The sequence below is a fragment of the Pedobacter sp. Leaf132 genome (assembly GCF_920984695.1).
In the GTDB taxonomy this organism is placed as follows: Bacteria; Bacteroidota; Bacteroidia; order Sphingobacteriales; family Sphingobacteriaceae; genus Pedobacter.
In genome coordinates this window covers 1-115,343 of sequence record NZ_CAKLBO010000009.1, presented here as the reverse complement: position 1 = coordinate 115,343, position 115,343 = coordinate 1, and the positions used below count along the sequence as shown (strand labels likewise).

Annotated in this window: 99 protein-coding genes and 1 pseudogene (1 of these 100 running past the window's edge); 49 read left to right on the top strand and 51 right to left on the bottom strand. The window is 36.0% G+C overall.

Annotated elements, in window-relative coordinates; genetic code table 11:
• The 3 genes in view from LUA86_RS15570 to LUA86_RS15560 are tightly spaced (at most 10 nt apart) and all read left to right on the top strand, a layout consistent with a single transcriptional unit that may run on beyond the window.
• Positions 1–54: the final stretch of a hypothetical protein gene (locus LUA86_RS15570; protein WP_231464372.1), read on the top strand. It extends 771 nt beyond the left edge of the window; 54 of the gene's 825 nt are visible here — the last part of the coding sequence; the start codon falls outside the window, past its left edge; the stop codon is at positions 52–54.
• A 1-nt stretch (position 55) separates the two neighbouring features.
• Positions 56–913: a hypothetical protein gene (locus tag LUA86_RS15565; protein ID WP_231464370.1), complete on the top strand. Its 858-nt coding sequence runs from the start codon at positions 56–58 to the stop codon at positions 911–913.
• Positions 914–923: 10 nt separating this feature from the next.
• The gene (locus tag LUA86_RS15560) at positions 924–1,790 is read left to right on the top strand and encodes a hypothetical protein (RefSeq protein WP_231464368.1); all 867 of its coding nucleotides are present in this window, start codon (positions 924–926) and stop codon (positions 1,788–1,790) included.
• Between the two features lie 66 nt (positions 1,791–1,856).
• Here the strand turns inward: LUA86_RS15560 and LUA86_RS15555 are convergent, their stop codons facing one another.
• Positions 1,857–3,725 (bottom strand): TonB-dependent siderophore receptor, encoded by a 1,869-nt coding sequence (locus LUA86_RS15555; RefSeq protein WP_231464366.1) that lies wholly within the window; start codon positions 3,723–3,725, stop codon positions 1,857–1,859.
• A 64-nt stretch (positions 3,726–3,789) separates the two neighbouring features.
• On the opposite strand from LUA86_RS15555, the gene LUA86_RS15550 reads away from it, so the two are divergent.
• Entirely contained in the window at positions 3,790–5,262 is a 1,473-nt protein-coding gene (locus LUA86_RS15550; protein WP_231464364.1) for a PLP-dependent aminotransferase family protein, read from the top strand.
• An 88-nt stretch (positions 5,263–5,350) separates the two neighbouring features.
• Positions 5,351–5,881 (top strand): DinB family protein, encoded by a 531-nt coding sequence (locus LUA86_RS15545; protein WP_231464363.1) that lies wholly within the window; start codon positions 5,351–5,353, stop codon positions 5,879–5,881.
• A gap of 53 nt (positions 5,882–5,934) precedes the next feature.
• Here LUA86_RS15545 and LUA86_RS15540 read toward each other — a convergent pair whose 3' ends face one another.
• Positions 5,935–8,520 carry a PAS domain-containing protein gene (locus LUA86_RS15540; RefSeq protein ID WP_231464361.1) on the bottom strand — a complete coding sequence of 862 codons (2,586 nt, stop codon included), beginning with the start codon at positions 8,518–8,520 and terminating at the stop codon, positions 5,935–5,937.
• Positions 8,521–8,682: 162 nt separating this feature from the next.
• A complete protein-coding gene (locus LUA86_RS15535) occupies positions 8,683–9,168 on the bottom strand; it encodes a GNAT family N-acetyltransferase (RefSeq protein WP_231464359.1) in 486 nt (161 codons plus the stop codon).
• Positions 9,169–9,262: 94 nt separating this feature from the next.
• Between LUA86_RS15535 and LUA86_RS15530 the strand changes: the two genes are divergently transcribed.
• Positions 9,263–10,039: a phosphatase PAP2 family protein gene (locus tag LUA86_RS15530; protein WP_231464357.1), complete on the top strand. Its 777-nt coding sequence runs from the start codon at positions 9,263–9,265 to the stop codon at positions 10,037–10,039.
• Positions 10,040–10,044: 5 nt separating this feature from the next.
• Here the strand turns inward: LUA86_RS15530 and LUA86_RS15525 are convergent, their stop codons facing one another.
• The gene (locus LUA86_RS15525; RefSeq protein ID WP_231464355.1) at positions 10,045–10,401 is read right to left on the bottom strand and encodes a helix-turn-helix domain-containing protein; all 357 of its coding nucleotides are present in this window, start codon (positions 10,399–10,401) and stop codon (positions 10,045–10,047) included.
• 88 nt (positions 10,402–10,489) lie between these two features.
• On the opposite strand from LUA86_RS15525, the gene LUA86_RS15520 reads away from it, so the two are divergent.
• The gene (locus LUA86_RS15520) at positions 10,490–11,020 is read left to right on the top strand and encodes an NAD(P)H-dependent oxidoreductase (protein ID WP_231464353.1); all 531 of its coding nucleotides are present in this window, start codon (positions 10,490–10,492) and stop codon (positions 11,018–11,020) included.
• Between the two features lie 170 nt (positions 11,021–11,190).
• Here LUA86_RS15520 and LUA86_RS15515 read toward each other — a convergent pair whose 3' ends face one another.
• The 4 genes from LUA86_RS15515 to LUA86_RS15500 all read right to left on the bottom strand — a co-directional run bounded on the left by LUA86_RS15515 (position 11,191) and on the right by LUA86_RS15500 (position 13,744).
• On the bottom strand, positions 11,191–11,625 hold the full coding sequence (locus LUA86_RS15515; protein ID WP_231464351.1) for a VOC family protein: 435 nt from the start codon (positions 11,623–11,625) through the stop codon (positions 11,191–11,193).
• Between the two features lie 286 nt (positions 11,626–11,911).
• Entirely contained in the window at positions 11,912–12,325 is a 414-nt protein-coding gene (locus tag LUA86_RS15510; RefSeq protein WP_231464349.1) for a VOC family protein, read from the bottom strand.
• Positions 12,326–12,425: 100 nt separating this feature from the next.
• Complete coding sequence (locus LUA86_RS15505; protein ID WP_231464348.1) at positions 12,426–13,304, bottom strand: GNAT family N-acetyltransferase; 879 nt, start codon at positions 13,302–13,304, stop codon at positions 12,426–12,428.
• Positions 13,305–13,378: 74 nt separating this feature from the next.
• Positions 13,379–13,744 carry a helix-turn-helix domain-containing protein gene (locus LUA86_RS15500; RefSeq protein WP_231464346.1) on the bottom strand — a complete coding sequence of 122 codons (366 nt, stop codon included), beginning with the start codon at positions 13,742–13,744 and terminating at the stop codon, positions 13,379–13,381.
• 94 nt (positions 13,745–13,838) lie between these two features.
• Here LUA86_RS15500 and LUA86_RS15495 point away from each other — a divergent pair, with 94 nt between their 5' ends.
• Positions 13,839–15,170, top strand: coding sequence for an NtaA/DmoA family FMN-dependent monooxygenase (locus LUA86_RS15495; protein WP_231464344.1), 1,332 nt, complete (start codon positions 13,839–13,841; stop codon positions 15,168–15,170).
• A 19-nt stretch (positions 15,171–15,189) separates the two neighbouring features.
• Positions 15,190–15,870 carry an NADPH-dependent F420 reductase gene (locus tag LUA86_RS15490; RefSeq protein ID WP_231464342.1) on the top strand — a complete coding sequence of 227 codons (681 nt, stop codon included), beginning with the start codon at positions 15,190–15,192 and terminating at the stop codon, positions 15,868–15,870.
• 63 nt (positions 15,871–15,933) lie between these two features.
• Here LUA86_RS15490 and LUA86_RS15485 read toward each other — a convergent pair whose 3' ends face one another.
• Together LUA86_RS15485 and LUA86_RS15480 are read right to left on the bottom strand one after the other, a co-directional pair.
• Positions 15,934–16,248, bottom strand: a complete 315-nt coding sequence (locus LUA86_RS15485; RefSeq protein WP_231464340.1) for a nuclear transport factor 2 family protein — start codon at positions 16,246–16,248, stop codon at positions 15,934–15,936.
• A gap of 20 nt (positions 16,249–16,268) precedes the next feature.
• A pseudogene (locus tag LUA86_RS15480) lies at positions 16,269–17,063 on the bottom strand (SDR family oxidoreductase).
• Between the two features lie 124 nt (positions 17,064–17,187).
• Between LUA86_RS15480 and LUA86_RS15475 the strand changes: the two are divergent.
• Entirely contained in the window at positions 17,188–17,553 is a 366-nt protein-coding gene (locus LUA86_RS15475) for a helix-turn-helix domain-containing protein (protein WP_231464338.1), read from the top strand.
• Positions 17,554–17,624: 71 nt separating this feature from the next.
• Here LUA86_RS15475 and LUA86_RS15470 read toward each other — a convergent pair whose 3' ends face one another.
• From LUA86_RS15470 to LUA86_RS15455, 4 genes are all read right to left on the bottom strand, one after another.
• Positions 17,625–18,092 carry a DUF1905 domain-containing protein gene (locus tag LUA86_RS15470; RefSeq protein ID WP_231464336.1) on the bottom strand — a complete coding sequence of 156 codons (468 nt, stop codon included), beginning with the start codon at positions 18,090–18,092 and terminating at the stop codon, positions 17,625–17,627.
• A gap of 154 nt (positions 18,093–18,246) precedes the next feature.
• A complete protein-coding gene (locus LUA86_RS15465) occupies positions 18,247–18,546 on the bottom strand; it encodes a hypothetical protein (protein ID WP_231464334.1) in 300 nt (99 codons plus the stop codon).
• Positions 18,533–18,805: a hypothetical protein gene (locus LUA86_RS15460; protein ID WP_231464332.1), complete on the bottom strand. Its 273-nt coding sequence runs from the start codon at positions 18,803–18,805 to the stop codon at positions 18,533–18,535. The genes LUA86_RS15465 and LUA86_RS15460 overlap by 14 nt, the downstream gene beginning before the upstream one ends.
• A 177-nt stretch (positions 18,806–18,982) precedes the next feature.
• Positions 18,983–19,735 (bottom strand): response regulator transcription factor, encoded by a 753-nt coding sequence (locus tag LUA86_RS15455; RefSeq protein ID WP_231464330.1) that lies wholly within the window; start codon positions 19,733–19,735, stop codon positions 18,983–18,985.
• Between the two features lie 115 nt (positions 19,736–19,850).
• Here LUA86_RS15455 and LUA86_RS15450 point away from each other — a divergent pair, with 115 nt between their 5' ends.
• A complete protein-coding gene (locus LUA86_RS15450) occupies positions 19,851–20,498 on the top strand; it encodes a DUF1349 domain-containing protein (protein WP_231464328.1) in 648 nt (215 codons plus the stop codon).
• A 30-nt stretch (positions 20,499–20,528) separates the two neighbouring features.
• Here the strand turns inward: LUA86_RS15450 and LUA86_RS15445 are convergent, their stop codons facing one another.
• The 3 genes from LUA86_RS15445 to LUA86_RS15435 all read right to left on the bottom strand — a co-directional run bounded on the left by LUA86_RS15445 (position 20,529) and on the right by LUA86_RS15435 (position 22,978).
• Positions 20,529–21,113, bottom strand: a complete 585-nt coding sequence (locus tag LUA86_RS15445) for a hypothetical protein (RefSeq protein ID WP_231464326.1) — start codon at positions 21,111–21,113, stop codon at positions 20,529–20,531.
• Positions 21,114–21,232: 119 nt separating this feature from the next.
• Complete coding sequence (gene dinB, locus LUA86_RS15440; RefSeq protein WP_231464324.1) at positions 21,233–22,333, bottom strand: DNA polymerase IV; 1,101 nt, start codon at positions 22,331–22,333, stop codon at positions 21,233–21,235.
• Between the two features lie 285 nt (positions 22,334–22,618).
• Positions 22,619–22,978 carry a PleD family two-component system response regulator gene (locus LUA86_RS15435; protein ID WP_231464322.1) on the bottom strand — a complete coding sequence of 120 codons (360 nt, stop codon included), beginning with the start codon at positions 22,976–22,978 and terminating at the stop codon, positions 22,619–22,621.
• Positions 22,979–23,239: 261 nt separating this feature from the next.
• Here LUA86_RS15435 and LUA86_RS15430 point away from each other — a divergent pair, with 261 nt between their 5' ends.
• The 12 genes from LUA86_RS15430 to LUA86_RS15375 all read left to right on the top strand — a co-directional run bounded on the left by LUA86_RS15430 (position 23,240) and on the right by LUA86_RS15375 (position 43,960).
• Positions 23,240–24,265, top strand: coding sequence for a LacI family DNA-binding transcriptional regulator (locus LUA86_RS15430; RefSeq protein ID WP_231464320.1), 1,026 nt, complete (start codon positions 23,240–23,242; stop codon positions 24,263–24,265).
• Between the two features lie 423 nt (positions 24,266–24,688).
• The gene (locus LUA86_RS15425) at positions 24,689–27,643 is read left to right on the top strand and encodes a TonB-dependent receptor (protein ID WP_231464318.1); all 2,955 of its coding nucleotides are present in this window, start codon (positions 24,689–24,691) and stop codon (positions 27,641–27,643) included.
• 13 nt (positions 27,644–27,656) lie between these two features.
• On the top strand, positions 27,657–29,237 hold the full coding sequence (locus tag LUA86_RS15420) for a RagB/SusD family nutrient uptake outer membrane protein (RefSeq protein ID WP_231464317.1): 1,581 nt from the start codon (positions 27,657–27,659) through the stop codon (positions 29,235–29,237).
• Positions 29,238–29,256: 19 nt separating this feature from the next.
• Positions 29,257–30,261 carry a SusE domain-containing protein gene (locus tag LUA86_RS15415; protein WP_231464314.1) on the top strand — a complete coding sequence of 335 codons (1,005 nt, stop codon included), beginning with the start codon at positions 29,257–29,259 and terminating at the stop codon, positions 30,259–30,261.
• A 175-nt stretch (positions 30,262–30,436) separates the two neighbouring features.
• On the top strand, positions 30,437–32,281 hold the full coding sequence (locus LUA86_RS15410; RefSeq protein ID WP_231464312.1) for a glycoside hydrolase family 13 protein: 1,845 nt from the start codon (positions 30,437–30,439) through the stop codon (positions 32,279–32,281).
• A gap of 45 nt (positions 32,282–32,326) precedes the next feature.
• Positions 32,327–33,007 (top strand): beta-phosphoglucomutase, encoded by a 681-nt coding sequence (pgmB, locus tag LUA86_RS15405; protein WP_231464310.1) that lies wholly within the window; start codon positions 32,327–32,329, stop codon positions 33,005–33,007.
• Positions 33,008–33,168: 161 nt separating this feature from the next.
• Complete coding sequence (locus LUA86_RS15400; protein ID WP_231464306.1) at positions 33,169–35,487, top strand: glycoside hydrolase family 65 protein; 2,319 nt, start codon at positions 33,169–33,171, stop codon at positions 35,485–35,487.
• Complete coding sequence (locus LUA86_RS15395) at positions 35,484–37,349, top strand: alpha-amylase family protein (RefSeq protein ID WP_231464304.1); 1,866 nt, start codon at positions 35,484–35,486, stop codon at positions 37,347–37,349. Before LUA86_RS15400 ends, LUA86_RS15395 begins: the two co-directional genes overlap by 4 nt.
• 119 nt (positions 37,350–37,468) lie before the next feature.
• A complete protein-coding gene (locus LUA86_RS15390; RefSeq protein WP_231464303.1) occupies positions 37,469–38,836 on the top strand; it encodes an MFS transporter in 1,368 nt (455 codons plus the stop codon).
• 100 nt (positions 38,837–38,936) lie between these two features.
• Positions 38,937–40,826: an alpha-amylase family glycosyl hydrolase gene (locus LUA86_RS15385; protein WP_231464301.1), complete on the top strand. Its 1,890-nt coding sequence runs from the start codon at positions 38,937–38,939 to the stop codon at positions 40,824–40,826.
• 142 nt (positions 40,827–40,968) lie between these two features.
• The gene (locus LUA86_RS15380; protein WP_231464299.1) at positions 40,969–42,528 is read left to right on the top strand and encodes a S10 family peptidase; all 1,560 of its coding nucleotides are present in this window, start codon (positions 40,969–40,971) and stop codon (positions 42,526–42,528) included.
• Positions 42,529–42,997: 469 nt separating this feature from the next.
• Positions 42,998–43,960 (top strand): acetyl-CoA carboxylase carboxyltransferase subunit alpha, encoded by a 963-nt coding sequence (locus tag LUA86_RS15375; protein WP_231464297.1) that lies wholly within the window; start codon positions 42,998–43,000, stop codon positions 43,958–43,960.
• A gap of 524 nt (positions 43,961–44,484) precedes the next feature.
• Here LUA86_RS15375 and LUA86_RS15370 read toward each other — a convergent pair.
• Both LUA86_RS15370 and LUA86_RS15365 read right to left on the bottom strand, forming a co-directional pair.
• Entirely contained in the window at positions 44,485–47,526 is a 3,042-nt protein-coding gene (locus LUA86_RS15370) for a DUF2723 domain-containing protein (RefSeq protein ID WP_231464295.1), read from the bottom strand.
• 222 nt (positions 47,527–47,748) lie between these two features.
• Positions 47,749–50,778: a DUF2723 domain-containing protein gene (locus LUA86_RS15365; protein WP_231464293.1), complete on the bottom strand. Its 3,030-nt coding sequence runs from the start codon at positions 50,776–50,778 to the stop codon at positions 47,749–47,751.
• Positions 50,779–51,132: 354 nt separating this feature from the next.
• Between LUA86_RS15365 and LUA86_RS15360 the strand changes: the two genes are divergently transcribed.
• The 5 genes from LUA86_RS15360 to LUA86_RS15340 all read left to right on the top strand — a co-directional run bounded on the left by LUA86_RS15360 (position 51,133) and on the right by LUA86_RS15340 (position 55,953).
• Positions 51,133–52,074 (top strand): ribose-phosphate pyrophosphokinase, encoded by a 942-nt coding sequence (locus LUA86_RS15360; RefSeq protein ID WP_231464292.1) that lies wholly within the window; start codon positions 51,133–51,135, stop codon positions 52,072–52,074.
• A gap of 210 nt (positions 52,075–52,284) precedes the next feature.
• Complete coding sequence (locus LUA86_RS15355; protein WP_231464290.1) at positions 52,285–52,869, top strand: 50S ribosomal protein L25/general stress protein Ctc; 585 nt, start codon at positions 52,285–52,287, stop codon at positions 52,867–52,869.
• A gap of 238 nt (positions 52,870–53,107) precedes the next feature.
• Positions 53,108–53,668 (top strand): aminoacyl-tRNA hydrolase, encoded by a 561-nt coding sequence (gene pth / locus LUA86_RS15350; protein WP_231464288.1) that lies wholly within the window; start codon positions 53,108–53,110, stop codon positions 53,666–53,668.
• A 556-nt stretch (positions 53,669–54,224) separates the two neighbouring features.
• Complete coding sequence (gene bshA / locus LUA86_RS15345; protein WP_231464286.1) at positions 54,225–55,370, top strand: N-acetyl-alpha-D-glucosaminyl L-malate synthase BshA; 1,146 nt, start codon at positions 54,225–54,227, stop codon at positions 55,368–55,370.
• Between the two features lie 136 nt (positions 55,371–55,506).
• Positions 55,507–55,953, top strand: a complete 447-nt coding sequence (locus tag LUA86_RS15340; RefSeq protein ID WP_231464284.1) for a KTSC domain-containing protein — start codon at positions 55,507–55,509, stop codon at positions 55,951–55,953.
• Positions 55,954–56,093: 140 nt separating this feature from the next.
• On the opposite strand, the gene LUA86_RS15335 is transcribed toward LUA86_RS15340, so the two are convergent.
• Positions 56,094–57,203: a lactonase family protein gene (locus LUA86_RS15335; protein ID WP_231464282.1), complete on the bottom strand. Its 1,110-nt coding sequence runs from the start codon at positions 57,201–57,203 to the stop codon at positions 56,094–56,096.
• An 81-nt stretch (positions 57,204–57,284) separates the two neighbouring features.
• A complete protein-coding gene (locus tag LUA86_RS15330; protein ID WP_231464280.1) occupies positions 57,285–58,766 on the bottom strand; it encodes a pseudouridine synthase in 1,482 nt (493 codons plus the stop codon).
• Positions 58,767–59,029: 263 nt separating this feature from the next.
• Here LUA86_RS15330 and LUA86_RS15325 point away from each other — a divergent pair, with 263 nt between their 5' ends.
• Both LUA86_RS15325 and LUA86_RS15320 read left to right on the top strand, forming a co-directional pair.
• The gene (locus LUA86_RS15325; protein WP_231464278.1) at positions 59,030–59,809 is read left to right on the top strand and encodes a lytic transglycosylase domain-containing protein; all 780 of its coding nucleotides are present in this window, start codon (positions 59,030–59,032) and stop codon (positions 59,807–59,809) included.
• A gap of 177 nt (positions 59,810–59,986) precedes the next feature.
• Positions 59,987–61,033, top strand: a complete 1,047-nt coding sequence (locus tag LUA86_RS15320; RefSeq protein ID WP_231464276.1) for a 2Fe-2S iron-sulfur cluster-binding protein — start codon at positions 59,987–59,989, stop codon at positions 61,031–61,033.
• Between the two features lie 342 nt (positions 61,034–61,375).
• Here LUA86_RS15320 and LUA86_RS15315 read toward each other — a convergent pair whose 3' ends face one another.
• Both LUA86_RS15315 and LUA86_RS15310 read right to left on the bottom strand, forming a co-directional pair.
• Positions 61,376–61,984: an alpha-ketoglutarate-dependent dioxygenase AlkB gene (locus tag LUA86_RS15315; protein ID WP_231464274.1), complete on the bottom strand. Its 609-nt coding sequence runs from the start codon at positions 61,982–61,984 to the stop codon at positions 61,376–61,378.
• A 27-nt stretch (positions 61,985–62,011) separates the two neighbouring features.
• On the bottom strand, positions 62,012–63,082 hold the full coding sequence (locus LUA86_RS15310) for a serine hydrolase (RefSeq protein WP_231464272.1): 1,071 nt from the start codon (positions 63,080–63,082) through the stop codon (positions 62,012–62,014).
• A 149-nt stretch (positions 63,083–63,231) separates the two neighbouring features.
• Here LUA86_RS15310 and LUA86_RS15305 point away from each other — a divergent pair, with 149 nt between their 5' ends.
• Positions 63,232–64,197: a hypothetical protein gene (locus LUA86_RS15305; RefSeq protein ID WP_231464270.1), complete on the top strand. Its 966-nt coding sequence runs from the start codon at positions 63,232–63,234 to the stop codon at positions 64,195–64,197.
• 37 nt (positions 64,198–64,234) lie between these two features.
• On the opposite strand, the gene LUA86_RS15300 is transcribed toward LUA86_RS15305, so the two are convergent.
• The 3 genes from LUA86_RS15300 to LUA86_RS15290 all read right to left on the bottom strand — a co-directional run bounded on the left by LUA86_RS15300 (position 64,235) and on the right by LUA86_RS15290 (position 66,012).
• Positions 64,235–64,786, bottom strand: a complete 552-nt coding sequence (locus tag LUA86_RS15300) for a transposase (protein WP_231464269.1) — start codon at positions 64,784–64,786, stop codon at positions 64,235–64,237.
• A 460-nt stretch (positions 64,787–65,246) separates the two neighbouring features.
• A complete protein-coding gene (locus LUA86_RS15295) occupies positions 65,247–65,462 on the bottom strand; it encodes a hypothetical protein (protein ID WP_231464267.1) in 216 nt (71 codons plus the stop codon).
• A gap of 229 nt (positions 65,463–65,691) precedes the next feature.
• Entirely contained in the window at positions 65,692–66,012 is a 321-nt protein-coding gene (locus LUA86_RS15290; RefSeq protein ID WP_231464265.1) for a hypothetical protein, read from the bottom strand.
• A 458-nt stretch (positions 66,013–66,470) separates the two neighbouring features.
• Between LUA86_RS15290 and uvrA the strand changes: the two genes are divergently transcribed.
• Positions 66,471–69,314, top strand: a complete 2,844-nt coding sequence (uvrA, locus tag LUA86_RS15285) for an excinuclease ABC subunit UvrA (RefSeq protein WP_231464263.1) — start codon at positions 66,471–66,473, stop codon at positions 69,312–69,314.
• Positions 69,315–70,352: 1,038 nt separating this feature from the next.
• Here the strand turns inward: uvrA and LUA86_RS15280 are convergent.
• The 11 genes from LUA86_RS15280 to LUA86_RS15230 all read right to left on the bottom strand — a co-directional run bounded on the left by LUA86_RS15280 (position 70,353) and on the right by LUA86_RS15230 (position 80,884).
• Positions 70,353–71,120, bottom strand: a complete 768-nt coding sequence (locus tag LUA86_RS15280) for a DUF3667 domain-containing protein (protein WP_231464261.1) — start codon at positions 71,118–71,120, stop codon at positions 70,353–70,355.
• The gene (locus LUA86_RS15275) at positions 71,120–71,365 is read right to left on the bottom strand and encodes a hypothetical protein (RefSeq protein WP_231464259.1); all 246 of its coding nucleotides are present in this window, start codon (positions 71,363–71,365) and stop codon (positions 71,120–71,122) included. The genes LUA86_RS15280 and LUA86_RS15275 overlap by 1 nt, the downstream gene beginning before the upstream one ends.
• Positions 71,366–71,511: 146 nt before the next feature.
• The gene (locus LUA86_RS15270; RefSeq protein WP_231464257.1) at positions 71,512–71,934 is read right to left on the bottom strand and encodes an SH3 domain-containing protein; all 423 of its coding nucleotides are present in this window, start codon (positions 71,932–71,934) and stop codon (positions 71,512–71,514) included.
• Between the two features lie 8 nt (positions 71,935–71,942).
• The gene (locus LUA86_RS15265) at positions 71,943–72,404 is read right to left on the bottom strand and encodes a BON domain-containing protein (protein ID WP_231464255.1); all 462 of its coding nucleotides are present in this window, start codon (positions 72,402–72,404) and stop codon (positions 71,943–71,945) included.
• 266 nt (positions 72,405–72,670) lie between these two features.
• Complete coding sequence (locus LUA86_RS15260; RefSeq protein WP_231464253.1) at positions 72,671–73,141, bottom strand: CYTH domain-containing protein; 471 nt, start codon at positions 73,139–73,141, stop codon at positions 72,671–72,673.
• On the bottom strand, positions 73,141–75,090 hold the full coding sequence (locus LUA86_RS15255; RefSeq protein ID WP_231464251.1) for a beta-N-acetylhexosaminidase: 1,950 nt from the start codon (positions 75,088–75,090) through the stop codon (positions 73,141–73,143). The genes LUA86_RS15260 and LUA86_RS15255 overlap by 1 nt, the downstream gene beginning before the upstream one ends.
• 225 nt (positions 75,091–75,315) lie before the next feature.
• The gene (locus LUA86_RS15250; RefSeq protein ID WP_231464249.1) at positions 75,316–76,020 is read right to left on the bottom strand and encodes a gamma-glutamyl-gamma-aminobutyrate hydrolase family protein; all 705 of its coding nucleotides are present in this window, start codon (positions 76,018–76,020) and stop codon (positions 75,316–75,318) included.
• Between the two features lie 61 nt (positions 76,021–76,081).
• Positions 76,082–77,101, bottom strand: a complete 1,020-nt coding sequence (locus LUA86_RS15245) for an asparaginase (protein ID WP_231464247.1) — start codon at positions 77,099–77,101, stop codon at positions 76,082–76,084.
• Positions 77,102–77,292: 191 nt separating this feature from the next.
• On the bottom strand, positions 77,293–78,060 hold the full coding sequence (locus tag LUA86_RS15240; RefSeq protein WP_231464245.1) for a TatD family hydrolase: 768 nt from the start codon (positions 78,058–78,060) through the stop codon (positions 77,293–77,295).
• Between the two features lie 744 nt (positions 78,061–78,804).
• Positions 78,805–79,800, bottom strand: a complete 996-nt coding sequence (locus tag LUA86_RS15235) for an FKBP-type peptidyl-prolyl cis-trans isomerase (protein WP_231464244.1) — start codon at positions 79,798–79,800, stop codon at positions 78,805–78,807.
• Between the two features lie 73 nt (positions 79,801–79,873).
• The gene (locus LUA86_RS15230; RefSeq protein WP_231464242.1) at positions 79,874–80,884 is read right to left on the bottom strand and encodes a bifunctional oligoribonuclease/PAP phosphatase NrnA; all 1,011 of its coding nucleotides are present in this window, start codon (positions 80,882–80,884) and stop codon (positions 79,874–79,876) included.
• A 214-nt stretch (positions 80,885–81,098) separates the two neighbouring features.
• On the opposite strand from LUA86_RS15230, the gene LUA86_RS15225 reads away from it, so the two are divergent.
• From LUA86_RS15225 to LUA86_RS15215, 3 genes are all read left to right on the top strand, one after another.
• Entirely contained in the window at positions 81,099–81,518 is a 420-nt protein-coding gene (locus LUA86_RS15225) for a nucleoside-diphosphate kinase (protein WP_056088170.1), read from the top strand.
• A 237-nt stretch (positions 81,519–81,755) separates the two neighbouring features.
• The gene (locus LUA86_RS15220; protein WP_231464240.1) at positions 81,756–82,499 is read left to right on the top strand and encodes an FKBP-type peptidyl-prolyl cis-trans isomerase; all 744 of its coding nucleotides are present in this window, start codon (positions 81,756–81,758) and stop codon (positions 82,497–82,499) included.
• Between the two features lie 57 nt (positions 82,500–82,556).
• On the top strand, positions 82,557–82,730 hold the full coding sequence (locus LUA86_RS15215) for a hypothetical protein (protein ID WP_231464238.1): 174 nt from the start codon (positions 82,557–82,559) through the stop codon (positions 82,728–82,730).
• A gap of 46 nt (positions 82,731–82,776) precedes the next feature.
• Here the strand turns inward: LUA86_RS15215 and LUA86_RS15210 are convergent, their stop codons facing one another.
• Complete coding sequence (locus LUA86_RS15210; RefSeq protein ID WP_231464236.1) at positions 82,777–83,067, bottom strand: DUF721 domain-containing protein; 291 nt, start codon at positions 83,065–83,067, stop codon at positions 82,777–82,779.
• A complete protein-coding gene (locus tag LUA86_RS15205) occupies positions 83,060–84,163 on the bottom strand; it encodes a DNA replication/repair protein RecF (protein WP_231464234.1) in 1,104 nt (367 codons plus the stop codon). The genes LUA86_RS15210 and LUA86_RS15205 overlap by 8 nt, the downstream gene beginning before the upstream one ends.
• Positions 84,164–84,246: 83 nt before the next feature.
• Here LUA86_RS15205 and LUA86_RS15200 point away from each other — a divergent pair, with 83 nt between their 5' ends.
• The 4 genes from LUA86_RS15200 (at position 84,247) to LUA86_RS15185 (ending at position 88,181) form a co-directional block, all read left to right on the top strand.
• Positions 84,247–84,657 carry a hypothetical protein gene (locus LUA86_RS15200; protein ID WP_231464232.1) on the top strand — a complete coding sequence of 137 codons (411 nt, stop codon included), beginning with the start codon at positions 84,247–84,249 and terminating at the stop codon, positions 84,655–84,657.
• Positions 84,658–84,779: 122 nt separating this feature from the next.
• Positions 84,780–85,445, top strand: a complete 666-nt coding sequence (locus LUA86_RS15195) for a tetratricopeptide repeat protein (RefSeq protein WP_231464230.1) — start codon at positions 84,780–84,782, stop codon at positions 85,443–85,445.
• A gap of 220 nt (positions 85,446–85,665) precedes the next feature.
• Positions 85,666–87,078: a rhodanese-like domain-containing protein gene (locus LUA86_RS15190; protein WP_231464229.1), complete on the top strand. Its 1,413-nt coding sequence runs from the start codon at positions 85,666–85,668 to the stop codon at positions 87,076–87,078.
• Positions 87,079–87,215: 137 nt separating this feature from the next.
• Complete coding sequence (locus tag LUA86_RS15185) at positions 87,216–88,181, top strand: YpdA family putative bacillithiol disulfide reductase (RefSeq protein WP_231464227.1); 966 nt, start codon at positions 87,216–87,218, stop codon at positions 88,179–88,181.
• A gap of 101 nt (positions 88,182–88,282) precedes the next feature.
• On the opposite strand, the gene LUA86_RS15180 is transcribed toward LUA86_RS15185, so the two are convergent.
• Positions 88,283–89,269, bottom strand: coding sequence for a carboxylesterase (locus LUA86_RS15180; RefSeq protein ID WP_231464226.1), 987 nt, complete (start codon positions 89,267–89,269; stop codon positions 88,283–88,285).
• Between the two features lie 18 nt (positions 89,270–89,287).
• Positions 89,288–89,800 carry a DinB family protein gene (locus tag LUA86_RS15175; RefSeq protein WP_231464224.1) on the bottom strand — a complete coding sequence of 171 codons (513 nt, stop codon included), beginning with the start codon at positions 89,798–89,800 and terminating at the stop codon, positions 89,288–89,290.
• 328 nt (positions 89,801–90,128) lie between these two features.
• Here LUA86_RS15175 and LUA86_RS15170 point away from each other — a divergent pair, with 328 nt between their 5' ends.
• Positions 90,129–90,587 carry a peptidylprolyl isomerase gene (locus tag LUA86_RS15170; protein WP_231464222.1) on the top strand — a complete coding sequence of 153 codons (459 nt, stop codon included), beginning with the start codon at positions 90,129–90,131 and terminating at the stop codon, positions 90,585–90,587.
• A gap of 70 nt (positions 90,588–90,657) precedes the next feature.
• Positions 90,658–91,206 (top strand): DUF5606 domain-containing protein, encoded by a 549-nt coding sequence (locus LUA86_RS15165; RefSeq protein ID WP_231464220.1) that lies wholly within the window; start codon positions 90,658–90,660, stop codon positions 91,204–91,206.
• A 266-nt stretch (positions 91,207–91,472) separates the two neighbouring features.
• Here the strand turns inward: LUA86_RS15165 and rlmH are convergent, their stop codons facing one another.
• Positions 91,473–91,946, bottom strand: coding sequence for a 23S rRNA (pseudouridine(1915)-N(3))-methyltransferase RlmH (rlmH, locus tag LUA86_RS15160; protein WP_231464219.1), 474 nt, complete (start codon positions 91,944–91,946; stop codon positions 91,473–91,475).
• Positions 91,947–91,989: 43 nt separating this feature from the next.
• Here rlmH and LUA86_RS15155 point away from each other — a divergent pair, with 43 nt between their 5' ends.
• Entirely contained in the window at positions 91,990–93,804 is a 1,815-nt protein-coding gene (locus LUA86_RS15155; protein ID WP_231464217.1) for a DNA mismatch repair protein MutS, read from the top strand.
• On the opposite strand, the gene LUA86_RS15150 is transcribed toward LUA86_RS15155, so the two are convergent.
• Positions 93,805–96,351 carry a PKD domain-containing protein gene (locus tag LUA86_RS15150; RefSeq protein ID WP_231464215.1) on the bottom strand — a complete coding sequence of 849 codons (2,547 nt, stop codon included), beginning with the start codon at positions 96,349–96,351 and terminating at the stop codon, positions 93,805–93,807. It lies immediately after the preceding gene.
• 92 nt (positions 96,352–96,443) lie between these two features.
• On the opposite strand from LUA86_RS15150, the gene LUA86_RS15145 reads away from it, so the two are divergent.
• The gene (locus tag LUA86_RS15145; protein ID WP_231464213.1) at positions 96,444–97,781 is read left to right on the top strand and encodes a GH1 family beta-glucosidase; all 1,338 of its coding nucleotides are present in this window, start codon (positions 96,444–96,446) and stop codon (positions 97,779–97,781) included.
• Between the two features lie 225 nt (positions 97,782–98,006).
• Here LUA86_RS15145 and LUA86_RS15140 read toward each other — a convergent pair whose 3' ends face one another.
• The 3 genes from LUA86_RS15140 to LUA86_RS15130 form a co-directional block, all read right to left on the bottom strand.
• Positions 98,007–100,286, bottom strand: coding sequence for an aconitate hydratase (locus LUA86_RS15140; protein WP_231464212.1), 2,280 nt, complete (start codon positions 100,284–100,286; stop codon positions 98,007–98,009).
• A gap of 190 nt (positions 100,287–100,476) precedes the next feature.
• Positions 100,477–103,242 (bottom strand): bifunctional aconitate hydratase 2/2-methylisocitrate dehydratase, encoded by a 2,766-nt coding sequence (locus tag LUA86_RS15135; RefSeq protein WP_231464211.1) that lies wholly within the window; start codon positions 103,240–103,242, stop codon positions 100,477–100,479.
• Between the two features lie 417 nt (positions 103,243–103,659).
• Entirely contained in the window at positions 103,660–104,277 is a 618-nt protein-coding gene (locus LUA86_RS15130) for a polysaccharide deacetylase family protein (RefSeq protein ID WP_231464209.1), read from the bottom strand.
• A 74-nt stretch (positions 104,278–104,351) separates the two neighbouring features.
• Between LUA86_RS15130 and LUA86_RS15125 the strand changes: the two genes are divergently transcribed.
• The 4 genes from LUA86_RS15125 to LUA86_RS15110 all read left to right on the top strand — a co-directional run bounded on the left by LUA86_RS15125 (position 104,352) and on the right by LUA86_RS15110 (position 108,958).
• Positions 104,352–105,707 (top strand): TolC family protein, encoded by a 1,356-nt coding sequence (locus tag LUA86_RS15125; protein ID WP_231464207.1) that lies wholly within the window; start codon positions 104,352–104,354, stop codon positions 105,705–105,707.
• A 52-nt stretch (positions 105,708–105,759) separates the two neighbouring features.
• On the top strand, positions 105,760–107,100 hold the full coding sequence (locus LUA86_RS15120) for an efflux RND transporter periplasmic adaptor subunit (RefSeq protein ID WP_231464205.1): 1,341 nt from the start codon (positions 105,760–105,762) through the stop codon (positions 107,098–107,100).
• A gap of 196 nt (positions 107,101–107,296) precedes the next feature.
• Positions 107,297–108,295: an NAD(P)H-dependent glycerol-3-phosphate dehydrogenase gene (locus LUA86_RS15115; protein ID WP_231464203.1), complete on the top strand. Its 999-nt coding sequence runs from the start codon at positions 107,297–107,299 to the stop codon at positions 108,293–108,295.
• Between the two features lie 333 nt (positions 108,296–108,628).
• On the top strand, positions 108,629–108,958 hold the full coding sequence (locus LUA86_RS15110) for a hypothetical protein (RefSeq protein WP_231464201.1): 330 nt from the start codon (positions 108,629–108,631) through the stop codon (positions 108,956–108,958).
• 72 nt (positions 108,959–109,030) lie between these two features.
• Here LUA86_RS15110 and rimO read toward each other — a convergent pair whose 3' ends face one another.
• From rimO to rpmB, 5 genes are all read right to left on the bottom strand, one after another.
• On the bottom strand, positions 109,031–110,362 hold the full coding sequence (gene rimO, locus LUA86_RS15105) for a 30S ribosomal protein S12 methylthiotransferase RimO (protein ID WP_231464199.1): 1,332 nt from the start codon (positions 110,360–110,362) through the stop codon (positions 109,031–109,033).
• A 113-nt stretch (positions 110,363–110,475) separates the two neighbouring features.
• The gene (gene ftsY / locus LUA86_RS15100; RefSeq protein ID WP_231464197.1) at positions 110,476–111,438 is read right to left on the bottom strand and encodes a signal recognition particle-docking protein FtsY; all 963 of its coding nucleotides are present in this window, start codon (positions 111,436–111,438) and stop codon (positions 110,476–110,478) included.
• Positions 111,439–111,524: 86 nt separating this feature from the next.
• Positions 111,525–111,680, bottom strand: a complete 156-nt coding sequence (locus LUA86_RS15095) for a DUF4295 domain-containing protein (protein ID WP_231464195.1) — start codon at positions 111,678–111,680, stop codon at positions 111,525–111,527.
• Positions 111,681–111,764: 84 nt separating this feature from the next.
• Positions 111,765–111,947 (bottom strand): 50S ribosomal protein L33, encoded by a 183-nt coding sequence (gene rpmG, locus LUA86_RS15090; RefSeq protein WP_010599807.1) that lies wholly within the window; start codon positions 111,945–111,947, stop codon positions 111,765–111,767.
• 44 nt (positions 111,948–111,991) lie between these two features.
• Entirely contained in the window at positions 111,992–112,225 is a 234-nt protein-coding gene (gene rpmB / locus LUA86_RS15085) for a 50S ribosomal protein L28 (RefSeq protein WP_231464193.1), read from the bottom strand.
• Between the two features lie 201 nt (positions 112,226–112,426).
• On the opposite strand from rpmB, the gene acs reads away from it, so the two are divergent.
• The gene (gene acs / locus LUA86_RS15080) at positions 112,427–114,337 is read left to right on the top strand and encodes an acetate--CoA ligase (RefSeq protein ID WP_255713484.1); all 1,911 of its coding nucleotides are present in this window, start codon (positions 112,427–112,429) and stop codon (positions 114,335–114,337) included.
• A gap of 97 nt (positions 114,338–114,434) precedes the next feature.
• The gene (locus LUA86_RS15075) at positions 114,435–115,298 is read left to right on the top strand and encodes a M57 family metalloprotease (protein ID WP_231464189.1); all 864 of its coding nucleotides are present in this window, start codon (positions 114,435–114,437) and stop codon (positions 115,296–115,298) included.
• Positions 115,299–115,343 lie beyond the last annotated feature (45 nt).

Genomic DNA, 115,343 nt, shown 5'->3' with positions numbered 1-115,343 from the left:
AACACGCCGGTAGCCAAATCTTTAAATGTTAGGTTAATTGATTTTACATTATAATATGAAGAAATTAAAATCCTTTCCAATTTATGTTTTTTCAATATTTTCTGCCATATATGGTCAGGAGTTAAAAGCACAGGGTACGGGAATAGGAACAAAAACACCGCATGCATCCACTATATTAGAAGTCAGTTCTTCATTAAAGAACGGTGGCGTTTTAGTGCCAAAAGTTAACCTTAAAGCAGGAGATGATATTTTAACCATTCCTAATCCGGCAATAGGTTTAATGGTTTATAATACTAATACTGCAGGCATAAAGCCTAATAATGTAGAAGCCGACCATCATTATTTTTGGAATGGAAGCAGTTGGATAGATATTGCCGACATTAATACAATAAAGAAATTATTATTGCCTCAGGTATTTTTTTGTCAGGAACCAGTAGAACAAGAATTAACAAGTGCAAATCTGACCGCTATAAATGGGGGTTCGGATGTTGTAGTAACCTTTAATAATATTTATGTTCTTACAAATAATGGTGGTAATGTAAGCTTAAATAATAATCGATTTACCATTAATAATACAGGTGAATACGAAATATCTGGTTACATTAATTACAATCCGCATATAAATAATAATGCAAACTCAAATACTAATTTACTGTATAAAATTCAACGCTCTACAAATGGTGGCACGAACTGGGTAACTGTGGCGCAAACCACCTTAGTTTGGGGTAAAGATACAGGTGGTTTTTCGAGAACATTAATTTCTCCACCATCAATTATCCACCTTGATAAAAATGATGTAATCCAACTGGTAATAAGTAAAACATTTGGTAGCAATCATCAATCACCTGCTACCATAAGTGTTCCCGGAGGATTAAATTTTTCAAAAAACATAAGAATATTTAAGCTTGACTAATATGAAACTTATGATGAAGAATTTTATGCTGATACTGCCAATGGTTATGTTCTGCTTAATAACAAAAAACCTTTCGGCGCAATCTACAGGTGTACAAACACGAACGCCAAAATCATCAGCTTTATTAGATATGGATGTTTCAAATTTAGCAGATGGTGCAAAGAAAGGATTTTTAATGAGCCGGGTTAGCCTTACCAGAACTAATTTGGCTGCTCCGGTTAATCTGCCGGTTAGCGGTTTATGGGTTTTTAATACCAATACTACAACAGGTTTAAACGCGGTGAAGGGTAATAATGTTTACATGTGGAACGGTAGCGCATGGGAACCATATTCTTCAACATTAGAGATACAAACAAGAATTTCTCCTGATGATTTTTTTATGAAATCTCCAACAGATTTTCTAATGTCGGGTGTAGCATTAACAGGCTTTAACACAGGGCTTTTGGTGCCAGTGCCTTGGGAAGCAGGTAGTGTGGCTATTTCTAATCCAACTTATGTAACATTAGATGCTAACCTGGAAAGTTTTACCATAAATACGTCAGGGTATTATGAGATTTCAGGATTTTTAAATTATAATCCAAAAATTAATGATAACAATAGTAAAACGGCCCTATGTTCGATATTACAAATTAACAAATTGGGTGTTTGGACAGATAGAATTGGAATAAACTCTACTTTTGAAGAAATGGCGACCAATACGGTGCAAACGATTACGATTCCGTTTGATATTATAAAACTGGATGCCGGAGACAAATTTAGAATTGTAATTACCAAACCCATAATTGGAGGAAATGTTAACCACACTTCTACGGCTGGAATAACATCAATAGTTGGAGATTTAAGGAAATCTTTCAGAATTACTTATATCAATCAATAATAATAGCGAGCACTGTTTTTTGTGAGAAGTAAGATAGGCGCAAATATTTAATTGCGCCTTTTCTTTTTAGAAGCTTACAAATTTTACGCCCAAGCTCAACCACCTTGATGGAAGTGGAATTGCACCAATTTCAGTATATGTGGTATCAAATATATTCTGAGCATCTAAGAAAACGGTAAATTTTTTAATCGACTGGCTTAACCGAATATCGTTTATCCAATAAGATGGTCCGGCCATTCTTTGATTAAATCTTGTAGCCAACAAAACAGCGAAATTTACATAGCGAAAATCAACTGTGTTTGTAACCTGGTGTTTTAAGGAAGATATTAAATATTTATATGCCAGTTGCGAATTAAGGTTTTTAAAATCTGAATCCAGATACGAATAACCTAAATTGATATTAACTTTTGATTTATCTGCGATAGCAAAATTGTAATTTGCTCTGAAGTTTAAACCTGAGGTCTGTAAATCGCCAATATTATTGCTCTGCCAAGGTTCGGTTGTTACGGTACGTGTCCAATCGATAAATTTATCTATAGTTCTGTAAAAGTAGTTAGCGTTGAAATTAAAATTTCCTTTGTCGATTTTTATGCCTAACTCTGCCTGTAAAGCATTTTCTGGAGTTAAATTTTCATTGCCAATATTTCCTGGGCGTTGGTTCAAATATAAATCGGTAAAAGATGGATTTCTTTGACTTGTACCAATGTTTGTTACTAATTTAATGCCGGTGGAGATTTCGTAACTTGCATCCAAGCCTGGATAAATTTGCCATTTATAATCAGAATTATAGTTGAGATAAGTACCGATATTCACATTTAGTTTTTCAAGTAATTGAGTTCTGTACTGCGCATAAACGCCTAAATTATCTCTATCACGCTTGCCAATGCTGGTAGAATTGATATCATCCTTTCTGGCTTCTGCCCCAAAACCAAATTCACCCGATGAAATTTTATAGGTTGTATTTAATTCAGCAGAAAATGAATTGCTAAAATGCCTGCTTCGACCAGAATTTAGGTTTGTAGGACCAAAATAACGATAATCATCAAAATTATATCGATAGCTTAAACGTGGCATTAGTGTCCATCTTTCTGAAAGCTTATGTTTTGATTGTAAGGATGCTAACGTAGTCTGAACTTGTTCATCAGAATTTTTATCACCCGGACTAGCATAAAATCCATTCGCTCCAAAACCACTTTTAACATATCCAAAAAGCGCATCAATGGTGTTGGATTCATCAATTTGGAAATTTCCTAGATAAAGCAATTTATTGTTTTCAAATCCCGTATTAAATCGATAGCCATTACCTTTATCATGCGAAGCAAAAAGCGAGTGCTGATGTTTCTCTTTGCTTAGCATCCCGCCAACCTGTACACCTCCACCAACAAAAGTTTTGCCGTTTCCTTCTGTATTCTTCTCGAAATTGGAGCCTGCGTAAGTAGAAAATAAAACGCCAGAAGTTGCAGGTTTTTTGGTGATGATATTGATTGCACCGGTTAAACTGTTAATGCCATAAATTCTCGCAGCAGGACCACGAATAATTTCTATACGCTCAATAGCCTCTACCGGTATAGGCAGGTTAAGCATGTTGTGTGCGGTTTGCATATCAATAATCTTCGTTCCGTTTAAAAGCAACACAGTTTGCTCAAAACTCCCTCCATCAATACTAATATCCGCTTGCCCGCCAAAAGCACCTCTTTGCCTGATATCTATTCCGTTGGCATATTGTAACACCTCCTGAATGGTTCTGGCCGGTAGTTTGGCAATAGTTGCATTGTCGATTATGTAAACGTTTCGGTTTTGTTTTGATATTGGCGTATTGAAACGATTTTCATTGATCACAACATCGTTCATATTTATTATACTGTCCTTTTTGCTTTGAGCAAATAAGTTGATGGCTAAAATGGTAAAAAGGAAAGTTAAGTATAGTTGCTTCATTTTCTAAATGTTTTTGCAAAAGTAGTATCTTGCCGTACCATTAAAGTATACCAGTTTTAATAAAATGGATAGTCCGGTTCAAATTCCTTTCAAAAGTTTTATTCAGCTTAAGCCGAATGATGATATTGCAGTGTATCTACAAATTGTTTTCGAGTTTATTAAGGCGATACAAACCGGTTTATTGCCCGAGGGCACCAAATTGCCGGGGACTCGTATACTTTGCAAACTTTTAGGTATTAACCGAAATACCTTGATTAAAGCCTTTACCGACTTACAATTACAAGGTTTTATAGAGATTTCTCCAAATAAGGGCACATTTATTTTATCGAACCAGAAGCAAAAAAATGATTTAAAACCGCATCAAAACGCGAATACAGAATCTAACTTTGATTTTAAACGGTCGCTGATTTTAGAAGACCCAATAGAAACAAGTAATTTGCCTTACCAGCTAAATGATGGATTACCAGATTTAAGGTTAATGCAAACAGATGTTTTGGCAAGGCTGTATGTGTCAAAATTAAAGAAGAAAAAAAGTGCAACCGATTGGAAGCAGCTTCAATCTATATCTCATGATGAATTTAAAAATCACTTTGCAAATTTTTTAAATGTTACCCGAGGTTTAAGAATTTCGACTTCGAACATACTTACCACAAGCAGCCACGAAGTAAGCTTGTATTTGGTTAGCAAACTTTTAATATCCGAAGGTGATAACGTTATTATTGGTTCGCCAGGTTACTACGGCTCAAACATGACTTTATTAGATTTTGGTGCAAACATTATAACCATACCGGTTGATGATGAAGGGCTAAGCACCAAACATCTTAAGAAAGTTTGTGAAGAAAACAACATCAGGGCGTTATACCTAACATCAAACTACCATTATCCAACATCAAATTGTTTAAGCGCAAAGCGAAGACTTGAAATTTTAGAATTGGCTAAATTTTATAGTTTCGTAATTATTGAGGATGACTATGACTTTGATTTTCATTACGATAATAATCCGGTATTGCCTTTATCTGCATTTAATCCAAACGCAAATGTGGTATATATTGGCTCTTTTGCCAGAAGCCTGCCATCTGGTTTTGGCTATGGTTTTATTACTGCACCAACCGAATTTATTACAGAACTGGAAAAGCATCAAAGAATTTTGGAGCCTGGAATTGATGTGATTAAAGAACAGGTTTTAACGCATTTTATACAAGATGGAGAAGTTCATCGCCTTGCGAAAAAAAACAAAAAAATATACAAGGAGCGCAGAGATGACTTTGTTAATTTATTGAACGAAGAACTTAGAGGCAAAATAAAATTCGCAATTCCTGCCCGAGGCTTAGCCATTTGGGTAGAATGGCTGGATGACTTCAGCCTGATTAAATTTAAAAATTTTTGCGCTTCAGAAGGTTTATTTCTACCCAAAACCATTCTGTATCAAAGCAAAAACCTTCGCGGCATGCGTTTAGGTTTTGGTCATTTAAATAAAGCTGAAATGCAATTGGTGGTAGAAATTTTAAGTAAATCGCTGCAAAAGGTTATGTTATAATAACAGATTCTTTGTCTTTTCTGAAGAGCGTATTAATACTTATCTTTGATTAAACGCCAGATTTTTGGAGTTTATTAAAAACAACAAAATGAAAATACTAAAACAAATTAGCGTGCTTGCACTGTTCGTGTTAACAGTGGGCGCTGCAAATGCACAATCTGCAGCAGAAGATGTTGTAAAAGATTGGGAAAGAGCAAAAGCTTACACAAAAGAATATTTAGATGCAATGCCAGAAGCTTCTTACAGCTTAAAACCAACACCTCAAATGCGTTCTTTTGCAGAGCAGTTTCTTCACTTAGCTGATGCGAATTATGCTTTTGCTTCAACGGCAACTGGAGAAAAAAGCCCGGTGGCAATGGGAGCTTTAGAAAAAGGAACAGATAAATCGAAAGCAACGGTAACCAAAGATGTACTGGCAAGCTATGATTTTGTAATAGCCAGTGCTAAAAAATTAACTGCTGCCCAAATGAGCGAAATGATTAAGCTTTTTGGAAGATTTGATTTAACCAAAAAACAAGCATTAGATAAAGCCTTTGAGCACCAAACTCACCATAGAGGACAAGCTACAGTTTACATTAGATTGGCTGGTGCAACACCTCCACAAGAAAAATTATTTTAATAAATTTATCAAGATTTTAAATAAAAAGGGCATTCATAACCAAGGATGCCCTTTTATTGGAGTGGCAAACTGAAACCAACAGTAGAGCCCTTTCCAACTACGCTATTTGCCCATATTTTTCCACCATGCCTTTGAATAATTTCGGCACTTAAATATAATCCAATTCCAAAGCCCGAAATTGTACTGGTTTGTTTGCCTTCTACCCTGTAAAAGCGGTCGAAAAGATTTGGTAAGTTTTCTGGCTTAATGCCCATACCATAATCCTTTACCAAAACTTCTGCGTTATTGTTATTTATATTGCAAAAAACCTCAATATTTTTGTTATTCGGAGAGTACTTTATTGCATTTGAAAGGAGGTTTGTAATTACATTGCCTATTTTATCTCTATCTGCCTTCACTTTTACAGAAACAGATGTTTGCAACGCAATGTTATAGTTTGAAGAAGTTAATAAAAGTTCAGATATTATTTCCTCAACCAATAAATTCAATTCAAATTCATTCTTTTCTAAATGGATTTTTCCAGATTCTAAACGAGATAAATTTAGGAAACCATTAATCATGGTATTCATTTTTTTTATCTGCTGCCCGGCTTTATCCAAAGCATTTATGGTATGGCTCTCTGTATTATTAATATTTATTTTTTGAAGAAGTTGTATATATGCGCCTAATGATGTTAATGGCGTTTTCAACTCGTGGCTTACCATGCCAATAAAATCATTTTTTCGCTGTTCGTCTTTTTTCTGCTCGGTAATATCCATAATAATACCAGTAAAAGATGAACTTTCTGTATTCGCACCTTCAGTTAAATTACCTACAGTACGTAGCCACCTTATCTTTTGGTCGTTAAATGTTCTTATAGTGAATGATAAATCAAATTCTTCAGGATGAGTTAGGGCACTTTTTATTGCACTTTCTGCAGCTGGTTTAAAATCATCCGTAATCTGATGTAAACAATCGGCTAGCGTAACCTTATCCTGCGGATGAAATCCAAACAGTTCCTTAAATCGAGCGGAAGAAATAAGCACTCGTGAATGGACATCTATGCTCCAACTGCCAAAATTTGCAGCCTCAATCGCCATTCTAAGTATTTGTTCAGATTGTTCTAGCTGCTTCCGCGATAAAATGAGGTCTTCATTTATATCAGTAAGCATCTGATTGGTTGTAATTATCTGTTTATTCGTTACCGACAGCTCTTCGTTTGCAGTAGCAAGTTCATCATTCAATTTTCTAACTAGCTTGGCGGCCATTACCTGCTCGGTAACATCTACTGCAATATCAATAATCCCTGTTATTTTACCATTTTCTATCAATGGAGTGTAGGTAAAATTGTAAAAACCTGTTTGTATTTTGCCATTGCGTTTAAGTTGTAGGGCGGTTTCGTTCCCTGTCAGCGTTTTCCCGGTGGTATAAACTTGCCTTAATAGCTCGTAGGGTGGTTGTCCTGCTAATTCAGGAATAGCTTCCAACAAAGGTTTTCCTGCAATTTCAGCCTTTTTATCTAAGAGCTCCAACATTTTAGGATTTACCGCATCAATGGTTAAATCATTTCCCTTAAAAACAATAATGGCAACTGCAGCCTGCTCAACTAAGGTCTTTATTTTTCTTTCACTTTCTTCTATAATTGTATTAGCCTTAACCTGCTCTGTAATATCGTGTAGTACCAGCATCATTGAAGTAGCATTTTCTTCATTTTCTAAGGGATGGTAAGCCATTTCATAATAACCCTGAACCATCTGGCCTGCACGCTCAAAAAATATTTTTATTTCAGGGATATGCTTGCTCACCCGCTCCTCAAAAAATTCCTTTAATAATTGTGGTAGAACTTGCTTTTTAAGTTCTGGTATGGCTTCCATTATCGGTTTTCCAATAATTGAATCCTCTTTACCTAGCAAAGCCAACATTTTATTATTTACACTTTCCAGAACCATATCTTCCCCTTTGATTAGGGCAATTGCTACAGGGGCATCTTTTAATAAAGCCAGCGCTTTTTTCTCGCTTGTATCCAAACGGATATTTTCTCCAAGAAGGTTTGTATTAGAATAACCAAGCTGTTGGTTTTCTGTTGCAAGTTCAAAATTTGATATCGAAAGTTCTTGATTGGAGCTGGTTAATATTTTGTTATCAGAATTAAAACGTTCGTTTAGTTTATTAAGCTCCTCATTAGTTGATTGGTATTCTTCATTAATTGCAATTAGCTCATTGGTAAGTTCTTGTTCACGTACAGATTTTTCGTAAACTAACTGCTCCGCTATTAATCTTTCACTTACTTCGATTGCGGTATGTAATATGCCATAAATTTTACCCGTATTATCAAATAATGGTTTATATTCAAAATCAAAATAAAATAACTGGAGTTTTTCTGCAATGCGAAGTTCTGCAGGCATATCTCGATGTATAATCGTTTTACCGGTTTCCCACACATCTTTTAACATGGTACTAAAGGGTTGTCCTTTCAGTTCTGGTACAGCTTCATCTAATGTTAAACCGATAATACTTTTATCTTTTCCCCACAGATTTAACATTGCCTGATTTGCAAATTCGATTACAATCGAGCTTCCGGTGTATATGGCCGTCGCATACTTTGAATGAAATAGAATATTTTGAATATCCTCATTAGATAATCTGTTTTCAGCTGACATAAACCATCGATAATACTAACAAATATATTTAAAAGGCTTTTTGTTTTTTGTATTATCAATATTCTAGCTTAGCCGTTTTGGGAATAGTTAAGCGTTACATAGAAGGCAATGTTTTTGGTTGGCAAATTTACCTCAAAACATCAATCGCTATAATAATTTCTGTTAGCAAAAAAATCTTAATCCCGGTCTTTTAGCCAGACTAATTTCACCACTAAAACTATAGCCTAATTTCGGAAATAAAGTGTTTGTAGCTTGGTTTTGGTTATTGGTATCTACCCGAAGAATTTTTATATTTTTTGTATTGGCAACTATTTCTGCTTGTTGCATTAAGGCTTTCGCAATACCTTTTCCATGAATATCCGGGTTAACCGCCAATCTATGGGTAACAATAGCTTGCTCTGTAATATCCCAACCCGCATCTGCATATTCGGGGTCTTGGTCTGTTGTTATAGCTGAAACGCCAGCAATCTTTTCATCTAAAACAGCAACCCAAAGCTGTCCAATTTCAATGTCTGCTTCGAAAACGGCTGGGTTTGGATAGTCATCATCCCATTGGAAATTACCTGTGGCTCGCATAAGCGGAACAACTTTTTTTACCAATTGCATAATTGCAGAAACATCTTCTTTGCGTGCTAACCTTATCTCCATATAGCAAAGATATAAGAATGGATTTTTTTACTGCCAATGAAACTTCAGAATTACTTCAAATTTGAATTATAGTTTTGAATAAAATCATCCGTATATGAAAAAGATTGCCTCGGCATTTTTAAGTTTATTTTTAATTCCTTTAGCCATATTTTCGCAGAATTTTAGTCCCGATACTGTTACAAGTAAATGGAGCAGTTCTGATATCGTACCTAAACAAAAATTTAAGGCAGTTTCTTTTATTGCTCCTGCAGTGCTTATAGGCTATGGTTTTGCTGCGGTTTATGATAATGGTGCGTTAAAACAGCTTGATGTAAGTACCAAAGGTGAACTTCAGGAAGACCATCCATTATTTGCAGCTCATGTAGATGATTATTTGCAGTTTGCGCCAATGCTTTCTGTTTATGCACTAAATTTATCGGGCGTAAAAGGTGAGCATAATCTTTTCGATGCTTCTATGTTGTACCTAACTTCTGCGGCAATTATGGGTGTATCAACACATTTTGTAAAACAAGGTGTTGGCAGAATGCGGCCAAATGATAACGGAAATAATTCCTTCCCTTCCGGACATACAGCTTCTGCATTTATGGCAGCAGAGTTTCTACATCAGGAGTATAAAAATAAAAACCCATGGATTAGTTATGCAGGTTATTTTGTAGCTGCAGCCACCGGAACCTTAAGAATGTATAACAATAAACATTGGTTTAGCGATGTAGTAGGGGGTGCAGGTTTTGGCATTGCAGCCACTAAAATATCTTATTTGGTTTACCCATACATTAAGCATGTTTTTTCTGCAAAGGGAGATAAAAATTTAGCCATATTGCCAATGTATGGTAGTGGGATTAAAGGTTTTGCATTAGTTAAAAGATTTTAAAATTGCTAAAGTGATGCTCTGTGGCGTGCGCCCCATTTTTCCAAATCTAAAATAATCGGTTTTAGTTCGTAACCAATTTCGGTAAGTTCATATTCTACTTTTGGAGGCACCTGAGCGTAAACCTTACGTGTGATAATTTTATTTTCTTCTAATTTTCTAAGCTGTAAGGTTAGCATTCTTTCGGTAATGTTGGGTAACAATTTTTTTAATTCTCCAAATCGAAGCTTACCATTCAATAACCAGGAGCAAATTACCAAAGCCCATTGTCCGCCGATTAAATTTATAGCATAAACTTCAGCACACTCTTCGCCTAAGGCTTGCTTATTTGCAAAGTTGGTAGAGGTTTCTTTGATTTCAGACATTACTTACATTTTTGATAGTACATTACAATTGGTTGCTAATATACAAATTCAATAGTGTTGCCCCTACATTTGGAAAAAATTAAGAAACATGAAAATTTTAGTAATTGTAACCCATCCAGATTTAGAAAAATCTTTAATAAATAAAAGATGGGTTGCTGAATTGGAAAAGCATCCAGAACGTTATACCATACATAATTTGCATCAACAATATCCTGATGGAGTAATTGATGTTTTAAGAGAGCAGGAACTAGTAGAAAAATATGGTAAAATTGTATTTCAGTTCCCGGTTTATTGGTTTAGTTGCCCCGCATTACTTAAAAAATGGTTTGATGAGGTTTTGATACACGGTTGGGCTTATGGAAGTAAAAGCGGTTATAAAGTATCTGGCAAGAAAATCGCTTTAGCAATGACGGTTGGCGTGGAAGAAATAGAATACAATGCTGGTGAAAAATATAAATATACGCTTGCAGAATTAACCCGGCCTTTTGAACTCTCTTTTGAATACGTTAAAGCAGATTATCAACCTTTTTTTGCTTATTACGGCATAGAATTAAATTCCTCCACAGAACACATTGAAAAAAGTGTGCAGCCATATCTGGCATTTTTAGACACTTTATAGAGGAATGGCAGAGCTAAATTTTGTTTAAAGAAATTTTACTTTTTTTGCATCATCATTAACGGATTTAATGCGATGGTGGTTATCCAGCAACATTAAATCCGTTTAGGTAAATCTTTCTTAAACAAATAACAACAGGCGTTTTTTGCTACATTGAAAACCTTGTGCTTTGATTAAATAGCTTCTTTCGGATCAAAATCTATCATCCATTCTATACCATATTTATCTCTAAACATTGCAAAATACGTTCCCCAAGGACTATCGCCTATTGGCATTTCAATATGTCCGCCGGCAGAAAGCCCATTAAACAATTTATCTGCTTCCTCTTTACTTTCTGTTTGGATAGTAATTTTACTCCTGTTTTCGTTTTCGTTGGTTTTGCCTAAAATTTCGGGAACATCATTGCCTAGCAACACACTACCTGTCCCTATTGGCAAAGCGATGTGCATAATTTTATTTTCTTCTTTTTCAGAAACCGGAAACTCATCGTTTGCCAAATCTTTAAAACGGATAACTTTCGAAAAATCTCCGCCGAAGGCTGATTTATAAAATGTAAATGCTTCTTCGGCATTGCCGTTAAAGTTGATGTGGGGATTAATTATTGCCATGTTGAATTAGTTTTTATTGTTTATGATTTACTGCTAAAATGCTATTAAGTGCTGTTTTTCTTTAGTGCCTTTTTTAGATAATTAACGTTAATTGAGCACCAAATAATAATTATTATAAAGGTTACTGAACGTGATAGTTGCAACCTGCCCGATGTGAAATAACCAATACAAATAAATATTATTGGTATGATGATAGATAAAATCAAAAGTGCAGCATAGATATTTAAACTAGATTTTAGTTGCTTATCTGTTTTGTTCTCGTATAATTTCTCCAGCATAATACTATTCAGCTTATTCGCCGTGGAAACTTAGTGATATCCATAAAGAAAATTTCCCAGGTATGGCCATCAAAATCTTCGATAGTTCTTTGTTGCATAAAACCATAATCCCTCATTTCATTAGGCTCAGTTCCGCCGGCAGTTAACCCAGCATCTACAATTTTACTTACTTCATCAAGGCTTGCAACAGATAGAGAAAAAAGTCCGGCCAAACCAGATTTTGTATCAGCAATAGGTTTTGTAGCGAAGCTTGAAAATTTTTCGTGGCTAAGCAGCATTACAAAAATGTTATCGCTCCACATCATACATTTACCCGAATCGTCAGAAAATTGAGGATTATTTGTAAAACCCAATGCGGTGTAAAAATCTAAAGATTTTTGAAGGTCTTTAACCGGAAAATTAATAAATATCTGGTTGTTCATTTTGGATAGATATGTTTAATTATTTTTTCTTCTTAAAGTTATAAATAATGAGCTGTATATAAAACATTGATTTTGTAGCCTTGCAATGTTTTGTTTTGGTTTAGCTTTTCAGTTTTAGTTTCATCATAATATCTGTTTGCTCATCATCACCGAGTTTAAATATATGCTTATCAAACTCAACAAAGCCATTCTTTTTATAAAAACTTATGGCCCTTTTATTTTCTTCCCACACACCTAACCAAACATAATCTGCTCTTTTATTTTTGGCGATTTCTATAGCCTTATCGTAAAGTATTTGTCCAACTTTTTTGCCATGAAATGCTTTCAAAACATAAATCCTTTCTATTTCAAGCGCTTTGTTGTCTTTTAATTCTGTTTGCGATTGGCCGAAGTTGAGTTTTAAATAACCAATAATTTTGCTCCCTATTTTTGCAAAAAAGAATTCAGCATTTTCATCATGTAACTCAGCATTTATCTTTTCAACAGAAAAACTACTTTCCAGGTAATTAGTCATATTTTCTTCAGAATTACTGTCTGAAAATGTTTCATAAAATGTTTGTCGGCCAATTTCTCTTAATTGGTCAATGTCATTCAAACTAGTTTTTTCGATAGTGATATTATCCATTTCTATGTTAGTATTTTCTTGCCTGATTTGGTCTGCAAGTTTTTTGGGTGCCACTTCACAATAAGCTGTTTTTAAGGCATCAACAAATAATTCTGATTTCACCTTATCCATTTCAATAATTGTCCAGCCTTGCTTTCCCCATTTGTTATTAACAGGGTAAATAATTGTTTTATCTGGTGAAGAAAAAACATCCTGGTCAATTTCTGATAACTTTATAGAAGCCCTTTTTTCTGATGAATCGTAAGTTGCGAAGATTTTATTTTTCACTCTAAAAGAAGTTTTATCAAAATGAGGTTCTTCTGTTGTTTCCGGGAAAGATAAAGCCAATTTTCTAAACGTATCAATTGAAACCATGTATTATACAAGTTTTAGTGATTCTTTTTATATAAAGATAGTGAAATCCATTCTCAGGGATTTTTGTCTATATGTCAGGTATTTAAGTCTACGCTTTTTGTAAAAATCTTATTTTTGTGATTTGTTCCCCAATCTTTTAAAGCATAAATAATTGGTGTTAAGGTATCGGCGTAAGGTTCTAGTTTATAACATATTTTTACAGGATAATCATCAATAACTATTCTTTTTATAAGTTGATGCTGCTCCAAATTTCTCAATTCTTTAGCTAAAACTTTTGGTGTTAAGCCTGCAATACTTTCTTGAATATCTGTGAATCTTTCATTGCCTACACCAACTGAAATAATTATTGGCAATTTCCATTTTCCATTAATCACATCAAGCGCATCTCTAACAGGCTTTACTGTGTCTAAACAACTGCAATGATTTTTACTTTTCGCCATAATAAATATTTTCTACTTTCTTTTGGGAAAGCGCTATACAAAGGAAAGTATATATAAGTAAATTTGCAAAGTAATTTATGATAAGTTAAGTTGGATGAAAATTGATAAACAAATGTTGATTGGTTTGCACCTTGGCAACGGTTATGGCTCTCAATCGGGAGCTTGGCGTTTTCCAGGTGTCGACCCTAAAAGTTACACTAGTTTCGATGCAAGGGTAAAACAGGCACAGGCAGCAGAACGAGGTAAGTTTCAGTTTCTATTTTTGCCCGATGGGCCTGGCGCTGTTATGGCAGATATTGATACAGATGCACCTGCATTTAACCTCGATGTTATGCTTACACTTGCGGCTGTGGCCCGAGAAACAAAGTATATTGGCTTGGTTGCTACTGGTTCTACTACTTTTAATGAGCCCTTCAACTTAGCCAGACAATTTAAAGCTCTCGACGTGATGAGCCATGGTCGTGCAGGTTGGAATGCAATAACCTCTAGCGGAGAAGATGTTGCAGCTAATTACGGGAGAAAAATTCCTTCGAGTGCAGACCGATATGGACGAGCTCATGAAGTGGTACAGCTCATTCAGGCGCTTTGGGGAAGTTGGGGAAAAGATGCTTGGGTACACAATCAGCAAAGTGGCCAATTTGCAAAAAAAGATCAGATTGCACCTATTAATTTACAGGGTAAATTTGTGAGTTCAAGCGGCCCGCTTTATATTCCACCATCTGAACAGGGGCAACCTATTATTTTTCACGCCGGAGGAAGCCCAAATGCACATCGATTAGCAGGGCGTTTTGCCAATGTAGTTATTGGTTCGGCATTTACAATTGAAGATGCAAAAGACCAGCGAAATACTTTTAAACGAGCTGCAGAAAGTTTTGGTCGTGACCCTGACGAAATTAAATACATTCCAGGTTTGATGACCACTATCGCGAAAGACAGACGTGCTGCACTCGACCGCCGTATTCGGTTAAGTGGAGATTTTTTGTTACAAAGAATTGGTTATTTGCAACAAATGTTGGGTGTTCCACTTAATGCCTTAAGGTTTAACGAACCAATTTCAAAATCTTTGTTGGATATTGCCCGACCTTCATATTACGACCCACGGTCTGCTAACGCTTTAAAAATTGCCAGAGAAGGTTGGAGTATTCGTGATATTTTGGCGCATGGTGTTATCGATTATCATCCCGTAATTGTAGGCCCGGGAATTGAAGCCGCAAACCATATGCAAGAGTGGTTTGAAACAGGTGCAGCCGATGGTTTTTGTATCTCGCCTGATGTTAATGCCGATGGAATTGGTGCTTTTGTGGACGAAGTTGTTCCCATTTTACAAGAACGTAAACTTTTTCACCAAGATTACGAAGGCAAAACTTTGCGAGAGCACCTTGGTGCACCCAATCAATACGGATTGACCCACGAGTTTAAAATTTAAAATAATAAAAATATATAATATGAAAATAGGAATAATTGGAACCGGTAATATCGGAAGTGCATTAGCAGGATATTTAATAAACTTAGGTCATGAAGTTACTATTGCAAATTCTAGAGGACCTGAAACACTTGTCGAAATTGCAGCAAAAACAGGTGCAACCCCAGTAACCGTTGAACTAGCCGCAAGTGCAAAAGACCTTGTTATTATTGCCATACCACAAAAAGCATTGGTTAAATTACCTATTACTATTCTATGTATTTCAGAAGCTATTATTGTAGATGCAGGAAATTACTATCCATCTCGTGATGGTGAAATAGCAGATATAAAAAACGGATTGACAGATAGTGAATGGACAGCCAAAGTAATTGGTCATCCTGTAATTAAGGCTTTTAATAATATTGTTGCTCCAAGTTTGTCTTCAAAAGCTGTTGCTGCCGGCAGTCCAAATAGAATTGCATTGTCGGTTGCCGGAGATAAGGAAGAGCACAAACAAGTTGTTAAAAATTTAATTAATGAAATTGGTTTTGATGCAATTGATGGTGGATTGCTATCTGATTCGTGGAGGCAACAGCCCGGTGAACCTGCATATTGTCAGGATTTAAATAAGGAACAATTAAAAATGACATTACAAAAAGCAGATATTACAACACATTCCGAAAACCTTGCTAAAGCAGATGAGATGGCACGTCCTTATTTTTAGATAATAGAGGTTTCAAATATGTGAAAGCAGAAGTTTGAAAAATTGTCTGCCTTCACATTGCCATTAAACAATTTTTAATGATTTAATCAAACCATTTTCAAATTCATAATGATAAGTTAATATAATCGGACTACCCGGAAATATTCCTGATACCTCGGATTTTAGCGTTTGTTGTGTTTCAGAATATTCAAGAGGTTTCATTGTTGCTTGATATTCTTTATTTGCTTTTGCTATCCAATTTTCTATTTCTTTCCGTCCGTTGTGCGTTTTACCTTCATCAAAAACTACGGCTGTTTCTGTAAAACACTTTGCATACGCAACGCTATCAAAGCTATTCTGCGTTTTTACTAATTCTGTTAATACTTTTGGTAAATTCATATCTGTTTAATTTTTGGTTATTAAATTGTTGGCACCGTGCCGCCATCTATTACAAAATTTGTCCCAGTTAAATAATTAGCTCTTGGTGAAACCAAAAAACCGACCAATTCTGCTACTTCTTCTGCTTCGGCAGGCCTGCCAAAAGGTATTCCGCCTAAAGCATCCATTACGCCTTGTTATGCTTCTTCTATGCTGCTGTTTGCATTTCGTGCAATTTCACCCAACCAGGCTTTTGAGGCATTTGTATTAATCCATCCCGGCGAAACAGTTAGCACCCGAATACCTTTGGGGGTTACTTCGTTAGATAAACTTTTGCTATAATTTATTAAGGCTGCTTTTGAAGCAGCATAAGGAAGTGTAGAGTCGTATAACGGTAGTTTGCCTTGAATAGAGGCGATGTGGATAATTACTCCACTTTTTTGTTCAATCATTTGTGGCAAAAATCCTCTATCCAATCTAATGGGTGCTAGTAAATTAGCTTGTAGCATTGATTCCCAATCTTCATCGCTTAATGCAGCAAAGCCTCCGGCAGGAGTTACAGACGAACCCAGGTTATTAACCAAAATATCTAGCCTGTGGTAAGACGAAAGTATATCACTAATTACTTTTTGTGCATCGGTAGTCTTGCTCAAATCTGCAGGAATGAAATGCATGTTTCCGTCGTGTTTTTCTGGTGGGTTTCGGGCAGTAATAATAACCGTTGCGCCAGCTTGTAAAAGCCTCTCGGCAATTGCTCTACCTGCACCTTTTGTACCACCGGTTACCAAGGCAATTTTGCCCGACAACTCATTATTGAAATTAAAATGTTGTTCCATTGTATAATTGTTTAGGTCAAAATTCAGACTTATGTGTAGTTATTACAAGTACGGAATTACGATTCGGATAGGGATAAATTTTTCTCCTATTGCACATTTTGGAACATTGATTTAATTTTGCCTTATGTATGAAAGGAAAATTATACCGAACCTTAATTGTGGTTTAGATTTGATTGGTGAAGTGTTGTACGGAAAATGGAAAATCCGCTTATTATGGTTTATTAACCAAGGCCATCAACGTCCGAGTGAATTACAGCGGAAAATTCCAGATGCAACAAGGCGTGTATTGAATATTCAACTGAAAGAATTAGAAGACCATGAATTGATTACCAAGAAAATTTACCCGGTAGTACCGCCAAAGGTAGAATATAGTTTAACTGATTTTGGCAAAACACTGATTCCTGTAATTGCAGCAATAGGAGAGTGGGGAGATAAAAATGAGGCACATTTACGTACCGTTATACTAAAACGGTTGACAATCGAAAGTTAGTGGTGTGAGAGTTAGGTATTTCTTGTGGATGGTGATAATACCAAATAAAGGAGATATTCAAGTGAGTCTGTTTAATTATTGCTTTTGCTTAATTGGTCAATAAATTTCAAAATCACTTTAGTTTGTTTGTCTTCCGATTTTGTAGAAGCAATTTTCCCCAAAATTTCCTTTTGATCTTCATCATGCAATTTTTCAAAGGCTTTTAGAACTCCTGCTTCTTTGAAGGTTTCCAAAATTTCTTTTTCTGTTACTTTTTCTTGGTTTGAAAGTAGATAAAGCGTAACAGTAACAATGTCGCCACCTTTTTTATTGATTGCTTTTCGTATTTCGCCATTTATAGAAAGCATTTTGTCTTCGCCCTTTATTGGTGCAAGATTTCTTGCTTCAATTTTATAATTATCAACGAAACCTGAAACTTTTATGTCGCCCCATTTTCCATCAATATTTTTTGAATTTCGAATACGCAAATGGTATGTCCAAGCACCTTTTCCGTGTTCGTAGATTAGTTCAAGCTTTTCGTCTTTTATAATGTAGTCCATTTGTAATAGGGTTATCTTTTAGCCTTTCCGCTAACGTTTTGGGGCTTTGCGATGGTGGGGCAATCGAAGCACAAATCTTCAATTTTGTACTAAAGTTCAATCGAAGAAATACTGTTGAACTTTGCAGTTTCGCCCCACTATTGCAAAACCCTTGTTATCTGTAGTGCTTTATTAGGTTTTCAATATTCGTTATTCTTAATTCATAATACATACAATCATATTTTGCTTCTTTAAGCCAATTTTTGAAGGATTGCAAACTGTCAAAAGAGATTATTTTATCAGTCTTTTTTACCTTTAATTCGCAATTTGTATTTTTGAAAAAATTAATTATTGGTAATAATTTGCTATTTGCATAACCAACTGCAGAAGCACAGTTATATGACAAGGCATTTTCTATTTCTTCGATTTCATTAATTGTTAGAATTTTTTCAAAAACTTTTTCATCTCCATTCATAAGCAATTGAATTTACTATTTGGTTCACGGCTTTTTGGTCAAAATTGGTATTTTTTTTTAAAAATTGTCTTGAGTTTTCAGCTCCTTTTTTTAAATCAGTAAAATTCCATAATTCATATTGTGAAGCCTCTTTATATACTTTTGAAAAAAACTCTTTCTCAATTTCTGTAATATTTGAATTGTCCATAATAGATTTGTAAAATGTCCACGGTTTTTCCCAATCAGAAAAATTGTTAATTATTTGCGTTAGGTTCTTCATAGCATTACAGATAACTTCTAAATTTACGCATTGCGTTTATCCGAATTTAATAACATTCGTAAATCTAAAATAGAAAATACTATTTATTCGTGAAATTTTCTCTACTCAAACCATCTTAAATCGTGTTTTCCTTCAAACCAGCTATTTCGGCTTTGCGAATGTTTAAAGCTTAGAAAATTATAGCAGACCCATTGTTTCCGCTACTTTGCAGGCCTCGAAAGCATTGGTTACGTTTAGTTTGTTGAAAATATTTTGCCTGTGCCGGTTTATGGTATTAATGCTTAAAGAAAGTTTTTCGGCAATTTCCTTACTTCTATAACCGAGTTTAATCAGCTGTAAAATTCCCCTTTCTCTTTCTGTAATAATATATTTAATCTTTTGCTCATCATGTTCAATTACCTTCCCGGTAAGTGTATTAATTATAACAGCCTGCGGAATGGTGAATTCCAAATGTTCATTAATCAGGTTATACAAACAAAGTGCGAGCCATACGCTGCCATCATCATTGCTGCCTAAGTAAACCAAACGATGTTGTAGCAAAATGTATTTTCCCCCGGTATTTTTGATTCTCAATCGCGTAACAACCTGGTAATTTGTTCGTTCGTTAATATTGATTTCACTTAAAATTTTAAAAAACTGAAACTCCATCTGATATTTTTTCAAGAGGTCTTCAGGGTGAACCCGGTTTAAAAGTTCATCCTCCCAAATAGATTTAATTTCAGATTCTTTATTCGTTAGGCCAATATTATCTGCAATGCCGCTATAATATAGGTAACTGTTTCTTGCCTTTAAATCGCTGAGTACGCTAATGCAGTTTTCGAGCTTGCAATACATTTGCGCAATAGATTTCGCCGAGCTTAATTGCGCATCCGTAGTTAAATCATTCTGAAAAGTCTGCGAAAAAAGTTTGATATCAAGGTGCGCTCTCATCTTAGGTTTGTTGTGGTTATTTTTTACCATTGAATATTTTTTCGATGATGAATAACTTTGCGAACATACTAAAGTAGACTGTTGGTTTTAGTAATTCCAGCATCAAATATCAGATATGAAAAAAATATTTTTAGCATTGGGTTTAGTTTTTGGCTTATCAGAACTTAAAGCGCAAACGCTTGAAAAAATGCAATGGTTTAATGAACCTGCAAAATGGCAAATAAAAGATAACAGCCTGATTATGCAGGTAACTCCACAAAGTGATTACTGGCGTATTGCTCACTACGGTTTCACTGTAGATGATGCGCCATTTTATTTTGCAAACTATGGTGGCGAGTTTGAAGCCAAAGTAAAGTTAACAGGTGCTTACAAAGCCCGTTTCGACCAGATGGGTTTAATGATAAGAACCGACCATAAAAACTACATTAAAACAGGTGTAGAATTTGTTGACAGAAAGTTTAATGTAAGTACTGTGGTTACGCATGAAAAAAGCGATTGGAGTGTACTAACGCTCGATAAAGTGCCGGCATTTATTTGGATAAAAGTTGTACGCAGATTAGATGCGGTAGAAATTTTTTATTCGCTTGATGATAAAAATTACATCCTTACACGTAATGCGCCTTTGCAAGATAATGCACCTGTGCAAGTGGGTTTAATGGCTGCAAGTCCGGATGGTGCAGGCTTTGAAGCTAAATTTGAAAATTTTTCGGTTAAACATTTACCAGATCAACGCAGATTGGAATGGCTAAAAAATCATCAATAAAGCCTTATATTATTAGTTCTGTTGGTATGTTTACGGTTGATAATGAATAGCTGCGGGTGCGGTAAATTTTGAAACGCCAATAGTTAAATAGCTCAAATATTCTAACGAAAGTATTAAAGCGCCAGATAAATATGGCTCGTAATTTTTAGGTTTTACAATGTTTAATATGTTTCGTTTACTAAAAAAGTGTTCGTCGCAAAATAAGTTAAACAGGTGAAACCGTTTTTCTAAATCTTTACCCGCTAAAATAAAGGCAGCAGTTTCTCCAGTTGGTATAAAACCATCGTAATTCTTATCCTTTAAGCCACCAAACTCAGTATAGTTTTTGTCGTATAAAGAGTTTTTACTTAAAAATACATCAAAAATTTCTGGCCTGATGTGTGGTGCCAAAGCTAAGAGTAAAACAATTCTTTCCTGTACGCTAACATTATCCCTTTTAAGCACTTCAGCGTAGAAAGATTCTCCATCACTAATATCGGGCGGTTCAATATCGTAGATGCTTTCTATATTATGGTCTAAATCGAAAAAGGTTTTTATACTGATGTCTATAACTTGCTGAAGCCAGTTCAGTTCTTTTTCTAATGCCTCTGCATTTTTTTTGACCATTAATTTCATCGTACAAAAAATTATTGAAACGTTAAGATAACGTTTTTTTTATTACAATGAATATTATTTTTATAGTTAAATAGTTGGTTTATTGTTTGTTATTTGGCGCTGTGGAAAGACCTTAAATCCTAAAATTCAAATTCTAATTGATTATCTTTTTCTCCATCAACAATTAAATCATCGTAAAACCTCGAAACTGTAATGCCCAATAACCTTACTTTGGCAAATCCAATTTCAGCCTCATTTAATAAATTGATGGCTTCGCTGTAAATGATTTCTGCACTATAAACCGGGGCAGCAAAAGAGCGACTTCTTGTAATCTGTTTAAAATCTTCGAATTTGATTTTAAGAGTAATTGTTTTTCCTTTCAGTTGTTTTTGCTCTAATCTCCGGGCAACTGTACTGCTAATTTGATTTAAAAGACTATGCATAACAGATGCCTCGTTGGTATCATTTGCCAATGTATCTTCGGCACCAACAGATTTTGTTTCGCGGTGGGCTTGCACCGGCCGTTCATCTATACCCCGCACAATTTTGTAATAGAATTTTCCGGTTTTACCGAATTGTGCTACCATTTGCTGCTCCGTAAGTTTTTTTAAGTCGGCACCGGTATTTAGTTGCATGGCTTTCATGCGTGCTGCAGTAACCTTACCCACACCAAAAAATTTTTCTACGGGTAGCTTTTCCATAAAAGCTTTAATTTTTGATGGACCGATAAAAGTTAAACCGTCAGGTTTGTTCATATCTGATGCAATTTTGGCTACAAATTTATTTATCGAAACGCCAGCAGAGGCCGTAAGATTTAACTCGTTTTTGATGGCATCTTTTATAGATTGCGCAATATCAATGGCAGAGCCGATAGCCAATTTATCTTCAGTAACATCTAAATAAGCTTCATCTAAAGAAAGTGGCTCAATTATATCTGTATAACGGCTAAAAATTTCCCTTATACTTTTAGAAACGGCAACATAAGCATCAAACCTCGGATATACAAAAATCGCTGTCGGACAGAGTTGATAGGCCTTACTGCAAGACATGGCCGAGCGAATTCCAAACTGCCGGGCCTCGTAACTGGCCGTAGCTACAACGCCTCTGCTATCGGGCTTGCCGCCAACAACCAAAGGTTTGCCGCGGTATTCTGGAAAATCACGCTGTTCTACAGATGCATAAAATGCATCCATATCAACATGGATAATTTTTCTGAAATTTTGTTTGCTTTCCTCCGGCATTTACATGCTAAAATCGGGTTTTTAACTTTATAAATTGAGGAGATTATTTTTCTTTACAAAATATAGCAGTAGTTCATCGATATATGAAGTAACAAGTTACGATTAAGTTAAATGCTTTGAAGAACTTTATTTAATGATGATATGATATGAACGACTAATTGGCTATTCGCCCACACATTACAAATCGGTTGCTGTTTTTTGAATTTGAGAATGTTTTGAAATTGGACTATAGAAGATGTTTATAATTATCTATTAAGCATCAAATGAAGGATAAAGAATGTAAATCTAAGTCAATAGTAATCCTACTTTGTTTAATAGAGCATCCATTTCAAATGGTTTTTCCATGAAATCATTTGCGCCGGCATCCAATGCCGATTGCCTGATGTCGCGGCTTGCAGATATCATTAAAACCGGGATTTTGCTAAAAACTGGGTCGTTTTTAAGCTGCTTGCAAATATCCCTTCCATCGTGCCCACTCATCCATATATCTAAAAGAATTAAATCAGGTCCTTTTTTTACTAATTCTAAAACTGCGCCGCCGTCATAAGTGAAATCAACTTCATAGCCCATTACTTCTAATATCATTGATACTGCATCTACAATGCCCTCATCATCATCTGCAATAAGAATTTTTTTAGTTTCCATTAAATGTTTTCAAGTAAGCGTTCTGCTTGGTTTCAGCCAAAAGCCGATAATTTCTCACAGTATAAATACCTGATTTATATATTTTGTTTTAATTAATAAATATTTTTTTGCTATTGGCAAATTTCCTTCTCAAATGTATAAGTTGGATTACACTTTTAAAGCAAGTTGTGGTTTTTTTGATTTTATTAAATTAAGCGTATTAGTACGATAATATTTTATATTTACAGCATAATTTTACAATGATAAGGTTTGTAAACCAAAATGGATAGTATTAATATAAAGAAACTAGCTAAAGCATTAAATTTATCTACATCTACTATTTCGAGAGCATTTAGAGATAATAGCGATATTAATGCAACTACCAAAGCACTAATATTGGAAAAAGCTAAGGAATTAAACTATCAACCAAACCATTACGCCAGTAATCTTCGTGAGCAGAAAAGTAAAACCATTGCCGTAATTGTTCCCGAGCTGGCAAATAATTATTTCTCGCAAGCCATACATGGAATTGAACGTGTAGCCCGTGAAAATGGTTACCACATTTTAATTTACGTTACCGACGATGATTTTAAAAAGGAAGTAAATTTTATAATGCACCTGCACAACGGCAGGGCAGATGGAATTATTATGTCGGTTTCTGGTGAGGCTAACGACCATAACTATCTAAATAAATTTGGTGCGAAACGTTTGCCTTTGGTTTTTTTCGATAGGATTTATGAAGATATTGAAACGCCTCGGGTAATTACAAATGATTATAACAGTAGTTTTTTGGCTACCGAGCACTTAATAGAGCAAGGTTGTAAACGAATTGCTTACCTGGTTGTAAATAAGAGTTTATCAATTGGTAAAACCCGTATGCAAGGTTATATAGATGCGCTTTCTAAACACGATTTGAAGTTTGATGAGCAATTGATTGTGGATTGCAGCAACAGTTATGAAGAAAATAGCATCATCATCAAAAATGCTTTAACAGAGCTAAAGCCTGATGGCGTTTTTACATCTGTTGAGCGTTTGGCTTTTGCAAGTTATTACGCGTGTTATGATTTAAATATTTCGATACCCGATGATTTAAAAATAATCAGTTTTTCGAGTTTGGAAATCGCACCACTTTTAAATCCATCCTTAACAACAATTACACAACCTGCTACCGAAATTGGTATGGAAGCAGCCAAAATGCTGTTCAAAATTTTAGATAAAAACAGTAACGAAAACTGCTCATTAGAAGTGGTTTTAGAATCTAAAATAATCATGCGGAATTCTACCTCAAATTCGCCTCAAAAACACTAAAAAAACTACCTGTTTTTAGCCCTCATTTTTGATAAAAAAAATCTTCACTTAGTGTATTTTACGCAGAATTTCGCTTCATCATCGGGAACGTTCCCGATAAATATTCCGAATTGCGCTTGAAAAAGTCGGGAACGTTCCCGAAAAACAGGTAAAAAATCACTTAGTGTAAAAATTACACACAAAATTTATTTTTAACATTTTTAAATTATTGTAAATCAATGTTTTAATTTATTAATCATTTGATTTGAGTAAGATAAAAAAATGGAAAAGCTCAGGTTTTTTAGCCAGAAATTAATTTGAGAAGAGCTGCTCAAATATATTTTTTAAATAAATTTTGAATTATGATTTAGTGCTGTAAATTAGTCGGGTGTGTAAATCACAATAATATTTAACCAAATTTTTATACTTAAAAGAGCTTCGAATATGAAAGTATTTTACCTGTTAAAACAGGGGCTTTTGATGCTGTTAGTTTTATCAGCATTAATCGTAAAGGCACAAACCGGATCAATTTCTGGTAAGGTGCTTGATGAAACCGGACAACCATTGCCTGGTGCTTCTATTTTAGTTAAAGGAACTACAAGAAGTACATCAACAGATGCAGATGGTAATTTCAAACTGTCGGGTTTAACAGCAGGTTCCCTAACTTTATCTGTAAGTTTTGTAGGTTACCAAACTATGGATAAAGCTGTAAGTGCTGCAGCAAATACAACTGTTAGTTTTCAGTTGGTGCCCGATGCACAAAAATTAAATGAAGTAGTTGTTATTGGTTATGGTACTGCCGAAAAGAAAAATTTAACTGGGGCAATCACTTCAGTAAGTGCAAAAGATTTTCAGAAAGGTACTATTACAACACCAGAGCAATTAATTCAAGGAAAAGTTGCGGGTGTTAACATCACATCAAATGGCGGTGCCCCAGGTTCGGGTAGCGTAATCAGGATTCGTGGTGGTGCATCTTTAAATGCAAGTAACGATCCGTTGGTTGTTATCGATGGAGTTCCTTTTAGTGGTAATGGAATAGGTAATGCACCAAGTCCTTTATCATTGGTTAACCCTAATGATATTGAAAATATCACAACCCTGAAAGATGCAAATGCTACTGCAATTTACGGTTCAAGAGCATCAAATGGTGTGGTATTGATTACCACTAAAAAAGGTGGTTCTGGTGCGCCTGTTATTAACTTTAACACAAACAATTCAATCGGTACGGTGGCTAAAAAAGTAGATGTATTATCTGCAGATGAAGTTCGTGCTTATGTAAATGCAAATGGTAGTGCTGCTCAAAAAGCATTATTGGGTACTGCAAATACAGATTGGCAAGATGAAATTTACAGAACGGCATTTACAACTGATAATAACCTGAGTATTGCAGGCTCATTTAAAGGTGTTCCTTATCGTGTTTCTGCTGGTTATTTAGATCAAGAAGGTGTTGTTATCAAAAGTGATTTAAAAAGAGCAACCGGTGGTTTAACCATTTCGCCTAAATTCTTTACCGACCATTTAAAAATTGATTTAAGTTTAAAAGGTGCTTTAACAGAATCGCAGTTTCCAAATGATGCTGCTATTAGTAATGCAATTCAATTCGATCCAACTAAACCTGTTTATGCAGCAAATCAATTTGGTGGTTATTATGAATGGATTAACGGAGCAGTTCCAAATCCAAATGCGCCTCGCAACCCTTTGGCTTTAATCGAATTACAAGATAATCAAGGTAGAGCAGCCAGAAGTTTTGGTAATGCTAGGTTCGATTATTCGTTCCACTTTTTACCGGAGTTACACGCTAACTTAAACTTAGGTTATGATGTATCTAAAGGTTATGGATACACCAGAGTACCGATTTTTGCTGCTCAAAGTGCTTCGACACAAGGCTCTTATTCAAACAGAAAAAATATAGAGCGTAATACATTCTCAGAGTTTTACTTAAACTATTCGAAAAATGTAGAAAGCATTAAAAGTAAGTTTGATGTAACAGCAGGTTATGGCTATTACGATATTGCGCAAACAAACTTTAACTATAACTCTTACAGAGGTACTGGCGAGTTATTAACCACTCCTGTATTTCCTTTCTCAGTAGAGCAAAATAAATTGCTTTCTTATTATGGTCGTTTTAACTATACTTTTGATGATAAATATATCTTAAATGGTACCATGAGGGCAGATGCTTCTTCGAAATTCGCTGAAGATAATCGTTGGGGATATTTCCCATCGGTTGGTTTTACCTGGAGAATTATTGGTGAAGATTTCTTAAAAGATAGCAAAGTAGTTTCTGATATGAAACTAAGATTAAGTTATGGTCAAACTGGTAATAAAGATGGTATTGGTAATTATGAATATCTATCGAGATATTATGCTAACACCAATAATGGTCAATATCAGGTTGGAAATACCTTTTACAATTATTATAGCCCGGCTGGATATGATCCTGATTTGAAATGGGAATCTACAACAACATACAATGCAGGTTTGGATTATGGTTTCTTTAAAGGAAGAGTTTACGGTAGTTTAGATGCCTATTACAAAAAAACTAAAGATCTTTTAAGCGTTGTAAACATCCCGGTAGGTACAAACTTTACAAACTTATTAACTACAAATGTTGGTAATATGGAAGTTAAAGGTGCAGAGGCAAGTTTAAACATTATTGCTATTCAAAGCGATAACGTAACCTGGGATTTCGGCTTTAATGCTGCGTATAACAAAAGAAAAATCACCAACTTAACTTTAAATCCTGATCCGGGTTCTAAAGTTAGCGCAGGAGACATTACAGGTGGTACAGGTGTAACACTTAAATATCATGCAGTAAACCAAATGCCAGGTGCTTATTTTGTTTACAAACAAGTTTACAATGCTAACGGAGTTCCATTAGAAGGTGTTTACGCAGATTTAAACTCTGATGGTGTAATTAACACAAGCGATCAATATTTCTATAAATCACCAGATCCGAATTTTACTTTCGGTTTCAATACTTCGTTTACTTTTAAAAAATGGAGTTTCAATACAGTGCTAAGAGCAAACATCGGAAATTATATTTACGATAACGTTTCTTCTAACTTCGGTATCAGAAACAATGTTTTAAGTACACAAGGAATATTAAACAATTCTGGCAGAGATATTTACAATACAAATTTCCAAACCAGCCAATACTTAAGTGATTACTACATTAAAAACGCTTCGTTTTTGAAAATGGATAACGTTGGTTTATCATATAATTTCGGTAAACTTTCTCCTAATGGAAATACTACAATGCGTATCTCGGCAAACTGCCAGAATGTGTTTGTCGTATCTGAGTATAAAGGTATAGACCCAGAGTCGGTTTCAGGTATTGATTACAATTTATACCCTAGACCAAGAACATTCACTCTAGGTTTAAATGTTGGTTTTTAAATAAAAGATAAAGATGAAAAATTCATTTAAAATATTATTAGCATCGGGCGTTTTACTGCTTTCTTTAAATTCTTGTAAGAAAGATGCTTTAAATTTAAAGCCGACTAATGATGCAACTGCTGATGTTGTTTATGCAACGCCTGCAGGTTATAAAAATAGTTTGGTAAAATTATATGCTACATACTCGTTAACTAGTCCATCAGGTTCGGATGCTAGTGATGTAGGTGGTTTAAATGCTGGTTTCGCAGATTTTTTAAGGTTGTTCTGGACTTCGCAAGAGTTAACAACTGATGAAGCCATTTGCGCATGGGGCGATACAGGCATTCCTGAATTAGATTATTCTACACCAAGTGTTGATAATCAGTTTTTAAGAGGTTTGTATTCGAGAAGTATTTTACAAATTACATTTGTAAACGAGTTTCTTCGCGAAAGTACACCAGAGAAATTAGCGAGTCGCAACATTAGCGGTGCTGATGCTACAGCGATTGCTAAATACCGTTCAGAAGCACGTTTTTTACGGGCATATCAATATTGGGTATTAATGGATGCTTTTGGTAATCCACCTTTTGTTACTGAAAATGATGCAATTGGTAAAGTTGCGCCTCAGCAAATTCAAAGAGCTGCTTTATTTAATTATGTAGAGTCTGAGTTAAAAGCAATTGAAGCAGAATTACCTGAGCCACGCAGCGAATATGGTCGTGCTGACAAAGGTGCTGCCTGGGCATTGCTTGCGAGAATTTACTTAAATGCTCAAGTATATTCAGGAACAGCTAAATACACAGAAGCCATTACTTATGCTAGTAAAGTAATAAATGCAGGTTACAAGTTGAAACAAAATTACATGGATTTATTCAGAACGGATAATAATGTAAATAACTTAGAAACCATTTTAAGCATTAATTATGATGGGGTTAATGGTACCAACTACGGAGGTACAACTTTCTTAATTAACGCAGGTATTAACGGCGATATGAATCCAGCATCTTATGGTGTGCCAAATGGTGGTTGGGGTGGTAACAGAACCCGTGCTAATTTGCCTGCTTTATTCCCCGATGCTAATGGTACTTTAGATAAACGTGGTGCTTTCTTTGGTTCAAAAAATGGTATTGATGATATTGGCGTATTTACAGATGGTTTACGTGTTACTAAATTTAAAAACGTAAGTTCAACTGGTGTAACGCCTCCATCATTAAATGGAACATTCAGTTCGTTAGATTTTCCAATTTTCCGTTTAGCTGAGCAATATCTTATTTACGGCGAAGCGGTAATGCGTGGTGGTACCGGTGGTTCAACGGCACAGGCCTTAAATTATGTAAATGAATTACGTACCCGTGCTTATGGAAACGCTTCTGGAAATGTTACGGCATTATCTACAGATTTTTTCCTGGATGAACGTGGTCGTGAATTATACTGGGAAGGTCACCGCCGTACAGATTTAGTGCGTTACGGAAAATACACAGATGGAAGTTATTTATGGCAATTTAAAGGTGGCGTAAAAGCTGGTACAGCATTGCCTGCATATCGCAATTTATATCCGCTGCCAACAGCAGATTTAATTGCTAATCCAAATCTGAAACAAAATACTGGTTATTAATCTCAATCATTCAAAAGATATGAAATCAATTTTCTTAAAATCCTTAGCATTAAGCTTAATCGCTGTATCGCTATGGTCTTGTAAAAAGGATGAAACTAGAGCAGTTGCTACATCAGGTAATGGTGGTGCTTTGCAAGCTTCTGCTACCAATGTAGTATTAGATAAATCAAAACTAACTACAACAGTTGTAACATTTAGCTTAACTGAAGCGAATTTCGGTTATCCGGCAGCAGTTACCAATACCTTACAAATGGCTGCAAAGGGCACTAATTTTGCTGCTCCAAAAGAGGTGTTAATGGATGCAAAAGTTGCTTCTAAAGCTTACAACGGGTTAGATTTTAATAACCTATTACTTGCTTTAGGTATTCCTACCACAACAAATACAGATGTAGAATTCAGAATAAAATCTTCTATTTCTGCAACTGCGGCACCGGTTTACAGTAATGTTGTAACCATAAACACTAAACCTTTCCCATTAACTTCCTGGATTTATGTACCAGGTAATTATCAGGGATGGAATCCTGCAAGTGCAGATAGTTTGGTATCAGTTACCGGTAATGGCGTTTATTCTGGCGTAATTAAATTTGATGGACAGAACTTCAAAATAACACCTGCAAAAAAATGGGATGTTGCTTATGGAAATGCTGGCGGTGGTAAATTAAGTACTTCTGGAGGTGATATCAGTTCTGTTTCTGCAGGATTTAAATTACTTACCGTTGATTTAAACACTTTGGTTTACACTATTGCTGATGCAGATTACTGGTCGATTATTGGAAACGCCATTCCTGGAAGCAACTGGTCTGTAGATACAGATTTAAAAGCTACTAACGATGGTAACAATACATGGACAGCTACTGTAGCATTAACTGCTGGTGAGTTCAAATTCAGAAAAAATCACGATTGGGGAACAAGCATCGGTAACGGTGGTGGCAATATTGTTATTGCAGCTCCTGGTAACTACAAGCTTGTGCTAACGGTTAGTGCCGATGGTAAAGGCGGTACTTACACAGTAACAAAATTATAATTATCAATCCCCTGCAATTTAATTTGCAGGGGATTACTGTTAATTTCCTAAAGCATTTAATATGTTCAGTTCCATTTTACCTAAGGAAACTAATCTTGTTTCAAATTTAAATGCTCAATCTAATTTTCTGGTAACACTGCATCAATCAGTTTCATGCGTGTTCAACAATACTAGAATGAAAAACTCTTTAATATTATTGATAGTACTGTTTTTAAGCACAAATCTTTTTGCTCAAAAATTAGAACGCATTGAGCCGATGTTTTGGTTCTCGGGGATGAAAAACCCTAAATTACAATTGCTTGTTCATGGCGAAAATATCGCTGCAAGTAGCATAAGCCTATCTTATCCGGGTGTAAAACTGGTTAAGATTAACAAAGTTGAAAATCCTAATTACCTTTTTGTCGATTTAGAAGTTTCTGCATCAGCAAAACCGGGTAAATTTCCTATAAATTTTTCTGCCAAAGGCGAAAAACTATTTTCCTATACCTACGAATTAAAAAATCGTGATAAAAGTGCAAACCGCATTCAAGGCGTAACACAAAAAGATTTTATTTACTTATTGATGCCAGACCGTTTTTCGAATGGCGATAAAAGTAATGATGTTGTGCAAGGTTTAGCTGAAACTGCATTAAACCGCGATAGTATGTATTATCGCCATGGCGGCGATTTGCAAGGCGTAATTAATCATTTAGATTATTTAAAAGATTTAGGCATTACAACCGTGTGGATGACCCCCGAAATCGAAAATGATATGGAAAAAGCTTCGTATCATGGTTACGCTGCAACAGACCATTATAAAATAGATCCTCGCTACGGAACAAACGAATTATTTAAAAAGTACGTAGAAACTGCTCATGCCAAAGGCATGAAAGTTATTAAAGATATTGTGCACAATCATATTGGCACCGGACATTGGTTTTTCAAAGATTTACCGATGAAGAATTGGGTGCATCAATGGCCAAAATATACACAAACAAGCTATCGCGACCAAACCGTTATGGATACACATGCTTCTGAAGCAGACCGTAAAAGAATGTTAGATGGTTGGTTTGTACCATCAATGCCAGATTTAAATCAAAACAATCCTTACGTACAAAATTACCTGACGCAAAATCACATCTGGTGGATTGAATATGCAGGAATTGATGGATTGCGTTTAGATACTTATCCATATAACGACCCTGAGTACATGGCAGATTGGGCATTAAAACTAAAAGCTGAATTTCCAAACTTATCTGTATTTGGCGAAACTTTCGTTTCTGGTGTGGCTAATCAAGCATACTTTACTGGCGGCAATACAGTAAATCGTGGTTTTGATACACATTTGCCCGGTATTACCGATATGGCAGTGAAAGAAGGTATTTATGAAGCGCTTAATGGTAAAAACGGCTGGACTGATGGTATTAACCGTTTATATGATGTTGTTGCTCACGATTTCCTTTACAAAGACCCAACATTAAACTGTATTGCTTTGGATAATCATGATATGAGTAGATTTTACTCCGTGGTTAATGAAGATTTTGATAAATATAAAATGGGTATGGCACTTCTGCTAACCATGCGTGGCATCCCGCAAATGTATTACGGAACAGAAATTTTGATGAAAAATTTCTCTAATCCAGATGGTTTGGTGCGTTCTGATTTTCCTGGCGGATGGGAGGGTGATAAAAAGGATAAATTCATCTCCAATGGCAGAACCAATAAAGAAAATGAAGCCTTTAACTATGTTAAAACACTGGCTAACTATCGCAAAAATAGCATGGCTCTGCAAAGTGGTAAATTAATGCAATTTGTTCCGGAGGATGATATTTATGTATATTTTCGTTATAACAATACAGCGAAAGGGACTGTAATGGTTATCTCGAATAATACGGAAAAGGAAAAAACATTAGCTACTGAGAGATTTGCAGAACGTATATCAGGAATATCTACAGCTAAAAACATTATAACCAACCAATCTGTATCAATTAAAGAAATTAAAGTACCTGCAAAAACAACTTTGGTTTTAGAATTAAATTAGTCATTCATTGCCGTTGACTTCAGTCAACGGAATTTAAAAATTACAATGCAACAAACATCTCACATTTCACCTATTACATCACCCATCAAAGCCTGTCTATTCGATTTAGATGGCGTTTTGGTTGATACAGCAGTTTACCATTACAAAGCCTGGAAGCGCCTGGCAAATACCATGGGTTTTGATTTTACTGAAGAACAAAATGAGCAATTGAAAGGGGTAAGTCGCGTTGAAAGCTTAAACAAGATTTTGGCCTGGGGCAAGGTAGAAAAAAGCGATGCAGAGAAAGATGAACTGGCAACTTTAAAAAACAGTTGGTATGTTGATATGATTACCAAAATGACACCATCCGAGGTTTTGCCTGGAACTGTCGATTTTTTAACCGAAATTCATAAAGCAGGTTATAAATTAGCTCTAGGTTCGGCAAGTAAAAATTCAGGAATCATTTTAGAGAGAACAAATCTTGCACATTTCTTTGATGAAATTGTAGATGGTAACATGGTGACTAAATCAAAGCCCGACCCCGAAGTTTTTTTAAAAGGAGCCGAACTTTTAGGTTTCAAACCTGAGGAGTGTGTGGTTTTCGAAGATGCGGTTGCAGGTGTAGAAGCCGCAAAATGTGGCGGTATGAAAGCCATTGGTATTGGCGAAAAAAGTGTACTTACAGATGCAGATGTGGTGGTAAGTGGATTAGATAAATTAACGGTTAAAGATTTAGAAGAATTATAAAAGTATCAGGTATAAAGTAGCAAGTATCAAGTCAGGGTTAACTAAAAATATCCAGTCTCTTGCTTTCTGAAATACACTACTAAAGTTGATATTATAAAGATTATGAAATTAAGGTTTAGGTTAAGTCTTGCTACTTAATACTAACTACTTGATACTAGAATATGAAGAATTACATTAAGGCAGATGAGTGGAACATTATCGAAGAAGGCTTTGATCCACATTTAAATAAAATTTCGGAAAGTATTTTCAGTTTGGGTAATGGCCGAATGGGCCAGCGTGCCAATTTTGAAGAAACTTACACTGGCGAAACTTTGCCTGGAAACTACGTTGCAGGTGTTTACTATCCTGATAAAACCCGTGTTGGATGGTGGAAAAACGGTTATCCTGAATATTTTGCAAAAGTTTTAAATGCGGCAAACTGGGTAGGTATTGAAGTAAAATTAGATGATGAAATTCTGGATTTAGCTACTGCTGAAGTTAGTGATTTTAAACGTGTGCTAAATATGCATGCGGGTGTTTTAGAACGTACATTCACTGCAAAATTAAAAAGTGGCAAAACGGTAAAAGTTAAAGCTAGTCGTTTTTGCAGCATAGCTGATGATGAAGTTGGCGCCATCCGCTACAGCATCACAGCATTAGATTTTGATGGTAAACTAACTTTAACACCGTTTATTGATGGCGATGTTAAAAATCAGGATAGCAACTACGATGAAAAATTCTGGGATATGGTTTCTGATGAAATCACAGGAACAGAAGCTTACATTAAATTAAGAACAAAGAAAACAGAGTTTGAGGTTTGCACCGGAAGCAATATCGAATTGTTCAAAAATGCTGAGAAAGTTACTATCAATCCAGAAGCAGTTCGTAAAGAAAAATTTGTCGGACAAACTTTTTCTGTTGATGTGAAATCGAACGATGAAATTACTTTAGTTAAAATTGCAGCTAATTTATCTTCAGAAAATTACCCAAAAGAAGCACTGCTAAAAGAAGCTAAATCAGTTATCGCGAAAGCAACGGATAAAGGTTTTGATACCTTATTGCAAGAGCAAAGCCAGGCTTGGGCGAGCAAATGGGAAGAAAGTGATATCGTAATTGAAGGTGATGTTTCGGCTCAGCAAGCAATCCGTTTCAATATTTTTCAGTTATTTCAAACCTATACAGGTAAAGACGACAGACTGAATATTGGTCCGAAAGGTTTTACCGGCGAGAAATATGGTGGTTCTACATATTGGGATACCGAAGCATATTGTGTGCCTTTTTACTTAGCTACTGCTCCGCAGGAAGTAAGTAAAAACTTATTAATTTATCGCCACAAACAGCTTGGAAAAGCCATTGAAAACGCAGCTAAATTAGGCTTTTCAGATGGTGCTGCATTGTACCCAATGGTTACCATGAATGGCGAAGAATGCCACAATGAATGGGAAATTACCTTTGAGGAAATTCACCGCAATGGTGCTATTGCTTTTGCCATTTACAATTACATTCGTTATACTGGCGATGAAAGTTATTTATCAGAATATGGTTTGGAGGTTTTAATTGCCATAGCCCGTTTTTGGAAACAACGTGTAAACTGGAGCGGCGAAAAGCAAAAATATGTTATGTTGGGTGTAACTGGTCCGAATGAGTACGAAAACAACGTAAACAACAACTGGTACACCAATTTATTGGCAACATGGTGCATGAAATATGCAACTGAAGCGGCCGAAATTGTAAAAAATCAACAACCAGAAAAATATACAAGCTTGTTAAAAAGCTTAAATTTTGATGATAAAGAATTTGCTGATTGGGCAGATATCATCGAAAAAATGTACTACCCTGAAGATAAAGAACAAGGTATTTTCTTACAGCAAGATGGTTATTTGGATAAAGAGCAAACTTTGGTAAAAGATTTACCTGCAAGCCAAAGACCAATTAATCAGAAATGGAGTTGGGATAGAATTTTGCGTTCGCCATTTATTAAACAAGCAGATGTTTTACAGGGAATATACTTCTTTGAAGAAGATTATGATTTGGAAACCATCAGAAGGAACTTCGATTTTTATGAACCTCGCACTGTTCACGAAAGTTCTTTATCGCCTTGCGTACACAGTATTTTAGCCGCTAAATTAAGTGATGAAGCCCGTGCTTACGAATTTTACTTACGCACAGCCCGTTTGGATTTAGATGATTACAATAACGATACGGAAGATGGTTTGCACATCACCTCTATGGCTGGAACCTGGATGAGTGTTGTGGAAGGATTTGCCGGCATGCGTGTTCGCGATGGCAAATTACAGTTTAATCCTTTCTTGCCAAAACAATGGAAATCGTTCTCGTTTACCATTGGTTTCAGAGGTGCAACTTTAAAGGTTAACATTACAGAAAACGGTATCAACATTAAAAACAATAATGATGTTGAGTTGGAAATTGTAATTAAAAACCACAGTTATAAGTTATCCGGCAACGCCGAAATTGAAGTTAATAACACAGCGTTGGTATGATGAAGGTTGATGGTTTAGAGGTTGAGTGTATAAGGTTTAAACCTCAACCCTTAATAAGTGCAAAGCGTTTTTCGGTTCTAAGCTCATCTCCATTTGAATGGGCTTCGGGTAAGATTTTAGCGTTTTTCATTATCTTTACCATTCTATCTCAATCATCCTTTTCACAAAAAAAGAGTAGAAAAATGAACGATAAACAAATCGTTATATATCAATTGTTACCAAGATTATTCGGAAATAAAAATACTACAAACATCCCTTATGGTACTATAGAGCAAAACGGTTCTGGAAAATTTAATGATATTACCGATAAGGCATTGGATGGCATTAAAGAGTTGCATGCAAATTATGTTTGGTACACCGGTGTAATTGCTCATGCTAGCTTAACTGATTATTCAGCTTATGGAATTAAGGTTGATGATGCCGATGTTGTAAAAGGCAGAGCAGGTTCGCCTTATGCTATTCGCGATTATTATGATGTAAATCCTGATTTAGCGGTTGACGTTAAAAACCGAATGAATGAGTTTGAGGCCTTACTTAAAAGAACTCACGCTAAAAACTTAAAAGTAATTATCGATTTCGTTCCAAATCATGTTGCCAGAAGCTATCATTCTTATGCAAAGCCAAAAAATGTAATTGATTTTGGTGCAAAGGATGATGTTACTAAAGGTTTCAGCACGGCGAACGACTTTTATTATATTCCTGGTAAGCCTTTGGTAGTGCCAACCAACGGGCAAAAAACGCCATTAACTGTTTTGCAGGATGGTAAATTTGATGAAAACCCAGCAAAAGTTACCGGTAATGACGCTTTCACTGCATCGCCAAGATATGACGATTGGTATGAAACCATCAAATTGAATTATGGTGTAGATTATCAAAATGGCAGAAAAGAACACTTCGATCCCATTCCACCGGTGTGGAATAAAATGCGTGATATTTTAGTTTTTTGGGCTAAGAAAGGTGTTGATGGTTTCCGTTGTGATATGGCCGAAATGGTTCCGATTGCTTTTTGGAATTGGGTTATTCCGCAGGTTAAACAAATTAATTCAAACATCATTTTCTTAGGCGAAGCTTATAATCCGCAGGTTTACAAACAATATTTGGAGCAAGGTAAATTCGATTATTTGTATGATAAAGTTGGTTTGTACGATGGCTTGAAACGATTAATTAGAAACGAACCGAATGCAGATGTTGCCGCTATCCGTTATGTATGGCAGAAAGAAAGCGCTGGTTTTGGCAAAAATATGTTGCGCTTTTTAGAAAATCACGATGAAGAACGGATCGCATCAGCAGGATTTGCCGGCAAGGCCGAACTGGCTTTACCTGCAATGGTAGTTTCTGCAACTTTAGGTTCTGGTCCGGTTATGCTTTATTTCGGACAAGAAGTTGGCGAGCCCGGAAAAGGTGCTGAAGGTTTTGGTGGCGATGATAACCGTACTACAATATTTGATTATTGGGGCGTTCCAAATCATCAGAAATGGATGAATGGAGGCTTATTTGATGGTCACAAATTAAATGCTTCGCAACAAAAATTACGGGCATATTATCAACAGCTTTTAAAGGTTACCACACAAAGTGATGCTGTTTTAAATGGCGAAATTTATGATGTGCCTCAATCTGGTAATATGAACAACCGCATGTATGCATTTATTCGCTATTCGGGAAAGCAGCGTTTGTTGGTTGTGGTAAATTTTGATAGAAACCAAACTTTAGAAGCTAATATTGAAATTCCTGACTATGTTTTGAAAGTGAAACATTCATCTCCGGTTACGGATTTATTAACTGATAGAAAATTAAATATTCCGGCAGGAACGAGTATTCCGGTAAAGCTTGAGCCTGTATCGGCACAAGTGATAGAATTTTAAACCAAAAAGCCCAAAGAACGCAAAGATTTTCGCAAAGATTCAAAAGAACAAGCAAGCAGTTTTGCATTCTTCACATCTTTTCACTTTGCATCCTTTGCGGTTAAACAAAACCAGATATAATGAGCTTAAAAACAATATTCGAAAACCCGAAATTAACGCTTGCACAAATCATTAACATGAGTGTTGGTTTTTTCGGAATTCAGTTCGGTTGGGATTTGCAGCGTGCCAACATGGGTCGTATTTACGAAAACCTAGGCGCCAATCCAGACCAGGTACCTTTATTGTTTTTGGCAGCACCTTTAACCGGCCTGCTGGTTCAACCGGTTATAGGTTATTTAAGCGACAGAACCTGGCATCCAAAATGGGGTAGAAGAAGACCATATTTTATGATTGGAGCAATTGTAAGTAGTATTGCTTTAATTTTTATGCCACACAGTAGCGCCTTATGGATGGCTGCTGGTTTGCTTTGGATTTTAGATGTTTTTGGCAATATTGCCATGGAACCTTTCCGTGCTTTTGTTACCGATAAATTACCCGATAGTCAGGTTAATCGTGGTTTTATTATGCAAAGCATGATGATTGGTTTGGGCGGAAGTATTGCATCGGCCTTGCCCTGGTTAATGAATAATGTTTTCGATTTACAAAACACTGCAGAAAAAGGAAACATTCCTGATAATGTTAAATTCTCTTTTTACATCGGCGCATTTTTCTTTTTCGCAGCGGTACTTTGGACGGTTTTTACCACAAAAGAATATCCACCACGCGAAGAAGAACTTACAACGCATAACAATAAAGGCTTTGCAAATGGCGTAAATGAAATTTTTAGCGCTTTAAAAAATATGCCGAAACGCATGCAGGTGGTTTCGTTAGTGCAGTTTTTTACCTGGCCAGGATTATTTTTAATGTGGTTTTATTACACAACTGCTGTTGCCGTAAATGTTTTTGGCGGTAAAGATGCAGCCGACCCGATTTATGCGCAAGGAGCCGATTTCGGAAGTTTAACCTTAGCTTACTATAGCGTAATTACCTTCCTATTCGCTTTGGTTTTACCAAAAATTGCCGATGCTTTAGGCAGGAAAACAACCCATGCATTGTGCTTGCTTTGTGGCGCAATAGGCTTAATCAGCGTAGCCTGGGTACACGATAAAAATATGCTTTATGTATGTATGACAGGTGTGGGCATTGCATGGGCAAGTATTCTTTCTATGCCTTATGCCATGTTAAGCGGTTCATTGCCAAAAGATAAAATTGGAATTTACATGGGTATTTTCAACTTTTTTATCGTGTTACCAGAAATTATTGCATCATTAGGTTTTGGCTGGTTAATGCGTAATGTACTTAATAATGATAGACTTTTAGCCGTTCAGCTAGGTGGAGGATTAATGATTCTCGCTGCTGTGATTTGCTATGTGTTCATCAGAGAACCAAAAAAGACCGATGAAGCTTTAGCTGCAGAATTGGCAATTGAAGAAAATAGATCAGTATAAATAACATTTCGCCATTGCGAGGCACGAAGCAATCTATTTAGTCAGAGAGATTGCTTCGTGCCTCGCAATGACGACCTCCTCCATAAAATTCCCTAACCAAATGAAAAAAATAATCTACCTGCTGTTAATTGTAACGGCATTCAATACGTCCTGCAAAAAATCTTCTACAGATGGCGGCACGGAAACACAAACACCACAACAGCCTTCAACAGATTTACCTGCTGGCGCAAAAGATGGCGTTGCGTTTATCAATAATGGCACATCGGCTATCGTAACACTATTTGCACCGGGTAAAACTTCAGTTTCTTTAATTGGAGAATTTAATGATTGGTCTGCAACTGCTGCTGCAATGAAAAAAACTGCCGATGGCAATACCTGGTGGATTCAAATTGATAACCTAAATCCAAATACAGAATATGCCTATCAGTTTTTTATTGATGGAAAATTAAAAGTAGCCGACCCTTACAGCGAAAAAATACTCGACCCGGATAACGATAAATTTATTTCAGCAAGTGTTTATCCAAATTTAAAAAGTTACCCTACCGGAAAAACAACCGGTAATGTGAGTGTAATGCAAGCAAATCAACCTGTTTACAACTGGAAAAATAATAATTTCGCCCGTCCGGATAAAAACAATCTCGTTATTTATGAAATGCTGATTCGCGATTTCACCACCGAACATAGTTATGCCTCAACATTAACAAAATTAGATTATCTGGTAAACATGGGGATTAATGCAATCGAATTGATGCCAGTAAATGAGTTTGAAGGAAATTTGAGTTGGGGCTACAATCCATCTTTTTATTTTGCAGCCGATAAATATTATGGTACCAAAACAGCTTTACAAAATTTTATTGATGAGTGTCATGGTAAAGGAATCGCAGTGATTTTGGATATGGTTTTAAACCATTCATTTGGTCAGTCGCCTATGGTGCAAATGTATTTTGATGGTGCTAAACCAACTGCAAATAACCCTTGGTTTAATGTTGACGCCAAACACCCTTTTAATGTTGGCTACGATTTTAATCATGAAAATGCGGCAACCAAAAAGTTTTCGAAAGATGTGATGAAATTTTGGATGCAGCAATATAAAATCGATGGTTTTCGCTTCGATTTATCCAAGGGTTTCACACAAACTCAATCTACTGATGATGCAGTTTTTAGAAAATATGATGCCGGGAGAGTGGCTACCTGGAAAGATTATAACAGTTACATTAAAAGTATCGACCCAAATAATTTTTATGTTATTTTAGAACATTTTGCAGAAGAATCTGAAGAAAAAGTATTAGCTGAGGATGGTATGATGCTTTGGAACAATTTGAACTATAACATGAATGAAGCCACAATGGGCTGGTTAGGAAGTTCTGATTTCTCTTATGGTTTTTACGCCAAACATGGTTTTAGCAAAGCTGATGGATTGATAACTTACATAGAAAGCCATGATGAAGAGCGATTGAACTTTAAAAATATCACTTACGGAAACGCATCAGGAAATTACACGATTAATGGAAATCTAGCAACATCACTAAAACGCCAGGAAATGGCTGCGGCATTTTTATTCGCCACACCCGGACCGAAAATGGTATGGCAGTTTGGAGAACTTGGCTATGATGTAAATATCGACTTTAACGGTAGGACCGGAGAAAAACCTATTAAATGGGAATATTTAAATGAGCCAAATCGTAAAGCTTTATATGATGTATATGCTAAATTAATCAAGCTAAAAAGAAATAACTCCATCTTCAATGCGACCAATTCAACTTATAATTTAACCAGTGGGATTAAATATATTAAATTAACTGATGCTTCAAATACAGTGATTGTTGTTGGTAACTTTGATGTTGTAAGCCAAAATGCAAACATAGATTTTGGCGCATCAGGAAACTGGATTGATGCTTTTGGTGGAAGCATAAATTTAACATCCAACACCTATAATGCAACTTTAGCGCCTGGCGAATACCACGTTTTTAGCAAAGTAGCCTTAAAATAGATATCAATATCAGAAAAGTTAAACAACTATATTTTAACGGTTCTGCCAAAAGCAGAACCGTTTTTTTATTGGTAACATTTTCAATGTTTCTTTGAATTGCAAAAGCTTAGTTTGATATTTATAAACCAAACCAAACTTTTAAATGAAATTCAAAATTATACTGTCAGTATGCTTGCTTAGCAGCTATTTTGCAGGTGCACAGCAAACGCCAAAAAGAACTCCGGCTAAAGAAACCACTACAACATCGCAGGTTACCATTAAAGAAGAGCCAAAACCTGTGGGTAATGAAAGAGCAATTAAAGTAGAAAGTACTGTGGTAACCAACCACAGTGTTACTATTGGCGGCAAATCTGTTCCGTACAAAGCAACCACAGGAACTTTACCCGTGTGGGATGAAGATGGAAAGGCAATTGCAGGTTTGTTTTATACATACTACGAAAGAAGTGATGTTCAAAACCGAGATAAAAGACCTTTAGTGATTTCATTTAATGGTGGTCCGGGTTCTGCTTCTGTTTGGATGCATATTGCTTATACTGGTCCGGTGGTTTTAAATATTGATGATGAAGGTTATCCGGTACAACCCTACGGTTATAAAGAAAATCCTTATTCTATTTTAGATGTGGCCGATATTGTTTACATCGACCCTGTAAATACCGGTTACTCAAGAGCGGTGAGCAAAGATATTCCGGGTAGTAAATTTTTTGGCGTAAGGGCTGATATTAAATATTTAGCCGAATGGATTAACACCTTTGTAACCAGAAATAACCGTTGGGCATCGCCTAAATTTTTAATTGGCGAAAGTTATGGTACTACACGTGTTTCCGGACTTGCTTTAGAACTTCAGAACAATCAATGGATGTATTTAAATGGCGTAGTTTTAGTTTCGCCGACCGAACTAGGCATTGAACGCGGCGGACCAGTTGAGGCGGCTCTGCGTTTGCCTTATTTTGCGGCTACTGCATGGTACCACAAAGCTTTGCCTGCAGATTTACAATCGAAAGATTTAACGGCAATGCTGCCCGAAGTAGAGCAGTTTACAATTAACGAAGTTATTCCGGCAATTTCTCAGGGTGCAATGTTAGGCGCCGAAAAGAAAAAATCAATAGCAGCTAAAATGGCTCGCTACTCAGGTATTTCTGAAAAGGTTTTTATCGATTATAATCTCGATGTGCCAACCAATTTCTTTTGGAAAGAACTTTTAAGAGATAAAGGTTTCACCGTTGGTCGTTTAGATTCTCGCTACAAAGGCGTTGATAAAATGGCTGCAGGCGATGGTCCGGATTATAATGCCGAACTAACTTCATGGTTACATTCGTTTACGCCTGCTATAAATATGTACCTCAGAAATGAGCTGAATTACAAAACCGATTTAAAGTATAATATGTTTGGCTCTGTGTACCCATGGGATAATTCTGGCGATAAAACCGGAGATAACTTACGCCAGGCAATGGCCCAGAATCCTTTTCTACATTTGTTGGTTCAATCGGGTTATTACGATGGCGCCTGCGATTATTTTAATGCAAAATATAGCATGTGGCAATTAGATGCTGCGGGCAAACTGCAAGATAGGATGAGCTGGGAAGGTTACCGTAGCGGGCACATGATGTACCTGCGAAAAGATGATTTAAAAACCTCAAACGAACATGTTCGCGAGTTTATAAAGAAGGCATTGCCAAAGGCAGGCGAGGCGGCTAAATTTTAGATCAGGATTTTTAAGGATTAATGGATTTTCAGGATCATATAGATTAAAATTAAATCTGCGAAAATCTGAGAGAAAATCTATTAAAATAATTTGAAGCGCAAAAACAGTACAACTATTAATCGTTCGTCCTGCTTTGCGCTTCAATCTTTTTGTCATTGTTACACTTAGTCTGTCCGCTACTGCACCAAAAAGTATTTCCGCTGCAATCAGGGCTATTTTACATAGGCTTTTGAAAGTAAAACCTCTCATAGTTGTAAAGACTTTTGTAATCTAAACCTGATTGTACGAATCCCGATTCTTCATCGGGAGCAGGGAAAGCAGGACAGAACCTAAGTATTTGGCAGTGCAATTGCTTTTCAAAAAATTATTTAAATTGAAGCGCTTTTGCTTCTTCTAAATAAATTATGAGTGTTAATAAAACACTAACTATCGCAAACTAAAAATAAATACTTATTTTTGCTGTCCAATTATGCAGCAAATAAAAACATCATTCGATTTTGAGAAACCTATTGCCGATTTAGTTCAGCAGATAGAAAAGGTTAAACAAGTTGCCGAAAAGACTAAGGTAGATATGTCTGCCACTTTAGATGAACTTGATGGCAAATTAGATGAAACCACAAATAATCTATATAAAAATTTAACCGGCTGGAATAAGGTTCAAATGAGCCGTCATCCGGATAGGCCTCAAACCCTGGATTATATCAATATGATTTGCGATGATTTTATCGAACTTCATGGCGATAGAACCGTTAAAGACGATAAAGCAATTATAGGTGGTTTTGCAACAATTAACGGACAAACCGTAATGGTTATTGGGCACCAAAAAGGTAAAAATACTAAAGAGCGCCAGTTTCGTAATTTTGGTATGGCCAACCCTGAAGGTTATCGCAAAGCTTTACGTTTAATGCGTTTGGCAGAAAAGTTTAACAAACCTGTTATTTCTTTTATCGATACGATGGGTGCTTACCCTGGTTTAGAGGCAGAAGAACGTGGTCAAGGTGAAGCCATAGCAAGAAACTTACTTGAAATGTCTATTTTAAGAGTGCCGATAATTTGCGTTGTAGTAGGCGAAGGTGCATCTGGTGGTGCTTTAGGTATTGGTATTGGCGATAAAGTTTACATGTTAGAGCATACCTGGTATTCGGTTATTTCTCCTGAATCTTGCTCATCTATTTTATGGAGAAGCTGGGATTTTAAAGAGAAAGCTGCCGAATGTCTTAAATTAACATCTGATGATATGTTTGGTAATAAACTTATCGATGGAATTATTCCTGAACCTTTGGGTGGTGCACATCAAGACCCTGAATTGATGGGACAAACGCTTAAAGATTATCTTTTAAAAGATTTAGCCGCTTTGGGAAAAATTAAAACAGATAAACTTATTGAACAAAGAATAAATAAGTTCTGCGAAATGGGACTTGTAAACGAATAAAATTTAATCTTCTTTAAATTAAACCTGCTTAAATTAAGTAGGTTTTTTTGTGGCTTAGACTTATGAAGTTTTTCGGGCGGTTTTTTCAAACCTCCTCGTCATGCTGAATTTTTCATTTTGGTTTATTGTTATTTGAATTGTATTCAAGAGGGCTTCTCCGTTTATTTCCATATCCTAGAGCGTTAAAGACTAAGTTAGACTTACCAAATTTATCTCTGCATTTGTTTATAAACTTCGTAACTCATGCATCGTAAAAGTAAGCTGTTTCAAAAGGGTTTGTTTTATATTATTATAGAACTCTTCCTTACATTATCGTCATTCCCGCGAAGGTGGGAATCTTAAAGCGTAATAATATATAATATGCATTACGATGCCTAGTCGAGCTGAGCATGACGAAAAAACAAAACAAATTTTATCACCTTTATCGATTTCTATCTGTTAGTGGGTCTCAACGAATCTTATAAAAACAAAAAGCAGTTACAAATTAATGCAACTGCTTTAAAATTTTTGAAATTTATAGAACCTTACTCGGTTGGTTGCTGACCGAAATATCTGCTAAATCTTCCTTCTAAAGCGGTAAACTGACGCTCTAATTGTGCGCTAACTTTAGTTTGCCCTAATGCTTTAGAAGTTTTAACCATCTTATCTAAATAATATAAGCCAGTTTGGATATTCTGCATACCGGTAAGGTTAGATTTTGAATCAGAAACATCGGCTAAATAAGTTAATTCTTTAGTGATGTAATCGCCCGATTTCATTAAAATATCGTTAGCCCTTACATTTTCGCCTAGCTTATATAAATTTTCGGCCATGTAATACTTTACCACAACAGTACGAATGCCGTAGAACTTATCTGGCATTACTTCAAAATATTTGTTTACTACTTTTTTAGCTTCATCAACTTTGCCTTCTTTAATTAAGCTTCCGGCTAAACTGCTGAAAACGTTTGTGAAAATGAAAGTATCATCAGATGATTGTGGATCTAAGTATTTGGCTGTTTTCATATTGCCCCACTTAAATTTTTCCATTACATTTTTGTAAAGTACCGGTGTATTTAATAGTTCTGCTCTTTCATCACCAGATGTAGTATCTGCTTTTAAAGGCAGTAATCTCAATGCTAAACCTTCATTGTACAAATATTTATCTAAGCCATTGTATTGCTCAGAAGGTACAGTTGAAGCAAAATAAATCGGGCGTTTCCAGTTGTTATGTGCTAAAATATCGAACATAGCTAAAGTGCCTTTGGTTACATAGCCTTTGTTAAACTTCCACTCCATAGCAGGCGTAATTTTATCTGCTTCGGCTGCAGGCACAGTTCCTGTGCTAATCACTTCCTGTGGGTTTATGGTTAATTTGAAATTCTTTGTTGGTAAGAAGTTTGATTTTGTTCCATCCTGCATGGCAACTTTATCATCAGCACTATCAGATAGCAATAAATCTACTACATTTTTAAGCTCAACACTACCAGCAATTTTGTAATCATCATAAGGCATCACATCGCGTTCGCCTTGTACAAACTGCGATTCTTTCATCGAAATTGGTAACGGCTCTGAATCGTTTTGCTTTTGTTTCATGCCGTTAATGTACCAATCGGTATCAAACAAGCTTAAATTTACAATACGCACATCCGGACGAACTTTCTCAACTTCCTGAATGTACCAAAGTGGATAAGTATCGTTATCACCATAGGTGAAAATAATGGCGTTTGGCGCACAAGACTGCAAATAATCGTAAGCAATATCGTGTGCAACAAGTTTAGTGGAACGATCGTGATCATCCCAACCTTGCTGAGCCATAATAATTGGCGCTGCAAATAAGCCGATAACTGTTGCTGCGATGGCTCCGGTTGCTGGTGTTAGCTTTTTGAAAAGCCATTCCTTTAAGGCGAGTACGCCCAAACCTATCCAAATGGCAAAGGCATAAAATGAGCCTACATAAGCATAATCACGCTCACGAGGTTCTAAAGGCTTTTGATTTAAGTACAAAACGATTGCAATACCCGTAAAGAAGAATAATAAACCAACTACACCTGCATCTTTTTGATTACGTTGGAAATGCCAAACGGCGCCTAATAAGCCAATTATCAATGGTAAAAAGAAAAATCTGTTGTAAGCTTTATTATCAACTGTTGATGGCGGCAAATTCGTTTGGTTACCATGCCAAATTGCATCAATAGGTTTTACGCCACTTAAAGAAGTGCCTTCAAAACCACTTCCCTGGCCTTGCTCATCATTCTGGCGGCCAATAAAATTCCAGCCAAAATAACGTAAGTACATATAGCCAATTTGATAGCTGAATAAGAAACCAACATTATCTATGGTATTTGGTTTTTTGTTTGGATCTAGATGCATCCATTCTTTGTAGAAATCAGCATGGCGTTGGTCATCACTGTACATTCGTGGTAAAAATGTATTATCGCTGTATTGATAATCAGTTTTTTGACCAGCAGATTCATATTTCTCAGCGCCTTTTCTGTAAATCGTTTTGCCTTGCTCTACACCAATACGTTCAGAGTTGTAGTTTGGTCCAAAAACCAATGGCCTGTCGCCGTATTGTTCACGGTTTAGGTAGCTTAAAAATGAGAAAGCATCTTTAGGAGCACTGTTATTTAAGTTCGGGTCTGCTTTTGCTCTGATAATAATCATTGCGAAAGAAGCATAACCAAATATGATTAAAACTGTAGAAATCAACCCTAGGTTTAAAAGCTTTTTTTGATGTTGAATAGAATATCTTATACCCCAAACCAATAAGCCAATAACAATTAATGCAAAAAATAATACACCGGTTCCAAAGCCTAAACCTAATGTATTTACAAAGAATAAATCAAAGTATGCACCGAAAGAAACTAAGTATTGGATAATACCGTATTGAATTATACCTAATATTAAAATCCCAACAAATAAAGTTTTTATAATGCCTGATGTAGTAACTTTTTCAGCTCTTTTGAAGTAATAAATAAATGCAATTGCAGGGACAGTTAATAAGTTTAATAAGTGGATACCTATTGATAAACCCATTATGTAAGCAATAAAAAGTAACCATCTGTCTGCTCTAGGCTCATCTGCATGAGACTCCCATTTTAAAATGCCCCAAAATACAATTGCGGTAAATAATGATGATTGCGCATAAACCTCAGATTCTACAGCTGAAAACCAGAAACTATCAGAAAAAGTATAAGCTAATGCACCCACAATACCGGCACCCATAATGCTATATAGGTTTGCCGTAGAAACTTCTTCGCCAGCTTTTACCAGCGTTTTCTTTGCTAAAGCTGTAATGGTCCAGAATAGAAATAGGATAGTTGCAGCACTTGCTATTGCTGAGCCAATATTCATCCAATAAGCTACCTTAGTTAAATCGCCGAAAGCAAAAACGCCAAAAAATCTTTGAATCATTAAAAATAATGGCGCACCTGGTTGGTGAACAACTTGCATTTTTAATGCCGAAGCGATAAACTCACCGCAATCCCAGAAACTAACAGAAGGCTCTAAGGTTAAAACGTAAGTTATTGTCGCAATTAAAAAGCAGATCCAGCCTACTATATTATTTACTTTTGAATAATTCATTGGTTTTTGATAATGGATAATTAAATGTTACTGTGCATAAAAATGCTGCCGAAATTAATTAATATAGTCGATAAATGAGGAAATTCTCTTATTGTTTTTACATATTTTAACGGTTTAACAATTTGTTTGGTTCTAAATTCGACTACGGCGGTAATTATAAACAACAAAACCCATCCGCTCTATTTAGGAAAAGATGGGTTTTATTTTGTTAACATCTTTTGCTTATCCAGTAAAATACGGTGCAAATCTGTTAACTAATTGGTTATATTGTTTTTCCAACTTATTGCTTAAATCTTCCTGATTATAGTTGTGCGCAAGTTTTACCATTTCACCAAGGTAAGTTAAATAGCTTTGAATCTCCCTTTGGTTAGTTAGTTTATTCTTACTTTCAGAAACATCTGCAAGGTAATTCAACTCCCTTGTCATGTAATCTGCAGATTTCTTAATAAAAGCATTCGCCCGGTTTAAATCATTTAGGCGATATAAATTTTGGGTAAAATAAAACGAACTCAATACATGGCGCATGCTGTAAAACTTAGCTGGCATCACCTCATAATATTTCTCTATAACTTTTTTGCTTTCAGTAATTTTGTTCTCTGTAATTAACTCGCCAATTATTCCATTAAACATATTTGTAAACATGGCTACATCATCGGCTGATTGTCTATCTAAATGGTTTGCATTTTTAATGTTGCCCCACTTATAAGTATTTAACATGTTATTTAAGTAAGGTTTTACATTTACCTGCTCATAAATTTCGGTTTTTGAAGTATCTGGATTTAACGGAAGCAATCTTAAATTTAATCCCTCGGTATATAAATACCTGTCTAAACCGATATACTGTTCATCGGGCATAGCATTAGTGAAATAAATTGGCCTTTTCCAATCGTTATGCGTTAAAATATCCAATAGCGCAAGGTTGCCTTTCGTAATATATTGGTCTTTGTAAGTCCATTCCATACTAGCTGCAATTTTACCGGCATCTTCCACAGGCACCGTTCCGGTATCTAAAACATCTTTTTTATTTACCGTAATTTTAAAGTTTTTAGTCGGAAGAATATTTGCTTTTGAACCATCCTGCAAGGTGACTTTATCTTCATCATTATCAGATAATAACACTTCTAATATTTGTTTTAGCTCGATGTTTTGAGCAATTTTAAAATCCTGATAGTACATCACTTCTCTTGTGCCTTCGGCATATTGTTCGGGCTTCATTGTAATTGGTAAAGCTGCAGATTCATTTTGCTTTTTGCGCAAGCCATCTATAGTCCAATCAAAATTTAACAAACTTAAATTTACAACTCTTACATCGGGGCGAATGTGCTCAACCTCTTGTGCATACCAAACCGGAAAGGTATCATTATCACCATAGGTGAATAAAATGGCATTTGGAGCGCAAGATTTTAAATAATTTGCCGAAATGTCTTTTGCCAGATAACTATCCGAACGGTTGTGGTCATCCCATCCTTGGCTCGCCATAATTACTGGTGCCGCTATTAAGCAAATTGCCGATGCGAATATCGCAGCTTTTCTTGGCTTAAGTTTCTTGAATATCCATTCCTTTAAGCCGATAACACTTAAACCAATCCAAATGGTAAAGGCATAAAATGAACCTACATAGGCATAATCTCGCTCGCGGGGCTCGATAGGAACAGAGTTTAGGTATAAAACAATGGCTACACCTGTAAAGAAAAATAGCAATCCAATAACGCCTGCATGCTTTTGATTTCGTTTAAAGTGCCAGGTTGCACCAATCAAGCCTAAAATCAATGGCAAAAAGAAAAACCTGTTATATGCCTTATTATCTACAATTGATGGAGGTAGATTTTTCTGATTACCTAAACGAATCGCATCAACTGGTTTAACGCCGCTTAGCCAACCGCCACCATTTTCACCAAGCTGGCCATCAATGTTATTTTGCCTTCCAACAAAATTCCACATAAAATACCTCATGTACATGTGCCCGGCCTGAAACGAGAACATGTACTTCAGGTTATCCATTAAGGTTGGTATATGTGTATCATCAAAACCCATCCAGTTTTTATAGAAATTAATGTGTTCAGCTTTGTCGCTGTACATTCTTGGTATTGGCGTAGTTTTTTCAAAAATGTATTTGGAGTTGCTACCAGCTGATTCATATTTGCCGTTATTTCCTTTTCGATAAAGTTTTTCGGTTTCCTTTAAATCGACTTTTTGTGTATTATAATTTTCTCCAAATAGCAATGGTCTGCCGCCGTATTGCGCTCTGTTTACATATTTAAGGAAGGAGAATGCATTATCGGGGTTAGTATTATTAAGGTTTGGTTTGGCCTGTGCTCTAATAATTAATAAGGAAAATGAGCTATATCCGAAAATTAAAAGAACTGTGGATATCAAAGCAAGATTTAAAACCTTTTTATTGTTTTTTATAGAATATCTGATGGCAGCAAGTAATCCACCAATTAATAAAAATGCAAAAAACAGAACTCCTGAGCCAAAACCTAATCCCATTTTATTTACAAAAAATAAATCAAAATTAGCTGCTGTTAAAACCATATATTGAATTATCCCATATTGAACAAAAGCTAGAATTAAAATGGAAACAGCAAAAGTTTTTAGAATCCCTTTAGTGTTTGGATTTGGGTTTTTACGGAAATAATAAACAAATATCACCGCAGGGATAACCAGTAAATTTAATAAATGTACACCGATTGATAAACCGATGATGTATGCAACAAATGCAAGCCATCTATCTGCCCGAGGTTCTTCGGCTTTAGCTTCCCACTTTAGGATGCCCCAGAGTGCCACAGCTGTACATAGCGAAGACATGGCGTAAACTTCTGCTTCTACTGCCGAAAACCAAAAACTATCAGAAAAAGTATAGGCTAATGCTCCGGTTAAACCTGCACCAACAATGGTTATGATTTCTGAAAAGCTTATAACCTTATTGTTCTTAATAAGTATTCGTTTCGCTAATGCCGTAATTGTCCAAAACAGAAACATAATAGTGGCAGCACTTGCAAGTGCCGATGCAACGTTCATAAAATAGGCAACCTTGCTATTATCACCAAAGGATAGGGTTGAAAATAACTTTTGAATCATAGAAACTAGTGGTGCTCCGGGTTGATGAACCACTTCTAAACGGAAGGCTGAAGCAATAAATTCGCCGCAATCCCAAAAACTTACTGAAGAATCTAGCGTTAAAATGTAGGTAGTTGCGGCAATAAAAAAGCACAGCCAGCCCATCAAGTTGTTAATTCTGGAATAATTCATAGTTGGATTATTGGTTGATATTAAATTAGTTATAGGTTTTTAACCTAAAAAGTCGGGTTTTAAATAAAAATGTTGCACGCACAGCGAATATTTTTTTGAAAAAATAAAAGATGAAGAAAAATGATTTTTTTTGAAAACACTCTTGCATAATTAAAATATGCTTCCTACATTTGCATTCCCAATCGGGGAGTTAAGTTCTCGATTAGTAGTTTGTCCGATAGTATAAGGGTAGTACGACAGTTTTTGGTACTGTTTGTCTTGGTTCGAATCCAGGTCGGACAACAAAATTTAGCATCGGATCGTGTAAATCAAAATACATGATCCGATTTTTTTTAACCGTAAACTACACGGATCATGCCATTGCAGTTTAACCCGGTAAAACTATTTTCCGGAACAGGTTCAAGAGGACTATCACTAAAAATTGCTGAAAGTTACGGCAAACCACTTGGTGAAGTAAGCATTCACAAATTCAGTGATGGCGAATTCCAACCTTCTTTCGATGAGTCAATCCGCGGTTGCGATGTGTTTTTAATCCAATCTACTTGTCAGCCAAGCGATAACTTAATGGAGCTTTTATTGATGGTTGATGCAGCTAAAAGAGCATCGGCGCATTATATAACTGCAGTTGTTCCATATTATGGTTTAGCTCGTCAGGATAGAAAGGATAAACCACGTGTAGCAATTGGTGCTAAATTGGTTGCAAATTTATTAAAGTCGGCAGGTATTCACCGCATCATGACGATGGATTTACATGCAGCACAGATACAGGGTTTCTTTGATATTCCGGTAGATCACTTAGATGGCTCGGTTATTTTCGTTCCTTATATCAAAAGCTTAAATCTGCCAAACTTAACCATTGCATCGCCAGATATGGGCGGTTCTTACAGGGCCCGTACTTTTGCAAAGTTTTTTAATGCTGAAGTAGTTATTTGCGATAAACGCCGTAAACGTGCCAATGAAATCGAATCAATGTCGATTATTGGTGATGTAACCGGACAAGATGTCGTATTAATTGATGATATCTGTGACACTGCAGGAACATTATCAAAAGCAGCAGCTTTGATTATGGAAAATGGCGCAGCAAGTGTGAGAGCAGTTTGTACGCATGCCGTTTTATCTGGTAAGGCTGTAGAAACAATAGAAAACTCAGTTTTAGCTGAGCTAATAGTAACAGATACCATTCCTTTAAGACAGGAAAGTGAAAAAATTAGAGTGCTGAGCACAGCTAGTTTATTTGCAAGGGCAATAGCTAATGTAAACGAGCATGGTTCAATCAGCGACTTATTTAAGGTGTAAATTGGGTTGAAGGTTAAAGGTATGGGGTTTTAGGCTTAAGGTCTTGTAACTTTTTACTGATGAACAAAAATATACACATAAGGTATAAGGTTTAGGGTCTTATAACTTTTTAACAAAGAACAAAATTATAAGTAGGAGGTGAAAGGTTATTACGAAGGTCTTAATACTTGATACTTAATACTTAAATACTAATAAATAAATATAATAAAAATGAAAACAATCGCTATTAGCGGTTCTCCAAGAGAGAACGTAGGGAAACGCGATGCTAAGGAACTTCGTTACGAAGGTAAGGTTCCTGCAGTATTGTATGGTGGTAAAGAGCAACAACACTTAGCAGTGGTAATTGCTGATTTAAAAAGTGTTATCTACACGCCAGAAGTAAATTTCGTTGAAATTGATGTTAACGGTACAAAAACTAAGGCTATCGTAAAAGATACTCAGTATCATCCATTAACTGACATTTTAATGCACATCGATTTTCTTCAATTATTTGATGATAAAGAAATCGTTATGGAAATTCCTGTTAAATTAACCGGTACTTCTCCAGGTGTTAAAATGGGTGGTAAGTTAATTCAGAAATTACGTAAACTTCGCGTTAAAGCTTTACCAGCTAACATGCCACAAAATGTTGAAGTTAGTTTAGAGAAATTAGAAGTTGGTAGTTTATTCCGTGTTCGCGATTTAAAAGGTCAAGATTACGCAATTACGAACACTCCTGAAGATACTATCGTGTCTGTTGCAATGTCTAGAGCATTAAAACAAGCAGAAACTGAAGCTGCAAAAGGTAAAAAATAATCACAATTTCTTGATTATGAAGAAGAGCCCGAATTTATTCGGGCTTTTTTGGCATCATGATTTTTAGAATTAAAGGATTTCAGGATGAAGGTTTTCAATTCTGCCAATCAACATCTCCATCATACCTCCTCCATCATCCATTTCACATTCTACATTTCCCATCCTCCATCTCTATTTTCCATCTTTCCTTTTCCATTAAAATCTTTGGTCTTTCCGTATTAAGATATAAATTTGCGGCATGAAATATCTTATTGTTGGCTTAGGTAATATTGGTCCGGAGTATGCACATACACGCCATAACATTGGTTTTGATATTGCCGATGAGCTTGTAAAAGGTTTGGGCGGAAGTTTTGACAACATTCGTTTAGCGTATTATGCCGAAGTTAGCTTTAAGGGTAAAAAACTGCACGTAATTAAGCCAACAACTTTCATGAATTTAAGCGGCAAGGCCGTTAATTATTGGATGAAAGAATTAAAAATAGCTCCAGAAAATGTACTGGTAATTGTTGATGATTTAGCAATTCCGTTAGGTAAACTACGGTTAAAATTGCAAGGTAGTAGCGCCGGACATAATGGTTTAAAAAGCATAGAGGAAGTTTGTGGCGGGCAGAACTATGCTCGTTTGCGATTTGGTATCGGAAGCGATTACCCAAAGGGTAGACAAGTAGATTTCGTTTTGGGTTTGTTTGATAAAGACGAGCAGTTGGAGCTACCAGCGCTTATTGATAAAAGTGTAGATTTAATTAAAAGCTTTGTAACCGTTGGGCCAGCACACACCATGACGGCTTTCAACAAATAACATTCAAAAAATTGCCTGCTCCATGGTTTGTGTCTTCACAGATTATTTAATGTTAAAGTTGATTATCCTATTTCTATCTGTGATGACACAGGCCGAAGGAAAGTTTTCTATCTTTTTTTGAAGCGCAAGGCTTTGTAATCCTTTGGTTATTTCAGTCCCGCTTTTGCTGCGCCGATGAAACCTGTGAAATAAGCAAGCATACTTTATAAATTGAAAAACAATGCCTAAATCGGCTTCGCGTCAATCGGGGCTATTTTATATTATTTTATGCTTTTGGGTTGGTTTTTTACAAAGCCATTGTTAATAAACCCGGGGGCAGCGATATACTTTTTGTTGCAAAAGCTTAAATTTTGCACAACGTTAACAAAAAGATAAAGCGAACAACGGGACTAATGTAGCCACATCCGCTTACCTTTAATTTTCTAATTTTATTTATTGAGCGCATGAATACCTTTTGAGCTTTAAATAATTAAACAGCAACATTATTATTGCAATTTGCCGACACTCATTATAGGTTAAAATCGGCTACATTTGCGGTAACAACAATACAAAAATAATGAAGATAGGAATTGTTTGCTATCCCACTTTCGGTGGCAGCGGCGTGGTTGCAACAGAACTTGGTAAAGCACTTGCAAGTGAAGGACACCAGGTTCATTTTATTACTTACAGTCAGCCTGCAAGGCTGGATTTTTTCTCTTCAAATTTATTTTATCACGAAGTTTCGGTAAGAGATTATCCTCTGTTTGATTATGCGCCTTACGAATCTGCGTTGGCGAGTAAGCTGGTAGATGTTGTTCGTTTTGAACAGTTAGATGTTCTGCATGTTCATTATGCAATTCCGCATGCTTCTGCAGCGTTTATGGCGAAGCAAATTTTAGCGAGTTACGGCATCCATATTCCTGTTGTTACTACTTTACACGGTACAGATATTACTTTAGTGGGCAAAGACCCAACCTACAAACCTGTAGTTACTTTTTCTATAAACCAAAGTGATGGTGTTACCACGGTTTCTCAGGATTTGAAAGATGATACTTACAAGCATTTTGAGATTACGAAAGACATAAAAGTTATTCCGAATTTCATAGATTTTAGTCGTTTTAGTTTGCAGGCGAAAGACCATTTTAAGAAGGCGATTGCACCAAACAACGAGCGTATCTTAATTCATACCTCCAATTTCCGTAAGGTAAAGAGAACATCTGATGTAATACGGATTTTCGAAAAGGTTTTGGCAGTAATTCCATCTAAACTTTTAATGGTTGGCGATGGCCCGGAACGGGTTTACGACGAGCAACTTTGCCGTACTTTAAACATATCAGACCATGTTCGCTTTTTGGGTAAGCAAGATGCGGTTGAAGAAATTTTATCGGTATCTGATTTATTTTTAATGCCTTCTGAATCAGAAAGTTTTGGCTTGGCGGCTTTAGAGGCAATGGCTTGTAAAGTTCCGGCGATAACATCGAATGCTGGTGGTTTGCCTGAGCTAAATATTGATGACTTTTGTGGTTACATGTGCGATGTTGGCGATGTGGAAGATATGGCAAATAAGGCCATTACCATTTTAAGCAACGATGAAACCCTGAAATATTTTAAAGAAAACGCATACACAAGAGCTAAAGATTTCGATTTAAAGAAGATTTTACCCGAGTATATTGAATTTTACAAAGAGATTGTAGAAAATTCGCTTCAGGCAAATGGCAATTAGTTTTACGTATAATAGTGATGTAATTCAAAGCTTTGCTATCTCATCTTGTTATTTTTAACAATACTTAAGAAAAAAATAATTATCAAAACAAAACTTTCTCAAAATCAAATCATTATAAATCGTACCTTTGCGGCAAATGAAAAAAATAGTTGATTATAGAAAGCTTTTAAACGTGGATAAAACAGCTGAGCTAGCCTTGCTTAAAACTGTTTATCGTACCATGATGAAAGAGTGTCACCCTGATAAGTTTCAGGTAGAAGAAGAAAGACTGGCAGCCGAAGCCAGAAGTAAAGACATTATAGAAGCGTATCATTTTTTAGTGAGCATAGCTCCTGAAACTTGTGCGCAAAATATCGAAACGTATACCAATACAATTACCAACTCAAACATTTTAGATTTTGAGTACAAGCAGTCTGTATTAAATGTTCAGTTTTTTGATGGAAGTGTATATGAGTATTTTGATGTGCCAAGAGCAATTTACATCAAGCTTGTAAATGCCGATTCTCCTGGGCGTTTTGCTCGCCGCCATATTTGTAGTTCATATCCATATCGCAACGTTACAAAGGTTGCAGAACCAGCATAATAAAAAAGCTTCTTGAATTTAATCAAGAAGCTTTTTTTATAAAGTTCGGTGGTAAATTTTAAGTTTTCTGTAACTAAAAAGGTTTTCCTTACGTTTCTGAACTTTTAGTATACTCTTGCACCGAACTTCCATTCTTTAATTTACTCAAATACCAAACAAACAGGCGCACCAACTTCAATGCGCTTACCGCTATCTGTTAATTTTCCTGTGATGGTATTGCGTTTAAAGATTACAACATCGTTTGTATATTGATGTGCTACGAGTAAAAACTTCCCGCTTGGATCTATTGAAAAATTTCTTGGTCCTTTGCCCAAAGTGCTTACAGTTTCAACAGATCTTAATATGCCGGTAGGTAAAATAGAGAAAACAGAAATTGCATTTGCATCGCCGCGATTGGTTTGATAGAGAAATTTTCCATCGGCAGACACATGAATGTCGGCGCCATCAATTTTGCCGGTAAATGATTTATCGGTTGTGCCGATTTCCTGTATTTTTTTCAGACTCCCGTTGCTGTAAAAGTAGCCGGTAATACTTCCATTAAATTCATGCGCTAAATAGGCAAATTTTCCATTTGGCGTAAATGTAATATGTCGTGGTCCGGTGCCTGCATTTGTAGGTAAAACGCTTTTTAGAGATAAAACTGTATTCTTGTTGTTAGGGCTGTATGCGTATGTGTAAATTCTATCCTCACCTAAATCATTACAAATTAAAAATTTGCCATCTGGTGTAAACTTAACCATGTGTACATGCGCACTCTCTTGTCTGCCTTTAGGGTCGATGCTTTTTCCGGTATGTTTAATAACCTGAACAGCTTCAGTTATTGAGCCATCGGCTTTTCTTTTAAAAACGGCCAATGTACCGCCCGAATAATTGGCCACAATTACATTCTGTTTATTAACGGTAATGTAGCATGGATCGGCACCTTCACTGCTCACTTTGTTTATAAAAGTTAATTTTCCGGTAACTCCATTATATTTGAAAGCACTTACAGTACTTTTTTCACCGCTTTCATTAACCACATAAGCAAATTTTTTATCGGCTGAGAGGGCTAAATAACTTGGGTTAGCCACATCTTTAGTAATGGCCTTTAGTTTTGTATTTCCTGTTAGGGTATTAAAGTTATAGGTGTAAATGCCTTCACTTTTACCCGTATTGGTGTAAGTGCCTATAATTAGATTATGATTCGGTTTTTGCGCTAATGCTATGGTATTAATCAAAAGGGATAAAATTAATATGCTGTATATTTTCATGGGATTTCCTGTTTTGGATTATAACAAATATGAGAAAAAATAAACCTAACAAAAAAGGCAACCTTTCGATTGCCTTTTGTTTTATTTTATCAAGTGTTTAATTTGAATCAATTCATGCTCTTCTAAGTATCTCCATCTGCCTCTTGGTAAATCTTTTTTAGTCAAGTTGCCATAAACAACACGGTCTAATTTCTCTACCGAGTAACCTAAATGTTCAAAAATACGGCGAACAATTCGGTTTTTACCACTATGAATTTGTATACCAATTTCCTTTTTGGTTCCACCTGTAACGTAAGAGATATTGTCAGGTTTGATTAAACCATCTTCAAGCTCTAAACCAAAAGCAATTTTGTTTAAATCACCTTGTGATAAAGCTTTGTTTAACTCAACATTGTAAATTTTGGTAATGCCATTTTTAGGATGCGATAATTTATCAGCTAAATCACCATCGTTGGTCATTAAAATTAAGCCGGTAGTGTTGCGATCTAATCTTCCAACTGGGTAAATACGCTCGCGACTAGCTTTATCAACTAATTGCATAACGGTACGGCGTTCCTGCGGATCATCAGTTGTTGTGATGTAATCTTTAGGTTTGTTTAATAAAACGTAAACCTTTTTCTCACGTTTTAAAAGTTCTCCGTTGTAACGTACTAAATCTTTCGCTGGGTCTACTTTGTGACCTAACTCTGTAACCGCTTCGCCGTTAACGGTAATAATGCCTGCAGCAATTAATTCATCGGCTTTACGGCGAGAACAAATGCCTGCATTTGAAATATATCTGTTTAGGCGAATTAAGCCTTTATCTTCATTTGTTTTTCTGCCTTGTTGTATTACTGTTCTTTCTTCGCGATTGAATTCAGTATCTCTAGGCTTAAGCTCTTCGCGATCTCTAAAAGGTCTGCTATCTGCACCAGTTCTTGGTTTTACATCTCTAGAGCTTCCAGCACTTGGTTTGAAATCGTCGCCTTTTCCACCTCTTGATTTAAAATCTTTATATCCGCCTTCTCTAGGTTTGAAGTCTCTGTCGCCAGTTCTCGGTTTAAAATTTCTCGAATCTCCATCCTTAGATTTGAAATCGCGTTCTCCTTTAGGTTTGTAATCTCTTGCTCCATCTTTAGATTTGAAATCTCTGTCTCCCGTTCTTGGTTTGTAATCTCTTGCTCCATCTTTAGATTTAAAATCTCTATCTCCGGTTCTTGGTTTGTAATCTCTTGAACTTCCTTCTCTTGGTTTAAAGCTACGTCCTTCTGGTTTGGCATCTTTAGATTTGAATTCGCGATCGCCAAATTTGAAACCTTTTGGTTCTTCGTCTCTCGATTTAAAGTCGCGATCGCTTCTTGGTTTGAAATCTCTTTTATCGCCAAATGATTTTGATTTGAAATCTTTGTTGCCAGCGCTTCTAGGTTTGAAGCCTTCTTTTGAATCGGATGATTTTTTGAATTTACTGTCTTTATCTTCAGTTCTTCTTCTGTCAGAGCTTCCTGTACTGCTTCTGCTTTCTGTTTTCCGGCTGCCCGTTTTGGACTTGTCATCCCGACTGTTCCTGTTGTTTTTATTTATCATGATACGCTATTAACCGCACCTAAAATGCGGGCTGCAAATTTAGGCAAAATTGGTGAACAATACAATTTTGAGCAGCGGAAAATTTTGATAAAAAAATAGCCTCTAAAATAGGAAAAATGCCCCAAAAATCAAAATTCAAAACCCACGTTTAAAGCACTTTAAAGCTCGATTTCGGAAGGTATTTCTGCAAGTGCTTGATAATCTGATCATTATTTTTTACCTTTGCCAACGTTTTTTATAAGTTCACCAAAAAAAGGAGGAAGATGTTAAAGAAACACATAGTACCATTTTTGATAGTGTCTGCACTATTTATTATGGCAAAAGTGTTCGCTTACCAAATGCCCTTAGCACAAAAAAGTCTTTTAAAAGAAGAAAAATTAAACACTACAATACCCCAAAAAGAGGAGCCAAAGAAAGTTAAGGCAGAGCCGAAATCTTTAATGGCCCGTTTAAATTTTGCCGATGAAACATTGCCTTTAGGCGATAAAAAAGTTGAGCGAAAAATGAAAAAAATCCTTGCGGCACATACATTCGATAATACACAAACACATCGATTACAACGCAAGGCAGCTGAATGGTTCCCAATTATAGAACCCATTTTGGCAGCTTACGGAATTCCTGAAGATTTTAAATACCTGGCACTGGTAGAATCAGGAATGCAAGCTGGCGTTTCGCCCAAAGGTGCTGCTGGTGTTTGGCAATTTATGCCAGGTACAGCCCGCAGTTATGGTTTAAAAGTTAATGGGAGCAAAGATGAGCGTTATAATTTACGCAAATCTACCGTTGCAGCCTGCAAATACATAAAAGAAATGTATAGAGGTTTAGAAAGCTGGACATTGGTTGCTGCGGCATATAATGTTGGCGATGGACGCCTACGCAGGCAGATCAATAATCAAAATCAAGACAATTACTACAAAATGAAACTGAACCGTGAAACCGGTGGTTACGTTTACAAAGTGATTTCGATGAAACAGATTATTGAACACCCGGCACGTTATGGTTACGAAAAACCTAAAGAATTATTGGCTTATAACGCCGATTAATAAAAGACAAGCATTTGGTAAACGTCCTGAATTTTTTCAGGACGTTTTTTTTTTAGGGAATTTATCGTATCAATTGTAATTGATAAGCTAAAGATGAATTTTTACTGTTTAAATAATCTGCTAATCTGTGGCTATATATTTGGTCAAATATTATCTTTGAAATCATAGCGATAATTAATGTATAAACTGCAAGTAGAAAAAATTGTGTCCCAACCCGGCGATAACATCACTATACAACTTAAACCAGTTGAAAATGATTATCCCAAATATCTGGCTGGGCAGTTTATATCTTTAATCTTCCAAGGTAAACATGGAGAAATCAGACGTTCGTATTCTTTTAATAGTTCGCCTGATGTTAATGAACCAATTGCCATCACTGTTAAGCGGGTAGAAAATGGAGAAATCTCAAGACTTTTACACCATAAAATCGGCGTTGGCGATACTTTGATTGCGCAAGAACCTCAAGGTTTATTCAGTTATGTAACTCAAAGCGAATTAGAACGTGATGTTTTTCTTTTCGCCGCTGGAGTAGGCATCACGCCATTATTCTCCATATTGAAAACGGCACTTGTAACTGAGCAGAAATCAAAAATCACACTTATTTACAGCAATCGTTCTTTAGAAGATACTTTATTTTACAATGAGATAAGCGAATGGCAGGCAAAGTATCCCGATAGGTTAAAGGTTATCTGGATTTTTAGCAACAGCAAAAATTTAATGACGGCCAGGCTAAATAAGTTTTATATTGATAAACTGCTGAAAGAAAATTTGATTTTCGATAAAGAAAGTGCACTTTTTTACACTTGCGGACCAATAATTTACATGGATTTATGCCGGATTACTTTGTTAGGGATGGGTTTTGATATTAGCCAGATAAAACGTGAAACTTTTGTTTTACCCGAAGATGAAGTTGATGAGGACGACAACAGTGAAAAAATTGTAGATAAGAATACTTATTCGGTTATTTTAAATTTTAAAGGTGCAGTGCATCATTTGGATATTCCCTGGCCAAGAAGAATTTTGGATGTAGCGCTTGAATATAAAATAAAACTTCCATATAGTTGCAGAGGTGGGGTTTGTAGCACTTGTGTTGCAAATTGTACAGCGGGGCATGTGCGTATGGATTACAACGAAGTTCTAACAGACGATGAATTGGAACGTGGTAGAGTTTTGGTATGCACCGGGCATCCAACCGAAAACGGAACAACAATTACCTGGGATTAAACAAGACCTGTTAGCATTCTATCTATTTATTAGTCAAATGGTTCTGTATTTTTGAGCCAATAAAGGCAAATAATAAGCCTATAAAAATAGCACACAGTAAAACTATTCCCGGTGCCAGTTCATCATTCGGCGATGTATTATTGAGGATTATTAATTTGAACATTGTTAAGAAGGTAATTGCACCTAGAATAAAACCCCCAATTTTGCCTATCAAATTTTTCATAACTAATTATTTTATATACAAATATAATAAAGTGCTTTGTAAAACAAAGTGAAATAATAATTTATTTTATCTTTGGCAATTTGCTGTTTAAGAATTGGTTTATTTTGTAATAACGACTATTATTCTGTTATGGTTCTGAAGGTAAGGTTAACCCTTGGTTTGGATATTTTTTTGGTTGGCGGCAACCTATGTAACCAATGGGTTTGTGTTGTACCTTTCATTACCAAAAGGCTTCCGTGTTCTAAAACCATTTCCACTTTTTCGCCGCTTTGTTTGTGTTTAAAGGCAAATTTTCTTTCTGCTCCAAAACTTAAAGAGGCTATGGCTCCGTTTTTCTTTAAATCTGTTTCGCCATCGCTGTGCCACGCCATGCCTTCATTACCATCATGGTATAAATTAAGTAAGCAAGAGTTATAGGTTTCGCCCGATTCTTTTTCAGCAAGCATTTTAAGTTCGAGTAATTCATCGGTCCAGGGTAAAGCGTGTTTTGTAGTGTTTGAGTAGGTATATTCGAAGGGTTTCTCGCCATACCATGCAACTTTTCTTTTGGTCATGATTTTCTTCCCGAAAATTACGGCCTCATCATTTTTCCATTCTATGTTATCTAAAAGTTTAGCGAGATAAACATCGGCTTCATTATCGCTTAATAATTTACCATAGTAATTAACTGTACCATCATTAGGAAGCCAGTTTTTTGAAGTGTTAATAATATCGGCGAAAAGTTTCATCAGCTCAAATGTACCTTATAAAACGAATCAATTAATAACCGCATTTATTTTTGCCCAAAGTTCGTTATCAAAACCTGAAACGGCAAAATTTGGATTGCTCGGATTTGATGCGTTACCCATTCTGATGATAACCATTTTTTTGCCTGGGATAACATAAATGCGTTGGTCGTTTGCCCCCATAGCCGCATACATATCTGCCGGAGCATTAGGCACTAATGAGCCATTAAAAACGGTTTGTTCACCCGGTATCATAAACTTAGCTTTGCCATTTAACCACCATAAATAACCATAAGATGGATTAATACTTTGTGAAGTGCTGATGCTTTGGTTGAAATAGTTTTCGTTGATGATTTGTTCATCCTTCCATTTGCCTTTATTTAAAGCCAAAAGCCCAAATCGAGCCATGCTTCTTGCGCTACTGTGGTAAATGGTGAATATTGTTCCGAAATTCCAAAAACCATCCATGCCGATTTTATTTTTCAGTTTTTCGTTAAAGTATATTTCAAAATCTTTATTGCTGGCTTTGGCAACCACATCGGTTAATTTCTGAAAAACATTACTATAAGCCCATCTTGTACCCGCATCTGCAACATAGGTTAGGTTGGGTTTTATCACAAACTGTTTGGTATCATCGTTACCGGTAGTCATAGTAAGCAAATTTCTTACGGTGATTAAATTTTCCTTATCAGATGGCATGATGGTCCATCCCGAGCCTAAATAATCTGAGGCCTTATTATTGATGTTTAAAAGATTTTCTTGCTGTGCGATGCCAGTAGTGGCAGATACTAACGTCTTACCTGCGCTATTCCATTCCCATTCGGTTGTGGCATTATGTCCATTAAAATATTCTTCCATCACAATTCTGCCGTTTACCAGTATCATAAACGATTTGGAATTTTTTTGAGCTAGAAAAGATTTTAAATCTGCGATAGCAGCCGAATTCCAGCCCAGTTGGGATGGGGTAGTGGTTTCCCAGGTAGTTGAAGAATTAGCAGGAAAATAAATGCCATTATCTGGATTGGTTGGTGTTGGCTCGCTGCTTTTTTTGCAGCTCACAGATAGTGTTGCTAATAAGAACAATAGGTGCAGACTTTTCATAACGTTGGTTTTAAACTTTGACTTGTTTTTTTATGAAAGTTTAATCACAGGAAATCTTTTAATATGTGTTGATGAATGATTAAATATTGCATTCTCCCTTATTATTCAAAGAACAAAACCGTTCCTTACTTAACAACGTTTATTGGTTAATGAACAAATCGTTACTGCTGCTTACAATTATCATCTTTCCTTCATTGCTTTTTGCACAGACCAATGCTAACGATTCTTTGCAACTTAAACGGGAATTGGCAAATAAATCTTTCGTGAATCTTTATAAAGAAAATGCCGATTTAGCTTACACTTCTCCAGGTGGAGAAATTGGAGCACCTAGCAAATATGTAATCAACGGAAGGTTAACAACAACCTATATGTTACTGGGCAGTTATAAATCGCCGATCGCTTTCTCCGTAATTCCAGATTTTACCGTTCGGGTGCGCAATGAATTTTCTGCTGCTGTTAGAACACCAAGTTACCGATTGGGTGGTGCTTTGTTTGCCCGCCTAAATTTACAGCCCGATAATTATAAGTACGTAGAACTGGCCTTTACGCATCATTCTAACGGACAAGACCAGGATGCAAGAAACCCGGATGGAAGTATAAATACCTTCAACGGAAATTTTAACGCTAATTATTTAACGTTTTCTTATCGGTTTGGGCATTTATTAAAATCTGCCGAAGGCGATGCCAAATATTACACGCTAAACCATAGAGTAGGTTTTCAAACTCACAAACTTTTTAGGTACGAGCCGGTTTTGGATGATGGCTTCGGTTTTACCAGATTGTTGTACAACTTTTCATTTAGAAGATATGATGAAATCGAACGAAAATCGCTAATGCAGAACAACAAAAACAGCGAAAAAGAATCCTGGAGATTAAACGCAGAACTTTCTTACGCGGTTAACAACATCCCAGGTAAAAATATTGCCAATATACAAAAGCGACTAAATGCAGAAATTAACTTCAACTATAGTTTTCCTTTTATGCATAATGTGTTTTTAATGGCTGCAGTTGGTTATTATGGCGAAGATAATTACAATATTTATTTTCAGGATAAGTATGCGTATATGCGTTTTGGGTTATCGTCGGGGTTTTTAAGAAATAGGGGAAGGGAGTAACTAATGATAATAAACAAGTTATATCGAAAATTTTAGATTACATTAAAGATAGTGGTATTAAACCATTTTTTTCTTCATAATAATCTGTAGCGCTACTGTACTTGTAATATTGAGCTTCGGTTACCAAACCTGCTTTAACCGGATTTTCATGTAAATAATTTAATCTATCCTCTATCATTTTATTGGAAGATAATTCTACCGGATGATTGTCTTGTTGCCAAAACTGATAAATTTTGTTGTTACTATTTTTTTCTCCGGCTCGTCTAAACATCCACAACATCCAGTTTTTTCTACTTTCCTCAACAGTATTTTCTATGCTTGCAATAATCATCTTACTTGTATATTTCTTCATATCTCTGGTAATGTTAACAAGCTCACAACCACCTTGGGCACTAGCAATTAAATGGATATGATTACTCATAATTACCCAAGCATGCAAATTCAATCCTTTTTCTGCCACACAGAATTTTAAACTTTCTACAACAATTTCTTTATAACATTCTCTGCTAAAAACATCAATCCAATTTATCACAGCGAATGTTATGAAATGAGGAATGCTACTATCTCCAAACTTATATCTTGTTCCCATTTTTCATTACTTAATTGTCTACCGCAGGTTTAAATTATAAAAAGCAGGCAATTCTAAAGATAGCTTTTATTCCTATAAGTTGTTTTGGTGATTTTTTTTTTTCGTTTATCGTTGAATTCTGGTTTATTGTTCCGGAGGGTCACTTAAATCTTTTATTAAAACTAGGTCTTTGACCGAAAGCATGCACTGCCTTTCTATTAGTGCTTTATTTACAGACAAAGTCTTTGGTTGTATTGTAAATTAAAGTGACCGCTCAAAAAGCGAACGCTTAAACTGGATGGGATCTATCGCTAAATTGCTGGTTTAAGTGTTCCGGAGGGTCACTTAAATCTTTTATAAAAACTAGGTCTTCGACCGAAAGCATGCACTGCCTTTCTGATAGTGCTATCTCCAGACAAACTCTTCGTTGTATTGTAAATTTAAGTGACCGCTGAAAAAGCCAACACTTAAATTAGTGGGGTTAACCAAACTTTTTTACCTTCTTAAATTCGCTTATTATAAGCTCTGCATCATGTGGCGCTAGAAATTTCGCTATGGTAGTTTTTAATTCTGGAAGGTGTTCTTTCATGTATATATCAAATTGTTCTCGCTGTTCATCAGTTAGTACTGATAAGAGTGCTTTAAAACGATATTCTTGATATGTTTGTTCTGCTTTCTTTGCTTCTTTTGGTGTCATAATTCTTTTTTTTAAATACTAAATAACCATAGAATTTTAATGGTTATTTCTGGTTTAAGTGTTCCGCAGGTTCACTCAAATATTTTACTAAACTAAGGTCTCCGACCGAAACTTAGCACTATCCATCCTATTTGTAACTGCTATATTTTCAGACAATTCTTCGTTTGCATATAAATTTAAGTGACCGCTGAAAAAGCGAACACTTAAACTAGAGTGAGGTACGTGACTCCTATATCTCTAATTCTGAGTTTTCTAATTCCTTAAATCTATTTTTGTCGGTAGGTTTAACGTCAATTGTTTTATAGTATTTTTCCTCAATAGAATTAAAGTCCACTAATGTCAAATATTCATCTATTGAATTTCTGTCAATCATTATTTTTCCGCTACCAGCCCAATGTCTGTCGGCACCATTCTTCTTAACTCCAGAAACCCAGTATGCCTCACCACTTTCAATGTCGTAGTGATTTCCACCTCCACTTGGTGTTCCCATTTTTTTTAAAGCTTTGTTGTCAAAATATACTGTCTTTCCAGATTTTGAAAATTCTACCATGCCAATCCAAGCAGGTCCATTGTCTTAATAACCTGTCTTTAATTCTATAAACATTATTTTAGATTTCATAGATTTGAATGTTGTCCGGAGTAATGATTAATAACTTGTATGTATCCACTCATCGCCACACAAAGCCACAAAAAAGCAGGATCAGCAAAAAGAGAGTGGCGTAAAATTTATTAATCTAAAACTAATAAATTTAAAATAAGCCTCAAACATTTAATCCGCTTCGCGAAACCAAAAACAAAAAAATACAAAACCCTTAGCGGTGCTTAATGTTTGTAGATAAAGCCTTTCAAAATGTCTGCATCGTTGTTAAAAAGCTTACAAATAATTATGACAATTAATCCTTAATACAGATTGGATTACACTTTCATTTTGATAAAATTTTTAGCAATTTTGCCGATTGGAATTTTGCCTTTTTTGAGGTCTTGATATTCCCAACTTTTTTAAAAAATATGAGCAATAAATCTATCGACCTTGGCGAGCAAAAAGATGTAGAAGTTTACGGAGCAAGGGTACATAATTTAAAAAATATCGATGTTAGTTTCCCTCGAAACCAGATGGTTGTGATTACCGGTTTGAGTGGCAGCGGTAAATCTTCTTTGGCTTTTGATACTATTTACGCCGAAGGACAACGCCGTTACATGGAAACTTTCAGTGCTTACAGTCGCCAGTTTATGGGCGGCATGGAACGCCCCGATGTGGATAAGGTTTCAGGCCTGAGTCCGGTTATTGCCATAGAACAAAAAACCACCAGTAAAAACCCACGCTCTACGGTGGGTACCATTACCGAGATTTACGATTTTATGCGTTTGCTTTATGCTCGTGTTGCAGATGCTTACTCGTACAATACCGGCGAGAAAATGGAGCGCATGAGCGAAGACCAGATTCTGCTAAATATTTATAAAAAGTTTGATGGTGTTGCGGTAAATATTCTGGCTCCTGTAGTTAAGGGTAGAAAAGGACATTACAGGGAGTTATTTGAGCAAATCCGTAAGCAGGGTTATACCAAAGTGCGTGTTGATGGCGAAATTAAAGACATTACAGCTAAAATGCAGGTGGATAGGTATAAAATCCACGATATTGAAGTTGTAATCGATAGGCTAATCATCGATGAAAAAGATAAAAAACGCTTATTAGATTCGCTTCAAATTGCCATGAAAATGGGTAAGGGCGTAATTAAAATCAGCGATAAGGATAATAATGTGGCGCATTTCAGTAAATTTTTAATGTGCCCAACCACCGGAATTTCTTATGATGAACCTCAACCTAACAGTTTTTCATTCAACTCACCTTATGGTGCGTGTGAGCGTTGCGATGGTTTAGGTTATATTTTCGTGGTGGATAAAGATTCGGTTATGCCGAACCCCAAATTGAGCATTTTGAATGGTGGTTTAGCACCTTTAGGCGAATACCGCGATACCTGGATGTTTCAGGTTTTAAAGGCCTTGTCTAAAAAGTATAATTTCTCTCTATCTACACCGATTGAAAAGTTGAGTGACGAGATTATAAATATCATTTTAAATGGTGCAAGCGATTTAATTAAGGTTGAAGTTGAGTACAACAAGTGGAACGTTCAAAATTATAACATCACTTTCGATGGGATAATTAAAATGCTCGAAGAGCAGAATGAAAAAAGGAGCGAGGCTGCAGTTGATGATATGGAAGCTTTTAGAAAACTTAAAACCTGCCCTGAATGTAATGGCGCAAGGTTAAAGAAAGAAAGTTTGCATTTTAAAGTTGATGGTAAGAATATTTTCGATTTATCATCAATGGATATAAGCAATTTGTTCAAGTGGTTCGAAAACGTAGATGAACGACTTTCAGAGCGTCAGAATATTATTGCTAAAGAAATTTTAAAGGAGATTAAAGCCCGTATCGGTTTCTTAACTGATGTTGGTTTAACTTATTTAACTTTAGATAGAACGGCTCGTACACTTTCGGGTGGCGAGGCACAGCGTATTCGTTTGGCTACGCAAATTGGTTCTCAACTGATGAATGTAATGTACATTCTGGATGAGCCAAGTATCGGTTTGCACCAAAGGGATAACGAACGTTTAATTAATGCCTTGAAAAATCTTCGTGATTTGGGTAATTCCGTTCTTGTTGTGGAGCACGATAAGGATATGATTTTGGAAGCCGACTGGGTAATTGATGTTGGTCCGGGTGCGGGTATTCATGGCGGTACCGTTGTTGCAGAAGGTACAGCAAAGCAGATTTTAAAATCGAATACGCTTACGGCGCAATATTTAAACGGTAAGAAAAATATCGAAGTACCAAAGGTAAGGCGTAAAGGTAACGGACATAAACTATCCATTATTAAAGCGCATGGCCATAATTTAAAAGATGTTTCTGTTGATTTTCCGCTTGGGAAATTTATTGCTGTAACGGGTGTCTCGGGCAGTGGAAAATCAAGTTTAATAACCGAAACTTTATATCCGATTTTAAATCATCATTTCTTTAGGGCTAAAAAAACACCTTTGCCTTACGAGAAAATTACCGGTTTAAAGGAAATTGATAAAGTTATTGAAATAGATCAGGCTCCGATTGGCAGAACGCCACGTTCAAATCCATCAACTTACACTGGTGTTTTTTCTGATATCAGAAACTTGTTTGTTCAATTGCCAGAAGCTAAAATTCGGGGCTATAAACCTGGTCGTTTTTCTTTCAATGTAAAAGGTGGAAGATGCGAAACTTGTCAGGGTGGCGGTATGAAGGTTATTGAAATGAATTTCTTACCAGATGTTCAGGTGCCTTGCGAAGAATGTGGCGGTAAAAGGTATAATCGTGAAACTCTGGAAGTTCGCTACCGTGGAAAATCAATCAGCGATGTGTTGGATATGAGCATCGAAGATGCATGTATCTATTTTGAGCACATTCCAAACATCTACCGTAAGATAAAAACATTAAAGGATGTTGGACTGGGTTACATCACTTTGGGTCAATCTTCAGTTACTTTATCGGGTGGCGAAGCGCAAAGAGTGAAGCTGGCTACGGAATTATCAAAAAAGGATACTGGTAAAACCTTCTATATTTTGGATGAACCAACAACCGGTTTGCACTTTGAAGATATTAATGTGCTTTTAGGTGTATTACAAGAATTGGTAGAAAAAGGTAATACGATTCTAGTTATCGAGCACAATTTAGATGTGGTTAAAGTTGCCGATTGGGTAATTGATTTAGGGGAGGAAGGTGGCGCCGGGGGCGGTCGGATTTTATTTGAAGGTACACCTGAAGGCTTAATTCAAAATCCAATTAGTTTAACCGGAAAATTTCTTAAAAAGGAAATGGGACTTTAGTTGGATTTGTTCAATTGTTTAATTGAGAATTAACCAAATTCCCGTCCTTGCGAAATCGATTTTTCATCGATTGAAGCAATCTCCCTCTTGATATTTTTTTAGAGATTGCTTCGTGCCTCGCAAAGACGAACTCAATAATTTTTTGGAATACTAACTTTCGGTCTAGAACTACGCTCAGACTAACAGCTGAAAATGAAATTTGATAGTTGATGAATTGGCTATTGAGCTTTGGTTAATTGGTTATTGCTAAATTGTTTAATTGAGAATTAACCAAATTCCCGTCCTTGCGAAATCGGTTTTTCATCGATTGAAGCAATCTCCCTCTTGATATTTTTTTTAGATATTGCTTCGTGCCTTGCAAAGACGAACTCAATAATTTTTTGGAATACTAACTTTCGGTCTAGAACTACACCCAGACTGACAACCGAAAAATTAAATCTGATAGTTGATGAGTTTCCGTCATTGCGAAATCGGTTTTTCATCGATTGAAGCAATCTCCCTCTTGATATTTTTTTTAGAGATTGCTTCGTGCCTCGCAAAGACGAACTCAATAATTTTTTGGAATACTAACTTTCGGTCTTGAACTACGCCCAGACTAGCAACTGAAAATGAAATCTGATAGTAGATGAGTTTCCGTCATTGCGAAATCGGTTTTTCATCGATTGAAGCAACCTCCCTCTTGATAATTTTTTTAGAGATTGCTTCGTGCCTCGCAAAGACGAACTCAATAAGTTTTTTGGAATAATGACTTTCGGTCTAGAACTACGCTCAGACTAACAGCTGAAAATTAAATCTGATAGTTGATGAGTTTCCGTCATTGCGAAATCGGTTTTTCATCGATTGAAGCAATCTCCCTCTTGATAATTTTTTTAGAGATTGCTTCGTGCCTCGCAAAGACGAACTCAATAATTTTTTGGAATACTAACTTTCGGTCTAGAACTACGCTCAGACTAACAGCTGAAAATGAAATTTGATAGTTGATGAGTTTCCGTCATTGCGAGGAGGCACGACGAAGCAATCTCTTAAACGATAAACTTCTTATTTTTTAATCGATCCCAACACACCCAATACAAATCCAATTATCCCTGATAAAAAAAGATAAGAAACGGGAACCATTATCGCCCTGAAGATGGCCGCTTTTTTAGAATTTCCATAACCAGAAAAAAACTGGCTGTAAAACCAAACGGTATAAATCATTCCGCCTAAGCCAACAAAGATGTAGTAGATGTAGAATAAAGTTGTTGGATTGGCATAAAATATAGTCAGGATTGAAAACATCAAGCCGATAATTAATTCGCCAGCAGTTTTGTAAGAGTTTAAAACTAAATGCTCACTGTAATTTAACTTCGCTTTTCTGAACCAAAAGGAGGTAAATAACGAATAAAGCGGTATTAAAATTAGTATAACAACTTTAGGATACTTAGTAGAGAACTTGTCAATCGTGTTCATGGTATCTTTAATATTCTGCGGCATTATATCAACCAAACGAAGTTGTTGGTAGGGTGCTAAAAGGCCGGCAATAGCCAAAATCAAAACAATTAAGGTTACAAAATTAAATAACCTGGCTCGCTTACCCTGAATAAATTCCCTCACACTGTTTCCAGGTCTGGTAAAAAGCTCCTTAATGGTATACAATACGCCTTTATCAACATGCCAAACACCATGTACAAAATCATGTTCAACAAAGTGTTTTAAAGAATACCGGTGCGTGCTTATTTTTTGTCCGCAGTTAGCACAGTAATTTTTAATTACCTCGCTATCGCAATTTAAGCAGTTGTGATGATGGGTTGGAGCGGTAGAGTTCACTAGTTAATTTGTCTTGATTTTATTTCAGTTTTTATTTGGCTAAACCTGAGCATGATTGGTAATAAGGTAATCATGCTTGCAGGTAAAACGGCAATCAGACCGAAATTCTTTTTTTGGATGGCTACGTATAAAACCACGGTAAAAGCCAAAAGTAAAACCAACCCAAAGCCAATGGCCACGCCTTTTAATAAATTTCTTTGTTTAATTAGCGATTCGAGGCTTAATTCTGATAGATTACTTTTCATGAATAGGTTTGGTTTAATAGCCCTAATTTAATAAAATTCGATAATATTCCTATCTAATCTAAAAAATGATAAGCAAAATTCCTTTTTGGGAATTTAAACAGGCACAAAAAAAGCGCAACCTTTTACAATTGCGCTTTCAAATAATATTAAGCTTGCGGTTCCAGATATTGCGCATAGCAATAACCTTCTTCGCCATCTTTAGTGCGTACTAACCACCATAAATCGTTGCTACGATTAACCAAAGTGATGATTTCATCATGCGCAGCTTTACCAACAATTGGCTGATCGGTACCTGGTCCTTTACGGATGTTAAGGTTACTGCTTTGAGTAATTACTTTTGCATGTGTTACGGCTACATCAATAGCTACATTTACGTTTAAAACTAAATCGCCAGATGCAAAATTTGGGTCGATTTGATTATAAATTTCCCATAGATTGTCTTTTGTTGCTCCATCCGGTGCAGTACCATCAACATACAAAATTCCATCTTGTTCGCGTACTGCTAAATCCGAAATTCCGGCAGCAGTTGCCGCATCAGTTAATGCTTTATATTTTTCTTGTAAGGCCATGGTTCGGATTATTTAACGGTTAATTTATTGTCGATTTTTTTAGGTTTTAATGCACTTAAATGTTGCATTAATGTAATCAGAGATGCTTTTTTAATCTCTCCTGTTAAAAGAACAACGCCATCTTTAACCTCGGCTTTAACCGTTGGAAAATCTTTTGTAGCATCAGCAACGTTCTTAATTAAAACGGTATCTTCTGCAATAACAACAGGCGCTACAGTTTTAATTGTTAGGTTATTAATAACCGATTTAACGCCTTTTTCTGCTTTAGCAATTTCTTCTGCTTTGGCTTTCTCTGCCTCATCAGCAACTTCGCCCGTAAGCGTAACATCGCCTTTTGCTACCGCTACAGTAATTCCTGCAGCTTCTTTAGCCTGTACTGCAGACTGAATATCTGCGTCTTTTGGTTTACACCCAGCGAAAAATAGCGTAACCGCTAAAACCGCACTCAATAAAAATTTAGTTGTTTTCATGCTTCTGTATAATTGTTTAAAAATTTTAAATGTAAAATCAGTTTATTTTGGGATAACTGATTTCAAGCTTAAACAGGAATGATTTGAATTAACGAATATATGAAATGAGTTTAAAAGCCAATAAAAGCTGAAAGATTTATTTATTCACAAAAGTTAAATACATCAACCTAAACTCTATTTTTAAATACAGCATTTAAATTAAATTGTTTGGGATGGCTTGAAGAAATATATTTTGGGCATATTTGCCAACCTTTTTGTAATCTAGGTTATGCCCAATCTTTAAATGGGTGTTTTGTTAAGTTAGAGTTGTAATATTTTTTATCATGAGTAACTTCTTCGGCTACCCATTCAGGAATTTCAAATTGTTCATCTTCCGATAAAAGCTCAATTTCTGCAACGACTAATCCGTTGTTGTAGCCTGCAAAAACATCAACTTCCCAAAGTTTTCCTTTGTAAGTAATTTCATATCTGATCTTTTCTAACTCAGCTTCTGAAAAGTTATCTAATAATTCTTTGGCTTCTGCTAACGGAATTTCATATTCATACTCAAGTCTTGATGCTCCAACAGAAATTCCTTTTATGGTTAACCAACCCGTATGGTCTGCTATTCTTACGCGAATGGTTTTGTTCGGATCAGTTAAAATATAGCCTTGCCGTAGTAATTTTCCAACAGGTTTTTGTATCGCTAACCAGGCTGAAGCGTTTATCAGAAATTTTCTCTCGATTTCTTTACCCATTATCTGGCTCTTTTCTGCAAATCTGTAATTGGTAAACTAATTAATCTACCAACAACTTGTTTGCCTTTGTAAGAAATGATACGTAGCATGCTAGCATCTTTTGGAGGCGTAATAGCCGATGTATATTTTGGATAAAAGCGATCGGGTGTAGAGTTATCGAAACTATAATAAATATCAAGGCCATCAATCTCTGGTGTTAGCTCTATCATTAATTGCTTATCAGGCGTTCTTCTTACGGTAATCGATGGGTCGTAAATTGCTGCAGAATACTTGGTTTCTGCTAAATCCAAACGTTCAAAATGTTGCTCGGTTCTATCAACAAAATTTGTCCAGTTTTTCTTTTCAATTGGGCTCCAAACAGATTCTGAAATGGCAAATGCTCTTGGCCAAATCATATATTGAACCTGGCGGAAGTTGAAAATTTGCTCCGTCCATAAGTTAGCTTGTGCACCAATAATGTATTTCGGGTCGGCACTTGCCGGAATTGGGTTAAACTGGTAAGTTTTGTTTAAACGTAAAGATGCATATACCTTTGGTTCGGTAATTACATCGGCCTGCATGTAATCGAGGTAAGCAAAATCTGTCGGACTCATAACCACATTATGTTTGTTTTTAGAAGCTTCTATGCCGTATTTTAATCCTCTCCAACTCATAACTGAAGCAGTAGGCGATACACCACCTTCTAAAATTTCATCCCAACCCATAAATTTTTTGCCTTTTGAGACTACGATTTGTTCAACACGTTTTTCAAAATAAGCCTGCACCTGTGGAATGGTCTTTAAGCCTTCGCGTTGCATAAGTTGCTTAACCTGGTCGTTTTTCTCCCAGAAATTATGCGGAGCTTCATCTCCACCCATGTGAATGTATTCGAAAGGGAAAAGTTTTGCTACCTGCGTAATCACGGTATCTAAAAAAACGTATACTTTTTCGTTAGCAGGACAAAGGGTATTATCTACCAAAGCCAAAGGCGGTGCGCCACGACTCCAGTCCATAATTTTTTCACCAGAACGTACTTTGTAATTTACAGCATCTGCTGTGCAGGATAATTCTGGATAAGATGCAATGGCTGCTAAACTATGTCCGGGAACATCAATTTCGGGCAAAATATTTACAAAGCGTTCTTGAGCATATTGTACAATTTCTTTAATGTCTTCCTGCGTGTAAAAACCACCGTAGGTACGAGGTTCATCAGCCGTTGGCGGCGTAAAATCGCCAAAAGTTCCAACTTTTTTTACACTCCATGCGCCAACTTCTGTTAGTTTTGGTAAGCCTTTAATTTCTATTCTCCAGCCTTCATCATCGGTTAAATGTAGGTGCAGCAAATTAAATTTATAGCGAACCATATCATCAACAAAGCGTTTTACCTCATCTTTAGTAAAGAAATGGCGGGCAACATCAAACATTAAACCTCGCCAGCCAAGTTTAGGATAATCGATAACATCAACACATGGTGCCTGCCATTTTATATTCTTTACCACTTCTTTACTTTCAATTTCAGCCGGAAATAATTGAACCAACGATTGAACGCCCCAGAAAATCCCGGCAGGTTTATTTGCAGTAATTACAATTTGAGTTGGATTAACATTCAATTTGTAACCCTCATTTCCGAGTTGTGTATCATCTTGTGTATTCAGAATTAATTTTATGGTTGGATGCGCTGCACTGTTCGCTGTGCTAACAAATTTGCCCGTTGCGGTTGTTATTCTATCCGACAGAAAAGCTATGGATTGTTTTAAATCGCCGCTTTTTTGTGCCTGAATTACAATATTTTCGGGTAAAGTAAATGTTCCTGATTTCTTCATCAATGAAACCGGTTGAGGAATTATTGCAATTGGTGTTTGCATTGCAACAGCTTCTCCATCGCCACTTTCGGTTTCATTTACAATGGATTGTGCATAAACACCTATCGTGGAAATGCAAAAGGAAACAATCAGAAACAGCTTTCTCATTAAATATATTATTGTTGATTAATTGAAAATTATTAATCGGCAATTTAATAAAAAAAGATTTAGAACTGGTTTTGAGTTAAGCTACTATCACGCAGATTGTTTGTAAAAAAAATGCATATAAATATTAGTTTAACCGCAAAGAACACAAAGTCTTTCGCAAAGAAAAAGAAGATTAAGTCGTTAAACATATAACCTTGTCTTTTTTCTCTAAGTTTTGCGTGTAAATCAAACCTGTTTCACTATCGCATTAATAAAAGCATTGTGTAAATTTTTGCTAAAAGGACTTTGCTTATCTTTCAACCTTTCGGGGTGCCATTGTACAAAAAGTAAGAAAGATTTTCCTTCGGGATGTAAACGTTCCATTGCTTCTGCAACGCCATCAATAGTTATGGCACTTACAACAAAATCTTTGGCTATTCTATCGGTACTTTGGTGGTGATTACTATTTACTAAACCTTTATCGGTATTCACAATCTGGCTTAACCAAGATGAAGGATTTACGATAACCTCATGGTATCTGTCGCTTTTATCAGGCATTTTAGCATGGTCAAATTTCCCCCACGTAGCGATATCAGGAATTAAGTTGCCGCCGAAAAATACATTGCCAACCTGCATGCCTCTGCAAATGCCCAAAACCGGAATTTGGTTTTCTTCTGTATAAGCTAAAACTTTAAATTCAAATTCGTCGCGTTGCTCATCAATATCATCTTCGTAGCAATAAGGATAATATTCAGGCTGATTATAATATCGCGGGTGAACATCTTCGCCTCCGGTTAATACAATGCCATCGCATTTTTTTATATCATCAAAGTTATTAAGTTTATAGCCAAGCTGAATAACTTCAACGCGTTCATCATAACTTAAAGCCCAATCGCGATAGATTTCGAATTTACTGCAATCTGTAACACCTATAATAATTTTATCGGGCATAAAACTTATTTTAATAATAATAACAATGACCTATAATAAAGGTAATCTTACTAAATGACAATTAATCGTTTGTAAGCTCGCCACGTAACGATTTTTCCATTAGCCTTTTGCTTTCTTCAATTGGCAAACCTAAGCCCATTACAAACATTAGCTTGGTAACGGTAGCTTCAAAAGTTAAATCGAAGCCACTTAAAATCCCCATTTGCTGTAAATCTCTGCTGGTTTCGTAACGGCCCAATTGTACAGAGCCCTTTTTACATTGAGAGATGTCGATAATAATTTTTCCGCTATCAATAGCATGCTTCAAGCTATCTAAAAACCATTTTGCGGTTGTTGTATTGCCAGAACCAAAGGTTTCTAAAATAATGGCATCAACTTTCGATTCGGTTATAGCCTGCACGGCCTGAATGGTAATGCCAGGATAAAGCTTTAAAACCCCAATATTTGAATTAAAATTAGTTCGAAGATTTAAAGGCCCTTCTGGTGCTTTCAAAATGTAATTGGTGTGGAATTGCAGATGTACCCCTGCTTCTGCTAAGAGTGAATAATTTGGAGAACGGAATGCCTCAAATTTCTCAATATTATATTTTATGGAGCGGTTTCCTCTGAAAAGTTGTGCATCAAAATAAATGCAAACTTCGGGCACCAGTGCTTTACCATCTTCTTTTGTTGCTGCAATTTCTAAAGCGGTTATTAAATTTTCTTTTGCATCGGTACGGATTTGCCCAATTGGAAGTTGAGAACCGGTTAAAACCACGGGTTTACCCAAATTTTCTAACATGAAACTTAAAGCCGAGGCCGTAAAAGCCATCGTATCAGAACCATGGAGAATTACAAAACCATCGTAATTATCGTAATTGCTGTAAACAAGTTCTGCAAGTGTTTTCCAGATTTCTGGGTCCATGTTGGATGAATCCAAAACCGGATCAAATGAGTGTACATCTAATTGATAATTTAAACGATTAAGTTCCGGAACGTTATTTTTAATCTGTTCAAAATCGAATGGAATTAACATTCCGTTAACCGGATCATTCACCATACCAATGGTTCCACCGGTATAGATTATCAAAATTTTTGTCATTTGGTTTGTATTGGTTGCTCCCCGCAAAAGAACGCAAAAGATTTGTATTTCGCAGATTAGTTTTGAATCAATTGATAAATAAAGGCTGCTGTACTAATCAACTGTATACTGTTCAAAATACAGGCTTTCTCCATAATAATATCCCATTCGAAAGGGCAGGGGAATGGTTTCTTCTTTCTATTGCTAGAGTTCTACACACCAAAAATTTTTTTAGAATTTTCTGTGGTGATACTTGCTATTTCCGCTACAGATACATTGTAAATATCTGCGAGTTTCTGCGCCACATATATTAAATAACTGCTTTCGTTCGGTTTGCCTCTAAACGGAACCGGAGCCAGGTAAGGTGAATCGGTTTCGAGCACTAATTTATCTAAAGGAATATTTGCCAAAACCACATCTAAACCCGCTTTTTTATACGTTACCACACCGCCAATTCCCAAGTAAAAATTTAGATTAATCGCTTGCTTAGCTTGCTCCTCACTTCCAGTAAAGCAATGGAAAATCCCTCTCAATTTGTCATCTTTTTCGGCTTCTAAAACTTCAAAAACCTCATCAAAAGCTTCTCTACAATGTATTACAATTGGTAAACCTAAGTTTTTTGCCCAATTAATTTGTTTGCGAAAGGCGTCTTGCTGAATACTTAGAGTGGTCTTGTCCCAATATAAATCTATACCGATTTCGCCAATTGCATAAATTTTTCTGCCCTCAATGCTATTGTAAATCTCTGTAAGCTGCGCTTCGTAATCATCCTTCACATCGCAGGGGTGCAGGCCTGCCATTGCAAAACAATTTTCAGGGTATTTTTTCACCAAATCATCAATCATTTTAATCGAAGCCACATCTACATTTGGCAAAAACAATCGGTTAACATTGTTCTCAAAGCAACGCTCCATTAACTGGGCTTGTTTTTCAGTGTCTTGTTCGTAATATAAATGGGTATGTGTATCGGTAAAAATCATACGGCAAAGGTAATGATTTAACGAATGGGCTAGCTTTTTGAATGGTGTTATTTTTTAGAAAATGAGTGCTTCGGCGCTTTTGGCGGCTTGCAGCCCTGCTTTCCGTTGCTCCTGATGAAAAATCGGGATTCACTGCAATCAGGTTTAAGAACAGCGGTTTTTGCAAGAATAGCAGATTCTCAATACAAAATTTGCTATAGTTTTTTGTTGATACTTATTGCCGTTGGTTTCAACCAACGGTTAAAAGAATGCCGCAAATCAACCCCAAACCTTCTTTAAACAAGAAGGGAAGTTTCCATCAAAGGTATAACCGTTGGATGTCAGTCTGAGCTTGTCGAAGACCTGTGCAATATTTGAAACAACAAAGCGTCCTTCGACAGGCTCAGGATGACAACTCACTATATTTGCATTACGTCAACTTACATTTTTCTTAACCCCGACATACGCGGAAATACTTTTGTCCTTTTAACTTACAAAGTCTTCGCTCGAAGATGCTTGTTAGACTTTGTAAGTTTTGCAAAAGATTGCCTGCCTGCGGTAGGCATGAAGCATTGGCGGGACAGGTTTTGCCAGAAACGAATAACTGTTGCGCTTCAAAAAAACAAAGCTCAAAAATTTAAATCCTGCTAATCTGTTAACGCAAGAAGTCTGTATTTGAAGATATTTATTAGACTACGTAAGTTTTGCAAAAAATAAAAGCCTCAGAATCATAAATCCTGAGGCTTAAAAAATATTTTGTTTTACTTATTGTGCCGGAGCAGCTTGTGGTTGTGCAGCAACTGGTGCACCAGCCACGCCTTTTTTAATGCCTTTAATTTCGATATCAAAAACTAATGGCGTAAATGGGTTGATTGGACCACCACCATTTTCACCATAACCTAATTTAGAAGGAATGATGATTTTGATTTTACCACCAACACCAATTAATTGAACACCTTCTACGAAACCTGGTGCCAATTGGTTTAATACCAACGGACGAGCAGTATATTGTGCCATTGGAGAATGGATTCCAGCTTCTTTTGCAATTTTTTCGTTTGATGTATCGAAAACGTTTATTTTACCATCACCTTTTTTGTTAGTGAATTGACCGGTATAATCAACAATAGCTGTATCTGTTAAGCCAGCTCTTTCAGCATTACCTGGTTTTTCGATGATGTATTTTAAACCTGATGCTGTAGTTTTAACATCTAATTTATTCTCATCAATGTATTTTTTGATTTTAGCATCTTCGTTAGTTTTATTTTTCTCGATTAATGCTTTGTATTCCGTTTCAAAAAAGTCTCTTTTCTTTTTCTCGAAAGTAGAATCTGCTTCGTTAGCCGCTTTATGTAAAACCTTTTCTATTTTAACTGTAAAAGTTGCATAGTTTGATTTTAATCCAGCTGGTTTTGGTTGGCCAGAATATTTAGCCATCGAATCTAAGTTTAATTTGAAAGATGCGCTATCGCCTTCGCCTAACATTTTTAAAGCCGAAACTAAATCGCCTTTAAACATAGATTTGTTTATCGGGAAAAATGCCGGACGCTCGTTATCGTAAGTGTTTACTAAAGTAGAATCTGCATTTGTACTACTTTCAACGGTTTGAATACCATTTAATTTAACAAAATCGCCTTCTTTGATTTTCTCTTTGCCTTCATCTTTTAAGATTTTGTATTGCAAATCGCCTTCGCCTTTTTTGTAATTGTTACATGCAGCTAAACCCATTGTTGCTGCAATTAGAATAATAATTCCTTTTTTCATTATTTTATTGAATTGTTTTTGGTCATGAAATTAGCTTTGTAATTTCATTATTATTTATATTTCTGTTTTTAATTTAAGCGATTAACTGACTTTTATATTCTGGTAAAATTGATTTAAATTCATCAATAACCTCAGCCAGTGATTTATCTGATGCGCCTCCGGCAGCATTTCTATGCCCGCCACCGTTAAAGTATTTTTTACATATTTCGTTTGCAGGAAAATCGCCGGTAGAACGTAAAGATAGTTTTACTTTATCTGTTCTTTCTACTATTAATGCTGCCAAACGGATTCCGTTGATGGATAATGCATAATTTACCACACCTTCTGTATCGCCTGTTGTACTATGATATTGTGCAAGTTCTTCTTTCGTAACGGTAATAATTGCCGTGTTAAATTCGTGAAAAACCTCCAGTTTGTTTGATAGGCAGTAACCTAAAAATCTTAAACGGTCTTCGCTAGCATTATCATATACCAATTGGTGTATTTTATAATGTTCGGCACCCAAATCAATTAAATTAGCACCAATGCGGTAAACATTTGAAGTGGCTAAAGGAAAGCGGAACGATGCAGAATCTGTCATTATACCCGTGTATAAACAGGTTGCAACATCTTTATTAATGCCCTCGCTATCGTTAAGCTGGTTTGCAATAAAATCATAAACCAATTGTGCTGCTGCACAGGCGTTAATATCCCAATGGCGATAATCATCAAAATCTTCAGGCTCAAGGTGATGGTCAATCATCACTTTTTTAGCTTCCGAAGCTCTAACTAATTCGCCAAGTTCATTTATTCTGCTTAAGGTGTTAAAATCAAGGCAGAAAATTAAAGCAGCTTCTTCAACCAGTTTTGCTGCCTTTTCACGGTCATCTGTAAAAATTAAAACTTCTGCATTATTAGGCATCCAATGTAAAAACGTTGGGTAATCTGTAGGAGTAATCACTGTTACATGATGTCCTTTTTGAATAAGATAGCCATATAAACCTAGCGATGAGCCCATTGCATCACCATCAGGTTTATGATGTGTAGTGATAACAATTTTCTTTGGCGAAGCCAGAATGGATTTTAATTCTGTTAATGTAAGCATAATTTTTGCGCTGCAAAGCTAATTAAATTTAGTATTAGTTAAGCTGTTATTTAACGGTTTATTGCTTATTGTTTGTTACATCATCAGAAATTTTAAGAACATTGAGCAAACTGATTTGATAAATTGTTTGTTTATTTGCCGAAAGAGATGGTAATAAGGCTTTTTCTTTCGTCAATAATAACGTACTTTTGCACAAAATTGATAACAAAGCACAATGAGCACTAACAGAACTTTTACAATGATTAAGCCAGATGCAGTTGCAAATGGCCATATCGGATCTATTTTAAACGACATTACAAATGCTGGTTTTAAAATCATTGCATTAAAATATACTAAATTAACTGATGAAACTGCTGGTCAGTTTTATGCTGTGCATGCAGAGCGTCCTTTTTATAAGGATTTAGTAAGCTTCATGTCTTCAGGTCCTATTGTTGCCGCTATTTTAGAGAAGGATAACGCAATTGAAGATTTCAGAAAATTAATCGGTGCTACTAACCCGGCAGAAGCTGCAGAAGGTACTATCCGCCAGAAATATGCTAAATCAATTGATGCTAATGCAGTTCACGGTTCAGATTCTGACGAGAATGCAGAAATTGAAGGTAACTTCTTCTTCAAAGCAGACGAGCGTTTCTAAGCAGATTACTTTAAGATAAAACATAAAAACCCCGAAATTTTTCGGGGTTTTTATGTTTTTAAGTTTTGTATCTTTCGCCGTTCAAACATTATTAAATAGATGAGTCTATCATGATTTGCACAAAACACTTCAGGAGCTCATGATTACTGAGTGATAAGAACTAATGGAACCGAACAATCATAGATGATTGACTAAACATGCTAGTTTCATCACCTTCAAAAAACAAATTATATACAGATGAAAAAAATTTTCTTAACGGTACTTATATCAGGTATCGCTATTACATCATTTGCGCAAACTAAAAAACCAGTAGCTAAAAAACCGGCTACGGCAACTAAAACTAACGCAAGTGCAAAACCATCGGTTGGTATGGTATCTTTAAAATCATCATTGGATTCTACAAGTTATGCTTTCGGTACATCAATCGGTGCCAGTTTAAAAACAACGGGTTTATCTACCTTAAATTACGATGTTTTACTAAAAGGTTTAAAAGATGCTTTTACGGATGGTAAAGTTATTTTAGATCAGCAACAAGCGCAACAAGCAATCTCAAATGCTTTAAATAATGCCAACAAAGGAAAGTTTGCCGGTAAAATATCAGAAGGAAAAGCTTTTTTAGAACAAAATAAAAAACGTACTGGTGTGCAAACAACCGCGAGCGGTTTGCAATACGAAGTTTTAAGAGCTGGAAACGGTATAAAACCTTCGGCAACTGATTCTGTGTTGGTAAACTATAAAGGAACTCTTTTAGATGGAAAACAATTCGACAGTTCTTATGATAGAGGCGAGCCAATTACCTTTACTTTAAACCAGGTAATTAAAGGCTGGACTGAAGGTTTACAGTTAATGCCGGCAGGTTCAAAGTTTAAATTCTTTGTTCCATATAACTTAGCTTATGGTGAACGTGGTTATGGCCCTGATATACCACCATACAGCACCTTAATTTTCGAAATAGAATTATTAAAAATTAACGGTAAATAGGCTTTAAATAAAACATTCTTTCTTGTTTTATGTTAAATAAATCAAATTAACATTGACATGAAAAGAACATTGCCTTTAGTACTCATTGCATTTTTATGCACCACCTTAGCTAGTTGCGAATTGGCTCAAGGTGTATTCAAAGCCGGCGTTTGGTCGGGAATTATTATTGTTGTAATTGTCGTTGCGCTTATTATCTGGATTCTTTCGAAAGTTTTTGGTGGTAGGGGATAAGGCAATAAAAAATACGGTGCAAGGTTAGTAGCCTTGCATCTTTTTTTTACAAAAAAACCATCTCTGTAATAACCTGGTTGCCTGCATGGGCATTTAGTTTTTGAATAATTCCATCTCTAACTAAAACCAATTCATTTTTTATCACAGATGATTCTATCCTGATGAATAATTTTTTATCGTGGATGTAAATTTGTTTAGTTCTGTTTGCTATGGCTGTTCCCATAATCTCCGGCCATATGGCAAGAATAGAAGTTTCATCAAATTTACGGCGTAAACGATATACGTCAAGCATTTTGCTTACCGCATCTTTCATGGTTATATCATTCGGTTTACGCATTTTTAATCTGTCCGTTATCTACTTCAAACAAAGTTACATCAACTTCTATCTTTTTAAAAATAGATTTTACTCTTTCTATCCCGGTATCGGTAATAAAAATTTGCCCGAAATCCTGATGTGAAACCATTTGCATTAATTTCTGCACACGGTTGTCATCAAGTTTATCAAAAATATCATCTAATAAAAGTAAGGGCCTAAAGCCTTTTTTTTCTGCCAGATAAGCATACTGTGCAAGCTTTAATGCTATTAAAAATGATTTTTGCTGACCTTGAGAACCAAATTTTTTGAGCGGCATTTCATGTATGCTAAACACTAATTCATCCTTATGTATGCCGGTCGTTGTTCTCTCTAAAACCCTGTCTTTTTCAACAGATTTTTTCAATAAATCTTCAAAAGGTATTTCCTTTAATTGAGATTGATAATTTAAATCAACCAATTCATTATTATCCGTTAGGTAAATATAGTATTGATTAAAAAGCGGAATAAAACCATCCATAAATGCTTTACGCGTGGCGAAGATTTTATTTCCGGCCAAAACCAATTGCTCATCCATAATTTCGAGCAAAGTTGGGTCGTAGCGCTTTGTTAAGGCAATTTGTTTAAGCATCGCATTGCGATTTGCCAAAATTCTATTATACGCAATCAGTTGGTCGAGGTAATGTGAGTCTGTTTGCGAGATAACGTTATCAATAAATTTCCGGCGCTCTTCGCTGCCTTCCATAATCAGGTTTACATCATAAGGCGAAACCATTACCACCGGAAATAAGCCAATATGATCTGCAAGTTTATCGTATTCTTTTTTATTTCTTTTAAACTGCTTTTTCTGACTTCTTTTTACGCCACAGCTAATTTTTTCATTTCTTTCTTTTCGGTCAAAGTCGCCCTGAATCATAAAAATATCAGCTCCAGTTTTAATCTGTTGTCCATCAATTGGATTAAAATAGCTTTTACACAAACAGAGGTAGTGGATAGCATCGAGCATATTTGTTTTGCCAGAGCCATTATTGCCGGTAAACACGTTAACCGTTTCAGAAAAACTGATTCCGGCATCGCTGTAATTTTTAAAATTAAGAAGGGTAATGTTCTTTAACCACATAAATATGGCGCAATTTACCTAATTTTTAACCTGTAAATGTTAATATTAAAAATAAAGCTTACATTCATCCGAAGGAAATTATTATGATAGCTACAAAAATGTTAGAAGGAAATGTTCTCTGGTCATACGATTACGAACTAAATGATAAAAAAAGGTTTGGTTGGTTAAAAAAAATCGTTGGATTGTTTTCCTTTATAAAGCCAATGCACACACATGAGGGTAACATTTTATTAGCGTCAAATGGCCTTTTTATTTCTGGTGATGAACGTTTAGAGCTTCAGCTCTCTCAAATCGAAGAAATTTATATGGGGTTCGATGATGTGTTTCCAGCATCAGCAGTAAAAAATTTCGGGGCATTTTGGCAACCTATTCGCATCAAATCTTACCTGAGCTATTCAGAAAGCCAAACCATTTATCTGGTTATTAATTACAATGGCATTTCTACTGATAATAAAACCTGGTTTAATACATTAATAGCGATGCTACAACGATAAAAATCTAATATCCACAAATTCAGGGTACCTAAATAACTACAGTTTAATCAAATACTTATAAATAAAGGTTGTTACTTTGATTGAAAAACGTATTTTTGCAATCTTAAATTTTTTAAACAAACATGTCTACAACAGATAATCAGACAACTCAACCTATTAGAAAGGGTTCTTTTTTACAGGAAAACAATAAAAGCTTGCTATTTATAGCTGGCGCTGTAGTGGTTTTAATCGGTGTGTATTTTTGGTACCAAAACGTTTACTTAAAAGATCGTGCTGAAGAAGCTGCAAGTAAAATGTTTAAAGCAGAGCAATTAATCGGTGTTGATTCTTTATCAAACAGAGCGATTAAAGGCGAAGGCGGTTATCCTGGTTTAGAACAAGTTGCTAAAGATTACGATAATACAAAATCAGCTAACTTAGCTAACTTATATTTAGGCGGTATTTATTTGCGCAAAGGCGAATACAAACAAGCTATTGATGCATTGAGTAAATATAGCGCTACTGGTAGTCCGGTTGCAGATCCACTTGCTTTAGGTTTATTAGGTGATGCTTACAGCGAACTAAAAGACTACAAACAAGCTTCTACTTATTATAAAAAAGCTGCAGATAAAGCAAGTAAATTTACTTCACCAATGTTTTTAAAGAAATTAGGTTTGGTAAACGAAAACTTAAAAGATTTTAAAGCTGCTGCCGAAGCTTACAATAAAATTAAAACACAATATCCTGAAAGTCAGGAAGCTCAATTGATTGATGCATACATTGCCAGAGCTGAAGAGCAGGTTAAATAGACATCAAAAAAATATTTTGAAAAGATCATCGGAAGATGGTCTTTTTTTTTGCTTTAACATTTGGTCTATCCAATCGCATTAAAGTAAAACTTGTGCAATTATGACGGACATCACTTTGGTTATAATTAAATAGCATTATTTTTGTTTCATCAGAATTGATGCGCTTTATAATTGGCTCGTACATTCAAACACTAATTTTTTAGTGTAATTGCAGAAAAACATGAAGATAGAACAGATTTACACAGGTTGTTTAGCAGAAGCCGCATATTATATTGAGAGTAATGGTGAGGCGGCAATAATTGATCCTTTGAGAGAAGTTTCAACATATTTAAAGAAGGCTGAAAAAGCTGGCGCAACCATCAAATATATCTTTGAAACTCATTTTCATGCAGATTTTGTTTCTGGTCACGTAGATTTAGCAGAGAAATCTGGTGCGGAGATTATTTATGGCCCTACGGCAAAAACCGAATTTAAATCACACATTGCCAAAGATGGCGAGCAGTTTAAAATTGGCGATATAACGATTACAGCCTTACACACGCCCGGGCATACACTCGAATCTACAACTTATCTCTTAACTGATGAGAAGGGAAAAGACCATTGTATTTTTACTGGTGATACACTTTTTATAGGTGATGTTGGTCGCCCGGATTTAGCACAAAAAGGTAATTTAACGATGGAAGATTTGGCAGGCATGCTTTACGATTCCTTAAATGATAAAATTAAGCCGTTGGCGGATGATGTAATCGTTTATCCGGCTCATGGTGCAGGTTCTGCCTGTGGTAAAAGCATGAGTAAAGAAACTTTTGATAGTTTAGGTCATCAAAAGGAAGTAAATTATGCTTTGAAGGCACAAACGAAAGATCAGTTTATACAAGAAGTTACAGATGGTATTATGCCGCCACCACAATACTTCGCTAAAAATGCTGCCATAAATAAAGGTTCTGTAGAAAGTATTGATGATGTTTTTGAAAAAGGTCTTAATCCTTTAACGCCGCAGGCTTTTGAAGATTTGGCAAATCAAACCGGCGCTTTAATTTTAGATACCCGCGACCCGCAGGTTTTTGCAAAAGGATTTATTCCGAATTCGATAAATATTGGTTTGAACGGACAGTTTGCGCCTTGGGTTGGTGCCTTAATTACCGATTTACAACAACCAATTTTATTGGTTACCGATGAAGGAAAAGAAGAAGAAACGATTACCCGTTTAACCCGTGTAGGTTACGATAATACAATAGGTTACCTTGAAAATGGATTTGAAAACTGGGTTTCTACCGATAAGGAAATAGATAACATTGAAACGATTTCTGCTGATGCTTTTGAAGAAGCTGTAAATCAAAAAGAAATTACAGCTTTAGATGTACGTAAGCCGGGTGAATATGAATCAGAACATTTGGAGTTTACATTAAGCAGGCCATTAGATTTTATTGATGATTGGATGGGCGAAATTGATTCAAAATCTACTTATTATATCCATTGTGCTGGTGGTTACCGTTCTATGATTGCCGCGTCAATTTTAAAATCTCGTGGTGTAGAAAATGTAATTGATGTTGCCGGAGGTTATGGTGCGATTAAGAATACCGGGTTAAAAAGAACAGATTTTGCTTGCCCAAGTAAGGCAATGAAAGTTTGATTAATTTGAACCATCTAAGACACCTAAGAAAATCTAAGTCTAAAAGTCTTATTTGGTCAATAATATTAGGGCAATGAAAGTTTAATGCTATCGCCATTGCGAGGCACGAAGCAATCTCACTAGTCGATAAAACTTAAATGAAGAACCAATCTCTTTACGATATCATCATCATTGGTGCCGGACCAATCGGTATGGCTTGCGCAATTGAAGCGCAAAAAGCAAATTTATCTTATCTGATTGTAGAGAAAGGTGCATTGGTGAATAGCTTGTTCAACTACCCGGTTTTTATGACATTCTTTTCCACCTCTCAAAAACTGGAAATTGGTGGTGTTCCTTTTGTAACAATAAGCCCTAAGCCAAATAGAAATGAAGCGGTAGAGTATTACCGTCGCGTAGCCGAAAAATTCAACCTGAACATAAATTTATTTGAAAGAGTAAATCAGGTTAAAAAAGAGGCTGATGGCATTTTTACAATCAATACTTCAAAAACAAGTCACACGGCTAAAAATGTAGTTGTTGCAACCGGGTTTTACGATGTTCCATTGCTTTTAAATGTTCCCGGGGAGGATTTACCAAAAGTTACACATTATTATAAAGACCCGCATTTGTATGCATTTCAGAATGTAGTTGTTGTTGGAGCAAATAATTCTGGCGTTGATGCAGCACTTGAAACTTACCGAAAAGGCGCAAAAGTAACGGTTATTATTAGAGGTAATGAACTTGGTCCGCATGTAAAATATTGGGTTCGCCCTGATATCGAGAACAGAATTAAAGAAGGGGAAATAACAGCGATTTTTAATTCAGAATTACTCGAGATTAGAGAAGGAGAAGTTGATATTAAAACTTCAGAAGGCATTAAGACCATTCCAAATGATTTTGTTATCGCCATGACGGGTTATCAGCCTGATTTTTCAATGTTAAGAAAATTTGGAATCGATTTACCTGAAAGTTTATGCCCGGCTTACAATGAACAAACGATGGAAACCAATGTTAAAGGGCTTTATTTAGCTGGAGTAGTTTGCGGAGGTTTGGACACGCACAAACTATTTATCGAAAATTCTCGTATTCATGCGGAGATGATTGTCAAGAATATTGTAAGGTAGGTTTACCTTTTTCGTCATTGCGAGGCACGAAGCAATCTCGTATAATGATGTTCTGTCAAGAATAGATTGCTTTATGCCTAGCAATGACGATTTTTTCAATGTCACTGCACTTTCAAAACATCCTTTGTAAAATCATCAATTGCTGCTTCTACTGCAGGTAAATCTTTTGAAGTTAAATAACTTCCTAATACATGATTGCCAGCGTTTGGAATAGCTACTTTACGTTTAAGTGAAGCTGCTGTTCCAAGTTCATCAAACATTTTTAGCATTGCATCTACTCGAACGACTGGATCTTGTTCCAAATCATTTTTGTAATAATAAACCATTAAAACAGGCTGTTTTACCTTTTCGAAAACCTTTTTAAGCATGGTTGTTTCTACAAACTCTTGCAATTCTACCAAAGATTCTATTCTATAGTTGGTGTACCAATATTTTTTATATTCTGCCGTTCTTCCATCAACTACACGCTCATCGCTGCCTAAAACACGCCTTGCAATTTGTAAACCCCATGGGTCGTTTAGCATCCAGGCGTTTCTGTCATTAATGGCAACATTTGGCGAAAGCAAAATCAGGCTGTTAATTTCAGGGTAGGTTGCTGCAAGTTTTAATGCTGCAGTACCGCCAGTTGAGGTGCCAATTAATATTACTTTTTTACCTAATTTATTACCAATGGCGAGTGCTTCTTTGCTGGTGTTCCATAAACCTTCTGCTGTAAAATGTTGTAATGGTGCAATAGTATCAATTCCATGGTCGGCTAACCGAGATAGGTAAAGGTTTGCTTTTAATTTTTTAGCCAGGTTTAAATGCACCGGATTTCCTTCTGTTTTGGATGCTGAAAAACCGTGCAAATATACAATCGCATATTCAGTTTGATTATGACTGCTATCTGCCCAGATAATTTCTGCTTGGTTACCTGGCTTTATTTTGTGTTTGCCTTCGCCGGTAGCTACATAATTTTCAAGCTCGTTTAGTTCCGGAACTTTTATGGGGCTTGCTGAATATATAGGTTTTTTAGGCTTTGGTCCTGCGAAATATGCCACAACCAAAATTGCTGATAAGCTTAACAAAATTTTATAGCGCTTTTTCATTCAGATGATATTTGCTTTTTAAAATTTAGATTTAACTACAGCTGCGGTAACCATTAACTGCCCAACGTGGCGCATGGTATGTTCTGCAGCATGAAATAGCAAACCAATAACGGTTGATGGCAAACTTGCTCTTCCAATTCCACGATAATCGCCTAAAGTTTTTTCGTCTGTATCCTTTAACTGTTTCAAAGCCAAATCAACTTGATTATTAAATCTGGTAACTAAATCATTTACTTTATAGCCTACGGCTGAATCTTTGCCTTCTTCATACAATTGTTCAAATTGAAAATCGGTTAGCTTTTCTGCTCTTGCATAAGTAAAAACCCTATCAAGCACGCCACTTAAATGTTGAAGATGAAAACCTACGGAAGCCATGTTTGCTGGTCGCTGCCATAGTAATTCTGTCGGAAATTGATGCATATACTCATTAATTTCTTCTCTGGCTTGCAGCAATGCATGTGCTATTGGCTGCAATACGGTTATATATTCTGGTGATGGACCTCTTTGCCAAACTTCGAGCTGTTGCGACATTTTATTAAATTAGTATCTATTTAAAGGTAAAATATTTAATGAATATGTTAAGCAGCTACTTGGTTTTTATGGCATCTTTATGAGGAAACTTTGTGCCTAAACCTGACAATAGCGGCAGCCCCGAGTTTTTTTTACGAGGGCTACAGCGAATGGCAGGGCTGATGTTTACGAAGAATTACCGGAACATTCATTTTCAATAAGCCTTTTAAATTTAAGCTAATATTTAATTTTAAATCTTTAAAGATGTTCTATTTATACAATTTTGCTATTTTTGCGTTCCCGATAAGGTTTTAATACTTGTTGGAACATTTTAATAAATAAAATTGATATGAGTAGAGCAATAATAAAAACCGAAAAAGGTGATATGACTGTTGAGTTCTTTGAAAAAGATGCTCCGAAAGCAGTAGAAAACTTTAAGAAATTAGCAAAAGAAGGTTTTTACGATGGAGTAACTTTTCACCGTGTAATTCCTAATTTTATGGTACAAACAGGTTGCCCAAATTCTAAAGATGGTGCAACAGGAATGCCTGGTACAGGTGGCCCGGGTTATAAAATTGACTGTGAATTAGATGGTGAAAACCAATATCACGACCGTGGTGTATTATCTATGGCGCATGCAGGTAGAAATACAGGTGGTTCGCAATTTTTTATCTGCCATAGCAGAGCAAATACTGCACACCTAGACCGTAACCACACGGTGTTTGGTAAAGCTGTTGAAAATGTTGATCTTGTTGATGATATCCGTCAGGGTGATAAAATTTTAACTGTAGAAATAATTGAAGATTAAATCGCGTTATGCGTTTGGCGATAAGCGATTACCGCAAAACCCCAACCGCTAAGCGCTAAACAAATATATTATGAACTTAAGAGGAATAGTTGCCGTTTCGGGCAGACCAGGTTTGTACAAATTAGTTGGACAAAATAAAGTTGGTTATATTTTAGAAAGCCTTGATGAACAAAAATTAAAGGTTGTTGCAAATATTACAAATACAAAACTTGCTTCGCTTGAAGATATTACCGTTTACGGTGAAGAACAAGAAATTAAGCTTGTAGATGTTTTTGCCAAAATCAGCGAAAAAGGAACAACGCCGGATACAAAATCGGATACGAAAGTGTTACGTGCGTATTTTAACGAGGTTGCGCCAGGACATGATGAAGAAAAGGTTTATGCTTCAGACATGAAGAAAATCATCGGTTGGTATAACTTATTAAAAGATATGCCTTTATTTACTGAAGACGCTCCAGAAACGCCAGGTACGCCAGCGGAGGTAAAACTATCGGAAGAAAAGGCTGCTGCAGATAAAAAACAAAAGGCTACAGGTGCAAAAGCTTCGAATGCGAAAGCAACAACTAAAACATCTGCTCCGGCTAAAAAAGCTAACATGACAAGTAAAAAAGGAGTGTAATCTGCTTATACTTATCTTTTTTAAACACAGAAGCCATTGCAATTTGCAATGGCTTCTGTGTTTAAAAGATTTTTAGAAAAAGTACCATAAAATAGCAACTACCACTGCAGAGATAGCCAGACTAATCCATAAAACTTTATCGCTTCCTGATTGCCTGCTTTTAAATTTATATTGTCTTTTATATTTATCCAGTAACATAATCTCTTTTATTTAAATGATGTGTTTATTGTTGTGATTCCACAAGCTAAGGTTAATTTTTTTAATTATTAAGCATGATGATAAGGCTCTCCTTTTAAAATGCTAAATCCCCTGTAAAGTTGCTCAACAAAGAATAAACGAATCATTTGATGAGAAAAAGTCATATCGGATAAGGAGATTAATCCATTTGCTCTTTTGTAAATACTATCATCAAAACCATAAGGTCCGCCGATTATAAATATTAAATGCTGAACGCTTCCAACCATCTGTTTATTTAAATATGCGGAAAACTGTACAGAAGAATACTTTTTACCCGTTTCATCCAACAAAATAACAACATCGCCATTGCTAATTTGTTTGTGTAGCAGTTCTGCCTCCTTTGTTTTTTGTTGTGCTTCTGAAAGATTTTTTACATTCTTAACATCGGGTATGGCAACAAAATTAAAGTTAATGTAGTGCTTTAAACGATTGATGTATTTATCAATGCCTTCGATTAAATATTTATCTTCAGTTTTGCCAATTGCTAAAAGCGTAATCTTCATTTAATAATTTTCTATCTTTAGAATTTTTGGAGATTCAAATATAATGTTAAAAACGCAAGCACAGATAATTTTTGGTTACAGCCAGCATATAGAACAGGTTACCGCTACGATAGAAAACACAAAAAAGCGGATAGAAAACTTTTCGTATTTAAGAATTGCTTTATTTTTTGTTGAGGTTGCACTATTCGTTTTGCTGTTAAACTCTGCTGATGATATTGGGCGAACAATAATTCAAATTGGATTGGTAATACCGATTGTGGTTTTTGCTTTTGTTGTAAAAAAACAAAGCAAGCTGGATAATGAAATTTCTTATCAGAAACAACTGCTATGGGTGTATCAGAATGAGTGGAATCTGTTAAACGGCATAAAAAATGGTTATGATGACGGCGCCGAATACGAATCAGAAATTCATCCTTACACTTCTGATTTAGATATTTTTGGAAAAGCATCTTTATACGCATTAATCAACAGGTGTTATACCAAAAAGGGGAAGGCGCTGCTGGCGAAAAATCTTAAAGAAAGTGTACAAGCATCTTTTATTATATCCAGGCAAGAAGCTGTAAAGGAGGTTTTAACTTGTATTGATGATACCTTTGATTTTAGGGCAAATCTGCATGGTTTCGATGCCGAAAAAATTGAGCGTATAAAAGCACAACTCGACAAGGAACTGGCAGCGCAACTCGAATTTATCAGAAATGGAGCATTAAAGATCTACGTAAAAATAGCTCCTTTTATATCCTTCGGGATACTTGCTGCTGCAATATTTTTTGGTGGAATTTTTTGGAATTTGTTAACGGTTTATTTATTGGCGAACATTGCTTTTGTCGTTTCAAAAGGCTCGAAAATAAACAAGGTGTATTATAGTTTTAGCGGTGGTTCAAATCTTTTAAATGGTTATGCAAAAGCCATAAGCTGGACAGAAAAACATAGTTGGAACACTGTTTACATTCAATCTTTATTTGCTAGTGATAAACCAGTAAGCGAAGAAATTAAGAAGCTTTCGAAAATTATTCAGGAATTTGATGCAAGGCTGAATATTGTAGTGAGCACAGCGCTTAATGCTTTTTTGCTGTGGGATTTAAAATGTTGTATTAAACTTAATGAGTGGCATCAAAATTCATCAAAAGATGTTGTGGCTGCATTAAACCAATTAGGTGATTTTGAAGAGCTGATAGCTCTGGCAACCCTTGCATACAATCAACCTGAATGGGTTTTCCCTAAAATAAAAAATGATTTTACTTTACAAGCTGAAGAAATCGGACATCCGCTGATTCCTGAAAACATCAGGGTACGTAATAATTTTAATATAGAAAACATTCCTACCGTTGATGTTGTAACTGGCTCGAACATGGCTGGAAAAAGTACATTTTTAAGAACAGTAGGTATTAATGCAGTATTAGCTTATACGGGTGCGCCAGTGTGTGCCAAAGAAATGAACCTTTCGGTTTTTAAGTTGAATACTTTTATGCGAATTAAAGATTCGTTAAATGAAAGTACATCAACTTTTAAGGCCGAGTTAAATCGTTTGAAAATGATTTTGGATAATGTATCAAAATCAAGAGATACTTTTGTTTTAATTGATGAGATGTTGCGTGGAACCAATAGTCGCGATAAATATTTAGGCTCAAAGGTTTTTATTGAAAAGTTGATTGCCGAAGAAACACCGGCATTATTTGCCACTCATGATTTGCAACTGGCTGATATGATAAACGAACATCCAAAAACATTAAGAAATTTCCACTTCGACATTCAAATACAAGACGGCGAGATGAAATTTGATTATAAATTAAAGCAAGGGCCATGCTCTACTTTTAATGCAGCAATTTTACTAAAAGAAATAGGCTTGAGTTTGGAATAATTACCGCAATAGCATTACTGAACCCGAATATTTTACGTTTTCATTTTTTAGCGTAGTGCCAAGAATCAGATAATAATAAATTCCAACAGGCAAATCATTGCCTTTAAAAACGCCTTTCCAATTGTCGTAAATGTTCTCGCTTAAAAAAACAACGCTCCCGTATCTGTTAAATATCTGAAGTTTATATCGCTTCAGGTTGGTTATCCCAACTATGAATTCATCATTAATTCCATCGCCATTTGGGGTAAAAGAATTTGGCGTAAAAATCGAGCTCTCTTTTTTCACTAATAAATCGCCTAAAATAATACTGTTAAAGCAACCATTTTTAGAGAAAGCAGTAAGCTTTATTTTAAACAATCCATCGGTTTTAAATGTATGTAAAGGATTGGTTTCTGTTGATGTAAAGCCATCGCCAAATTCCCATTCATAAAAATCTGCATCTGTAGATTTATTAACAAAATTTATTGGTGCAGGAACAGAATATTTGCCATTAAAACCGGGTTCAGTATAAAAATTGGCAATAGGTATTTTTGCAATAGGTGGAATAACAATACTCGCAATAGTCGGAATACAACTGCCTGATGTAAGCGAAACGCTATATGTACCTGCCTGATTTAAATTTGTAATGGGTATTTCAATAGCATTTGTAGTGGCTTTAAAATTATCAGGGCCAGTCCATTCGTAAACAATGCCGGTTAAGGTAGGAACAGATAGTTTTATAACATCGCCTATGCAAAACGATGGTTGATTAATGGCTATTACCGGTATTTCAGGTTTTACCTCAACCGTTAAATCAATACTTTTAGTTGCTATACAGCCGTTCGGCGTTTCTATTGTTAAAGTTATCGTTCTTAAACCAGGCGTTAGGTAGGTTATGATTTTTCCATCATTTAGGGTGTTTGTATTGCTCCCAACTCCATTCCCGAAATCCCAACTTACTTTAGTATAATTTTTTGAAGCATTTACGAGTGTAAAACTCTGGTTTGCTTCGCATTTATTATTGGTAACGATAGAAAAATCTGCCTCAGGTTTTAAATCTACTGATAAAATTTCTAAACTATTTTCCGGACTAACGCAGTCGCCCACTTGTATAAATAGTTTGTATGTTCCTATCACTTCAGGCCCTGTTACCGGTATAGTTGGGTTTCTGTCTGGAGATGAAAAGTTATTAGGGCCAGACCAATGGTACGTTGCTAACTTTACAGCCGGGGTAGAAAGCTGAAGCACTTCGCCCTGGCATAGATTTACACTTGAAGCTGTTGCTAATGGTTTATCAGGCGTTTTAGCTACGATGAAGCTTTGGGTTGTTATCACATTACAACCGTTAGAGCCCATAGCTTCTAACACAACAACCTTTTCACCAGGTGTGCTGTAACTTATTTTAAAAGGACCTTTTTCTGTAGAGGATGTCATACTTGCGCCTTCGCCAAACGACCATTTTAAGGAAGTATAATTTTCAGACTTACTTTCAAAAACATATGCTTGAGCATCAGTGCAAGGACTTAATTTTTCGAATAGTATTTCTGAAGTAGGGCCAGCGAAATCTGCCGTGCCATCAAATTCTATAGTAAATCCATTATTCCCGCTCGAGAAATTATCGATTAAAAGTGCATAAGTATTGCCTTCAACTAAATCAACATATTTAACAAAACCATTTTGGGATGTATTTGGGCAACCAGAGCTTTCTGTTAAGTCCGTTTCCGTCATGCTTAACCCGGTTTTATAGTAACTAGGCGTACAAGTTACGCCACTCCCCGCGGCACATCGAATAGCATTAAGTAAATTAATTTTGCTGCAATCGCCATCAACGCCCAAATCATAAAAAACCCAGTCAATATCATTCGTAGTTACAGATGGTGTGATTACAAAAGTTAAAGTTCCAGCTTTTGAAGCTTTAAATAAATACCAGGAAGAATTGGATTCTCTACCTAAACAAGTTCCTTCAGATTCTGTGTTATTTTTGCCGGCACCTGTAACATTTAATTGAGTAAACGATTCTTTTGAACATAATATTGATGCCGATATACAATCCTGCCCTGCTTTTATCGGTGGAAAATAATTATCTACACATAATTTAAATGTCCCGGTATTATCATTTACAGCGCTCACTCTGATGTAATATTCCTGCCCAATTGTTAATGAACCTTTGTAAAGAGAGGTAACATTGTTTGAGCTAAAACTCGTTCCTATCATTTCAGATATTGAGGTGCTATTGGCTTCAAATGTATAAAGCGCTACAAGTGGAGCTACCATGGTATTGGTACTTGCGGCATTAACTTTACCCGTAACGGATATGTTTACATCGTATTTTGATGCTGTAAATTTAAACCAAACGTCTTTACCTGTGGCAAACCAACCCATAGGCTTTGCATAAGTGGTGGTTTGGGTGGCTTCTAAATTATTATATGTTGCATCGTCTGTGCAAAACGCTGATGTATTCGTAATTTTTATAGCATCTGCAATTTCATCATTTGCAGGTGGTGCAAGTTTTGCCCATGTTTGATATGAACAAAGCAACATAAATAAAGAGAGAAGTAGAAAGCGCATAAAGTAAATCTATAAAAAAAACCTTTTAGGTAATTAAGATAGTTAATGATTTATTAATATTAAACTTTCATCTTTATAGAAGCGATTTAGAAATGATAAGAGCTTCTGATTTTGGTAACGACTTTTTATGGGGCGTGGCAACTGCTGCTGCACAAATAGAAGGTACATCTGATATGTATGGCAAAGGTGCTTCGATTTGGGATACCTTTTCTGCAAAGAATGGTAAAATTAAAAATGGACATAAAATAAATGTAACCTGCGATTTTTACCACCGTTTTAGAGAAGACATTGCACTTGTTAAAATTTTAGGCTTCAAAGTTTTTAGGTTCTCCATCGCGTGGTCCAGAATTTTGCCTTTAGGCAGGGGAGATATAAATCAGGAAGGCATTAGGTTTTATCATAATGTAATTGATGAATGTTTGGAAAACGACATAATACCATACATTACTTTATACCATTGGGATTTACCGCAAGCGCTGGAAGACGAAGGCGGCTGGACCAGCTTTAGCATTAATGCTGCCTTTAATACTTTTATAAGTATTTGCGCAGTTGAATATGGCGATAAAGTTAAAAACTGGCTGGTTATAAACGAGCCATTCGGTTTTACATCACTTGGCTATATGTTGGGTATACATGCGCCAGGTAAAACTGGTCTGGGCAATTTCTTTTCTGCCGTTCATCATACAGCTTTGGCGCAAGCCGATGGTGGTAAAATACTACGAGCTGAGGTAAATAAAGCCCATATTGGTACCACATTTTCTTGCTCAGAAATTTTACCATTTACGCAAAGCGATAACGACAATCTGGCTGCCAATAGAATAGACTCTTTAATGAACAGATTATTTCTTGAGCCCATTTTGGGTTTGGGCTTTCCGACTGCAAATTGGGATGTTTTAGAGAAGTTTCAAATTGAATATGGAACCTGGCGACATACAGACAGGTATAAATTCGACTTTGATTATATTGGCTTACAAAACTATTTTCCGTTAACGGTGAAATATAATGCTTTTATTCCGGTTATACAGGCATGGGAAGTTAAAGCCAAGAGCAGAAAAAAACCTCATACGGCAATGGGCTGGGAAATTAACGCTGACAGTTTTTATAATATTATTATGAAGTTTGCAGCTTACCCGGGTGTAAAAAATATAATGATTACCGAAAATGGTGCGGCGTACCATGATAAAATTATTGATGGCAAAGTTATCGATAATGAACGCATCGAATATTTTAAATTATACCTTAATGCTTTGCTAAAAGCTAAGAATGATGGTGCTCCAATTTCTGGTTATATGGCCTGGACCTTAATGGATAACTTTGAATGGGCTGAAGGTTTTAACGCAAGATTTGGCCTGATATATAATGATTTTAAAACGCAGGAACGAACGATTAAAGAATCTGGTTATTGGTGGCAGGAGTTTTTAAGATTGTAAAGGTGTCTTTTGATTGCTAAACCCGGTAGCAGCGGTAATACTTTTTGTTGCAGATTTTTAACAAGCTCGAACTGACATTCGCAAAAAGATTTTAGCGGATAACGGGAGTATCGGAACCTAAGCAGTACTGAAAATGCTTTTAAAATAAAAAATCCCATTTCGATTTTACTCAAAATGGGATTTAACTATTCTAAACTTATAAATTCGGTTTCCCGGGTGTAGCGATTAGTTACCTGCTTTTGCAGCAGCTTCGGCTCTGATAATGTTTAATGCACCACCGGCTTTAAACCAATCAATTTGTTGCGCATTGTAACTATGGTTAACCGGGAATTGTTCCTGCGTGCCATCTAAATGATGTAAAACCAATGTTAGTGGTTTGTCTGGCGTAAATTCTGTTAAGCCTAAAATATCAATGGTATCGCCCTCTAAAATTTTGTCGTAATCATCTTTATCGGCAAAGGTTAACCCAAGCATACCTTGTTTTTTTAGATTGGTTTCGTGGATACGGGCAAAAGATTTTACCAATACCGCACGTACACCCAAATGACGAGGCTCCATAGCGGCATGTTCACGAGATGAACCTTCGCCATAGTTTTCATCGCCAACCACGATAGAACCTAAACCAGCCGCTTTATAATCGCGTTGGGTTGCCGGAACCGGACCATATTCGCCGGTTAAATCATTTTTAACGTTATCAGTTTTATCGTTGAAGTAATTTACCGCACCAATTAACATGTTGTTTGAAATGTTATCTAAGTGACCACGGAATTTTAACCACGGACCAGCCATAGAAATATGATCGGTTGTACATTTACCTTTAGCTTTGATTAAAAGTTTTAAGCCTTTTAAGTCTGTACCTTCCCAAGGCGTAAAAGGATCTAATAGCTGTAAACGATGAGAGGTTGGAGAAACCAAAACCTCAACTTTAGAACCATCAGCCGCTGGTGCTTGAAAACCAGCATCTTCTACTGCAAAACCTTTTGTAGGCAATTCTAATCCGGTAGGAGGGTCGAGTTTTACTTGTTCGCCTTTATCGTTTGTTAAAGTATCTGTTAACGGATTGAAACCTAAATTACCGGAAATTGCAATGGCAGCAACCATTTCTGGCGAAGCAACGAATGCGTATGTATTTGGATTTCCGTCGGCACGTTTAGCAAAGTTTCTGTTAAACGAGTGTACAATTGTATTTTTTTCTGCCTTTTCTGCACCAGTTCTATCCCACATGCCAATACATGGTCCGCAGGCATTGGTGAAAATGGTAGCATTTAAATCTTCGAAAGTTTTTAAGTAACCATCTCTATCTGCAGTGTAACGCACTTGCTCTGAACCCGGATTTATACCAAACTCTGCTTTAGTTGCCAAGCCTTTTGAAATTGCCTGGTTTGCAATTGATGCTGCTCTTGATAAATCTTCGTAAGAAGAATTGGTACAAGAACCAATTAAGCCCCATTCTACTTTTAAAGGCCAGCCATTTTTCTCTGCTTCTGTTTTCATTTGAGAAACCGGAGTAGCTAAATCTGGTGTAAACGGACCGTTTAAATATGGTTCTAATGTATCTAAATCAATTTCGATAACCTGATCGAAATAACGTTCCGGGTCAGCATAAACCTCAGCGTCGCCGGTTAAATATTCTGCAATTTTGTTTGCTTCATCAGCAACATCATTTCTGTTTGTAGCACGTAAATAGCGTTCCATGCTCTCATCATAACCAAAAGTTGATGTAGTTGCGCCGATTTCAGCACCCATATTACAAATTGTTCCTTTACCGGTGCAGCTCATAGAAGTAGCGCCATCGCCAAAATATTCTACAATTGCGCCTGTACCACCTTTTACAGTTAAAATACCTGCAACTTTAAGAATAACATCTTTAGCAGCTGTCCAACCGTTTAATTTTCCGGTTAACTTAACACCAATAAGTTTAGGGAATTTTAGTTCCCAAGGTAGGCCAGCCATAACATCACAAGCATCAGCACCACCCACACCAATTGCAACCATACCCAAACCGCCGGCATTTACCGTGTGTGAGTCGGTACCAATCATCATCCCACCCGGGAATGCGTAATTTTCTAAAACAACCTGGTGAATGATACCAGCGCCGGGTTTCCAGAAACCAATACCATATTTGTTTGAAACAGATGATAGAAAATCAAAAACTTCAGCACTCTCTGTTTTAGCATGCGGTAAATCTATAGAAGCACCTTCTTTAGCGGTAATTAAGTGATCGCAATGAACTGTAGAAGGCACGGCAACTTTTGGTCTGCCTGCCTGCATAAACTGCAGTAAAGCCATTTGAGCGGTTGCGTCTTGCATCGCTACACGGTCTGGAGCGAAATCAACATAATCAGATCCGCGAGAAAATGCTTTTTTAGGTTCTTCGGCCCAAAGGTGAGCATATAATATCTTTTCTGATAATGTTAAAGGTCTGCCGACAACTTTACGGGCTGCTTCTACGCGGCCAGGAAAGTTTGCATAAACCTTTTTAATCATGTCTATATCAAAAGCCATATTTTATTTTTTTAAATGATGTTGAATAAGGTTACTTTCTAAAGTAAACAATTTTAAATAGACTTATTTTTGAAATTTGTCATAATTCGCTATTTAAAATCATTCTATGAAAATATTAATAAATGAAAAGGCTACCTGATACCTCGGATAGCCTTTTCAATTGATTAACAAATGATATGTTTTTTTGTTCTTATTGTTTTGTAGAAATTGGGGTAAACTTGGTTAAATTGATGCCTTCTACAGCCATTTTATATTCTTCTATACTTGGAATGCGACCCAAAATAGCAGATAAAACAACAACAGGCGTTGAAGCCAGTAACGATTCTCCTTTTTTGCCATCTCTATCTTCTACTACACGCCCTTGAAACAAACGTGTTGATGTAGCCATTACAGTATCGCCTTTGGCTGCTTTTTCCTGGTTACCCATACAAAGGTTACAACCAGGGCGCTCTAAGTACATAATGTTTTCGTATTCGGTACGGGCAGCACTTTTTGGTAAAGCATCGCTAAATTCAAAACCCGAATATTTTTGTAAATATTCCCAATCGCCTTCGGCTTTTAGTTCATCAATAATATTATAGGTAGGAGCGGCCACAACAAGCGGTGCTTTAAATGATACACTACCGGTTTGGTTTTCAACGTTTTTCAACATTTGAGAAACAATTTTCAGGTCGTCTTTATGTACCATACAAGAACCAACAAAACCTAAATCAACTTTTTTATCGCCACCGTAAAAAGTTAAATCTCTGATGGTATCGTGTGTGTAGCGTTTAGAAACATCCGCATTATTTACATCCGGATCTGCAATCATTGGCTCGTTAATGATGTCTAAATCGATAACTACTTCAGCATAATATTTTGCGTTATCATCAGGCATTAAAGCTGGTTTAATGCCAGTTTTAATTTCTTCGATACGTTTGTTTGCTTTATTGATTAAACCTTGAAGAACCTGGTTATGGTTGTCCATACCTTTATCAATCATTATCTGAATGCGGTTTTTCGCAATTTCTAACGACTGAATTAATGTATCATCCTGAGAAATACAGATAGAGGCTTTTGCCTTCATCTCTGCGGTCCAATCTGTAAATGTAAATGCCTGGTCGGCTAATAAAGTGCCAATATGTACTTCAATAATGCGGCCCTGGAATACGTTCTCACCATCAAATTGCTGTAACATTTGCAGTTGTGTAGCATGAACAACATCACGGAAATCCATGTGTGCTTGCATTTCGCCCTTGAAAGTAACTTTTACAGATTCAGGAATTGGCATGGAAGCTTCGCCTGTGGCTAATGCTAAAGCCACAGTTCCAGAATCTGCTCCGAAAGCTACACCTTTAGACATACGCGTGTGCGAGTCACCACCAATGATGATTGCCCATTCATCAATCGTAATATCATTAAGCACTTTGTGGATTACATCCGTCATTGCATGATATTCGCCTTTCGGGTCGCGAGCGGTAATTACACCAAACTCGTTCATAAATTTCATTAATTTAGGGATATTGGCCTGTGCTTTTTTATCCCAAACTGAAGCAGTATGGCAACCAGATTGATATGCACCATCCACAATTGGAGAAATAACTGTGGCTGCCATGGCCTCTAACTCCTGGGCAGTCATTAAACCGGTAGTATCCTGAGAGCCTACAATGTTTACTTCTACGCGAACGTCTGAACCGGCATGTAGCACTTTACCTTGCGTTAAACCAACAGCATTTCTATTAAAAATTTTTTCTACAGCGGTTAAACCCTGGCCTTCGATAGATACTTCTTTTGCAGGAGCATAAACTAAAGGCGCTTCAACACCTAAAACTCTGGCAGCAAAAGTTTGGATTTTTTTACCAAACACGATGGCATAAGAACCACCAGCTTTTATAAATTCCAATTTTTGTGGAGTTAAAGCCTTTGAAATATCAATAAGCTCTTGCTCGCCATTGTATAATTTTTTTGTTCTCGTGTTAATGGTCAGTACCGTACCGGTTTCAACTGAATAAACTTCTTCTAAAATAGGTTCGTTATTTTCATTACGGATAACGTTTCCGTTCTCATCCGTTTTCTTAACCCAATTTTTAAGGTCGATACCAATACCGCCAGTAACATCAACAGTTGTTAAAAAAATTGGCGAAATACCATTTGTACCACCAATAATTGGCGCAATATTTACAAATGGAACATAGGGGCTTGAGCGTTTTCCTGTCCAAAGAGCAACGTTATTTACACCCGACATACGAGAAGAACCAACGCCCATAGTACCTTTTTCTGCTACAAGCATCACACTTTTATTTGGATGCTGAGCTTGTAAAGCCTTAATTTGTGCCTGAGCTTCTGGTGTAATCATACATTTACCATGTAACTCGCGGTCAGAACGGGAGTGCGCCTGATTACCAGGAGATAATAAATCGGTAGAAATATCGCCAATACCGGCAATAAAGGTTACCACTTTAATTTCCTCAGCAATTTCTGGAAGCTTGGTGAAAAATTCGGCTTTCGCATAACTTTCTAATATTTCCTTCGCAATTTCATTACCATTAGTGTATGCTTCCTTCAAACGGTCGGTATCTGCATCGTATAGGTAAACCTGTGTCTTTAACACTTCTGCAGCTTTTTTAGCCTTATCGCCATTATCTGCTAAAGCGATATCCAATAAAACTTTGATAGACGGACCGCCTTTCATGTGCGATAGCAATTCGAAAGCGAAATCAGGCGTGATTTCCGGAACAACAGCTCCACCTAAAATAATTTCTTTTAAAAATTCGGCTTTTACGCCAGCTGCACCAGTTGTACCCGGCAAGGTATTGTATATGAAAAAATTAACAGCATCTGCTCTGTTAAAGTTGTTTACATTTTTGATTTGGTCAATTATTTCACTTAATAATTCGGCACTATCAATTGGTTTAGGGTGAAGACCTTGGGTTTTTCTATCTTCAATCTCCTGGATATAATCGTTATAAATACTCATCTTATATATTTTATTCCTTTCGCTTTAAGCGATGCAAAAAATGCAAACAGCCCTAGCTTAGAATTATTTTTTTGTGAATTAATTTGTGTTGGTTAGCCAAAAAATACTGTTTTTGGAATTAGAGCAAAAATAGCAAAAACAACCTTTAAACGCAAATAAGGCAGGCGATTAAATAATGGAAATTGTATAATATGATATCACTTTAACGAAGAAGGTTTAACCATAATTTTGCTTTAAAACAATCATAGTTCTAAATAACTGAAATTAATGCGTTGCCATTTTTTCTAAGCGGAGAACTGTTCATTTACGAACAGTTATGTTCAATTATGAACGTATAGAATTCAGGTTTATCTTTAAAATTCCATCTACAATCCAATTATGGGACATTGCCACAAATGGCACAGCAATGGCTAAAAACTACAACGTTGAAAAAGTGAAACCTCTATCAGCGAAATAACTTAAAACTTTGGGTAATGCATATTCTAATCTGTCAAAAGCTTTTAAACTATCGTGAAATACAATTATAGATCCGTTTTGAGTATGTTTAATTACATTTTGATAGCATTTTTCTGGGTGAAGTATAATGTCAAAATCGCCACTTAAAACATCCCACATCACAATTTCAAGATTTGCGATTTGCGATTTGAGATTTGCGATTTGACTTTTCTTAATCCTCCCGTAAGGTGGGCGAAAAAGATTTGTTTGCGTTAAAGTCTGGCATTTTAAGGCGTTTTGAATGTAGGTTTCATCGTTGGTAATCCATCCTTTTAGGTGATTAAAAGTGTGGTTTCCGATAGCATGGCCATCGTTTTTTACACGTTGAAAAACTTCGGGATGCTTTGAAATATTATCACCAATACAAAAGAATGTCGCTTTTGCATTAAATGCTTTTAAAGTTTTTAATACAAAATCTGTAACATTGGGTATAGGTCCATCGTCAAAGGTTAAATAAATAACTTTTTCCTTTCGGGATTTATTCCATAATAATGATGGATAATACCATTTAAGCAGAAGCGGCGATTTCACAAGGTACATTGCTTTCAAAGGTAATAATTGCCTTGATAGATTGAAATTATTAAAGTTGTTTATATAGATTTGAAAAACTAATTATGAAGATGTTTACCACAAATAAATTAATTACCGGTTCTGCATTATTGTTAGCCTTAAGTTTCAGCCAGGCAGTTAAAGCTCAAGAAGTTATTACCATAGAGCAAGCTGTTGACAGGACGCTGAAAAATAACCTGAATATTAAACAAGCTGCCTTTAGCGCTTCTATTAGCGAAGAAAATTTAACTCAATCAAAAAATGCATTGTTGCCAACTGTAAATGGAAGTGTTAACCAATCGTTGCAGTGGGGTAGGAGTCAGCAGGTTTCGGGTTTATTTGAAAATACACAAAACTACAACCTAAATCCAAATATCAATGCAAATGTTTCGCTTTTTGGTGGTGGTACAAAAATCAATCAGATAAAACAGAATAAATTTTTATTAGATGCCAGTAAAACTAATGTAGATAAAGTTAAAAATGATTTGATTTTGCAGGTTGTTACGGCTTATCTTCAGGTTTTAAATAATCAAGACCAGGTTAAAGCTACACAACAACAATTAGAGGTTGCAAATGCTACATTAAAACGCGAACAGATTTTATTAGATGCTGGCAGCAAAACAATTGCAGATATTTCTTTGGCTAAATCTCAAGCGGCCACTGCAGAATTAAATTTAACTAATGCAGAAAATCAATTGGCGGTGTCGTATTTAACATTGGGTCAGTTAATGGAAATTCAGCCACCAATGACATTTAAGGTTCAGCCTCCGTTGGTTAACGAGGTGGATAATGTAAAAACTTCTTACGTACCTGATGATATTTACAAACAGGCAATGGAAAGTTTTCCTGATATTAAATTGGCTATTGATTATAAAAAGGCCGCAGAAAAAGCCATTGATGTTGCAAAAGGCAGCTATTTTCCTCAAATTACTTTCGGTGGAGGTTTAGGCTCTGCATATTATTATCAGTTTAATGCCAGTCAATTCCGTTCAAATTCGGGCTTAACAGATCAGTTGGCAGATAACTTTGGTAAGTTTATAAACATGGGTATTCAAGTCCCTATTTTTAATGGCTTTTCAACTCGTTCAAATGTTCGTAGAGCAAAAATTACTTTAATGCAGCGCCAAACTGATGAGGCTTTAGCAAAAAATAATTTAATTAAAGTAATTAACCAGGCTGTTGTAGATTTAACGGCTGCAAAAAGCAGATATGCATCTACTCAAAATGCTTTTCTTGCTCAAAAAGATGCATTTTATGCGGTTGATTTACGCTATGAACAAGGTTTAGTAAATTCTCTAGATTACAGTACTGCTCAAACGAACAGAAATAGAGCCGAAATTGATTTTATTTTAGCTAAATATGATTTAATTTTTAGAGCTAAAGTAATTGATTATTATTTAGGCAAGCAAATCACGTTTTAACGCATAAACACTACAATTTTAAATACAAACAAACGAAATACAATAAATTATTATGAAACTTAAACACATTCTAATTACCATTGGCGTTATCCTGGTTGTTTTAATCGGATTAAAGCTTGCTGGCGTTATTGGCGGCAGTAAGGCCGAGAAAATAACTACAGATAAAGCGGCAGAAAGAACGGTTGTAGAAACCGTAACAGCGAGCGGTAAAATTCAACCTGAAACCGAAGTTAAACTGAGTTCGGAAGTTTCTGGTGAGGTTGTAGAGCTAAAGGTTAAGGAAGGTGATATTGTTAAAGCCGGCCAGTTACTTTGTAAAGTACGTCCGGATGTTTTACAATCGGGTTATGAAAGAACTGTTGCTTCCTTCAATGCTCAAAAAGCGAGTGTAGCAGCAGCACAACAACAGCTTATTCAAAACCAGGCAAATTTTGCCAATGCAGAGGCTACTTATAAACGTAATGTAGAATTGTTTAATAAAAAAGTAATTTCTGCTTCTGAGTTTGATGCAGCAAAAGCCGCTTATTTAACAGCAAAAGCAAACTTAGCAAGTGCCAAAGAAAATGTTGTTGGTGCTAAATTTACATTGGAACAAACCGGTGCAAATGTTAAAGAAGCTGGTGCAAACCTTGCTAAAACTACAATTTACGCACCTGTAGATGGTGTGGTTTCTAAACTTTCAATAGAGCTTGGCGACCGTATTTTAGGAACATCGCAAATGGCAGGTACAGAAATTATGCGTATTTCTAATTTATCATCAATGGAAGTAAATGTTGATGTAAACGAAAATGATATTACCCGTGTAAAAGTTGGAGATAAAGCTTCGATTGAAGTAGATGCCTTCTCTGATAAAAAATTTAGAGGTGAGGTTACTGAAATTGCAAGTTCTTCAACCGCAGTTGGAACAACAACTTCTACTTCTGTAGATCAGGTAACTAACTTCTCTGTAAAAATCAGAATTACTGAAGAATTATCTGGCAAACAACAATCAATTTTCCGTCCGGGTATGTCTGCTACGGTTGATATTGAAAGCGAATCATTAAAAGGTTTATCAGTGCCAATTCAGGCTGTATTTACCGATAATAAAAATAAATCTGGCGATAGCGGAGATGCAAATAATCAGGAGAACAGCGATAAACAAAAATCTAAACTGACGGATAAAACCGTTAAGCAATTCGTTTATGTTTACGATGCAGCTAGCAAAAAAGTTAAACAAACAGAAGTTACTACAGGTATTCAAAACGACCAGTTTATCATCGTTAAATCAGGTGTGAAAAATGGTCAGGAGATTGTTACCGGTCCTTATTCTGCTATTCAGGGTAAACTAAAAGACGGAATGGTTGTAGAAAAAACATCTAAAGACCAACTATTTAATAAAGAAGGTAAAAAATAGATTTTTTAGTTTGAAAGGTTTAAGGCCTAAGGTTTAGATTGCGTACATGCATCTACACCTTAGGCCTTTTATTTTTTTTTGCCTTAATATTTGCCATTAATAGTAACTTGCGGCCTTAAGGTGTAAGATTTAGGATTTAAAGCATTTGCTTTTAAACTAAGCCTTACACCTTTTACCTTTAACTTTCTTTAAACAGATGTTACCAAAAATAGCCATGATAGGTGGTGGAAGCTGGGCTACCGCCATAGTAAAAATGCTTTCAGATAATTTGACCGAAAAAGAAATTTTTTGGTGGATGCGTAATAAAGATGCTATTGATAACATTAAAAAATTTAAACACAATCCGCATTACCTAAGTTCGGTGGAGATTAAGCTGCCCGCCGATAACATTTCATCAGATATTAAGTGCATAGTTAAAGCCGCTGATTTTATTATTTTAAACGTGCCGGCTGCTTTTTTAAAAGATTCTTTGGTAGATATTACCGCTGATGATTTAAAAGGCAAAAAAATTGTTTCGGCAATTAAAGGTATTGTGCCCGAAGATAACCTGATTATTGGTGAATTTTTGCACCAGAAATACAACGTTTCTTACGATGATATTTTAGTGGTAAGCGGCCCATGCCATGCAGAAGAAGTTGCTTTTGAAAAGCTTTCTTACCTTACAATTGCCTGTACAGATATTGATAACGCCTTAACTTTTGCTTCATTTTTAAATACACGCTACATAAAAACCAACGTATCTGACGATATTTTCGGGACCGAATATGCTGCGGTTTTAAAAAATATTTACGCCGTAGCCAGTGGTATTTGCCACGGAATTGGCTATGGAGATAACTTTCAGGCGGTTTTAATTAGTAACGCTATTCGAGAAATTAAGCGTTTTGTAGATGCCGTTCATCCTATCGACCGCGATATAAAAGAATCGGCCTATTTGGGCGATTTATTGGTTACCGCTTACTCGCAGTTTAGCCGAAACAGAACTTTTGGTAACATGGTTGGTAAAGGCTACACTGTTAAATCTGCACAGTTGGAAATGAATATGATTGCCGAAGGCTATTACGCTGCAAAATGTATGCACATCAAAAACAACGATTACAATGTAGATATGCCAATTTGTAAAGCCGTACACAGCATTTTGTACGAGAACCGTTCGCCTGCCGTAGAAATGAAACTATTGGCAGAAAAGCTTAATTAAACTTTCGTTTTTTGCAGAGATTTTGTTTTTAGCCCCGGGCAAAGCGGCATCCCTGTAGCGCAGCGAAAGGATATAGCAAAGCACGGGAAGATACGCTGAAAAGAATTACAGGTTTAGCGCTTCAAGTATTTGTAAAGCAATTTCAAGGCTTATGGGTTACTGTTGTCCTACTTTCCGCTAATATCTATTTCATGAATGTCAGCTTTTATCCTGGCGTTTGTACTTCGAAATAGGATAACGCTGCAATTAGGTTTATTTAACGTACAACTCTGCTGTATGGCAAAACAAAACCACCAATCGCTTGTTATAATATCCAAATAAAATTAAATGGTTATGAAAAAGAAATTAGCAATAGGATTATTTACGCTTGCATTATTTGGAGGTTTAACCTTTAGTGCGCAGGCACAAGAGAAAAAAACTGAGGTTGGTAAAGCTTTAGACAAAACTGGTAAAGCAATTGGTAAAGGCGCAAAATCTGTAGGCAATAAAACTGCTGAGGTAGCTGTAAAAAGTGAAGCAAAAGTAACAGATAAAACCTGGAAAGGCAGAATGGCTCCAGATGGTTCGAATGTTTACATTAACTCGAAAAACGAAAAATACTACGTTAACGCTAAAGGCGCAAAAATTTGGTTAAAACCTAGCCAGATTAAAATCAGACCATAATACAGCTAAAAGAAAACAAAAAAAACCGATATTAATTATCGGTTTTTTTTGTTTTAGTTATTTTAAAAGTTATTAAACAATCGTTCCGTATAAATCGAAATCTTCAGCTCTATCTATTTTAACATTCACAAAGCTGCCGTTTGCAGCGTAACCTGTGCTTGCATCAATTAACACTTCGTTATCAACTTCAGGCGAATCAAATTCTGTTCTGCCTACAAAGAAATCGCCTTCTTTTTTATCAATTAATACCTTAAAAGTTTGGCCAACTTTTTCCTGATTTATTTCGAAAGAAATGCCTTGCTGAATTTCCATAATGTCATCAACACGTTGTTGTTTTACTTCATCCGGAACATCATCAATTAAGGTGTGTGCATGTGTTTTTTCTTCGTGAGAATAAGTAAAACAGCCTAAACGGTCAAATTTAGTTTCTTCTACCCAAGCAGCCATTTCTTCAAAATCGTATTGGGTTTCGCCGGGATAACCACAAATTAAAGTAGTACGCATGGCAATATTTGGTACTTTATCTCTAATTTGGTTTACTAAATCGATGGTTTTTTGTTTTGTAGTTCCTCTGCGCATCGATTTTAGCATATTATCAGTAATGTGCTGCAATGGCATATCAAGATACTTGCAAATGTTATCACGCTCATTCATTACATCTAAAATCTCCATAGGGAAACCAGATGGATAAGCGTATTGCAAACGAATCCATTCTATACCCTGAACATCAGATAAACGACGCATTAATTCATCGAGCTTACGAACGCCGTATAAATCTAAACCGTAATAGGTTAAATCCTGAGCAATCAGGATTAATTCTTTTGTGCCATTTTTAGCTAATATTTTCGCTTCGTTCACCAATTCTTCCATTGGTTTACTCATGTGCTTACCACGCATAAGCGGTATAGCGCAGAATGAGCACGGACGGTTACAGCCTTCTGCAATTTTAAAATATGCATAGTGAGAAGGTGTAGTTAATAAGCGTTCGCCAATTAGCTCGTGCTTGTAATTGGCACCAAGCTCATGTAAAATGTTTTGTAAATCGTTTGTGCCAAAGAAAGCATCAACATTCGTAATTTCTGATTCTAACTCTGGTTTATAGCGTTCTGATAAGCAACCTGTAACCACAACTTTGCCAATTTTGCCGGCTTCTTTAAGTTCACTAAACTGCAAAATCGTGTCGATAGATTCTTGTTTTGCGTTATCGATAAACCCACAAGTGTTGATAACAACGATATCATCTTTGCCCATATTATCAGATTCGTGCATAACATTTAGGTTATTGCCACGTAACTGTCCCATCAATACTTCTGAATCGTAAATATTTTTAGAACAACCCAACGTAATCACATTGATTTTAGGTTGTTTAACTGCGGGTTTACTTTTTGCTAATTTGGTATTCATCTTTTACACTTAATCTTTACTAATTATGTTCGCTACTCGTCATTGCGAGGCACGAAGCAATCTTTTAAATACTCTACGAGGTTGCTTCGTGCCTCGAAATAACTGATGTGTTATTACTTGAACAAGCTATTCACAAATTCTTTCTTATCAAAGAGTTGTAAATCGCCAATTTTTTCGCCTACACCAATGTATTTAACAGGTATTTTAAACTGATCGGAAATACCAATTACAACACCACCTTTAGCTGTACCATCTAATTTTGTTATGGCTAAAGCATTAACATCAGTTGCTTCGGTAAATTGTTTACATTGTTCAAACGCATTCTGACCAGTAGAAGCATCTAAAACCAATAAAATTTCATGCGGAGCATTTGGCACAACTTTTTGCATTACCTGCTTAATTTTACCCAGCTCATTCATTAAGCCAATTTTATTATGTAAACGGCCAGCGGTATCTATAATTACAACATCTTCATTATTGGCAACTGCAGATTGCAGTGTATCGAAAGCTACAGAAGCCGGGTCAGAACCCATGGCTTGCGCTACAACACGCACACCAACTCTTTCGCCCCAAAGTTTAATCTGATCTACTGCAGCAGCTCGAAATGTATCTGCAGCACCTAAAACAACTTTTAAATTGGCTTCTTTCAACTTATGTGCAAGTTTGCCGATGGTAGTCGTTTTACCCACACCATTAACCCCTACAACCATGATTACATAAGGCTTATGGTCGCCATATTCAAACTGACGAAAATCGTTACTATTGTTTTCTGATAACAATAATTGAATTTCATCGCGAAGTAAATAATTAAGCTCAGATGTAGAAAGGTACTTATCGCGGGCAACGCGTTCTTCAATTCTACTAATAATCTTTAAGGTGGTTTTAACGCCAACATCAGACGTTACTAAAACTTCCTCTAGATTATCGAGCACTTCATCATCAACAGAAGATTTACCTGCAACAGCTTTAGTTATTTTATTGAAAAAGCCATCTTTGGTTTTTTCTAAACCTTTGTCTAAAGCTTCCTGAGCTTCAGGTGCAGTTTCTTTCTTTTTGAAAAAATCGAATAAACCCATATTAAAATTTTATATAACAAAAAAAGCCCTTCCGGTTAAAACGGAACGGCCTTTAATATTTTTATCAATATTAAAAAATATTAACCTTATTTAGATGCAATAGCATCTTTTACGTGTTCGTTGTGTACGATAAGTTCTTTGAATGAATAAGCACCAGTTTTTGGTGATTTAACCATTGTAATAACTTTCGAATATTCTTTACCTGTACCTGTTTTAAGGGTTGCAACTACTTTCTTTGCCATGTTCTTATAATTTTAATTATTGAGTTAGAGAATGCTTAAATGATAGAATAAAAAATTCAGTCAATCAATCAATCTTTCAATCAATTATTTTATCTCTTTATGTACGGTTACTTTTCTCAATACCGGGTTGAATTTTTTCAATTCTAAACGCTCAGTAGTGTTTTTACGGTTTTTGGTAGAAATATATCTAGACATACCCGGCATGCCACTTTCTTTATGCTCAGTACATTCTAAAATAACCTGAACTCTGTTACCTTTTTTTGCCATTTTAATATAAATTGTAAACTGTTAATCTCAACAGTTAATGTTTTTTACAAAAATCCTTTTTTAACGAAACGGTTAATTGCTTCGTTGATACCCACTTTGTTGATGGTTTTAATCGCTGAAGTAGAAACTTTCAACGTAATCCAACGGTCTTCTTCAGGGATATAAAATTTCTGAAGTTTCAAATTAGGATAAAATTTGCGCTTAGTTTTAACGTTTGAGTGTGAAACGTTATTACCTACCATTGCCTTTTTTCCTGTTAAATCACAAACTCTTGACATGACTTGTAAATATAGTTGTTAAATATCGTCCGCTTAATTTTTTTAAGAGTGTGCAAATATCTGAATAATAATTGAAAACAGCAAGAGAGTGGCTAAAATTTTTCATATATTTTTTTAATCCATCCAAGCAATCTATTTTGATACGATTTCGGCATTTATCGTTATTATAAATTCAGTAAATTAGCCGATACTAACAAATATATAAACAGCGGCATGCAAATTACATCCTTTAAACAATACGAAGAAGATTATAAAAAGAGCGTAGAAAACCCCGAACAATTTTGGGGCGAAGTTGCACAAAATTTTCAATGGCGAAAACCCTGGTATAAAGTGCTTTCGTGGAATTTTCAGGAACCGAATATTAAATGGTTTGAAGGCGCAAAATTAAATATCACGGAAAATTGTTTAGATAGGCACTTAGCAACCAATGGTGATAAACCTGCCATTATCTGGGAACCAAATAATCCCGAAGAAGAATCTGTAACCTATACCTATAAAATGTTGCACGAACGAGTATGCCGTTTTGCTAATGTTTTAAAAAGAAATGGTGCCAAAAAAGGCGACCGAATTTGTATTTATATGCCAATGGTACCTGAGTTGGCTATTGCTGTTTTGGCTTGTGCCAGAATTGGTGCGGTACACTCCGTAATTTTTGGTGGCTTTTCTGCTAAATCTATCGCCGATAGAATTAATGATTCGCAATGTAAACTGGTAATTACCGCCGATGGCGCTTATAGAGGGAATAAGCAGATTCCCCTTAAAGATGTTATTGATGATGCTTTAATCGGCTGTCCAACGGTAGAAAAATGTATCGTTTTAACGCATGTGCGTACACCGGTTTCGATGCTTAAAGGTAGAGATGTTTGGTGGGAAGATGAGGTTAAACACGTAAATGATGTTTGCGAGGCAGAAGAAATGGATGCTGAAGATATGTTGTTCATACTTTATACATCAGGTTCAACCGGTAAGCCTAAAGGTGTAGTGCATACTTGCGGCGGATATATGGTTTACGCTGGATACACATTTACCAACGTTTTTAATTACCAGCCAAATGAAGTTTATTTTTGCACCGCTGATATTGGTTGGATTACAGGCCATTCTTACATTGTTTATGGTCCGCTATCTCAAGGCGCAACCTCTGTTTTGTTCGAAGGCATACCAACCTATCCAAGTCCATCTCGCTTTTGGGATATTGTAGAAAAACACAAAGTGAATACATTATATACCGCTCCAACCGCTATTCGCTCGTTAATGAGTTTTGGTGAAGAGCCTTTGAATGGAAAAGATTTAAGCTCAATAAGAGTTTTAGGTTCGGTTGGTGAGCCAATTAATGAAGAAGCCTGGCATTGGTTCGATGAAAAAATAGGAAAAAGCAAAGCGCCAATTGTTGATACCTGGTGGCAAACGGAAACCGGTGGAATTATGATTTCACCTATTGCAACCGTTACGCCAACCAAACCAAGTTATGCAACTTTACCTTTGCCAGGGATTCAGCCGATTCTGGTTGATGAAAATGGAAAGGAAATTGAAGGTAATGATGTAAGCGGAAATCTCTGTATTAAATTTCCTTGGCCGGGAATGCTCAGAACTACCTATGGCGACCATGAGCGTTGCAAGCAAACCTATTTTTCTACTTACGAGAATCTTTATTTTACTGGTGATGGCTGTTTACGTGATAAGGATGGTTATTATAGAATAACGGGTAGGGTAGATGATGTTTTAAACGTATCAGGACATAGAATAGGAACAGCCGAAGTTGAAAATGCAATTAATATGCATGCTGGTGTTGTAGAAAGCGCTGTTGTTGGCTATCCACATGATGTAAAAGGTCAGGGTATTTATGCTTTTGTTATCAACCCTGAAATGCATGGAGAAGCAGAATTAACTAAAAAAGATATTCTGCAAACCGTAACTCGTGTTATTGGTGCTATTGCCAAACCTGATAAAATATTGTTCGTTTCAGGTTTACCTAAAACACGTTCAGGAAAAATTATGCGACGTATATTACGTAAAATAGCCGAAGGCGATACTTCAAATTTAGGCGATACCTCAACGCTTTTAGATCCGGCTGTTGTAGAGGAAATTATCGAAGCTTCAAAGAATTTGAAATAGATTTGAATTTACTTATAAAAAAATGCCCTCGAATTTCGAGGGCATTTTTTGTTTTTACTCCTTTTTGCTATGTTTAACTTATTGGACATAAGGTGTTTTGTTCAAAAATAAATTAGCAACTAAATCAAAAACTATAAAAGCAAACAAAATTAAAAATCTATGTTATTTCTTAATGCTATTAGCAATCATCTCGTGTAAAAAGGATAGTAATAACATAGAAGTGATTGATGAAAACAAGGATGTACTGATGTACATAAAAAGTTTAGGTTATTCTGAGTCGTCAATTAAAGATGTTGGAAATGAGTATGTTGTGCAGGGTGATATATCGTTTCCAAAAAACATGAAAATACCCGAAAATAAAAGCTTAAAAGTAGAAGCCCCAATGATTTTACAAGATAAGTTAATGAGTACTGATCCAAATGCTGGTAGTTCAAAAGTTAGTCAATCATACACTGGGCATTTAGTTAGCGTTGATAATAGAATTAATGTTCGTGTTTTTATAGATCCATCTATTGTAAATTTAACCAATGAAATAAATAATGCAATTGGTATTTGGAATAGTGTAACACAAGCAGGTATTTCTTTCAGTATTGTTTCTGGAGGAACATATGATATTTTAATCGTTAATGAGATTTTTAACGCTTATGGACGTGCTCGATTCCCATTAAATGGAAGTGCAGGTTCTTTAGTTAGAATTAATTCTCAACAAATGCTAAATGATGGTCTTAATTCCATTCAGATAAGCACTGTAGTTGCCCATGAGCTTGGCCATACCATTGGCTTTAGACATACCGATTGGAATGGTAATGAATCTAGTATTGGAGTAGATGATATTGGAACACAAGTGAATGCTTTTGATGTCCCAAACGCAGGAGGTACTGTAAGCTCCCCTGTTTTTCAGACCATTCAAAAGTATAATTTTGTCCTCAAATTTCCTGCAATAAATCTACAGGAGATTTGAAGTTTAATGCCTGGTGTGGTCGATGGTAATTGTAGTCCACCATCC

Excerpts from the sequence above, each read along its gene's own strand:
- LUA86_RS15565 (WP_231464370.1), top strand. The coding sequence starts at position 56 with ATGAAGAAATTAAAATCCTTTCCAATTTATGTTTTTTCAATATTTTCT.
- LUA86_RS15560 (WP_231464368.1), top strand. The coding sequence starts at position 924 with ATGATGAAGAATTTTATGCTGATACTGCCAATGGTTATGTTCTGCTTA.
- LUA86_RS15555 (WP_231464366.1), bottom strand. The coding sequence starts at position 3,725 with ATGAAGCAACTATACTTAACTTTCCTTTTTACCATTTTAGCCATCAAC.
- LUA86_RS15550 (WP_231464364.1), top strand. The coding sequence starts at position 3,790 with ATGGATAGTCCGGTTCAAATTCCTTTCAAAAGTTTTATTCAGCTTAAG.
- LUA86_RS15545 (WP_231464363.1), top strand. The coding sequence starts at position 5,351 with ATGAAAATACTAAAACAAATTAGCGTGCTTGCACTGTTCGTGTTAACA.
- LUA86_RS15540 (WP_231464361.1), bottom strand. The coding sequence starts at position 8,520 with ATGTCAGCTGAAAACAGATTATCTAATGAGGATATTCAAAATATTCTA.
- LUA86_RS15535 (WP_231464359.1), bottom strand. The coding sequence starts at position 9,168 with ATGGAGATAAGGTTAGCACGCAAAGAAGATGTTTCTGCAATTATGCAA.
- LUA86_RS15530 (WP_231464357.1), top strand. The coding sequence starts at position 9,263 with ATGAAAAAGATTGCCTCGGCATTTTTAAGTTTATTTTTAATTCCTTTA.
- LUA86_RS15525 (WP_231464355.1), bottom strand. The coding sequence starts at position 10,401 with ATGTCTGAAATCAAAGAAACCTCTACCAACTTTGCAAATAAGCAAGCC.
- LUA86_RS15520 (WP_231464353.1), top strand. The coding sequence starts at position 10,490 with ATGAAAATTTTAGTAATTGTAACCCATCCAGATTTAGAAAAATCTTTA.
- LUA86_RS15515 (WP_231464351.1), bottom strand. The coding sequence starts at position 11,625 with ATGGCAATAATTAATCCCCACATCAACTTTAACGGCAATGCCGAAGAA.
- LUA86_RS15510 (WP_231464349.1), bottom strand. The coding sequence starts at position 12,325 with ATGAACAACCAGATATTTATTAATTTTCCGGTTAAAGACCTTCAAAAA.
- LUA86_RS15505 (WP_231464348.1), bottom strand. The coding sequence starts at position 13,304 with ATGGTTTCAATTGATACGTTTAGAAAATTGGCTTTATCTTTCCCGGAA.
- LUA86_RS15500 (WP_231464346.1), bottom strand. The coding sequence starts at position 13,744 with ATGGCGAAAAGTAAAAATCATTGCAGTTGTTTAGACACAGTAAAGCCT.
- LUA86_RS15495 (WP_231464344.1), top strand. The coding sequence starts at position 13,839 with ATGAAAATTGATAAACAAATGTTGATTGGTTTGCACCTTGGCAACGGT.
- LUA86_RS15490 (WP_231464342.1), top strand. The coding sequence starts at position 15,190 with ATGAAAATAGGAATAATTGGAACCGGTAATATCGGAAGTGCATTAGCA.
- LUA86_RS15485 (WP_231464340.1), bottom strand. The coding sequence starts at position 16,248 with ATGAATTTACCAAAAGTATTAACAGAATTAGTAAAAACGCAGAATAGC.
- LUA86_RS15475 (WP_231464338.1), top strand. The coding sequence starts at position 17,188 with ATGTATGAAAGGAAAATTATACCGAACCTTAATTGTGGTTTAGATTTG.
- LUA86_RS15470 (WP_231464336.1), bottom strand. The coding sequence starts at position 18,092 with ATGGACTACATTATAAAAGACGAAAAGCTTGAACTAATCTACGAACAC.
- LUA86_RS15465 (WP_231464334.1), bottom strand. The coding sequence starts at position 18,546 with ATGAATGGAGATGAAAAAGTTTTTGAAAAAATTCTAACAATTAATGAA.
- LUA86_RS15460 (WP_231464332.1), bottom strand. The coding sequence starts at position 18,805 with ATGAAGAACCTAACGCAAATAATTAACAATTTTTCTGATTGGGAAAAA.
- LUA86_RS15455 (WP_231464330.1), bottom strand. The coding sequence starts at position 19,735 with ATGAGAGCGCACCTTGATATCAAACTTTTTTCGCAGACTTTTCAGAAT.
- LUA86_RS15450 (WP_231464328.1), top strand. The coding sequence starts at position 19,851 with ATGAAAAAAATATTTTTAGCATTGGGTTTAGTTTTTGGCTTATCAGAA.
- LUA86_RS15445 (WP_231464326.1), bottom strand. The coding sequence starts at position 21,113 with ATGAAATTAATGGTCAAAAAAAATGCAGAGGCATTAGAAAAAGAACTG.
- dinB (WP_231464324.1), bottom strand. The coding sequence starts at position 22,333 with ATGCCGGAGGAAAGCAAACAAAATTTCAGAAAAATTATCCATGTTGAT.
- LUA86_RS15435 (WP_231464322.1), bottom strand. The coding sequence starts at position 22,978 with ATGGAAACTAAAAAAATTCTTATTGCAGATGATGATGAGGGCATTGTA.
- LUA86_RS15430 (WP_231464320.1), top strand. The coding sequence starts at position 23,240 with ATGGATAGTATTAATATAAAGAAACTAGCTAAAGCATTAAATTTATCT.
- LUA86_RS15425 (WP_231464318.1), top strand. The coding sequence starts at position 24,689 with ATGAAAGTATTTTACCTGTTAAAACAGGGGCTTTTGATGCTGTTAGTT.
- LUA86_RS15420 (WP_231464317.1), top strand. The coding sequence starts at position 27,657 with ATGAAAAATTCATTTAAAATATTATTAGCATCGGGCGTTTTACTGCTT.
- LUA86_RS15415 (WP_231464314.1), top strand. The coding sequence starts at position 29,257 with ATGAAATCAATTTTCTTAAAATCCTTAGCATTAAGCTTAATCGCTGTA.
- LUA86_RS15410 (WP_231464312.1), top strand. The coding sequence starts at position 30,437 with ATGAAAAACTCTTTAATATTATTGATAGTACTGTTTTTAAGCACAAAT.
- pgmB (WP_231464310.1), top strand. The coding sequence starts at position 32,327 with ATGCAACAAACATCTCACATTTCACCTATTACATCACCCATCAAAGCC.
- LUA86_RS15400 (WP_231464306.1), top strand. The coding sequence starts at position 33,169 with ATGAAGAATTACATTAAGGCAGATGAGTGGAACATTATCGAAGAAGGC.
- LUA86_RS15395 (WP_231464304.1), top strand. The coding sequence starts at position 35,484 with ATGATGAAGGTTGATGGTTTAGAGGTTGAGTGTATAAGGTTTAAACCT.
- LUA86_RS15390 (WP_231464303.1), top strand. The coding sequence starts at position 37,469 with ATGAGCTTAAAAACAATATTCGAAAACCCGAAATTAACGCTTGCACAA.
- LUA86_RS15385 (WP_231464301.1), top strand. The coding sequence starts at position 38,937 with ATGAAAAAAATAATCTACCTGCTGTTAATTGTAACGGCATTCAATACG.
- LUA86_RS15380 (WP_231464299.1), top strand. The coding sequence starts at position 40,969 with ATGAAATTCAAAATTATACTGTCAGTATGCTTGCTTAGCAGCTATTTT.
- LUA86_RS15375 (WP_231464297.1), top strand. The coding sequence starts at position 42,998 with ATGCAGCAAATAAAAACATCATTCGATTTTGAGAAACCTATTGCCGAT.
- LUA86_RS15370 (WP_231464295.1), bottom strand. The coding sequence starts at position 47,526 with ATGAATTATTCAAAAGTAAATAATATAGTAGGCTGGATCTGCTTTTTA.
- LUA86_RS15365 (WP_231464293.1), bottom strand. The coding sequence starts at position 50,778 with ATGAATTATTCCAGAATTAACAACTTGATGGGCTGGCTGTGCTTTTTT.
- LUA86_RS15360 (WP_231464292.1), top strand. The coding sequence starts at position 51,133 with ATGCCATTGCAGTTTAACCCGGTAAAACTATTTTCCGGAACAGGTTCA.
- LUA86_RS15355 (WP_231464290.1), top strand. The coding sequence starts at position 52,285 with ATGAAAACAATCGCTATTAGCGGTTCTCCAAGAGAGAACGTAGGGAAA.
- pth (WP_231464288.1), top strand. The coding sequence starts at position 53,108 with ATGAAATATCTTATTGTTGGCTTAGGTAATATTGGTCCGGAGTATGCA.
- bshA (WP_231464286.1), top strand. The coding sequence starts at position 54,225 with ATGAAGATAGGAATTGTTTGCTATCCCACTTTCGGTGGCAGCGGCGTG.
- LUA86_RS15340 (WP_231464284.1), top strand. The coding sequence starts at position 55,507 with ATGAAAAAAATAGTTGATTATAGAAAGCTTTTAAACGTGGATAAAACA.
- LUA86_RS15335 (WP_231464282.1), bottom strand. The coding sequence starts at position 57,203 with ATGAAAATATACAGCATATTAATTTTATCCCTTTTGATTAATACCATA.
- LUA86_RS15330 (WP_231464280.1), bottom strand. The coding sequence starts at position 58,766 with ATGATAAATAAAAACAACAGGAACAGTCGGGATGACAAGTCCAAAACG.
- LUA86_RS15325 (WP_231464278.1), top strand. The coding sequence starts at position 59,030 with ATGTTAAAGAAACACATAGTACCATTTTTGATAGTGTCTGCACTATTT.
- LUA86_RS15320 (WP_231464276.1), top strand. The coding sequence starts at position 59,987 with ATGTATAAACTGCAAGTAGAAAAAATTGTGTCCCAACCCGGCGATAAC.
- LUA86_RS15315 (WP_231464274.1), bottom strand. The coding sequence starts at position 61,984 with ATGAAACTTTTCGCCGATATTATTAACACTTCAAAAAACTGGCTTCCT.
- LUA86_RS15310 (WP_231464272.1), bottom strand. The coding sequence starts at position 63,082 with ATGAAAAGTCTGCACCTATTGTTCTTATTAGCAACACTATCTGTGAGC.
- LUA86_RS15305 (WP_231464270.1), top strand. The coding sequence starts at position 63,232 with ATGAACAAATCGTTACTGCTGCTTACAATTATCATCTTTCCTTCATTG.
- LUA86_RS15300 (WP_231464269.1), bottom strand. The coding sequence starts at position 64,786 with ATGGGAACAAGATATAAGTTTGGAGATAGTAGCATTCCTCATTTCATA.
- LUA86_RS15295 (WP_231464267.1), bottom strand. The coding sequence starts at position 65,462 with ATGACACCAAAAGAAGCAAAGAAAGCAGAACAAACATATCAAGAATAT.
- LUA86_RS15290 (WP_231464265.1), bottom strand. The coding sequence starts at position 66,012 with ATGGTAGAATTTTCAAAATCTGGAAAGACAGTATATTTTGACAACAAA.
- uvrA (WP_231464263.1), top strand. The coding sequence starts at position 66,471 with ATGAGCAATAAATCTATCGACCTTGGCGAGCAAAAAGATGTAGAAGTT.
- LUA86_RS15275 (WP_231464259.1), bottom strand. The coding sequence starts at position 71,365 with ATGAAAAGTAATCTATCAGAATTAAGCCTCGAATCGCTAATTAAACAA.
- LUA86_RS15270 (WP_231464257.1), bottom strand. The coding sequence starts at position 71,934 with ATGGCCTTACAAGAAAAATATAAAGCATTAACTGATGCGGCAACTGCT.
- LUA86_RS15265 (WP_231464255.1), bottom strand. The coding sequence starts at position 72,404 with ATGAAAACAACTAAATTTTTATTGAGTGCGGTTTTAGCGGTTACGCTA.
- LUA86_RS15260 (WP_231464253.1), bottom strand. The coding sequence starts at position 73,141 with ATGGGTAAAGAAATCGAGAGAAAATTTCTGATAAACGCTTCAGCCTGG.
- LUA86_RS15255 (WP_231464251.1), bottom strand. The coding sequence starts at position 75,090 with ATGAGAAAGCTGTTTCTGATTGTTTCCTTTTGCATTTCCACGATAGGT.
- LUA86_RS15250 (WP_231464249.1), bottom strand. The coding sequence starts at position 76,020 with ATGCCCGATAAAATTATTATAGGTGTTACAGATTGCAGTAAATTCGAA.
- LUA86_RS15245 (WP_231464247.1), bottom strand. The coding sequence starts at position 77,101 with ATGACAAAAATTTTGATAATCTATACCGGTGGAACCATTGGTATGGTG.
- LUA86_RS15240 (WP_231464245.1), bottom strand. The coding sequence starts at position 78,060 with ATGATTTTTACCGATACACATACCCATTTATATTACGAACAAGACACT.
- LUA86_RS15235 (WP_231464244.1), bottom strand. The coding sequence starts at position 79,800 with ATGAAAAAAGGAATTATTATTCTAATTGCAGCAACAATGGGTTTAGCT.
- LUA86_RS15230 (WP_231464242.1), bottom strand. The coding sequence starts at position 80,884 with ATGCTTACATTAACAGAATTAAAATCCATTCTGGCTTCGCCAAAGAAA.
- LUA86_RS15225 (WP_056088170.1), top strand. The coding sequence starts at position 81,099 with ATGAGCACTAACAGAACTTTTACAATGATTAAGCCAGATGCAGTTGCA.
- LUA86_RS15220 (WP_231464240.1), top strand. The coding sequence starts at position 81,756 with ATGAAAAAAATTTTCTTAACGGTACTTATATCAGGTATCGCTATTACA.
- LUA86_RS15215 (WP_231464238.1), top strand. The coding sequence starts at position 82,557 with ATGAAAAGAACATTGCCTTTAGTACTCATTGCATTTTTATGCACCACC.
- LUA86_RS15210 (WP_231464236.1), bottom strand. The coding sequence starts at position 83,067 with ATGCGTAAACCGAATGATATAACCATGAAAGATGCGGTAAGCAAAATG.
- LUA86_RS15205 (WP_231464234.1), bottom strand. The coding sequence starts at position 84,163 with ATGTGGTTAAAGAACATTACCCTTCTTAATTTTAAAAATTACAGCGAT.
- LUA86_RS15200 (WP_231464232.1), top strand. The coding sequence starts at position 84,247 with ATGATAGCTACAAAAATGTTAGAAGGAAATGTTCTCTGGTCATACGAT.
- LUA86_RS15195 (WP_231464230.1), top strand. The coding sequence starts at position 84,780 with ATGTCTACAACAGATAATCAGACAACTCAACCTATTAGAAAGGGTTCT.
- LUA86_RS15190 (WP_231464229.1), top strand. The coding sequence starts at position 85,666 with ATGAAGATAGAACAGATTTACACAGGTTGTTTAGCAGAAGCCGCATAT.
- LUA86_RS15185 (WP_231464227.1), top strand. The coding sequence starts at position 87,216 with ATGAAGAACCAATCTCTTTACGATATCATCATCATTGGTGCCGGACCA.
- LUA86_RS15180 (WP_231464226.1), bottom strand. The coding sequence starts at position 89,269 with ATGAAAAAGCGCTATAAAATTTTGTTAAGCTTATCAGCAATTTTGGTT.
- LUA86_RS15175 (WP_231464224.1), bottom strand. The coding sequence starts at position 89,800 with ATGTCGCAACAGCTCGAAGTTTGGCAAAGAGGTCCATCACCAGAATAT.
- LUA86_RS15170 (WP_231464222.1), top strand. The coding sequence starts at position 90,129 with ATGAGTAGAGCAATAATAAAAACCGAAAAAGGTGATATGACTGTTGAG.
- LUA86_RS15165 (WP_231464220.1), top strand. The coding sequence starts at position 90,658 with ATGAACTTAAGAGGAATAGTTGCCGTTTCGGGCAGACCAGGTTTGTAC.
- rlmH (WP_231464219.1), bottom strand. The coding sequence starts at position 91,946 with ATGAAGATTACGCTTTTAGCAATTGGCAAAACTGAAGATAAATATTTA.
- LUA86_RS15155 (WP_231464217.1), top strand. The coding sequence starts at position 91,990 with ATGTTAAAAACGCAAGCACAGATAATTTTTGGTTACAGCCAGCATATA.
- LUA86_RS15150 (WP_231464215.1), bottom strand. The coding sequence starts at position 96,351 with ATGCGCTTTCTACTTCTCTCTTTATTTATGTTGCTTTGTTCATATCAA.
- LUA86_RS15145 (WP_231464213.1), top strand. The coding sequence starts at position 96,444 with ATGATAAGAGCTTCTGATTTTGGTAACGACTTTTTATGGGGCGTGGCA.
- LUA86_RS15140 (WP_231464212.1), bottom strand. The coding sequence starts at position 100,286 with ATGGCTTTTGATATAGACATGATTAAAAAGGTTTATGCAAACTTTCCT.
- LUA86_RS15135 (WP_231464211.1), bottom strand. The coding sequence starts at position 103,242 with ATGAGTATTTATAACGATTATATCCAGGAGATTGAAGATAGAAAAACC.
- LUA86_RS15130 (WP_231464209.1), bottom strand. The coding sequence starts at position 104,277 with ATGTACCTTGTGAAATCGCCGCTTCTGCTTAAATGGTATTATCCATCA.
- LUA86_RS15125 (WP_231464207.1), top strand. The coding sequence starts at position 104,352 with ATGAAGATGTTTACCACAAATAAATTAATTACCGGTTCTGCATTATTG.
- LUA86_RS15120 (WP_231464205.1), top strand. The coding sequence starts at position 105,760 with ATGAAACTTAAACACATTCTAATTACCATTGGCGTTATCCTGGTTGTT.
- LUA86_RS15115 (WP_231464203.1), top strand. The coding sequence starts at position 107,297 with ATGTTACCAAAAATAGCCATGATAGGTGGTGGAAGCTGGGCTACCGCC.
- LUA86_RS15110 (WP_231464201.1), top strand. The coding sequence starts at position 108,629 with ATGAAAAAGAAATTAGCAATAGGATTATTTACGCTTGCATTATTTGGA.
- rimO (WP_231464199.1), bottom strand. The coding sequence starts at position 110,362 with ATGAATACCAAATTAGCAAAAAGTAAACCCGCAGTTAAACAACCTAAA.
- ftsY (WP_231464197.1), bottom strand. The coding sequence starts at position 111,438 with ATGGGTTTATTCGATTTTTTCAAAAAGAAAGAAACTGCACCTGAAGCT.
- LUA86_RS15095 (WP_231464195.1), bottom strand. The coding sequence starts at position 111,680 with ATGGCAAAGAAAGTAGTTGCAACCCTTAAAACAGGTACAGGTAAAGAA.
- rpmG (WP_010599807.1), bottom strand. The coding sequence starts at position 111,947 with ATGGCAAAAAAAGGTAACAGAGTTCAGGTTATTTTAGAATGTACTGAG.
- rpmB (WP_231464193.1), bottom strand. The coding sequence starts at position 112,225 with ATGTCAAGAGTTTGTGATTTAACAGGAAAAAAGGCAATGGTAGGTAAT.